This is a genomic window from Niveispirillum sp. CC-CTL257 (assembly GCF_059489915.1).
This window is the reverse complement of sequence record NZ_JCAJXE010000001.1, coordinates 2691058-2804905: the sequence shown is the minus strand read 5'-3', so window position 1 is coordinate 2804905 and position 113848 is coordinate 2691058. Positions and strand designations below refer to the sequence as shown.

Below are 113848 nucleotides of genomic sequence, written 5' to 3'. Positions count from 1 at the left end.
TTCTGGAGCGCGAGAAGGGCCGGATGGGGCCGGCGGCGTTGAAGGCGATGCGGCCCTTTATCCGCCGCGCCACCGATGGGATGGAGCCGCTGGACATTGTCATCGCCGATGGTTTCACGGCCAAGCATGACGTGGCGCACCCCATCCATGGCAGGCCCTTTGCCCCGGAACTGACGGTGGTGCGCTGTGTCGTGACGCGCCGCGTCATCGGCTGGTCAGCCGGGCTGGCGGAAAGCACCTGGACCGTCATGGATGCCTATGCCGATGCCGCGCGCAAGGCCGGGCTGTGGGCCGTGGCCTATACCGATAATGGTGCCGGGTTCCGGTCCAAGCTGAATATCGGGGAGCTGGCGGGGTTGCAGGGGCGGCTGGGTGCCACGCACAGCCTGGGGCGGCCCGGCAACCCGCAGGCGCGCGGGCAGATCGAGCGCGGCTGGGACCGGCTGTTCATCCAGCCGGCCAAGCTTCTGCCCAGCTTCAAGGGGGCGGACATGGATGAGGAGGCGCGCCGCCGCATCAGCCGCCGCATTGAACAGGATATCAAGCGAGACGGGGCATCCCCCCTGTTGCAGGAATGGGCCGACTTCCTGCGCTGGGCCGGGGAATGTGTGGCCGCCTATAACGCCGCCCCGCATCAGGGCCTGCCGCGCATCCGCGATGCGGTGACGGGCAAGCGCCGGCATCTGTCGCCCGATGAGGCCTGGCAGAAGCATCTGGACCAGGGCTGGACGCCCGTGCACCTCCGCCCCGAGGAGGCGGACGACCTGTTCCGCCCGCATGTGGTGCGGCGGGTGCGGCGGGGCGAGGTGATGCTGTTCAACAATGCCTATTTCCATGCCGGTCTGGAGGATCACCATGGCGAGACGGTGCAGGTCGGGTTCGATATCCACGACCCGTCGCGCGTCTGGGTGCGCCGCCTGTCGGGCGTGCTGATCGCCGTGGCCGAGGCGGGGGGCAATGTCCGCCCCTATATCGACCGGCTGCGTCTGGACCGCGCCCGCCGCCGGTTGCGGCCAGTGGAGGCCAAACGGGCGGAGATCCTGGCCGAGCTGGGGCTGGCCGCCGATGGGGCGGGGTTGATCGAGGGGCGGCAAGAGCCGGTGCCGGTGGAGATGCCGCCGGTGGCGGGCGAGGGCGACGCGCGGCCCGATTTCTTTGCCAGCGACCTGGCCATGTATGCCTGGTGTGCGGCCCATCCCGATCAGGCCACGCCCCATGACCGCGCCTATCTGGCCGAGGCGGCGGCGGGCGATGTGCGCCTGTCCCGCGCCATGGCCGACCATGACCGCCGGCATGGGACGGACCTGTCCTCCCTGCTGCTGCCCCTATCCTGTGATGGAGACACGCCATGAAAACGGCTTTTGCCACCACCAGCAATTCCATCGCCTTTGACGAGGCGGTGCGGGCATTGGCCCGGCGCGGCGCGCGGGAGGCGTCGTGGCTGCTGCTCTGCGGTCCCGCCGGCCATGGCAAATCGGCGCTGGCCCGGCATTATGCGGCAGAGGAGGGGGGCGTTTACCTGCGCGCCAAGGCGCATTGGACGCCGGCCTCGTTGCTGGCCGAACTGGTCCAGGGCTTGGGCCAGGTGCCCGAACGCGGCAATGCCGGGAATTTCGCCCTGGCGGCCCGCGTGCTGTCCAGTCAGCCACGGCCCCTGGTGGTGGATGAGATCGACCATGTGCTGGGCAAGCGCGAGGCGCTGGAAAGCCTTCGCGACCTGTCGGATGTGACGGGGGCCGGCATTGTGGTGGTGGGGATGGAGGAGGCGGAACGCCGCCTGAAACGCTTTCCCCAGGTCTATAGCCGCATCAGCCAGGTGGTGCGCACCCGTGCCCAGGACCGGGGCTTTGTGGCCGCCATCCTGTCCGACCTGTGCGAGGTGGCGGTGGAGGAGGGCGTGGCCGATATCGTGCTGGCCCAGACGGGCGGCCATCTGCGCGAGATCCTGGACGCCATCGCCATGATCGAGGCCATCGGCAAGCGCCAGGGCACGGGGGCCTGTGTCACCGCCGCCATGGCCAAAGCCGCCCCCCTGACCGGAGGCCGCGCCGCGCGGCCGGGACGGTGAGCGATGGAAAGGTTGTCGCTTTCCCTGGCAGAGCAGGAGCGGGTGCGGCGGCGCGACAGCCTGCCGGTCCTGCCCGATGCCTATGCGCCACTGGTCCGGCTGGTCGGGCTGGCGCGGACCCTGCGCTTCATCCGGCGCTATGGCGGCACCGACGCCCGCTTTCCCGCCCGGCCCGGTCCCGACCATGAGATGGTGGCGATCCTGGGCCGGCGCGGGGTGGCGCTGCTGCGGGCCGACTATGGCGCGCTGGACCTGCATTGGCCGGCGGCGTCCGACTATCTGGCCCTGATCGATGCCCGCGCCCTGCGGGTCAAGGGCTGGAGCGTGCGGGAGATCGCGCGGCGGCTGTACCGCGATCCCAAGACCATTGAGCGCTATGTGAAGGGTGTGCGGGTGCCTGGGGGACGCCGGCGGGGGCGGGAGAAGGCGGGGGCGGGGGTGCTGCCGCTGTTTGACTGGGCGGGGTGAGGGGGCTACGGCTGAAACCGGCCCCATTGCGCCATGTTCACCTGAAACGCTGTCGCGGCGACCTGTTTCAGGGCCGGGGGCGGGTGATCAAGTGTCAGGCTGCTGCCGTCTGTTGCGATGCGGCCTTGTTCAGTCGCTCCCGGATCATGCTATTGATTTGGGTCGTGCTGTCGACAATGCGCAGGCGGCGTTTGATCTCCTCAAAGCTGAACGTGTCCAGCAGGGTCACGAAGGCCGCGTTTGCAAAGGAGGAGGGGACGGTGTGCGCCCCCCGGAACGAGAGCGTGACAGTATTGCCCGCCGCGAACTCCCGCCGCAGGATGGTGGCCACCACTAAACCATCGTCGGCGGTGTAGCAGTGCGGAACATGGTCAAGAACGGTGATTACCATTCGAAATCCTCCCGCTCATCGTCAACCAGTTCAATCGTGTCGGTCCGCATGCGGATTTCGACCAGAGTGCCAGGGTAGAACCCTAAAGGTTCTTGTATCACGTGGCGGAGTGCTCCGTCATGTTCGTCACATGTTACCCTGCCATACCCTGAATGTATGTGCAAAATCCCCTTGTTCAAGCTTGCGACGTTCTGGATGAGGAAATGCAGCCCCACACCCATGTTTGTCTTGATGCTCTTTGCACTGACGCCGTCCTTACATGCATGTAATATTGAATCTCCATCATTTTGAAATTCGGCAATTTTCGAAATTGTTTTCGGTATTCCTACGCCAAAGTCGGAAATTGCAAAAACAACCTCATTCTTATTGGGGTAATGTTGAACGAATATGCACCCGATATCCTCCACTGAGTGATCTTTTATGTTGTTAAATAGCTCTTTTAGACACGTGTCTATTTGTGATAATGATGCCTTTGTTTTCTTTAAGCTATTCATCAGCCAGGGCATGAGGTGTGTATCCAGCCAAGCGAAGCTTTCGCTGTGGCTGACACGGCACAAAGGGACCGTGGTCTCTCGTACACAAGCATCGGCACGCAGTGTTTTGCCGTTCATAAAGCTGGCGAAGAACTGTGAGTCGTCTAGGAATCGAATGGCTTCTTTATTTTTATCTGCATTCTGATAAAGGCATTGAACTTTGTTTTTTCTGAGCCATTCAATTGTATTGCTCAGTGCGGTGACAGCTGAGGGCTCTATAAACCATAAATTCTTGAAGTCAAAACATATTTTATCGCTCGCAGGTTTGTTATCATTTGCTATTGATTCTGAAATTAATTGGTACATCGTGATGGCATTAAATTTACCCGGAACCAGTATATTTTTCATGATCCTTCGATAGCTCTTCGTGTTTGGGTTGTCATTTTCTGACATGGCATATGAATAATTTTAATATTAAACATCACATCCCTTAATAGATTATATGTATCTCGTGATGTCGTCGTCAGTTCGTTCGGGCAGCCCCACCCCTATCAAAGGAATAAATCCCCAATCCGCCCCCGCGCCCGTCCGGGGGGCGCATACTCTTTGTTCCTGGCACTTTCCTGTCACCGGATGTGATGCCGGCGCGGGTTTGGGTGGGGTGAGATGAAGGACTTACATCCTAAATCCTACCCCTTCCGCCCCGCACCCCAGACACCAAACCCGTGACCGGCGCCGGCCCCGTGGCCGTTTGCGCCCGCCCAGGAGAGCTATCCATGGCCGTTCCTTACAAGTGGGACACGAAGGTCGTGTTCCTGACGCCCGAATTGACCAAGGGCACCGTTGCCACCCTGGCCGATACCGACGCGCTGATCACCATGAACGGCGCCATCACGCCCATGGATGGCGGCGAGGTGGAGCTGGCCCTGGATGGCCGTCAGGCCGCCGCGCGCGAGGCCTATACCACCAATCTGCATCAGTCGGTGTCGTTCGAGGTGCCGCTGTGCCCGCCGTCCGCCGCCGCCACGGCCCCGCACTGGGGCACGGCTGCCCGCCTGATGAGCCTGGCGGAGACCATCGTTTCCACGACCCGCGTCGAATATTCCCCGACCCTGACGGCGCAGGAAAGCTTCACCTGCCGCTTCTACCGCGATGGCGAGCTGCGCGTGCTGGCCGGTTTGATGGGCGGGGGTTCCATCCGTCTGCCCAACGGCCAGGTGCCGATCCTGTCGGTGCAGGGCAAGGGTGCCTATGCCGCCCCGACGGCGGCCAGCGCCCCGCCGCAGACGCCCAACTATGCCTCCTACCGCACGCCGGCGGTGATCAGCGATGAGCATACGCCCATCGTGAAGCTGGGCGGTGTCGATATCGCCTTTGAAAGCCTGGAGATCGACCTGGGCAATGCCGCCAGCTTCTCCAACCGCCCGAACTATTCCGGGGCGGAGGTGAATGCCTTCAACCCGACCGGCACCCTGACCTTCCTGGCCCCGGCGCTCGGCACCCTGAATGTCGAGGCGATGCTGGACAGTAAGGTGGCGTTCCAGCTGGTGCATTACACGGCGGCCGGCACCCAGATCGGCTTCACCGCCGATGCGGTGCAGGTGGGCCGCGTCACGCAGCAGGACCTGAACGGCAATGTCGCCCTGTCGGTCCCCGTCCGCTTCACCCGCCCGGCCAGCGGCCCGGCCTTCAAGCTGTGGTCCGGTACGGCGCCTGTTTGATTGGTGACGGGGTAGGTCAGGTCGAAGCGGACGCTTCGCCCCCACAGTGTAGGATTTAAAGCCTTGACTGTCAGGGCTCGCCGTTGGCTCGACCTGACCTACGGCATCCCCCCGTTCCCACCCCACCCCCATCCATTCCATTCCTGAAAGGTATTTCCCCATGGGCCTGATCCTTGCCCCCCGTCACTATGAATGGCCGGTGCATGTGCCGGTTCCCAATCCCGGTATTCCGGGGCAGTTCGAGACCCGCCGCCTGCTGGCGCGGTTTCAGCCGCTGCCCAATTCGGAAGAAGAAGAGCTGCTGACGGGTCTGGCCCGTGCGGGCCGGCAGCGGGACCAGCGGCGCGAACGCCTGCGCCTGACCCTGAAGGGCCTTGCCGGCCTGACCGACCGCGACGGGGAAGAGATCGCCTTCGACGAGGAGGTGATGGATCAGGTGCTGGACGATGCCCGTCTGGTGGCGGCCCTGGACAAGGCCTACATGGCGTCCGTCGCGGGGGTGGAGCCGGGCAAGCCGGCCTCCGTCAAGGAAGGCTATGTCCTTGATCAGTCCAACAGTTTCAAGTTCCCGATCGAGGTGGAACTGCCCGATCCGGCCCGTCCTGGCCGCACCGTCACCCATCGCCTGATGGGGACCTTCAAGGAACTGGGTCTGTCGGCGGCGGTCAGCAGCCGCGATCTGGCGGGCGACGCCACCCTGGATGTGCAGGGGTTCCAGACGCCCGACGGCAAGCCGGTGCCGTGGGATCAGGCCAAGAAGGTGGCGCTGGATGATCCCGCCATCACCAACGCCCTGCTGGTGGCCTATCAGCGCGGGTTGGACGGGGTCGCGGTACAGGCGCGCCGCGAAAAAAACTGAGAGAGGCTGCCCGGTTCTGGGGAAAGCGACGCCACGGCGTGGCCGCACCCCGGGCGGATGGCGAACTGATCGCCGACCTTGAACGGTCGGGCATGCCGAAAGACGCGGCAGAACAGTTCGCCGCCGACCTCCGGGCGGCCGAAGGCACAGGCGCGGAGACCTGCCCGATCCGGCCTGATTGCTGGGACATCGTCATGGCGTGGCGCGTGGTCGCCACGCAATGGCGTGTCGCCGCCCTGGGTGGAATGGGGGGCGGCGTCGCGTGGCTGGGCCTGGATTATTCAGGCGTGGCCGCCGGGCTGGCGGGGATGGAAATCCCCGCCACGCCTGATCTCTGGTGGGGCCTGCGCGTCATGGAGGCCGCGGCCAAGGAGGAGCTGAACCGATGAGCGGTCCCAACACAATCACCATCCAGGTGGACAATAGCGGCGCCCTGACGGCCATCCGAGAGGTGACCGGGGCTATCCAGGTGCTGGCGGAGCAGGCGCGCACCACACAGCAGGCCATCACGGCCTTGACCCAGGCGGCCAGCGGCATCGCCGCTGCCACGGGGGCTGCGCGCACCGTCACACAGGTCACTGCCGCCCCGGCGGGCGCGCAGAAAGTCCCGGCGCAACCGGTCGCCGCCAATCCCGCGCAACCGGCCAAATCCATTGACGACCAGCGCAAGGAAGCCGGCGCCGCCATCGCGAAACAGGCCGAGACACAGCAGCGGCTGAACGCAATCCAACGGCTGGAAACCGAGGGTAGTGCCCAGGCGCGCGTGGCGCTGGTGGAACTGACCAAGGCCCGTGATCTGGCCAATCTGGCTGCCGAGGAGGAACTGGCCATTGCCGGTGCCACGGCGGGGCAATTGGGCGAACTTGTCGCGCATTACGCCCAGAAGCGTGCGGCCATTCTGACCGATGCCGACATTCAGAAGGAGGCAGCGCAGAAGGGTCTGGCCGAGGCTGAGGCCTCCAAGAAGCAGCTGGAAACCATCACCAAGGGCTGGAGCGACGCCCTGCTGGCCGAGATCATGGGCAAAACCGGGTCCATGAAGAAGGCCATCAAGAATCTGTTCAAGCAGATCGCCTCCGAAGCCATCAAGAGCCGCGTGATCGTGCCGATCACCGGGCTGATCACCTCCGTCGCGGGGGCCGCGGGCATTTCCAGCCTGCTGGGCACCACCACGCCTGCTGCCGCCGGGGGGGCCGCCGGCACCGCACCGGGCAGCACCAGTATCCTCGACAGCCTGACAGGCGGTCTGGACAAGATCGTGGGCGGCCTGGAAAAGGGCTTCGGCAAGCTGGGCGAAACGCTGTTCGGCCTGCCCGGTAAACGCGGCACTGCCACAGAGGGGTTGTTTGGCCGCGCGGGCGAACTGTTTGGCTCCACCGACCTGGCCCAGGGTGTCACAGGGGCGCTGGGCGGCGCCGGCCTGGGCGCCACCGCCGCCGGCCTTCTGGGTGCCTTGGGCATTGGCAAGGGCAATACCAAGGGTGGCGCCATCGGGGGTGCTGTTGGCGGGGCCGTGGGCAGCATTTTCGGCCCCCTGGGCACGACGGTGGGCAGCCTGCTGGGCGGGGCCATCGGGTCGCTGTTCGGGGGCAAGCCGTCCAACAAGGAAGGCAGCGCCACCATCGACCTAAACAGCGGCAATGTCGCCATCGGCGGCTTCACGGGCAAGAAATTCAGCCAGGAAAACCGCGATCAGGCCTCGGGCATCGCCAATCAGGTCCTGTCGATCAAAAGCGCACTGGAAAAAGGTTTCGGCGCGCGGATCACGGGCACCCTGGCCGTGGGGGCGGGCGACCGCGACGGCCTGTTCGCGACCGCTATCAACAGTTCGGCGCGCACCAAATTCAAGGATGACAAGGAGGGCCAGCAGCAGCTCATGGCCTATGTCACGGGGCAGTTCGTGACCGCCATCCGCGATCAGCTGCCGCCCGCCATGTCGGCGGCGCTGGCCCGTGTCGATTTCAAGGACATGGAAAAGGCCATTGCCGACCTGGATTTCATCCGCAATTTCGAAGACAGCCTGTCGGCCCTGGGCGAGGGGATGGGCGTGGTCAACAAGGTCACCCGCGAGGCCAAGGCCGAGGTGGATGACCAGATCCAGGCCCTGAAGGATTTCAAGGAAAAGACCGCCCGCCTGTTCCCCGACGATGTGGATCGCGCGGCCACCGCCATGCGCGCCTATGTCGAGGAACTGGTCGGCATCACCGACGCCGCCGAACCCATGACCCAGGTGGAGACCGCCCTGATGGCGCTCCAGGCCCGGTTCGAAGCCTACAAGCCCTTGCTGGAAGAGGTGGGCTACACGGCAGAACAGGCGCAGACCGCCATCGCCAACGGCCTGCAAAAGGCCAAGGGCACGTTGCGGGATGAGTTCAACAATAATCTGGACCGGCAGTATAACGAGCTGACAGGCAAGGGTTATGTCAACCAGATCAACGATCTGGTGAAAACCCGCGACGCCGGTCGCCGCGATGCCGTTGCCCTGGGCGTGACGTCGGAGAAGGTTGACCGCAATTTCGGTGCCGCCCTGGACAGCCAGTTCGCGGGCCTGGACAGCGCCGCCCTGAACGATATCAAGACGCAATTCCAGGATATGGCCCCTGTGGTGGAGGCCGCCGACCGCGCCCTGGCCAAGCTGAATGGTGCGGTCCAGGACGCCGCCGCACAAAGCCAGATCGCCCGCGACCGCCGCGCGTTAGAAATCCAGCTCATGGAGATGCAGGGCAAGAGCGCCGAGGCGCTGGCCGCCCGTCGCGCCGATGAACTGGCCGCTGCTGACGCCTCTCTGCGCCCGTTGATCGAACAGCGTCACGCGCTGGAGGATGCGGCCAAGGCGACGGAACTGGCAACCAGCCGTCGCGCCCTCGAAATCCAGATCATGGAGATGCAGGGCAAGGGGGCAGAGGCGCTGGCGGCGCGGCGTGCCGATGAACTGGCCGCTGCTGACGCCTCTCTGCGCCCGTTGATCGAACAGCGTCACGCGCTGGAGGACGCGGCCAAGGCGACGGAACTGGCAACCAGCCGCCGCGCCCTGGAAATCCAGATCATGGAGATGCAGGGCAAGGGGGCAGAGGCGCTGGCCGCCCGTCGTGCCGATGAACTGGCCGCTGCTGACGCCACCTTGCGTCCGCTGATCGAACAGCGCCACGCGCTGGAGGATGCGGCCAAGGCGACGGAACTGGCAACCAGCCGCCGCGCGTTGGAAATCCAGATCATGGAGATGCAGGGCAAGGGGGCAGAGGCCCTGGCCGCCCGTCGCGCCGATGAACTGGCCGCTGCTGACGCCACCTTGCGCCCGCTGATCGAACAGCGTCACGTGCTGGAGGATGCCGCCAAGGCGACGGAACTGGCGACCAGCCGCCGCGCCCTGGAAATCCAGATCATGGAGATGCAGGGCAAGAGCGCCGAGGCCCTGGCGGCCCGTCGCGCCGATGAACTGGCCGCTGCTGACGCCTCTCTGCGCCCCTTGATCGAACAGCGTCACGTGCTGGAGGACGCGGCCAAGGCGACGGAGCTGACGAACAGCCGCCGCGCCCTGGAAATCCAGATCATGGAGATGCAGGGCAAGAGCGCCGAGGCCCTGGCGGCCCGGCGTGCCGATGAATTGGCCGCTGCCGATGCCTCTCTGCGCCCGCTGATTGCCCGCCGCCACGCGTTGGAGGATGAGGCCAGGGCGGCGGAACTGGCCCGCGCCGCGCGCGGCCAGGAAATTCAGATCCTGGAACTGCAAGGCCACAGCAGCGCCGCCCTGGCCCTGCGTCGCCGGGAGGAACTGGACGCCGCCGATGCTGCCCTTCGGCCCATGATTGCCTATCGCCACGCGCTGGAGGATGAGGCGGCGGCCCGCGCGGCCTCGCTGGCCCTGTCGGACCGGCTGTTCAACGCCACCAACGACGCCACCAGCCTGACCGGTGCCCTGGCTGCCTTTGACCGCAATGCCGCGCGGGAACGGGAAGAGGCGGCGAGAACCGCTGGCGTCAATCTGGCCCTGCTGGAACAGGCGCTGGGGGCCGAGCGCGCCCGCATCATCAAGGATTTCAACGACAAGACCATCGAAGAGGCCCAGGCCAAGGCCGATCAGGCCCGCGATACCCTGATCGCCGCCTATGAGCGGGAGGCCGATGCCGCCCGCAACTTGGCCGCCTCCTGGAAACAGGCGGGGGATAGCATCCGCGCCGCCCTGACCGGTGATCAGCTGTCCGACCAATATTCCGGCCTGAACCCCGAACAGCGGGCAAAGCTGGCGGAAGAGGAGCTGCGCCGTCTGGCGGCCCGCGCCAAGGATAGCAGCCTGTCGGCGGATGAGCGTCTGGCCGCCGCCCAGGCCTTGCCAGAGGCGCGCCGCGCCTTCCTGGATGCTGTCCGCCCGCTTTATGAGGGGACGGAACGCTGGGGGGCCGCCCTGGACCTGTCGGCGCAATTGCTGGATGGTGTCGCCCTGGCGGCCACGCGGGAAGTGGATATCGCCCAGCAACAGGTCGATCTGGCGCAGCAGCAATTGACGGCGCTGGGCGTGGTCAACCAATCGGTGCTGTCGGTGACCCAGGCGCTTGCCGATTATCAGGCGGCCCAGGCACAGGCGGCGGCGGCGCGTGCCGCCGCACAGGCCCCAGTGCCTGCCCCCGCCAGCCCCGCCGGCGTGCCCGCCAATACCAACCAGCCCACCCTGACGCGTGAGAAGCTGAAGGCCGACCTGGAGGCGGTGGCCCTCGCGGGGGGCACCCCGTTCGGCACGGAGACCATTAAACAGTTCCAGGGTTCCAATGGCCGCACGCTGAGCCTGTTCCAGAGTGATCTGGACAGCCGGCCCGTGGAATACCTGTCGGAAATGGCCCGACAGCTGGGACTGGCCGGGTATCAGCAGGGCGGCGTCGTCGGCAATGGCATCCGGGGCGTGGATAGCGTCCTGGCCCGGTATCAGGATGGCGGCTTCATCGGTCTGGCGGGGGGTGAGTTCGTCACCCGTTCGGCATCGGTGACGCCCGACACGCTGCCGCTGCTGCGCGCCATCAATGACAGCGGGCGTCCGCCGCCCGTCCTGTCCGGTATCCCCGATACGGGCCGCCTGGAACGGCTGCTGCAAGACCTGCTGGTCCAGACCAGCAGCGGTGACCGCACCCTGACCGAGGTGAATGCCCGTGGGTATGAGGCGCTGATCACCCGCCTGGAAGGGCTGTTGTCCCAGGGCCAGGAACAGGCCGCCGACCGCCGGAGGGCCGCACGATGAGCGCGCGCACCAACATCATCCATCTGGTGGACTGGACCGTCTGGAACAACCTGACCGGCACCACAGAGGTCTGGCGCTTTACCGAGGCGCGGGACGGGTATCGCCAGGGGGCCACGCAATGGCTGCCCAACCTGATCGCCGGTCCCGTCCTGGGTCAGCATCTGTGCGGCGACAGCCTGGGCAGCCCCGCCACGCTGGAGATCGGGGACCTCAGCATCATCACCACCAGCCTGCCGCGCGGCCCCGGCAATGCCCGCTTCCCCGATGATTACAGTTTCGAAGGCCACCCGGTGGTCATCCGCCGGGGCACCGTGGGCACCCTGCCAGCATCCATGACCATCATGGTCAATGGCCTGTGCAATGAGGTGCAGCCCCAGAAAACCCGCCTGACCGGCCGCATCAGCGGGCGGGAGGCGCGGTACGATCAGCCGCTTGCCCCCACCTATGCCGGCACCGGCGGGGTGGAGGGTGGGGCCGACCGCACGGGCCGCCCCATGCCGTTTGGTGTGGGGTCCGTGGATGGGGTGGAAGGCGATTATCTGGGGCTGGTTGGCGGCCTGCATTCCTGGCGTCTGGCCCCGTCGCTGGCCGATGTCCGGGCCGGCTGGGTCGGCTGTTCGGCCCTGACCAAGGTGACGGGCACACCCAGCACGGGACAGTTCAGCGTCACCGCCGCCACCGGCCTGGTGCAGGTGGGCGGGGCGGCCCTGGCGGGTTTCCCCTACACCTGGGATGTCGATTATGATGCGGCCGGCAACCGCAGCATCGCGCATGGCTTGCAGAAACTGGCGCTGCGCGTGCCCGGCACGTCGATCCGCGCCGGTGCCGTCGCGGCGTTGGCATCATCCCTGCCCGATGATATCGGCTGGTGCTGGACGGGCGAGGTCACGGTGCGTCAGGCCCTGACCGATCTGGCCTCCCGCTCGCTCTGCTGGTGGCTGGAGGATGCGGCGGGCCTGCTGGATATGGGGGCACTCGCCATTCCCGCCGGGGCCGTGTCGGTGGCGGATTTCGACCGCCAGACCATTGTGCGCGGGTCGGCCCGGCTGTCATCCGGCTGGCCCTCTGCCGGCGGTCTGATCCCGTCGCGCATCGACCTTGCCTATGGATACTGCCCGCGTGTCCACAGCGCGCAGGAGGTGCAGGGGGCCGCCGATGCCAGCCGCCGCACCTATGCCACGCTGGCATGGCGTCAGGCGGGGGCCAGCCTGTCCGGCCCCGCCGGTGCGCGCCCCGCCGCACAGCCGCTGCTGATGGAGACCCCGCTGCGCAGTGCGGCGGCGGCAGCGGCAGAGGCGGCGCGGCGGGCGGCGTTCGGCCCTGTCCGGTTCCTGGATCTGCGTGTCCTGGGCGATGTCGTGCCGCGCGGGTCCATCGTCACCGTTACCCTGGATTATCCCGGCCTGCGCAGCCCGAAAAAGGCCCGCATCCTGTCCGTCGTCCCCAGGCCGCGCGGGGGCGCGGCCGATTACCGCCTCTGGGTGTCGCCATGACCATCACACCGCTGATCCTGATCGGCCATTCCAACCGCGTGCCGTCTGCCACCCTCACCGGCGGTTCCTGGACCGGCAGCCGCGATCTGGTGAAGACGCGGCCCACGGGCACCCGCCTGATCGCCACGTCCAACGCGCCCACATCCACGAAACTGACGCTCACCTGGACCCGGCCACAGCCCATCCAGATGCTGGCCGTCGTGGGCCATAATGGCAGCCGCAACGGCCTGATGCGCTGGTCCGCCTATGAGGGCGCGACGCTTCGCTATCAGGGCGCGTGGCTGGACATGAAGGCCCCGGTCGCCAGCACCTATGCCCTCTCCTGGTACGATTTCGGCCTGTTCACGGGCAAGCCAGAGGATGAGTTCTACGCCCGCTATCCGTCGCAGGTCTTCGACTACCTGCCCGCCACCATCGGGGCCGACCGGATCGAACTGGAATTCGACGATCAGACGAATGCCGAGGCCCTGTCCATCGGCTTCATCGCGGCCATGCAGGTCTGGCAGCCCTCAGTGGCCCCGGAATGGCCGCTTTCCATCAGCCCGCGAACCGTGTCGGAGATGGAGGTGACGGAAGGCGATGTGGAGTTGGGGGTGGAGGGCGCGCCCGTGCGCGAAACCCGCCTGTCCTTTGCCCATCTGCCAGAGGCCGACGGCATCCGCCTGAACCGTATCCAGCGCGAAGCGGGCGAAACCGGCGAGCTCTGGCTCGATATCGACCCACAGGCCCAGGGCGCCATGACCGCCTATGACCGCGCCATGCTGTGCCGGCAGGTCGACCCCGAGGGCGTGACCTTCAACGAGTTCTGGCGCGCCTCGGGCGCCCGCCTGTTCCGGGAGGTTTTTTAAGGGGGCTTTCGCGTTCCCTCAAGCGCCGGGCGCCGCCATCCGGCGGCTTGGGCTTACGCGGCACGTGCCGCGCGGCGGCGGTCGCCGCCGTTTGGGTGCCCCTTCTTCTTCGTTGTTCAATCATCCAACCCTGTCAAGGAGTTGCGCAGATGCCCGCATCCCCCGCCCTGACCCGCCTGTCCAGCGGGCACTATAATACCGGCGACTGGAACGCCACCACCAACCAGGGCGGCATGGGCGGCGACGGCCACCGCCAGGCCCTCGTCCCGCCCAAGCCGCCGCAGACGGGAAACTACCCCGTCCTGACCAGCGATATCGCGGCGGTGGCGGCGGAGCTGGCGGGGGCTGCCGGTGATGCGGCGGATTCCGCGGCACTGGCCGTCGCCTCGGCAGCAGCGGTGGCCGATCTGCAAAACCGTCTTTTCATTCAAGCCACCGATCCCGGCCCTGTCGGCGCCGGCAAGGTCTGGGCCGCCACGGACGGCCTGCTGCGCGTCCGGTCTGCCGATAACAGCACTTGGTCGGTGATCGTGCTGCCGTCCCTGGCCACCGATCTGGCCGCCGGCCTCGTGCGGCTGGCCACGCCGACCCAGGCCTTTGACGGTGCTGCGTCCGATCTGGCCGTCACCCCGGCTGGTCTTTCCCCCTTCATCCGGGCCGCCCTGTCGGCCCCCTATCACCAAGGAGCGATCTGATGGCCACGACCCCTTCCTATGCCGCCACGCCCGTCCTGGACCTGGCACGCCTGTCCGCCGCCAATACCAACCGCGACGGCACCGGCACCCTGCTGACCGTGGCCACCGGCACGACGGCGGGCAAGCGCCTGTCCCGCGTCCTGGTCTCGGCCACGGGCACCACGACTGCGGGCATGATCCGCTTCTTCCTGTCCACCGACAATGGCACCACCAACCGCCTTGTCGCCGAACTGCCCGTCACGGCCATCACGCCCTCGGGCACGGTCGCGTCCTTCACGGGGCAGGTTGACCGCCTGTCCGGCCTGATCCTGCCCGGCACCACAGCCTTGCTGCGGGCCACCACCCATAATGCCGAAACGTTCGACATCACCGTCGAAAGCGCGGGGCTCTGACCATGCAGAACGGTATCTTCGCACCGCCCAATGGCGGCTTCACCGGCGCCACCCCCCACCGGGATGGCCAACCGGGCCCCGTGCCGGCACCAAAGGCGGGGCAGCAGGGGGCGTTCCTGCGCGCCAGCGGCACTTGGGAGCGGCCGCCCTTTGAAGGGGATGCGGCGACGAATGCGCTGTCCTCCGATCTGGCGCTGACCGCCAGCAGTCCGCGCGCCCTGTCCGTCGCCCCCACCACCGTCAACCGGGCGGTGACCCTGCCTGACGCGACGACCATGCCGCTGGCCGGTGGGCCGGTATTCATCATCGCGAATGCCGGCACCGTGCCGATGCAGGTCCGCACATATCTTGGCGTCACGCCGGTGGCGGAACTGGCCCCCGGTCAGATCGCCGCCATCACCTTGATATCCAAAACCACGGCCGATGGCGCGTGGCGGGCCGCCGTGTCGCAGATGGGCATCGCTGCCCAAGGAACCATCTTCGGCGGTCGCCAGGTCCTGCAGACCATTCAACCGAGCAACATCAACCTCTACCCGTCATCATCGCCGACCAAATACCTGCTGTCATATTTCTTCAGCAGCAACGTGTATGGCGCGATTCTGACCGTGACCGGCAAGGATATCGCCATCAGCACGCCCGTGGCGGTTGGCGCATACAGTTCGACGGACGGCGGGCAGATTTGTCTGCTGTCGGACACGACGGCCATCGCCGTGGTGTGGGACAGCAGCGTGCAAATCATCAAAATCTATGGCTACGCGGTCAACCTCACCACGGGTGTGCTGACGCCCGTGGGATCGGCAGTTAATCTCAGCGCGGTTGTGACATCGCCACCTCACCCCGTTCGGTTGAACAAGGTGACGGGGCAAGTCGCGCTCGTGTCCTGGAACGGCGGCAGCAGCGGAACGAACCTGTGCTGCGCCCTGGTAAGGTTCGATGGCACCACCGTCACGGCGGGCGCGATCACCAGCGGTATTGACACACCGGGAAACGGCAGCTGGATAAATAACGTCGTTCTCAGCGCGACGAAGGCGCACTTGTACTGCTATCGCGGCACAAATTCAGATCATCGCGTCAGGGAACTGACCCTGGATACCGGTGCTCTCACGATTGCGGTGGGTGCGGTCGCGACACTGGGCGGGTCTCTTGTAAGTAGCGACGCACACCTGGTAGCCGTAGACGCCACCTATTCACTGCTGCTTGCGAGGCATACGTCGGGAGGGCCCCAGACGCGTGCAGTGTTCTTCAACGGTGCCAGCCTTAGCGGGCCGCACCAAACGGTTTCCACCGAGAGTTTTAGCCGTCTTCTGCCCGCCACGTGGGGAGGCGCCAATCCTCTGATGACCCTGATTTGCACCGATACCGCCACAGGCTTCTACAAGACCTACGCCGTCGATATGTTCATGCTGGCCGCCAATCCGTACCCAATCGTTGATGATCAGGTACCTCGCCGAATTGCGGTGACGGTTTCGCCTGCTCTGAACCCCGGCAGCTTTCTTTCCGCCTTCGCCCGGGTCGGGACCCAGGGCGTCTATGTCTGTCTGGATCAGACGGTCGGCGGCTATCTGTCCGCCTTCACGATGGAGCGACTGTGATGATGACCGCATGTCTGCGTGCCGCCGACCGCGTGGTGCTGTTTGTCGGTGTCGATCTGGTGCTCGATGAGGCAGGTGAGGGGCAGGTGCTGGCCGGCGATGGCTGGACCTATCGCGCTGCCGCTGGCGATCTCGTGCTTGAGCAGGTCGCCAATGTGCCTGCCGCCTGGATTGGTGGTGGCTGGAGCCTCAGCGAGGCGGGGGACTGGGAGGTGCATGATCAGGCTTTGGTCGATGCGGCCGAAATGGCGGCGACCCGCGATTTGGCCGAGGCGCGGTCGGCGAAGCTCGCCGCGCTGGCCGCATACCGCTACGACCGTGAGGTCGCAGGCACGTTGGTCAGCGGGGTAGAGGTCCGCACGGACCGGGAGAGCCAGGCTCTGCTGACCGGGGCTGCTGTCGCGGCCATGCTGAACAGTGAATATGAGGTCGCATGGAAGGCAGCGGGGGGGTGGGTGACACTCGACGCCGCGTCAATCATTGCCCTCGCCTCCGCAGTGCGCGCGCATGTTCAATCTTGCTTCGACCGAGAACGGGTGCTGTCGCAGAAGATCGAGGCTGTACTGACAGCAGAGGAATTGGAGGCGATTGACATCACCAGCGGATGGCCGATAGCAGGCTCTTAGAAGCCAGTTAACCGGCTTGCAGTCGAGGTTGAAGTGTTCCAGAGCCGTGTGCCGCTCACTCCAAAACCATTTGGTGGACTTTTGCCATCACATCCGCCCTGACCTAGCCCCCCACCCCGCCGGTATCAAACCAGCGCGGGCGGGGGATCAAAGCGGGGGAGGGGGAATACTTGCCGTCTCTACGGGCCACCTCATTGGCCCCACTCACCCCGCCCCAACTGGCCCCCCGCGTGACGGCCACGTCCGGTTCCCGCTGGACGGCGGGGGTGGGGGGAGGGGCATAATGCCGGTCCTTCCGTTCGGACCCTGGTGAAGGCAATAAACGCATGATCGGCATTTCTGCTTCTCCCACCCGCCGCCAGCTTCTGGCCGGGACCGCGTCACTGGCGATGATGGGGCTGGCCCCCGGCGTGCGCGCCGCAGCGGGTGACGCCACCGCGAAAGCGCAGAGTTTCCTGGATCAGCTGACCGAGCAGATACTGGCCTGGTATCCGGAAAACGCCACGCAGCTGGGCATCGACAAGGATGCCCGCGCCGGCCTGCGCGCACAGCTGGGTGATCGGTCGCTGGCCGGGATCGAGGCGCAGCGTGGGGCGGTGAAGACGCAGCTGGCCGCCGTGAAGGCCCTGGACCGCAGCGGTCTTACGGCGGAGATGCAGGCCAATCTGGAGGTGGCGCAGGCCACGCTGGAACTGTCGGATAGCGGCCATGGCTTCCGCTTCGGCGATATGGCGCTGCTGAACCAGAGCTATTCCTATCGCAACAGCCCCTATGCCGTGGCCCAGAATCTGGGCGCCTTTGTCGAGGTGCCGGACTTCCTGACCAGCCAGCACAAGATCGAGCGCAGGGAGGATGCCGACAGCTACCTGTCGCGCCTGACCCAATATGCCACAGCACTGGATGCGGAGACGGAGCGGCTGCGAGCGGAAGGCGGGCAGGGTGTCACCCTGCCGGATTTCCTGCTGGACAAGGCCGTCGGCCAATATACCCGCGCCATCGCCGCCCCCGCCGCGGAATGGGAGATCGTGAAACATTTCGAGGCGGGTGCGAAGCAGGTGGGCCATGCCAAGCCGGGCGAGGCACTGTCCATCGTCACAGACAAGGTGTTGCCGGCCCTGAAACGTCAGCAGGCGGTGATGGAGGAACAGCGCCGCACCGCGCGCGGCGATGCCGGCGTCTGGGCCCTGCCCCAGGGCGCGGATTATTACGCCTGGGCGTTGAGTGCGGCCACCACCACCAGCCTGTCCCCGGACGAGGTGCATGCCATGGGGCTGGAGCAGCTGAAAATGCTGCAATCCCGCATGGAACCGCTGCTGCGCGCCCAGGGTCTGACCCAGGGGACGGTGGGTGAACGTATGGCCGCCCTGGGCAAGGACCCCAAATATCTGTGGCCCAATGATGATAAGGGCCGCGCCGACCTGCTTTCCTATATCAATGGCCGGGTGGATGATATCCGCACCCGCATGCCGCAGGCCTTCACGGTACTGGTGCCGGGCAAGCTGGTGGTCAAGCGCGTGCCCGTTTCCATCGAGGCGGGCGCCCCCGGCGGCTATGCCAGTGCCGGGTCGATGGATGGCAGCCAGCCCGGTTCCTACTACATCAACCTGCGTGATACGGCCATCTGGCCCCGTCATGCCCTGCCCACGCTGTCCTATCACGAGGGTATTCCCGGCCATATCTGGCAGGGAGAATATAGCTACAAGCTGCCGCTGATCCGCACCCTGCTGGCCTATAGCGCCTATACCGAGGGCTGGGCGCTTTATGCCGAACAACTGGCGGACGAGCTGGGCGTGTACAACGAGGACCCGGTGGGACAGCTGGGTTACCTGCAATCCATGGCGTTTCGCGCCTGCCGGCTGGTGGTCGATACCGGTATCCATGCCAAGCGCTGGACCCGTGACCAAGCCATTGAGTGGTTTGCCACCAACAATGGCTCCACCCGCACCCAGGTGACGGGGGAGGTGGACCGCTACTGCTCCTGGCCGGGCCAGGCCTGCGCCTACAAGATCGGGCATACGGCCATCAACCGCGTGCGCGACAATCTGAAGGCCAAGCTGGGGCCCAAATATGATTTCCGCCGCTTCAATGACGCGCTGGTCATGACGGGTAATGTGCCGCTGTCCCGGCTGGAGGCGCTGGTGGAGGGGCGGTTGACGGCATGACCGCCCTTATTCAGCGATAAAGTCAGAACATTGTTCCATGATGGCGGGGCATGGCACCTTGCGCCGGCCCCGCCTTGCCCCTACTTTCATTTCCATGCGTTTCCTTGCGACCCTTCTGCTGCTGGCGGCATTCCTGATGAATGTCCCTGGGCTCCACGCCCGGGACCTGTCGCACAGCCATGGCCAGACGGGGCATGACCGAACGGGCCAGACGCAGATGCTGGCCGGGGCGGAGCATGCGCCCATGGGCAAGCTCTCCATGGATTGCCACCATGAATGCAGCCACATCCATGTGGCCGACCGCGCCCGCGCTGCGCGGGTGGTGGAACCCGTGGTCTGGGGCATGACGGCCTATCCGGTGGAGGCCCCCGTGCTGCCCGAAAGTGCCGAGCCGGCCCTTCCCGACGAACCCCCGCGCGCCTGACGAACCGATCCCCGTCGCCGCCGCCCTGACCGGGCGGCCCGGTATCCGTTCGTCATTGCGGAGTATTCATGCGGCTGCATCATGCGGTCGCCCTGGCGATTTCCATCGCCGGGGCCCCGGCGGCATGGGCGCAATCCACGCCCGTCGCCCCCACCACCCTGTCTCCAACGCAAACCCTTCTGACCCCTGACACTGCCATCGCGCTGGCGCTTGAGCATGCGCCGCGCGGTGCGGCGGCGCGTGCCCGGCTGGATGCTGCTGGCGCAGCCGTCGATCAGGCCGATACCAGCCCCAATCCGGAAATCGGGTTCGAACTGGAAAATTTTTCTGGCTCCGGCCCCTATCGTGATTTCCGGTCGTCGGAGCGTACCTACAGCCTGTCGCAGACCATCGAATTGGGCGGCAAGCGCAGCCGGCGCACTGATGCCGCCCGTGCCGCCCGCGATTGGGCGGCGGCCGATCTGGCGCTGGCCCGGCTGGACCTGGCGCGCGATGTGCGGCTGGCCCTGTCGGAGGCGGTGGCAGCATCGCGGCAGGTGGCCCTGACCCAGGACGGTCTGCGGCTGGCTGTGGCGGTACAGGACAGCATCAAGGCGCGGGTGGAGGCGGGGCGGGAGGCCCCCATTCAGGCATCCCGCGCCGACATCACCCGGCGTCAGGCGCAACTGGCCCTGGATCAGGCCAACCGCCGCCTGACCATCGCGCGCCAGACACTGGCTGGCCTGACGGGCCTATCCCCCGCCGCCATCACCCTGGATGAAGGCTGGTTCACCCGCATTGACGCCGACGCTGCCGCAGCCAGCGGTGATGGGGCCGACCTGCGCCGGCGTCAGGCCGACGTGGCGCGGGGGCGGGCGGAATTGTCGGTGGAACAGGCCAAGGCGATCCCCGACGTGACCCTGTCCGCCGGCTTCCGGCAGTTCCGGGAGGATGGGGAGAATGCCTTCCTGGTGGGGGTATCGGTGCCCATCCCGATCTTTGACAGCAACCGGGGGGGCATTGCCAAGGCGCGGGCCGATCTGGTGGCGGCGGAGGCGGACCTTGCTGCCGAACGCATCGACCTGGACCGCCGCACCCATGCCGCCCGCGCCAATCTGGTTGCCGCCCGCGAGACCGCCCGCACGCTTCAGGACAGCATCATCCCGACCGCCGAACAGGCCTTTGGTCTGGCCAATGAAGGCTATGCCCAGGGCAAGTTCGCGTATCTGGAGGTGCTGGAGGCACAGCGGACCCTGGTCGATGCACGCACCGATCTGATCAACGCCCTGCAGGGCTTCCACGACGCGCGGGCCGAACTTGACCGGCTGACCGCCCCGGACATTGAGGTGTCCCCATGAATATCACGAAGAAGCATGTCCTGATCGGCGTCTCCGCCATCGCCCTGCTGCTGGCCGGCGGTTTTGTGGTCAAGAGCTTTACAGGCGCTCCCCAGCCCGTCGCCGCCAAGGCCGGCGACGGCCATGACCATGGAGAGGGCGAGGAGGAACATGGGGAGGAGGGTGGCGCCATCCATATGGACGCCGCTACCATCACCCGGTCCAAGATCACGCTGGTGGAGGCTGCCCCCGCGCCCGTGTCCCGCGACATCCGCGTCACAGGCACGGTTGTGGCCGACGCTGACAAGATGGTGCATGTCACCCTGCGCGTGTCCGGTATCGTGACGGAGGTGCATAAGCGCCTGGGTGAGCCGGTACAGCCGGGCGACGTGCTGCTGGTGCTGGACAGCCGTGATCTGGCCGACGCCAAGGCGGAATATCTGTCCGCCCTGCGCCAGAACACATTGGCCGCCACGACCCTGTCGCGGGAAGAGGGGCTGTGGCGCAAGCAGGTATCGGCGGAACAGGATTACCTGACCGCCCGCGCCGCCGCCGAAACCGCCGCCATTGCCTTGGCTGCCGCGAAGCAGCGCCTGACGGTGCTGGGCCTGTCGCCGGCGGAGATTGCGGGGCTGGACAAGCAGCCCTTCAGCCTGGGTCGGCTGGAAGTGCGCTCGCCCATTGCGGGCCGCATCATCGGTCGGGAGGCGGTGCGGGGCGAGTTGCTGGCCGCTGAAAAAGAGGTCTTCTCCGTCGCTGACCTGTCCAGCGTCTGGGTCGAACTTCCCGTCTATGCCGCCGACCTGCCCGCTGTGAAGGAGGGCCAGCCCGTCAGCCTGACCGGCCAGGGCGGGCGCAGTGCGGAGGGCAAGGTGGTCGCCGCCGGCGCCACGCTGGACCCGCAGACGGGGGCCGCCCGCGTTGTGGCCGCCTTGAACAACAAAGATGGCGAATGGCGTCCGGGCGATTTCGGGTCCGGCAGCATCCAGGCGGGCGGGGAGATGGCGGACATCGCCGTCCCGTCCAGCGCCTTGCAGGTGCTGAACGGTGACACAGTCGTTTTTGTCCGCAATGCGGAAGGGTTTGAGCCGCGCGTGGTGGAGGTGGGGCGGCGCAACAGCCGCTTTGCCGAGATCATTTTCGGCCTGTTCCCCGGCGAACAGGTGGCGACGGGCAATACCTTCCTGCTGAAGGCCGAAGCCTCGCGTGGGGAAGCATCCCACAGCCATGCGCATTGACGGGAGGGGATGATGATCGAACCCATCCTGTCCTTCGCCATCCGCCGCCGCGTGCTGGTGGTGCTGCTGGTGGCGGTATTGGCGGCGTTCGGGGCGCGTTCACTGCTGAACCTGCCCATCGATGCCGTTCCCGACATCACCAACAACCAGATCCAGATCACCACCCTGGCCCCGGCCTTGTCGCCGTTTGAGGTGGAACAGCAGGTGACCTATCCCGTCGAAACCGCGCTGGCCGGGATCGCGGGGCTGGAGGATACCCGCTCCATCTCCGTCAATGGCCTGTCGCAGGTGACTGCCATCTTTGAAGAAAAGGTCGATATCTATTTCGCCCGCCAGCAGGTGGCCGAACGGCTGGGCGAAGCGCGCGACCGCCTGCCCCCCGGCCTGACGCCCACCATGGGCCCGATCTCCACGGGTCTGGGTGAGGTTTATATGTGGACCGTCGAATATGCGCCCTTTGATGCCAAAAAGGCCAAGGCCGGTGCCGCCGGCTGGCAGCCCGACGGGTCGTATCTGACGCCCGAGGGTGAGCGCCTGACGAATGAGGTGGAGCGGGCCACCTATCTGCGCACGGTCCAGGACTGGATCGTGGCCCCGCAGATGAAAGGCGTGCGCGGTGTGGCCGGGATCGACACGATCGGCGGCCATGTAAGGCAATATCACGTGTTGCCAGATCCGGCCCGGCTGGTCAGTTTCGGCCTGACCTTCGCCGATCTGGGCACGGCCCTGGAACGCGCCAACCAGAGCCTGGGTGCGGGCCAGATGGAGCGGAACGGAGAGCTGTTCATCGTCCGCTCCGACGGTCGCATCTCCACCGCCGAACAAATCGCCGGCACCGTCATCGCCACGCGCGGCGGCGTGCCCGTGCGCCTGTCCGATGTGGCGACGGTGCAGACCGGTCAGGAACTGCGGACGGGCAGCGCCAGTGAGAATGGGCGCGAGGTGGTGGTGGGTACGGCCCTGATGCTGATCGGGCAGAATAGCCGCACTGTCGCCGATGCCGTGGATGCCAAGCTTCAGGATATCCGCCGCTCCCTGCCCGCCGACATCATGGCGAAGACGGTGCTGGACCGTACCGATCTGGTGAATGCCACCATCAAGACGGTGGCGAAGAACCTGACCGAAGGGGCCTTGCTGGTCATCGCGGTTCTGTTCCTGCTGCTGGGCAATATCCGCGCGGCCCTGATCACGGCCCTGGTCATTCCCGTGACCATGCTGTTTACGGCCACAGGCATGCTGGAAGCCGGCGTCAGCGCCAATCTGATGAGCCTGGGTGCCTTGGATTTCGGCCTGATCGTCGACGGGGCGGTGATCATCGCGGAAAACTGCCTGCGCCGGCTGGGTGAAAGGCAGCATCATTTGGGCCGTGTTCTGACCCTGAATGAACGGCTGGCCGAAGTGATGGAAGCATCGAAGGAGATGATCCAGCCGTCGGTCTATGGCCAGGCCATCATCATCACCGTCTATCTGCCGCTGCTGACCTTCACCGGGGTTGAAGGCAAGATGTTCGAACCGATGGCGCTCACCGTCATCATCGCCCTGGTTGCGGCCTTCATCCTGTCTTTGACCCTGGTCCCCGCCCTGATCGCCCTGTTCGTGTCGGGCAGGGTGGAGGAGAAGGAGAATGCCATCATCCGCCGGGCCGGCGACTGGTACCGCCCCTGGCTGGACAAGGCCCTGGTGGCCCCGGCAAAGGCGGCGGGCTTTGCTGCGGCCCTGTTCGGCCTGTCGCTGCTGCTGTTCACGCAGTTAGGGCAGGAATTCATCCCGCAACTGGATGAAGGCGATGTGGCCCTGAACGCGTTCCGCATCCCCAGCACCAGCCTGGATCAGGCCACCGGCCAGCAGCTTGACATCGAAAAGGCTGTCACCGCCTTCCCGGAAATGGCCTTCGCCTTTTCCAAGACGGGTACCGCGGAGATCGGGACGGATGTGATGCCGCCCGGCATCTCCCACATGTTCGTGATGCTGAAGCCGCGCGACGCATGGCCCGATCCCGGCTTGTCCAAGGCGGAGTTGGTCGAGCGGCTAGAAAAGGCTGTGGGCAGCCTGCCGGGTCAGGTCTATGAGGTCAGCCAGCCCATCCAGCTTCGCTTCAACGAATTGCTGGCCGGCGTGCGCGGCGATGTCGCCATCAAGGTGTTCGGTGATGATTTCGAAACGCTGCTGACCAAAGCCAACCAGATCGCCGCCGCCATTCAGACAGTGCCGGGGGCGGCGGATGTGCGGGCCGAACAGGTGTCGGGGGCGTCGTTCCTGAATGTTGAGGTGGACCGCGACCGGGCATCCCGTTACGGCCTGTCGGTGGCCGACGTACAAGAGGTTCTGGCCATCGCGGTCGGCGGGCGTGAGGCGGGGCTGGTCTATCAGGGTGATCGCCGTTTCGATATCCTGGTCCGCCTGCCCGACGCCTTGCGCAATGACCCCGACGCCCTGGCCACCCTGCCGATACCCTTGGCAGAGGGGCGGACGGTGCCGCTGGGCGAGGTGGCAAGCATCCGCTTTGCCGAAGGTCCCAACCAGATCAGCCGCGAGAATGGCAAGCGCCGCATCGTGGTGCAGGCCAATGTCCGCGGTCGCGATATCGGGTCCTTCGTGGCCGAGGCGCAGGAAAAGCTGGCGGCTCAGGTGGCGGTGCCGGCCGGTTACTGGGTCACCTGGGGCGGGCAGTTCGAAAACCTGATCGCGGCGCGTGACCGGCTGATGATCGTGGTGCCGGCCTGCTTCGCCCTGATCTTCCTGCTGCTCTACAGCGCTTTGGGATCGGCCCGCGATGCGGTGCTGGTGTTCAGCGGCGTGCCACTGGCGCTGACGGGTGGCATCCTGGCGCTGTATTTGCGGGGCATGCCGTTCTCCATCTCCGCCGCGGTCGGCATGATCGCCCTGTCGGGCATCGCGGTGCTGAACGGTCTGGTCATGCTGTCCTTCATCCGGCAATTGCGGCTGAAGGGCATGGAACTGGATCAGGCGGTGCGGGAAGGGGCGATGACACGCCTGCGGCCCGTGCTGATGACCGCCCTGGTCGCCAGCCTGGGCTTTGTGCCCATGGCGCTGTCCACCTCTGTCGGGGCGGAGGTGCAGCGGCCCATCGCCACTGTCGTCATCGGCGGCCTGATCACCGCCACCTTGCTGACCCTGATCGTGCTGCCGGCGCTCTACCGCCGCTTTGCCGGTCCCGTCCTGGTCAGTTCCAGTAACGGGATCGAACCCCTTCCCGCACCTTCCCTGGATGAAAGGTAACCATCATGTTGAAGCCGTTCCTGACCGCCGCTCTGATCAGTTTGCTGCCCGTGTCCGGGGCGGTGGCTGCCGAAAAGGGCCATGACCATAGCCATGGCGAGGCCGAAAAGGGCAAGCATGGCGGCATCGTGCAGGATGTGGCGGGGGTGGAGGCCGAACTGCTCGTCACGCCCGGCACCATCGCCGTCTACCTGTCCGGCCATGGTGGTACACTGGTATCGGTAGAGGGTGCCATGGGCAGCGTCCTGCTGACCCAGGGCGCCAACCGCGTCGGCACCATCGCCCTGAAACCGGCGGGTGACCGTCTGGAAGGCAAGGGTGAGGTGCCGGCGGGTGCCGATATCGTCCTGAGCCTGCGCACCAGGGACGGCAAGACCGGTCAGGCCAAGTATGAAATGGGCGGCCACTTACATTGAGTTAAGCTTATTCTGCCCCCTCCCACTGACCGGGAGGGGGTTAACGGACAGGGGACCTCATGGGCGACGGACATCATCATGACCATGGTCATGACCACGCTGGCCAAGGCCACAGCCATGGTCATGGCGGTCCGTCAGGGGCAGCCACGGAGCTGGTAACCGCGATTGCCAGCGGTGTTGCCCTGTCTGTCGGCTACGGGCTGGAGATGCTGACCGCCGCGCCCAGTTGGCTTCACCACGCCCTTTATATCACCGCCTTCCTGTTGGGCGGGGTTTTCACGATGCGCGAAGCCGTGGAAAATCTGCGGCGGGGGCGGTTTGAGATCGACACATTGATGCTGGTGGCCGCCGCAGGGGCCGCCAGCCTGGACGCCTGGGCGGAGGGGGCGCTGCTGCTGTTCCTGTTTGCGCTGGGCCACGCCTTGGAACATCACGCCATGGGCAAGGCAAGGCGCGCGATCGAGGCGCTGGCCGTGCTGGCCCCCCGCACGGCCCTGCGCCGCGTCACCGGCGGGACGGCGGAAGTGGCGGTGGAGGAGCTGGCCGTCGGCGACGTGGTCATCGTGAAGCCCGGTGCCCGCCTGCCCGCCGACGGCTTCGTGGTGGCGGGGCAGAGCGGTGTCGATCAGGCCCCCGTGACGGGGGAAAGTATTCCCGTTGATAAATCCCCCGTGCCCGACCCGGCACAGGCCCGCGCGGCACCGGATCGGGTGGACGCCTACCACCGCGTCTTTGCCGGCACCATCAATGGCGATGGGTTGCTGGAGGTGGAGGTGACCCGCCTGTCCGGCGACAGCACGCTGGCCCGCGTGGTCCGCATGGTGGCAGAGGCGGAGAGCGCCAAATCCCCGACCCAGCTTTTCACCGACCGGTTCCAGCGTATTTTCGTGCCCCTGGTCCTGGCTCTGGTTTTCCTGCTGCTGTTTGCCTGGGTTGTGGTGGATGAACCATTCCGCGACAGTTTTTATCGCGCCATGGCGGTGCTGGTGGCGGCCAGCCCCTGTGCGCTGGCCATCGCCACGCCAAGCGCTATCCTGTCGGGCGTCGCACGTGCGGCGCGGGGCGGCGTGCTGGTCAAGGGTGGGGCACCGCTGGAACTGCTGGGGGCTGTCACCGCCATCGCCTTTGACAAGACGGGTACCCTGACCGAAGGTCGCCCGCGCCTGACCGACATCATTCCCGCCCCCGGCGTAACAGAAACGGAACTGCTGTCCATCGCTGTCGCCGTGGAGGGTTTGAGCGACCATCCCCTGGCCCGCGCGGTAACGCGTGACGGGCGGGAGCGCCTGTCCGGCGTCGAGATCCCCGCCGCTAGCGACCTGTCCAGCCTGACCGGTCGGGGCCTGTCGGCGACGGTGGCGGGGGAGAATGTGCTGATCGGCAAGGCCGACCTGTTTGGCCGGGACGGTGTGGCGCCCCTGTCCGAACCGGCGATGATCGCCGCCGCCGGCCTGCGCGAGGCCGGACGCACCACCATGCTGGTGCGAAGGGGTGACCGTGATCTGGGTGTGCTGGGCCTGATGGATCGGCCCAGAGCGGAGGCAGCGTCCAGTCTGGCCCGCCTGCGGGCCCTGGGTGTGCAGCGTCTGGTGATGCTGTCCGGCGATGCCGGCCCCGTCGTCGCCGCCATTGGTCAAGAAGTCGGGGTGGATAAGGCCGTGGGTGACCTGATGCCCGCCGATAAGGTGGAGGCCATCGGGAAGATGGCGGCAGAAGGAATCGTGGCTATGGTCGGTGACGGGGTCAATGATGCCCCGGCCCTGGCCCGCGCCCATATCGGTATCGCCATGGGGGCTGCCGGGTCGGAGGTGGCGCTGGAAACAGCGGATGTGGCGCTGATGGCTGACAAGCTGTCGCACCTGCCCTTTGCGGTGGGCCTGTCGCGTCAGACCCGCGCCATCATCCGCCAGAATGTCGTAATCAGTCTCGGCATGGTGGCGCTGCTGGTGCCCGCCACCATCCTGGGTCTGGGCATCGGCCCCGCCGTGGTGCTGCATGAAGGATCGACGCTTGTCGTCGTCTTCAACGCCCTGCGTCTGCTGACCTGGACGGAGCGTGTTTAGGCGGCGTCAGGCCACCCCGATCGCCGCCAGATCGGCATCCAGCACCGACAGCTGCGTTTCCGGCGGCCAGCGCTCGGGGTCGAAAAAGGCCTGGCTGGCCATGCCATAGATGGTGACCAGCAGCCGCCGCGCCCCGGCCTTGGCGGCATCCTCCGCCAGCCCGCGTTCCATTAGCAGGCTGGTCACCCGGGCCGTGATCTGGCGCGACCGGACCTGCTGTTCGCCCGAGAGGGTCTGATCGGCGATGGCCATGGTCCAGAAGGCGAACCAGACCAGCCAGTCGCGCCGCTGTTCGGCATTCAGCGGCAGCAGGGCCGCCAGATAGGGCCGCACGGCCCCGCCGCCGGCTTCCAGCGCTGCTTCCATCCGCTGATGCGCGCGCAGGACGGTCGCGCGGTAAGTGTAGAACAGCAGTTCCACCTTGGATGCGAAATAGTGGCTGACGATGGCTGTGCTGTATCCGGCGGCCTGCGCGACCTCGCGCACCGTCACGGCCTCGATCCCGGCCCTGGCGACAAGGTCCGCCGTCACTTCCGCCACGGCGCGTCGGCGCGCCTCGTGATCCACCACGGCCGGCATTGCTTTTCCTGTAACATGCGTTATAAATAACATCCGTTATATAACGGGTGTCAGGCCATCATGCCGCGCGGGAGGAAAAGATGGAAGGGCCGGGGATGGAAAGGACGGATGTGATCGTTTTGGGCAGCGGGGCCGCCGGTCTGGTGGCGGCGCTGGCGGCGTCCGATGCCGGCGCGCGGGTCCTGCTGCTGGAGAAGGCGGACGCGGTCGGGGGAACAACCGCCCTGTCGGGCGGCGTCTTCTGGCTGCCGGCCAACAGGTTCGCGGGCGATGGCGACAGTCGGGATAAGGCGCGTTCCTATCTGGAGGCACTGTCGCTGGGTCTGATTGATCCCGTGATGGCCGAAACCTATGTGGACTCGGTGCCCGGCCTGATCGACTGGCTGGCCGGACCGGTGGGAATGGATATCAAGCTGGTGGAGGGGTTTCCCGACTACCATCCCGAACATCCTGGCGGCATGCCTGATGGCGGTCGGTCGCTGGAACCCGGTCCCTTTGCCATGCCGTCGCTGGGACCGTGGGCGGAGAAGGTGTTGCGCGGGCGGGCCAATCCCTGGACCCTGATCGGCGAACGCCCACGCGGGGACGGCAGCGGCGGGGTGGATGCGGCCACCATCCAGGCCCGTCGTGCCGCTGGCATCGAATGCTGCGGCCGCGCCCTGGTCGGCTGGCTGCTGAAGGCCTGCCTTGACCGGGGGATTGAACCGCGTCTGAACCAGTCCGTCACCGACCTTGTGCGCGATGAGACGGGCCGCGTGGCGGGCGTGCGCAGCGGCGATGCCGTCCTCCTGGCAAGGCGCGGGGTGATCATCGCCACCGGCGGCTTTGAATGGGACCGGGACTTGGCGCGGGATTTTCTGCGCGGCCCCGTCGGCCATCTTCCCACGGCCCGCGCCTGCACCGGTGACGGGCTGCGCATGGCCATGCGGGCGGGTGCGGCCCTGACCAACATGGCGGAGGCCTGGTGGGTGCCGACCATTGCCTGGGGTGGAGAGGCGGCGGCGGGGGATGACCCGACCCGCCATTTCCTGCTGCTGCGCGAACGCACCCTGCCGGGGTCGATCATGGTTAATGGCAAGGGCCGGCGCTTTGCCAATGAGGCGACGAATTACAATGCCTTCGGGGCCGTGCTGCATGCCTTTGACCCTGTTGGCTTCACCTATGCCAATCAGCCCTGCTGGCTGATCTTCTGTCAGACCTATCTGGACCGCTATGGCTTTTTCGGGGTGGCACCCGGTGCTGTAGCCCCGGACTGGATCACGCGCGGCGACAGCGTGGCGGACCTAGCCCGCCGCCTGGGCCTGCCTGTCGATGCTCTGACCGGCACGGTCGCCCGCTGGAACCAGATGATGGAGGGTGGGCAGGACACGGATTTCGGGCGGGGGACCAGCGCCTATGACGGTTGGAACGGCGATATCGACCCCCCCGCCGGTCCCGCCCGCACCCTGGGGCCGCTGGATCGCGGGCCCTTCTATGCCGTGCCGGTGCATGCCAGCACGCTGGGCACCAAGGGCGGACCGAAGACGGATCGCGACGGGGCTGTCCTGGACCTGTCGGGTCAGCCGATCCAAGGCCTGTATGCGGCCGGCAATGCCATGGGCGGGGTGACGGGCAAGGTCTATGGCGGGGCGGGCGGCACCTTGGGCCCCGCCATGATCTTCGGCTGGCGCGCGGGCCGTGCGGCGGCCCGGTCGAATGCACGATAAGGGGGGAACAGGCATGACCAACCATTACCCGCATTTGTTCCGACCCCTGACCATCGGATCCATGAAGCTGCGCAACCGCGTGATGCTGCCACCCCATGCCAGTGCTGTGGGCAATTTGTGGGGCACGGAAGCAGAGGCGGCGCGCAACATCGCCTACTGGGCATCGCGCGCCCGCGCCGGGGCCGGCTGGATCGACGGGATCACGGGGTTTGTCGAAAACCGGATGCCGCCGGGGTTTGAGCCCACCGGCGTGGGCGCCATGAAGAATGGCGTCTTCCGCCTGCCGCATTATCTGGAACGGGCCGGTGCTTATGCGGCGGCGGTGAAGGCGGAAGGGGCGGTCGCCACCACCCAACTGGTGATTCAGGGCGGCATGCCGCACGCGCCCAGTGCGCGGCTTTCCGGCCCCCTGATCCATCAGGTGCCCCACGCCCTGGACCGCGATGAAATCCGCTGGTTCGTGCAGGAATACCGGTTCTCAGCGGCACAGGCGCAGAGGGCGGGGCTGGACGGGGTGGAGATCCACGCCAATCACGATGACCTGATGGAATGGTTCCTGTCGCCCCTGACCAACCGGCGCGAGGATGAGTATGGCGGGTCGTTTGCCAACCGTCTGCGTTTCATCACGGAAATCCTGACGGAGATTCGGGACGCCACGGGGCCGGGCTTCACCGTCGGCATCCGCATGAACAAGGCCGAAGGTGAACCGGGCGGTTATGACCTGCTGGGCGGGGCGGCCATTGCCGGGCGGCTGGCGGATGCCAAGCTGGTGGATTATGTGCATCTGGTGATGGGCAGCCCCTGGGGCGATCCTTCCTATATCCAGCCGCACCATTATCCCGCTGGCGGCTGGGCCGAACAGGCGGCCCTCTATCGCCGGTCGCTGTCCATCCCTATCGTCTATACGGGCCGCATCACGGGGCCGGACGTGGCGGAAAAGGCGCTGGCGCAGGGTCATGCCGATGTGGTGGGCATGGCACGGGCGCATTTCGCCGATGGCGACCTGCTGGCCAAGGCGCGCGAAGGCCGCGCCGCCGATATCCGCCCCTGCATCGGCTGCAATGAATGTATCAGCCGGCGTTATGTGGAAAACCTGCCCTTTGCCTGCGCCGTCAATCCCGATGCGGGGCGGGAGGTGGAGGGGCCGTTGCCCCGCGTGACGGCCAGAAAACGTCTGCTGGTGGTGGGTGGTGGGCCGGCGGGCCTGGAACTGGCGGTGCGCGCAGCGGAACGCGGGCACAAGGTCACGCTATGGGAGGCCGCCGACCGGATGGGCGGGCAGGTGCGGCTGGCGGCATTGCTGCCCACGCAGGAGGGGTTCCTGGGCTGGATCGATCATCTGTCCCGCCGTCTGGATCAGTTGGACGTGCATGTCCATCGCGGACGGCGGGCGACGGCGGAAACGGTGCTGGCGGAAGGTATGGACATGGTGGCGGTGGCGACCGGTGCCGTCGCCCGCCGGCCCGACATCACGGGCCTGGACCTGCCCTTTGTGCATGATATGCGCGATGTCCTGACGGATCGGGCTACGCTGGGCCGGCGGGTGCATGTCATCGTGCAGGATGATCATTCCGCCCCCCTGGCCCTGGCCGATCTGCTGGCGCAGCGGGGACATCAGGTGACCATGCTGTACCAGACGCCGGGGCCGGCACCCCTGGTAGGGCGTTACACGCTGGGTGCCTTCCTGGCCCGGCTGTCGCGCGGCGGGGTGATGTTCCGCCATCAGGTGCAGGCCATCGCCATCGAGCCGGGCCGCATTCGCCTGCGCAATGTCTTCTCCTTCAAGGAGGAACTGGCCGACGGGGTGGACAGCGTGGTTCTGGCCTGCGGGTCGGTGGCTGATGCCGGGCTTTATGAGCAGTTGAAGGGGCGGCAGGCGAACCTGCATTTGTTGGGTGATGCCTTTGCCCCCCGCCGCATCGTCTTTGCCACACAGCAGGCTTATGCGTTGGCAGCTACGCTGTAGAGCGGGTTGGCGGGAAACAAGGCCGGGCGTATAAGCGGGCGGCTCAGTTCCGGATTGTACAAACATGACCGCCATCGCCATAGCCGCCCTTTACCGATTCCACCCGCTGCCGGGGTTTCAGGACCTGCGTCAGCCCTTGTTCGACATGATGGCGGCAGAGGGGGTGTGCGGCACGCTGCTGCTGGCGGCAGAAGGCATCAATGGCACCATCGCCGGGCCGGCGGATGCCATGCCGCGTGTTGTGGAAAAGATTGGGCAGATCACGGGGCTGGATGGCATCGCGCCCCGCTGGTCCAGCACCGACACGCCCCCCTTTGGCCGCCTGAAGGTGCGGCTGAAGAAGGAGATCGTGACCATGGGCGTGCCCGGCATCGATCCCCTTAAGGCCGTCGGCACCTATGTGGAGCCGGAAGATTGGAACACCCTGATCAGCGATCCCGAAACCCTGGTCATCGACACGCGCAACAGTTTTGAAGTGGGGTACGGCACCTTCAAGGGGGCCGTCGATCCCGGCACGACCACCTTTGGTCAGTTCCCCGATTATGTCCGCCGCAATCTGGACCCGGCAAAGCACCGCAAGGTCGCCATGTTCTGCACCGGTGGCATCCGCTGTGAAAAGGCGACGGCCTATATGCTGGAACAGGGGTTCGGGGAGGTCTACCACCTGAAAGGTGGTATCCTGAACTATCTGGAACGCATCGTTCCCGATGACAGTCTGTGGGAAGGCGGCTGCTTCGTCTTTGACGAACGGGTGGCGCTCGGCCATGGGCTGGAGTCGGTTCCCGGCATCGTTCGGGACGACAAGGTGGGGTGAAACCCACCGGCGGGGGAACCGCCGGTGGCGTTCCCATCCTCAGAACATCATTTCCAGCACGCGGTCGCGCGGCTGGTGGCCGTCGGCGAAGGTCTTGATGTTGACGATCACCTTCTCGCCCATGTCGATGCGGCCTTCCAGCGTGGCGGACGCCATGTGCGGCAACAGCACGACATTGTCGAGCTTCAGCAGCTTGGGATCGACATTGGGTTCGTCTTCATAGACGTCCAGGCCAGCGGCCCCGATCTCCCGCCGCTGCAGCATGCGGGCCAGCGTCGCCTCGTCCACCACCTGACCACGGCTGATATTGACCAGGATGGCCGTGGGTTTCAGCAGGGCCAGACGCCGCGCATTCAGCAGATGGTACGTGGCGGGCGTGCGCGGGCAGGTGATGGCGACGATATCCATGCGGGCCAGCATCTGATCCAGGCTTTCCCAGAAGGCCGCATCCAGTTCCTGTTCCACCTCCGGGTGGACGGGCTTGCGGTTATGGTAATGGATGGACAGGCCGAAGGCCTTGGCACGTCGCGCCAGCGCCTGGCCGATGCGGCCCATGCCGATGATGCCCAGCCGCTTGCCGGCCAGACGCGATCCCAGCATGACGGTGGGTGCCCAGCCCGTCCATTGCCCGGACCGCACCAGCCGCTCCCCCTCCGACAGGCGGCGGGCCGTGGCCAGGATCAGGGCCATGGTCATGTCGGCGGTATCTTCGGTCAGCACGCCCGGCGTGTTGGTGACCAGGATACCCTTGTTGCGGGCCACGCGCAGATCGATATGGTCCACACCATTGCCGAAATTGGCGATCATCTTCAATTGCGGCCCGGCCTGATTCAGCAGGGCCTCATCAATGGTATCGGTGACGGTGGGGACCAGGATGTCGGCGGTCTTCACCGCCTCTTCCAGCTCGGCCCGCGTCATCGGATGATCGTCCAGGTTCAGGCGCGTGTGGAACAGCTCCATCATCCGCGTCTCAATGACGTCCGGCAGCTTGCGTGTGACGATGACCAGGGGTTTCCGGCGTTCGGCCATGTGCAATGATCCTCCCGTGGCGTGTTTGCCATAGCAGTACAAGCGAGCGAAGCCCTTGTCCATGATGCCGCTGCTGCGGGATGGATGGTCGCTGGTGCTTGACCCGGATAACCGGGGTACGGCACAAAGGGTTGTTAACGAATGATGCCGGGCATTTGCCCGCCGGCCTTGCATGGGGCGTTGTGTTGTTGGAAACGCGGACGGGAAAGATGCGCAAACCTGTGGCGGCGGGCATGACCCGCGCGCTGCTGGCCTGTCTTCTGTCGGTCGCGGCCCTGCTCTGCCCCGCCACCGGGATCAGCCAGGAAACCGATCCACGGTCGGACATGATCGTGCGCTCCGGCCTGCCGGTGCCGCGTTTCGTGTCGCTGCGGTCGGCAGAGGTGAATGTCCGCACCGGCCCTGGCCGTTCCTACCCGATCGACTGGGTCTTCGTGCGCCCCGGCATGCCCGTGGAAATCACGGCGGAATTCGATACGTGGCGGCGTATCCGCGATGTGGAGGGGACCCAGGGCTGGGTGCATCAATCCATGCTGTCGGGCCGCCGTACTCTGGTCATCACGGGCGAACTGCGCACCATCCGCGAACGGCCCAGTGCATCGGCCGCCGCCGTGGCCCAGGCCGAACCCGGCGTGATGGGCCGGCTGGTTTCCTGCAAGGGTCCGTGGTGCGAAGTGGAAATCCAGGGCTATCACGGCTGGCTGGAACGCGCCGACTTCTGGGGCATCTATGCCAATGAAGAGGTTGAGGATTGACGGTGGGGGTTCTCCCCCTCAACCCGTCTTCTCCTCGTCCTTCTCCGCCGCCTGCTGCTGTTTGGCCTGAGCCATCTGGGCCAAGCGGTTGCGATAGGCCGTGACGGCACCACGAACCTCATTCTCCACCACAGACAGGTCGGTCCGGCGCGATGTCAGCGCTGCGATGCCGATGGCGGCGGCCCGCAGCGGCTGTACGCCCGCCAGGGGGGCGTCCGGTGCCGCCTTGAACTGTTCGATGGTGGCGCGGATGGTAGCGGCATAGGATTCAGCCTGTCCACGCATGTCGGAATCGGGCTTCAACCGGCGCATCAGGTCGTCCAGCGCCGCACCCGACCGGATCAGATGATCGGCTGCCATGCGGTCGGCCCCCGTCGCGAGGCCGGGACAGGCGAAATCGATCAGGAAAGCCACCTGGAAACCGCTGCGCACGATCTTCTGCACATTGATGGCGTCATGGGCGGTGGCGATGGCTTCGGCGGCCTTGCCGTGATCGAACAAGCCTAGGGCCTTCAGGCGCAGGGTGTTCGGTACTTCGAACAGGGGGATCTGGATGCCTTCGCGTGGCTGCCGGCGGCGGTCGGGGCCGATATAGTCGGCGGTGACGACGAAGCTCTTGCGCGCCTCGATCAGGTTGATCAGCCGGTCCTGGACCTGCTTGACGCTGAACGGCTTTACCATCATGTCGTCGGCACCGGTGGCGTTGAACCGAAGCAACAGGGGTTGGGTCGGCTGCCAGGTGGTGGCGATGACACCGATGAAGGGATTGTGCGGCGACTGCGCATGCCGCAGCCCCTGCACGAATTTCAACCCCTCAGGGTCCGGCGCGTCGGCATCGATGAATAACAGGTCGGGCTGGACGGCGATCAAGGCCGCCGGTGCATCGGCCGCGCTGGCGAAATCCAGGATCTTGTCCACGCCCATACGAGCCAGGATGCCGCGTAACAGCCGTCGCGTATTACCCTCGCGGTCCACGATGACGACGGAGGTGGAGCGGAAATCATAGTCAGGCATGCGCCGGCCCTCCCAGGCCGGAAAGCGTGGTGCGTTCACCCGCACCCGTTTCGATCAGTTCATATAGCCAGCATGTGCGCCCAGGCAAAGAGACCGGTTTGCCGGTGATGACCAGATTGGCACCGGGGTGACCGCTGGGTCGCCCTTCCTCGTCGCCCGTATCCAGAAGACAGTGCCACTGCGACCCGCCCGGCACATCGGGCAGGATGAAATCGGTCGCCGTTTCCGCGGCATTGACCATCAGAAGCAGGACATTGTCCATCTCTGGCGTGCCATCGGCTGACAGATGCGTCCCGGCCTTGCCATTCAGCAGCAGGCCCAGGCAGCGGGCCTGCCCGTCGCGCCATTGCTCTGGTGCCTTTTCCACCCCTTGCGGATTGATCCAGGTGATATCCTTCAGGCCGTCGGCAGACGTCTCCCGCCCATGCAGGAACCGGCCGCGGCGCAACACGGGATGGGCGCGGCGCAGGGCCGTCAAGCGCGACACGAACCGCGTCATGGCCCGCTCATCGGCCCCCAGGTCAGGCCAGTTGATCCAGCTGACCTCGCTATCCTGACAATAGGCATTGTTGTTGCCCTGCTGGCTGCGCAAAAGCTCATCTCCGGCGGTCAACATGGGCGTGCCCTGCGATAGCAGCAGGGTCGCCAGCATGTTGCGCGACTGCCGCCGCCGCACCGCCTTGATGGAGGGGTCGTCGGTCGGTCCCTCCACCCCATGATTATGGCTGAAATTCGCGTCGTGCCCGTCGCGGTTCCCCTCCTGGTTCGCCTCGTTATGCTTGGTGTTGTAGGAGACGAGATCGGCGAGGGTGAAGCCGTCATGGGAGGTGACGAAATTGACGCTGGACCAGGGGCGGCGGCGGGCATGGTCGAAAATATCAGCTGACCCGGTCAGGCGCGCCGCCAGTTCTGGCAGCATCCCCTCATCACCCCGCCAGAAGCGGCGGACCGTGTCGCGATACCGGTCGTTCCATTCGGCCCAGCCCGACGGGAACTGCCCCACGCGGTAACCACCGGGGCCGATATCCCACGGCTCCGCGATCATCTTCACACCGGCCAGAACCGGGTCCTGGCGCACGGCATCCAGGAAGCCCGCCCCCTGGTCAAAGCCCTGCGCCTCCCGCGCCAGTGTCGTTGCGAGATCGAAACGAAACCCATCGACATGCATGTCCACGACCCAGTGACGCAGGCTGTCCATGACCATCTGTAGCACGCGTGGATGAGCCAAATTAAGGGTATTTCCGGTACCGGTATGATCCTGATAGAAGCGCTTGTCCTGCTGAAGCAGGTAATAGCTGGCATTGTCGATGCCACGGAAGGACAGGGTGGGGCCCAGATGGTTGCCCTCGCCTGTGTGGTTATAGACCACGTCCAGGATCACCTCGATCCCGGCATCATGCAGGCGGGCGACCATATTCTTGAATTCGCGCGTTGACCGGCCCGTCATATAGGCGGGTTCGGGCGCGAAGAAGCAGATGCTGGCATAGCCCCAGTAATTATGCAGCGAGCGTTCCACCAGATGCCGGTCATCGGTAAAGCCATGGACGGGCAGCAATTCAACGGCGGTGACGCCCAGCGCCTTCAGATGGTCGATCATCGGCTGGCTGGACAGGCCGGTGAAGGTGCCGCGAGAGGTCGGCGCGATGTCGGGATGGCGCAGCGTCTGGCCGCGTACATGCGCCTCATAGATGATGCTGTCGGTCCAGGGCACGCGCGGGCGGCGTTCCAGGCCCCAGGTGAAGGCCGGGTCGATCACCCGGCATTTGGGCATGCCGCGCGCATTGTCGCGCCGGTCGATGGACAAATCCTCGCGCGCGGCCCCCATGCGATAGCCGAAATGCGCATCCGACCAGCGCAGCGGCCCCTCTAGCGCCTTGGCATAGGGGTCCAGCAGCAGCTTGTTGGCGTTGAACCGGTGCCCGCGTGAGGGATCATAGGGGCCGTGGACGCGATAGCCATAGAGCAGGCCCGGCCGCGCCTCCGGCAGATAGGCATGCCACACATCGTCGGTGCATTCCGGCAGGGTGATGCGCTCAATCTCTCGGCTGCCATCACTGTCGAACAGGCAGAGTTCCACCTTTTCGGCATGGGCGGAGAACAGGGCGAAATTCACCCCCAGCCCATCCCATGTGGCTCCAAGCGGGTCGGGACGGCCCGGCCGGACAATGGTACGCGCAGCGCCTGTGGATCGCATGTGATCGAAACACCTTACCTTGCCGGATCAACCAAACCACAGCATGCCAATGACAGAAGGCCGCGCCAAGAGATTGCGACATCTTTGAATCGTTTGGTTAACGAATCTCGCCGCCCAATTCCATATCCCCCTCCTGGATCATCAGCATGAGCTTCATGCAGCTGGCAAAATGCAGAAAGTAGGATAGGCCCAGTTCCTTGCGCAGCCAGGGCAGCATCTCCTGGTATTTCTCGGGGGTAAGTTCGTGTGTCCAGGTTTCTGGGAAGTACATCAGTCGCAAATAAAGAACATACCAGTTGAAGCGCGGCGAGAACTCGCAGATCTGCCCGCTACGGCAAATCTCGTAAGAGAGGCCCGGCTGCTCGTAGAGGCGGCTTTGCGTATCGTAATCATAGGAACGCCGTAGGATTGTACGATGATGTTCGGTGTGCATCACCATAACACCAGTATTGTACATCCGAATATTGCTATCTACGTCGATCCCGATTGTTTTTTGGAATAGGTTTTCATCAATGCTCCGGCAAATCGCGGGCCAATTCTCCGGCGGGAAAACCGTATTATGGATACATTCGGTCAGGATATGCAGGGCTCCCGCTTCCCGCCCCCCGCCCCCTCCGGCCACACCGAACAAGCGGTGATCGGGCACGCTGTTCAGGATGTTGGGCGCTGTCGGGTTGATGATAATGTCGCTGTCCAGCCAGACGATGCGTTCGTAGCTTCGGGCCCACGGCTGTTCCAGTATCAGTGCCTTCTGCCACGCAGGTGACCGGTTCTGGGCTCGATCGGACCCGTCCAGTGGCGCATTGATCAGGATGATGTCGAAACCGTGCCGGATCGCGTACCTGATCCAGCCGGGCTGACAGGTTCTAACCCAGCTGCCGACATACACATCACCGATTGCCATGGTCACGATCGCGTTTCGGTGTACTGGTATATGGCCGTTGGCAATCTGCGTTGTTGTGAATAGCATTTCTGCGTCTCACTCCTCGACTTGAACAATCCGATTGCGGCAATGCAACTGATCAATGTATCAGAGTATGAAATCCACCCGTTTCTTGAAAGAACCATGATCCGGACGGGAATATCAACGTATTGTCTCCCCATCGGCCGAACTGGCCATAGCTGCCTGCCGGTGCAGGATGGTTTCGCGATGGATGATGTACAGCCCTGACGCGGCCACGATGGCGCAGCCGGTCCAGATAGCGGTGTCCGGTATCTCTGCGAAGAAGAGATAGCCGAATCCGGCAGCCCAGATCATGGCGATATACTCAAACGGGGCCAGCAGTGACGGGGCCGCCAGCCGGAAGGCCTGGGTGAAGACGATTTGCGCCACCCCGCCGATGATGCCGATCAGGGCCAGCAGCATCAGCCCAATGGCATCGGGGGTGCGCCAGCCGGGGATCATGCAGACCCCGCTGACCACCCCCATGGTGGTGACGAAATAGAAGGTGATGGCACCGTTCGTCTCCGTCCGGCTCAACGCCCGCACGAACAGCATGGACAGCGCATAGAAGAAGGCACCGGCCAGCGGGATCAGGGCGATCAGGCTGAACATCCCCTGTCCCGGTCGCAGCATGACCATGACCCCGCCAAAGCCGACCAGGACGGCCAGCCAACGCCGCCAGCCCACCTTTTCCTTCAGCACGGGCACCGACAGGGCCGTCATGAACAAGGGGGCCGCGAATCCAATGGCATAGACATCGGCCAGCGGCATCACGGAAAAGGCGTAGAAGAAACCGTAGGCAGCGGCCACGCCCATCAGGGACCGGGCCGCATGCGCCGTCACGCTTTTCGTGCGCAACGACATCAGGCCGCCCGTGCGCGCGATCAGGATGCCAATGGGAAGCAGCGAAAAGACAGCGCGGAAGAACATGATCTGCCAGGTGCCATAATCCCGGCCCACCTGCTTGATCAGCGCATCCATGATCCCGAACAGCAGCGTGGCCAGGATGAAGAAGCCGATACCCGCCAGGGTGCGTCCGCCCATCGCCCTTACTCCGCCGGTGCGCGTGACGTGACCTGCCGGCCCAGCACCGTCTCGCGATAGAGAATGTAAAGGCCGCTGGACACCACGATGGCCAGCCCCATGAACAGGGTCCGGTCTGGCACATCGCCAAAGACGAGATAGCCGAACATCACGCCCCAGATGATCTGCGTGTACTGGAACGGTGCCGCCACCGCCGCCGGCACCTTGCGGAACGCCGTCAGCAGGCAGACAAAGGCCACCCCGGACAGGGTGCCGCCCAGGGCGGACAGGCCCAGGTCATGCAGCGTCGGCATTCGGCCCAGCCAGGGCGTCATGGCACCGAAGAAGGTTCCACTGGCCAGCGTGGCGTAAAAGGCGAAGGAGACGCTGGTTTCCGTATTGCGGGCCAGCCGCGTCACCAGCATGCCGACCGAATAGAACAGTGCCCCTGCAAGTACCGCCAATGATCCCAAATTGATCAGCCCGCTACCCGGCCGCAGCATGATCAGCACGCCCACGAACCCGACCCCGATGGCCGACCAGCGGCGCCAGCCCACGGGTTCCTTCAGGATTGGGACGGCCAGGGCGGTGATGAACAGGGGGGCGGTGAAGGCCAAGGCATAGGCATCGGCGATGGGCATGCGCGAATAGGCCCAGAAAGCAAAGAAGCTGCTGAACAGGCCGCAGGTGGCGCGGATGACGTGATAAACGGGCCGGCGTGTGCGCAGATTATTGTAAAGCCCACCGAAGCATGCGGCATAGATAAGGATCGGCCCCAGCGCAAACAGGCTGTTCAGGGCGATGACCTGCGGCACGGCATAGGATTTGGTGAGCAGCTTGATGGTCACATCCATGCCGCTATAAAGCGCGAAGGCGATGAAGGCCAGCGCGATACCCAGGGGAAAATTCTCTTCCACCTGTGGCGACACGGAACGGGGAGTGACGGCGGTCATGGTGCCTGGATCCGGGCGACGGACGGGAAGTCAGGGCCAAAGGGTAAGGGGCGTTTGGCCCGGCGGATAGCCCCCGGCCACGCATGCCGCCCCTGTCATCATTCCATGATCATCGCCGCATCAGCGGTTGATCATTGGAAACCACCGTATTTTGCGCCAAACAGGAACCCTGTATCCATCTTCCGCAAAGGCGCCATGCGATGCCCGCTGTTACCATCACTCTGCCGCAACCCGGTGACTACGCGGACTGGCACCGCCTGTGGACGGCCTATCTCGCGTTTTACGGCACCAGCCGGGAGGAGGCATTGTTTCAGCGTAACTGGGCTGAACTGCTGAAGCCTGATGGGCTGATCCGGGGTTTCGTGGCGCGGGATGGGTCCGGCCGGGTCATCGGCCTGACCCATTACATGTTCCACGCCACGGCCTGGGCCGATGCGCCGGTCTGTTACCTTCAGGACCTGTATGTGGATGAAGGCGTGCGCGGCGGCGGTGCGGGCCGCCTGCTGATTGAGGCGGTGGCACGGGTGTCGGAACAGGCGGGGGCGGCACGCCTTTACTGGCTGACCCACCAGGACAACGCCACCGCCCGCACCCTTTACGACAAGGTCGCCGCCTGCAAGGGCTTCCTGCGCTATGACTATGAACTGAAAGGCTGAGGTTTCAGCGCCCCTTCGGCTGCCACATGGCATTGACGATGACCCAGCGGTCGCCGAACCGGCCCATATGGAAATAGTCCACGAACCAGGGCGTCTCCACCCGCGCCACCGCGACATTCCCGGTGACGTCCAGCACCCGCACGCTGCGGTCCCATTTCTCCTTCGGTGTCTTCAGCACGCCCTGGCGCGTCAGTTCCACCAACTCATCCTTTGACATGCGGCGCAGGGCCAACACCTCATCCTTGTCGGGGGTGGGGCGCACGGCGCGCTTGGCCAGATCGGGGTGCAGGGCGCGGGCCACACGAGCCGGGTCCCCCTCCAACTGCCCATCAACATAATCATAGGCCACGGCCTCGATGGCCTGGATGGTGGCGGCATCGGCCTGCGCACGGGCGGGCAGGGCGGCGGCGGAAAGGGTCAACAGGGTCAGCAGAACGGCCAGACGCATGAGTTTAACTCCAAAGGGATCGGTCATCCGGTCCCCTTCCTGTTATTGACGCGAACCTGTGCCAAGCTGGAAACTGGGCGGTGAGCGGGGCGGGCAGGAGATTGATCGGGATGGGCATGCCGACGGGGGCGGACGCGCTGGACGGGCTGGCACCGCTGCTGATGGGCTTGCGGATCGACAATATGGACCTGTCGGGCGTGCGCGTGACGCCGTTGACCCCGCATCTGCGCGAAAGGACGGGGGAGGGGCCACTATTCCTGTTCGCCCGTGAGGGGGCGGCCCGCATCACCCTGATCCAGCCGGGGGCGCAGCCCGTGCTGATCCGGCGCGGCAGCTTCGCGGCCCTGCCCCATGGGCATGGCTTCCGCCTTGCGCCCGACAAGGATCACCCCGCCGCCGCCCTGCTGATCGGGACGGCCACGCTGGACCGGCGGGCAGTGGCCCCCCTGCTGGACCGGCTGCCGCCGCTTCTGTTCATGTGCCCGTCGCGCACGCTGGGCATGGATTGGCAGGACGGCACCTTTGCCATGGTGGAGGCGGCATTGGCCCAGGGCGATCTGGCAGGCCGGCTGGTGGCGCAACGGCTGCTGGAAAGCCTGTTCATCATCGCTGTCCGCCGGTTCCTGGAAACCAGCGAGACCTACGCCCTGGGGGCCAGCCGCACCGCGACATCAGTGGGCCGTGCCCTTGTCCTGATGCAGGACCGGCTGGCCGATGACTGGACCCTGGCCAGTCTTGCCGATGCAAGTGGCCTCTCCCAGGCCACCCTGATCCGCCGTTTCCAGGCGCTGGTGGGGGAGGCACCGATGGCGCATCTGATGCGACTGCGCATGGAACGGGCGGCGGAATGGCTGAAATCCGGGGATGACAAGCTGTCGGTCCTGGCCAGCCGTCTGGGCTATCAGTCAGAGGCCGCTTTTGCGCGGCGGTTCAAGGAGTTTCATGGCGTCTGGCCGGGGGAGTTCCGGCGGGCCGGGTGAGGGAGGGCAGTTACGGGCGCCAACGCCATTCCCCCTCTGCCCGCCGCCAGCTTATCCAGATCAACCATGCCGTTGCCGGAATCACGACGGTAATAACGATACCAACATGCAGCAAGGTACCCCGGACCGGGGCAATAAAGGGCAGCCCCCAGATCAGGAACAGGATCAGGGCGCTGTAACCCCCGGCAATTGCCCAGCCTTCCCAGGTGGCAGGCACCACGCCATAGCCATGCGTCTTCTGGCGAAACCAGTAACGGTTGGCCATTGGCCTAGTTCCCGCCCCACCGCCAGCGTACCTCGCCCTCTGTGCGGGACCGCGCAAACATGAAGAAGATGCCGCCCGCGATTGCCACCCAGCTTACCCCGACGACGGGACGCCATGGGCCGGGTGGGACGGGGACAAAGGCGTGGATCGCCTTGATTCCGCCGACAAGGATCAGGATGAAGACTGCCGTGGCGATCCACCCTTCCCAACTGACGGGGCTATAGCCGATTCCGTACTGCTTAGGTCCGAACCACGCCCGCTTTGTCATGCCGACCTCCAAGTGTCGAAAGCCAAGCTTATTATAAAGGCGTGTAATGGCGGTGGCAATCACAACCGGCTGCTGCCGGACCCCACGAGTAAACGCACATCAATGCCCAGCAGGGTGACAGTCTCTGTTCGCGCCCCCAGCGCGCGGTAGAACAGGCCGGCGCAGACATTGGCGGGTCGCGCATGCCAGCAGATCCAGGACAGGCCCTGATCCTGTGCCATGCGCCCCGCCGCCGCCATCAGGGCGCGACCCACGCCCAGGCGGCGCGAACCGGGTTCGACATAGATATTTTCCAGCATCAGGCCACCGGTGGCCGTCTGGCTGTCATAACCGGGGGTCAGCAGGACCATGCCGGCCATCCGGTCCCCGCATTCCGCCACCAGACAGCGGAACATCGCATCCTCCCCGAACCCCTGACGCCGAAACAGGGCGGGGGTCAGGGCGGGCGGGTCCATGGCTTCTTCCGCCGACAGGGCGGCGACGAAGGCACAAACAAGATCGGCGTCCGCCGGGGTGGCCCGACGGACGCCGATCTGTTTGTTGGGCTGACTGATCACAGGACCGCGATCAGGAAGCGGCGACCTTGTCCATTTCGCGCAGAATGCTGTCCGCCATGACGGAGGTCGAGACCTTGGCCATACCCGGCTGCATGATGTCGCCGGTACGCAAGCCCGTGTTCAGCACGTTCTCCACGGCATTTTCCAGGATGTCGGCTTCGGCCTGCAGGTCGAAGGACCAGCGCAGGGCCATGGCGAAAGACAGGAACATGGCAATCGGGTTGGCCAGATCACGACCGGCAATGTCCGGGGCCGAACCATGCACCGGTTCATACAGGGCCTTGCGCTTGCCATTGGCATCGGTGGCACCCAGAGAGGCGCTGGGCAGCATGCCGATGGAACCGGTCAGCATCGAGGCCTCGTCCGACAGGATGTCGCCGAACAGATTGTCGGTGACGATCACGTCGAACTGCTTGGGATTGCGCACCAGTTGCATCGCAGCGGCGTCGGCCAGCATGTGGGACAGCTCCACATCCTGGTATTCCGCCTTGTGCAGGGCGATCACTTCCTGCTTCCACAGCAGGCCCGCTTCCATCACGTTGCTCTTTTCCGAGGAGCAGACGCGGTTTCCACGCTTGCGGGCCAGTTCGAAGGCCACGCGGGCGACGCGGTGAATTTCGTGGGTATCATAGACCTGGGTGTTGATGCCGCGACGCTCGCCATTCGGCAGGTCGTGGATGCCGCGCGGCTCCCCGAAATAGACACCACCCGTCAATTCACGGACGATCATGATGTCCAGGCCGCGCACATATTCGGGCTTCAGCGAGCTGGCATCGACCAGCGCGTCGAACACTTTGGCCGGGCGCAGGTTGGCGAACAGCTGCATCTCCTTGCGCAGGCGCAGCAGGCCCGCCTCCGGGCGCTTGTCAAAGCCCAGACCATCCCATTTCGGACCACCCACGGCGGCCAGCAGGACCGCGTCCACGGCCAGGGCGCGGGCCATGGTCTCGTCCGTCAGGGGCGTGCCATGCGCGTCATAGGAACAGCCGCCGACCAGACCTTCCTCGACCGCGAATTCAATACCGCGCTTGCGGGAATACCAGTCGATGACGCGGCGGACCTGACGCATGACCTCGGGACCGATCCCGTCGCCCGGCAGCAGAAGGAGCGAACGCTTCGTCGACATAGGATTACCTCTGTATGTTTGCTTGGCATTGGCGGCGGGTCTTCGCCGCGGCTGAATTCATAGACCTTCCCGGTCACGCCGCCAAGGGGCGGCGCGACTTCGGGCCGACGTAAAAGAACAGGCGGATCAGGAGGCCCAGAGCCAGGGCTGACCTTCCTTGGCCTTGGCTTCGAACGCGTCGATGGACCCGGCCTCACGCAGGGTCAGGCCGATATCGTCCCAGCCATTCAGCAGGCACTGACGGCGGAACGGCTCCACATCGAAGCCGATCTTCTCCCCATCGGGCAGGGTGATGGTCTGGGCTTCCAGATCGACGGTGAAGGTGGCATTGGCACCATTGTCGGCGGCGGCCATCAGACGGTCCACCACCTCGGTCGGCATGCGGATCGGCAGGATGCCGTTCTTGAAGCAGTTATTGAAGAAGATGTCGGCGAAGCTGGGCGCGATGATGCAGCGGATGCCGAAATCAGCCAGCGCCCAGGGCGCGTGCTCACGGCTAGAGCCGCAGCCGAAATTGTCGCCGGCGACCAGGATTTTTGCCTGACGGTAGGCTGGCTTGTTCAGCACGAAATCCGCGACTTCCTGGCCGTCCTTGAGGCGCATGGAGGCGAACAGGCCGGTGCCCAGACCGGTGCGCTTGATCGTCTTTAGATAGTCGGCGGGAATGATCATGTCGGTATCGACATTCATCAGACGCAGCGGGGCGGCGACACCGGTGAGCTGAACAAACTTTTCCATGGGGCTTACCCGACGACTTTATGGGGACGAAACGGCCCCTTTTCTGCCATGTGCCCGCTGCATCGCGCAATACATGATCGTTGGAAGGCAGCCCTGCGACAGATGCTTGCGTAGTAGTTAAACCACCACCCTTTTTCTCCAACTCCTCACCCATGGTCGGGATGGCAGAAGGGCACGGGACACCCTATCTTGACGGGAAGACCAAAAATCGGGTTTAGCGGAGGGTCGCGCCATGCGTGTGTTCCGTATCATCCTTCCCGTGACGGCCATCGATGATGCGGCCGGGTTCTATGGCGCGCTGCTGGCCCAGGCTGGGCAGCGCGTGTCGGCGGGCCGGCACTATTTCGATCTGGGACAGATGGTCCTGGCCTGCTACGACCCGGATGCCGAGGGCGATGAGGGGCCCGTGTCTCCCCTGTCGCAGCCCCTCTATTTAGCCGTCCATGATCTGGAGGATTTCCACGCTCGCGCCATCACGGCGGGTGCGGTGATGGAGGGCGGGATCGATACCCGCCCCTGGGGCGAACGCAGCTTCTATTGCCGTGACCCGTTCGGCAACCCGCTCTGCTTTGTGGAGGCGGGGACGGAGTTTACGGGCTGACCGCCGTTACGCCGCCTTGCCCACATGATCTTTGACGCCGCCGGCCAGCAAGAAGGCCAAGCACTCATTGCGCCGTGTGCGATAGGCACCGGGCGTCATGCCGACAGTGCGGCCGAAAATGCCCGTCAGATGCGCCTGAGAGGAAAAGCCGGTCTCGGCCGCGATTTCCGCCAGCGGCAAGTCACTTTCCAACAACAGCCGCTTGGCCCCGTTCACCCGGCGGGCCAGGACATAGCGGTGCGGCGCCTCACCCAGGGCAGCCTTGAACCTCCGCGCGAAATGGCTGGCGCTCAACCCCGCGACGGCGGCCAGAGTGGTCAGTGACAGGTCGTCATCCAGATTCTGTTCCACGAACAGCAGCACCCGACGAAGCTGCATCGCGGACAGGGCGTTGCCGGCTTCCGCCCCCGGGCCGGCGCGGCGGGCAAGGACCGCCTCAACGGCTTCCGTCTCTGCGGCGATGCAGGCGGTGAATTGCGGGGGCAGACAATCGGGCGGCGGAATGGGCATGGCATCTCCCCCTGTCTGGGCCGGCACGCGGCAAGGCCACCGAGCCGACCCATTAACATGGATTGCCACGGACCGATGCCAAGCCGGCGGCACCGTCGCACGCGACCGGAACAGCAGGATGGGTTGGGCGTGGCAGAAATGGATTGATGGAACCGGCAGATAGAAGGGTAACCCCCGAACCGGCTCCTGACCATATGATTAACTGCCCGACCCATGTCCGGTCTGTGCGCGTCATCACTGCTGCTGAAAAACAGACGGACTGCGGGTGATATCGATATCTTTGCCAGTGCGGGGACCGGACAGCCACTTTGATCAGGTATTGGTACCGCACAAGCCATGTTTCCATGGATTTTCTCGGTAACAGCCCTGGACATGCGACTGTACACACCGCACATAGACGCGGGGCAATGTATCGGTACAAAGTTGGAGCCACACCATGGGTTTTGCGCGTCGCATCGCGCCAGCCGCCATTGCGGCTATCGCTACTTTTTCGCTGTTCGCGGTCGGTGCTATGCCGGCGGTCGCCGAAATGGTCCTCAACCGCGGCAACCAGGCGGAACCGACGTCGCTGGACCCGCACAAGGGCACCGATGTGCAGTCGGCCCGCATCGGTTACGACCTTTTCGAAGGGCTGATGACCTTCGGGCCTGATGGCAAGACCGTCCCTGGCGTTGCTGAAAAGTGGGATATCAGCCCCGATGGCCTGACCTATACCTTCACGCTGCGCGCCGATGCCAAATGGTCGGACGGCACGGCGGTGACGGCCGACGACTTTGTCTTCTCCTGGCGCCGGCTGGTCGATCCCAAGACGGCGTCCGACTATGCTTATTTCCTGTGGCCCGTGAAGAACGGGGAGGCGATCAGCAATGGCAAGATGGCACCCGACAGCCTGGGTGCTGTCGCTGTCAATCCGCGCACCCTGAAGGTGACGCTGGAACGCCCCACCGGCTATTTCCTGGCCTCGCTGGTCCACCGCATGACCTACCCGGTCTCCAAGGCCAATGTGGAGAAGTTCGGGGCCGACTTCGTGAAACCCGGCAATCTGGTCTCCAACGGTGCTTACAAGCTGACCGACTATATGCCGCAATCCTTCGTCAAGGCGGTGAAGAACCCGTTCTTCCGTGAAGCCAAGAGCGTGAAGGTCGATACGGTCGTTTTCCACCATACGGACAGCCCGGAAACCGAACTGCGCCGCTTCCGCGCTGGTGAACTGGATATCGTGCAGATGGCGCCGGTTACCCAGATCGACTGGCTGAAGCAGAACATGCCGGAGGTAATGAAGTTCTACCCGGTGCTGGGCACCCAGTATCTGGCCATCAACATGACGAAGGAGCCGCTGGCCTCTAATCCCAAGCTGCGTCAGGCCCTGTCGTTGGCCGTGGACCGGCAGATCATTGTGGACAAGATCACCAAATCCGGCGAGGTCCCGGCCTACACGCTGACGGCCCCCGGCGTGCCCGGCTACAATCTGCCCGACGCCAACATGGCCAAGGCGTCCCAGGCCGAACGCGACGCCATGGCCAAGAAGCTGGTGGCCGAAGCCGGCTATGGTCCCGGTGGCAAGCCGTTCACGGTGGAGATCCTGCACAACACCAACGAAAGCACCCGCAAGATCGCGGTGGGCATCGCCTCCATGTGGCAGTCCAAGCTGGGTGCCAAGGTCAGCCTGAATAATCAGGAATGGAAGGTGGTTTTGCAGAATGCCGGCGAGAAATCCTACGCTAACTCTGTCGTGCTGGGCTGGATCGCCGACTTCCCCGACCCCTATACTTTCCTGAAGCTGTTCCTGGGCGATGTCGGCAAGATGAACCGGTCCGGCTATAACAACGCCGCCTATGACGCCAAGCTGAAAGAGGCCAACCTGGCCACCGATCTGGCCAAGCGCCTGGCCCTCGTGGCGGAGGCGGAAGGGATGATGCTGGCCGATGCGCCGATGATCCCGATCTATCACACCTCCTACCGCAATCTGGTGCATCCGCGCGTCAAGGGCTGGTTCGAAAGCCCCATGGGCGTGCAGCCCACCCGCTATATCGAGGTCAACCGTTAACAAGCGGTTTTACTAAGGGTCGCCCGCCAGCAATGGCGGGCGCCACCAACCGGACCATCAACAACAAGGCCCGGAGCAATCAGGCGGTTCGCAATCCTATATGTAAGGAACAGGAGATCATCGGGCATGTCATCATTGTGGACGAAGATGCGTGGTCTGGTGGCCGCCACGGCCCTGATTGTGTCGGGCATGGGGCTGCCGGCGCTGCCGGCGCAGGCGGAAAAAGTGCTGCACCGGGGCAATGGCGCGGAGCCGGAAACCCTGGACCCCGCCAAATCCAGTGGCGTGCCTGAAAGCTGGCTGCAATATGATCTGTTCGACGGGCTGCTGATCCCCGATGGCAAGGGTAACTTCATTCCGGGTGCTGCCGAGAAATGGGATGTCAGCGCCGATGGCCGCGTCTACACCTTTCATCTGCGCCGCAATGCCAAATGGTCTGATGGAACGCTGGTGACGGCGCAGGACTGGGTCTATTCCTGGCGCCGTCTGGTTGATCCAAAGACCATGGCCGATTACGCCTATTTCCTGTGGCAGGTAAAGAATGCGCAGGACATCACCCTGGGCCGCAAGGCGCCGGAAACGATGGGTGTGCGCGCCGTCGATGATTACACGTTCGAGGTGACGCTGGCCGCACCCACCCCATACTTTCTGTCGATGCTCCACCATCACTCCACCTACGCCGTGTCCAAGGCCAATGTGGAAAAGTTTGGGGCGGACTTCGTAAAGCCCGGCAATCTGGTCACCAACGGTGCCTATATGCTGGTGGAGTCCATGCCGCAGAGCCACATCAAGTTGGTGAAGAACCCCCACCATTATGATGTGGCCAACACCAGGATCGACACCGTCTTCTTCTACCCAACCGAAAATCAGGAAGCCGAACTGAAGCGCTACCGCGCCGGCGAACTGCATATCGCGTATGAAGTGCCGGTGGCGCAGATGCAGTGGCTGCGGGAGAACCTGAAAAGCGAGCTGCACCTCGCGCCTTATTTCGGTACCTATTTCTACGCGCCGAACATGACCAAGGAGCCGTGGAAGTCCAATAAGGACCTGCGCATGGCCCTGAATCTGGCTATCGACCGCGATATCATCGTGGAAAAGGTGAACCAGCGCGGCGAAATCCCGGCCTACAGCTTCGTACCGCCCAACACTACCAACTATACCCAACAAATCCCCGAATACGCCAAGTGGACGCAGGAGCAGCGTGACGCCAAGGCCAAGGAACTGATCACCAAGGCGGGTTATGGGCCGGGGGGTAAGCCGCTGGAGATCGAGGTCCTGTACAATACCCAGGAGAACCACCGCAAGGTGGCCATCGCCATCGCCGCCATGTGGCAGCAGAAGTTGGGCGCCAAGGTGACCTTGAACAATCAGGAATGGAAGGTGTTCCTGAGTACCCGTGACGAGAAGAAGTTCAAGGATATCACCCGTCACGGCTGGATCGGCGATTACAACGACGCAAACAATTTCCTTGAACTGGTGCGCGGCGATATCGGCAAACAAAACCCATCCGCCTTCGCCGATCCGCAGTTCGACCTGCTGATGGCGGAGGCCAACACCACTGCCGATACGGCCAAGCGGGCCGCTCTGTTGCAGCAGGCCGAACGCCTGATGATTGAAGAAGTGGCGGTCTTCCCGATCCATTTCTACAGTTCCAAGCATATGGTCAGCCCCAAGCTGATCGGCTGGACTGACAATTTGCAGGATTTGCACCCCTCGCGCTTCCTGGACCTGAAGCCATAAAGTGCTCCGCTCCCGAAACCCCGGTCGCCTCCACGACCGGGGTTTTTTCTTGCCCCCGCTCCGGCACCGTCTATCCTGGGTTTTGATCCCTGGTTGAATGGAGAATGTCCGGTGCGGTTCCTGGCGATGTGCGTGTCCTGCCTGCTGCTGCTGACCACCCTTCTGGTGGGGCCCGCGGGGGCGGAGATGGTGCTGCACCGGGGCAACGGGTCGGAGCCGGAGACCCTGGACCCCCATAAATCGACCGGCGAGGGCGAAAGCTGGATCGAGATGGACCTGTTTGAAGGGCTGGTCACCGCAGATGCGCAGGGTCGCGTCACTCCCGGTGCCGCCCAGTCCTGGACCATCAGCGATGATCGCCTGACCTATACATTCAAACTGCGGCCTGATGGCAAATGGTCGGACGGGACGAAGGTGACGGCGTCCGACTTCGTCTTCTCCTGGCGGCGTCTGGTATCGCCCGCCACCCGGTCCCGCTACGCCTTCTTCCTGTGGCCCGTGAAGAACGCGGAGGCCGTGTCGAAAGGGGAGATGCCAGCCAGCGCCATGGGGGTGGAGGCGGTGGATGACCTGACCCTGCGCGTCACCTTGGAGGCACCCACCTCCTATTTCGTGGCCTCGCTTCAGCACCACGCCACCTATGCGGTGTCGCAGGCCAATGTGAAGCGGTTCGGGGATGATTTCATCAAGCCCGGCAACCTTGTCTCCAACGGCGCCTTCATGCTGGCCGAGGCGGTGCCGCAGGGCCATATCAAGCTGGTGCGAAACCCGCATTTCCATGCGGCCTCCACGGTGGCGCTGGATGCTGTCTATTTCTACCCCACCGAGAACCGGGAATCCGAGCTGAAGCGGTTTCGCGCCGGGGAACTGGACGTGACCTACGACGTGCCCGATGGGCAGATTGCCTGGGTACGGCAGAACATGCCCGCCGACCTGCGGCTGGCGCCCTTCTTCTCCAGCTACTGGTTCTGCTTCAACCTGCGGAACGAGCCGTGGAAGTCTAACCCGGACCTGCGCGCCGCACTATCGCTGGCCATCGACCGGCAGTTGATCGTGGACAAGATCACCCAGGCCGGCGAAATCCCCGCCTATACGATCACCCCACCGGGGACGGAGAATTACGTGGCTCCCCTGCCGGAATGGGCCCGGTGGACACAGGCAGAAAGGGACGCCAAGGCCCGGGAACTGCTGGCCAAGGCCGGCTATGGCCCGGGGGGAAAGTCACTGGAGGTGGAAATCCTGTTCAATACCTCCGAAAACCACCGCAAGATCGCCATCGCGCTGGATAGCATGTGGCGGCAGAAGCTGGGTATCCGGGTCAAGATGACCAACCAGGAATGGAAGGTCGTTCTGCAATCCCGGGCCGAGGGCAAATTCCAGGATCTGGTGCGCGCCGGCTGGATCGGCGATTACAACGACGCCTATTCGTTCCTGTCCCTGTTCCTGTCGGATGTGAAGGGGCAGAACCACAGCGGCTATTCCAATCCCGACTATGACCGGCTGGTCCGCGCGGCGTCATCGGAGGTGGAGCCGACGGCGCGACGGCAGCTGCTTCAGCGGGCCGAAGCCCTGATGCTGGCTGACCATCCCGTGATCCCCATCTACACCTACGTCACCACCCACATGGTGTCGGCCCGGGTCAGCGGCTGGCAGGACAATATCCGCAATCTGCACCTGTCGCGGTATCTGGCGGTGGTCAGGTAGGAGGGGCGCCGGCACCTCCCACCCATCCCGCCAGCATCCGCACCCATAGTCGCCGCAGCGCCTCATGCCCGGGGGCGGGACCGGCGGCCAGTTCCTGCATGGCCATGCCGCGCAGCATATAGATGGTCAGCACCATCAGGTCGGCCATCTCCGTCACATCATCGGCGTCGGGGCGCAGTGACAGGCCCCAATTGCTGCCGATGGCGGCCAGGAAACCGGAAAAGATCGGGGCCAGACGGGCGCGCAGTTCGGCATCGGTACGGGCCGCCATCGCCACTTCGAACAGCAGGTCACGGTGGCGGCCCGTGTAGAACCGCGCCCAGGCAGCCTCGATCATCGATGACAGCCTTTCTTCCAGCGGCAGGGACGGGTCGGGGGCTTCCGCCGGACCCAGGGCGCGGGCCGACGCCACGGCACCCAGCAACAGACCTTCTGCCGCCAGGGCCAGCATCTCTGCCTTCGTCTCGAAATGATGGGCCCAGGCGCCACGGGACACCGCGGCCCTTTCCAGGATCACCGACAGCGAGGCCCCGGCATTGCCATGATCGGCCAGCGCGTCCAGCGTGGCCGCTGCCAGCCGCTGCCGCATTTCTTCGCGCCGCGTCGCCTGGCTGCGCCGTTCGGGCTTTGCCTGCTCCGTCACGTTCGTTCACCCGCTTCAACTTTCTCCGTTTTCATGATTGCCACAAAAGCGACGGCGATGTAAAAACAAACCAATCGGTCTGTTTTATGAGAATCGGATGGGAGGGCAGGATGGCAAATACCGATAATGTCGGGCGGCTGGCGCGCAGCATGGCGTTCTATTCGGCCTATCACCGGCACCCGCATAACCGGCTGACGCATTATTTCGGCGTGCCGACCATCGTGTTCGCGGTGATGCTGGGCCTCTCCTACATCCAGGTGCCGCTGGGCGGGACGCAGGTCAGTGTGGCCCTGATCCTGATGGCGGTTCTGGCGGCCTATTATGTCTATCTGGACCCGATGATCGGCGGCACCCTGGCGGCGCTGTCGGTGCCGTTCCTGATGCTGGCCGACCATGTCACCACCCTGCCGGGTCAGACAGCGGCCATTATCGGGGCCGTTACCTTCATCGGCGGCTGGGCGGTACAGTTGCTGGGTCACAAGTTCGAAGGCAATAAGCCGGCCCTGACGGCCAACCTGCTGCAAATCTTCGTGGCCCCGCTGTTCCTGGTGGCTGAGGCCTATTTCGCCCTGGGTCTGCGCAAGGAGGTGGAGGCACAGGTGGAACGGCTGGTCGCCGATGGCATCGGCGGGCCCGGTGCCCTGGGCCTGCCGGCGCATCAGGGCTGATCCGCCATGGGGCAGGGGCGGCGCATTCTGATCGCGGGGGCCGGCAGCGTCGGTGCCTATGCTGGCGGCTGTCTGGCGCTCGCCGGGCGACCGGTCACCATGCTGGGTCGCCCGACCCTGATGGAAAGGCTGCGCGGGCGCGGCCTGCGGGTCAGTGATCTGGACGGGCTGGACCGCACCGCAACGCCGGGGCCCGGCCTGCGGCTGGATACCGATCCGGCGGCCGCCATGGCGGATGCCGGCCTGATCCTGGTCACCGTCAAATGCGCCGATACGGAGGCCATGGCCAAGCTGATCGCCGCCTGCGCCCCGCCGGATGCGCGTGTGGTCAGCCTGCAGAACGGGGTCGGCAATGCCAGCATTCTGGCCCGACACCTGGGCCCTGCGCGCGTGGTGGCCGGTATGGTGCCCTTCAATATCGTCCAGCTTCCCGATGGCCGCATCCATCGCGGTACGGGCGGCACCATCCTGGTGGCCGCCGGCCATGCGGGTTTGCGGGGCGAACTGGACGTGCCCGGCCTGCCGGTGGGTGAAAGCGCCGATATGGACGGGGTGCTGTGGGGCAAGCTGCTGATCAATCTCAATAACGCCCTGAACGCCCTGTCGGGCCTGCCTTTGGCGGAACAGCTGGCGGCGCGGCCCTGGCGTCGGCTGCTGGCGGCACAGCAGTTGGAAGGGCTGGCCGCGTTGAAGCGCGAAGGCATCCGCCCGGCCAAACTGGGGGCCGTGTCGCCGCGCCTGCTGCCCCATATATTGCGCCTGCCCGACCCGCTTTTCCGGGTATTGGCGCGGCGCATGCTGTCGATTGACCCCCTTGCCCGGTCCTCCATGTGGGAGGATCTGGAGCGCCGCCGCCCGACGGAAATCGACCGGCTGCAAGGGGCGGTGATCGAGCTGGCGGCCCGTCACGGCCTGTCTGCCCCCGTCAATGCCCGCGTCCGTGACCTGATCCAGGCGGCGGAGGCGGTCGGCGGCGGGTCGCCGGGAGTGAAGCCCGAGGCGGTGGGTTAACCCGTCCGCGACAACCATCCCCGTTGCCATTCCCGGTGATCGGCCTAGGATGCGCGACAGGTTTCCCCATGGATGTCGTACATCATGAACAATGCACGCCGTATCGCCGCCGCCCTGCTGGCGATTTCCAGCCTTGCCGGCTGCATGGCCGCCCCGGCCCAGCGCGAGTCGCGTGAAGGGTTGGACCCGCGCCGGGCCTGTCTTGCGCAGTGCAATCGCGACAACAATATCTGCATGGACCAGCAGTCGGCCCGGCCCGGCAATACCTCGCAGGTCGGCCGCACCGATTACGGCATGGGGGCGACCTGCAAGGCCGAATTGCAGAGCTGTCAGGCCCGCTGCTGACCCCGCTTCCGTCGTCTGGAGTCGGTATCCATGAAGAAGCTTGTCATCACCTGCCTGGCGGGTCTGCTGCTGGCGGCCCCGCTGCCGGTATTGGGGCAGGACCGCGCCGTGCCGGCCAGCCGGACCGACATCACTCTGTCCTTCGCGCCGCTGGTGAAGCAGGCGGGGCCGGCGGTTGTGAATATCTATACCAAGCGGCGGGTCCAGCAGCGCATCTCCCCCCTTCTTCAGGACCCGCTTTTCCAGCGCTTTTTCGGCGACGCCCTGTCGGGCATCCCGCGCGAACGGGTGGAAAGCAGCCTGGGGTCGGGTGTCATCCTGGGGGCGGACGGTCTGATCGTGACCAACGCCCATGTCATCAAGGACAGTGACGAGATCACGGTGGTCCTGTCCGACCGGCGGGAATTCGCGGCCAAGCTGGTGACGACGGACGAACAGGTTGATCTGGCGGTCCTGCGCATTGATCCCGGCAGGGAAAAGCTGCCCGTGCTGGACATGCATGACAGCGATAATCTGGAAGTGGGCGATCTGGTCCTGGCCATCGGCAACCCGTTCGGGGTGGGCCAGACGGTGACCAGCGGCATCGTGTCGGCGGTGGCCCGCACGGCGGTTGGCATCTCCGACTATAATTTCTTCATCCAGACCGATGCCGCCATCAATCCCGGCAATTCCGGCGGGGCCTTGATCGGCATGGATGGGCGGCTGGTGGGGATCAATACCGCCATCTACAGCCGGTCCGGCGGGTCCATCGGCATCGGCTTCGCCATTCCGGCCAATATGGTCCGCACTGTGGTGGACGCGGTCCGCAATGGCGGCAAGCTGGTCCGGCCCTGGATCGGGGCGGGCGGGCAGCCGGTAACCAGCGATATCGCCTCCTCCCTGGGGCTGACGCGGCCCGCCGGTGTCCTGATCAATCAGGTCCGCAAGGGCGGACCGGCGGATCAGGCGGGGCTGAAGGTCGGGGACGTGGTCACCGCCGTCAATGGCAAGGCCGTGAATGACCCGGACAGTATGCGCTACCGCGTGGCGACGCTGGGCGTGGGCGGGACCACCAATATCACCGTCCTGCGCAATGGACGGGAACAGACCCTCTCTCTGCGGCTGATCGGGCCGCCGGAGGACCCGCCCCGGCAGGAGACGATCCTGGCAGGCCGTACCCCCTTGTCGGGGGCCAAGGTGGCCAACCTCAACCCCGCCCTGGTGGAGGAACTGCGCTTTGACGGGGCCGACAGCGGGGTCGTCGTCCTGGAGGTGGGGCGCGGGTCGCCGGCGGCATCGCTGGGCCTGCGGCCGGGCGATGTGGTCCTGTCGGTCAATAATGCCGAGGTGCGGCGGGTGGGCGATCTGGATGCGGCCCTGGCCGGACAGGTTCGCCGCTGGACCATCGCCGTCCGGCGCGGGGATCAGACCCTGACAACGACGGTCGGCGGATAAGCCGTCAGGCGTCATTGGCGGCGGGCAGATCCCCGAACGACATCGGCTCGTGATCGGGGAACCGGTCCATAAGGGCATCGGCATCGGGGGGCACCGGCCCCCGGTCGGTGACGAAGCCGGTGATCAGCGACAGGGGCAGAATATCGGCCCCCGCTGCTGTAATCGTGCCGGGTCCCAGCGCCTGCCAGTTGATGGCGGCGGCGGGCAGGCAGACATGCAGGGGGGCACCCGCCACCTTGGCCGCCCGCGCCAGCTCCCCCGTCCCGGCGGGAACCAGGACATCGCCACGGGCGCTGGCCCGGATGGCGGCCACGAACAGCCGCTCCACCACCCCGCGCCGGACAAGGTCCAGGGCACCGTCGGGATCACACGGGCTGTGGGGGATACCGGCCTCCACCATCTCCCACGCGGCCAGCGGACCCAGGGTCACGACCTGGGGCGGGGCGATATCTTCGCCCAGAACCCCACCCGTGGCCCGGCGGAGGTCCACCTGCTCCTGCGCCAGGAACAGGCCGGCGGACGCGGAACCCCAGCCGACGGAGGACAGCCAGCCCGGCTCTGCCGCCAGCAGCAGGGTCTGCGGTTTGCCATCGCCGCCGCCAGCCCCGACTCGGCGCAGCAGGCCCATGGCATGGCGACCGATGGCAAGATTGGTGGCCAGCTCCTCTCCCGCGATAAGGTCAGCCTCCCGATAGGCGCGATGGGCACGTTCGGCGGGTGGGGTGACGTCCAGCACCTCCCGCATCCGGTCCAGCGCGCCGCGCAAGCGGGGACAGCGGGGATCGGTGGCGGCCAGGGCATGCCAGGCCGTCATGACGGGAACGATATCGGGATCGCGCCTTGCGGCCAGCGCCAGACCATAGGAGGCCAGGACCGAGATCAGGCCCGGACCCCGCACCACGCCGCCGACAATGGCCCCCAGCACGTCCCCCACGGAGGCGAGGCGGCGGATATGGCATTGGGCGGGAAGGCTGGTCTGGTCGATGACCTCCACGCCCCAGCCATCATCCGCCAGCCATATCGACTGGTGTCGCACGTAGCGGCGTGGAGAGGCGGCAGCGGGCATGGGGTTCCTGTTTCCGTTTGCGCACCCACCATGGACTGCCGTCGCCGCGCGGGTCAAGCCGACTTACCCTGTGCGAATGCGCAAGGTCGCATTTTTGCACCCTTACGCAGCGGACAATTGTTCGACAAAGCCGCTGACATTGCGGCGCAGATCGCCGGCCTGTCCGGCCACGTCATTGGCCGTGCGGGTGACAAGGCGCGAGGTTTCCCCGGTTTCGCCCGCGACACCGCAGAGCCCGTCCAGGTCCTGACGGATATCCTCCGTCCCCACGGCGGCTGCCTGGACATTGCGGGTAATCTCGGCGGTCGCGGCGGATTGTTCCTCCACCGCCGCCGCGATGGCACCGGTCATGGAGCGGATCTGATCGATGGCGGTGACGATGCCGCCGATGGCCCCGACAGAGCCGCGCGTGGCGGCCTGCACCCCTTCCACCCGCCGCCTGATATCCTCCGTGGCAGACGCGGTCTGGTTGGCCAGCGCCTTAACCTCTGACGCCACAATGGCAAAGCCGCGCCCGGCATCGCCGGCCCGCGCCGCCTCAATCGTCGCGTTCAGGGCCAGCAGGTTGGTCTGGGCCGCGATGCCGTCGATCAAATCCACGATCTGCCCGATCTGCGCCACGGTGTCGGCCAGATCGGCAATGTCGCGGGCCGTGCGCTGTGCCCCATCGGCCCCATCGCCGGCCAGGGAGGCCACCTGTGTCGCCTGCCGGCTGATCTCCCGGATGGAGGCGGCCAATTCCTCCGTCGCGGCGGCCACGGTCTGGACATTGGCGCTGGTGCGGTTGGAGGCCTCAGCGGCGGCACTGGTGCGGTCGGCGGCACTGGTGGCGGCACGCTGCAACCCGCCGGCCTGGGTCTGCAAGCCGTCGGCATTGCCGGCCAGGTCGGCGACAATCGCCTCCATCCTTCCCACGAATTCGCCCACCAGCCGTTCGCGCGCCGCGCGGCGGGTGGCCGTTGCGGCCTCCGCCTCTTTCTGTTCGCGGGCCAGCCGTTCCGCCCGCTCCATCCCGTCGCGGAACACCGCCACGGCCCGGGCCATTTCCCCGATCTCATCCCCCCGTCCGGTATCGGCCAGCGTGACCTTCAGATCATTGGCCGCCAGCCGGCCCATGGCCCCGATCAGGCGGTTGAGCGGCGAGGTCACGCCCTTCAAAGCCACCACCAGCGACAGGCCGATGCCACCCAATGTGCCCAGCAGCGCCGTCAGCGACAAGGTCCAGCTGGTCAACCGTTCCAGCGCATGCAGATCAGCGGTCAGGGCGGTAACCGCCTTTTCCAGCTGGGTGATATAGGGGTCGGTCTGTTCAGACGCGGCGCGTTCGGTGGCCCGCACCTTGTCCCGGAACAGGGCGTGGGCATCAGCACTTTTGCCTTCCAGCGCCAGGGCCCGCACATCGCGCAGGGCGGCGATCACCGGGGTCTGACTGGCCGCGATGGCGGCAGGGTCGCTGCCCGGTATCGGCGGGGGCAGGGCGCGCATGGCCGCCACCTCTGCCTCCAGGGTCGCCAGCCGCTTGTCGAAGCGGGTGGCAATGCCGGCGCGGCCGTCGGCGGGTTCAAAGATCAGGTTCAGGGCATCGCGCTGCAAGGCGCGGCTGGTGGACCGCAATTCGCCTGCCGCCAGCGCCGCCTCATTCGCCTGGTTTAAGGCCTCTGTGGCGCCATTGACGCGCGCCTTGGACCACAGCGCCGTGGCCGTGACCACCAGGGCGACCAAGGAGAGAATGGCCACGGGGGCCAGGATTTTCATGGACAGACGCATGAAGGCCGCTCCCTTGTTGACAGATGCCATGACACAGAGGGGACAGACGCAGGCCGATGACAGATTCGGCCACTATATCGTTGGTGTAAATAAGGATACGCCTGTCCACGCGTCGGGGAAGGGTGTTTCCCGATGCCAGACGGTCAGGTTCCGATTATTTCCCGCTCTTGCCGGTTTGGAACCGGGCGGCGGGGCGAGGGGAGGCGGTTACCGGGTCAATAGCCGCCCTCCTTCTTCGACCAGGGCTTCTGTGAAACATTGTGCACCGGTCTTTCGTCGCGGTTGCACAGGTCCATGGGCAGCCGGTCGCCCCAGGCCAGCCAGCGGGCGCGCACTGCCCAGCGCGCGGCCGACAGGCCGGCGGCCCCGTCCACCCCGTCGGCCAGCGGCAAACTGTTATGGTAAATCCAGAACAGCAGGCGCACGGCCGGGCGGGCGAGCAGCCGATAACAGCCGCGTTTCAGGCGCAGGGAAGGGCCGTCATGATGCGGGGCCGGCGGTGCCGATGCCTTGACCTTTTTCCGGGGCCGGTTACGCCAGCGCAGTTCCTTAGGGAAGTCAGGCAGCGGGTCACCCGATTGCCCCATCGGATCGGCATCAAGGGGCGGCAGGGCGGGCACCGGGTCCAGGGCGAGGTCCGCCAGGGGTGCATCTTCCGGCGTCAGGTCCGGGGCCGGATCGGGCATGGTGGCGGACAGATCGGTGCTGTACGGATCGGGGGCGGGATCGGGGATCAGCGGTGGGGCATCATTGTCATCGGCGGCGGCGGGGAAGGAGCCGCCGGGCCGGATGGGGCCACGGTGTCGCGCGGCACGGGGCATGGACGGTGGCGAGGGTTCGGGAACGGCCAGGGGCACCTTTGTGCCGGGCGGGGCATCCAGATCGGCCATGATCCTTTCCGTCCCGCCCAGGGCCGTCATCCAGCCGTCAGGAATGCGGGCATAGCCCGGCTTGGGCGGCCTTTCCGCCTGTTGCAGCAGTTCGGTCCCCAGGCCCAGCCGTTCGGCGGCCCAGAGCGTGGCGCGCATATTGCCATCGGCAATGGCGCGGTAGAGCGTATCGACGACCAGTTCACGCATGGCCACGAAACGGCTGTCCGCCTCCCGCCGCATCAGGGCGCGTTCTTCGGCCACGCGACGGCGCAGATTGTGCGACCGGCCGATGGCCCGCCAGATGGTGGTGCGCGACAGCTTGTAATGTTCGGCGATCTTGATGATGGGTACGCCGGCGGCTAGGTGAAAGGCGATCTTGGCCCAGGTGACCTCATCCGCCTTTCGGGATTTATATCCTTCCAGCAGATGGCCGCAGGACGCGAAACTTACATCCTCCGAAAAAGGGCGGACATGGTTGTCGGACGAGCCGCGCCACCAGGCCTCTGCCTGTTCCTTTGGTGTCAGGGTCGGGTGGTCGGTATCATAGGGATTATGGCTGAGCGAGGGCATGGCACGGCTCCGGCGGAGTTCGGGACCATGATCCTAACATAAAATAGGAATATATGCCATGATGAGGGGCGGTTGCTCTCCCCGCCCCCCCCTTTTTACGCGGCGGACAATTGTTCGACAAAGCCGCTGACATTGCGGCGCAGATCGCCGGCCTGTCCGGCCACGTCATTGGCCGTGCGGGTGACAAGGCGCGAGGTTTCCCCGGTTTCGCCGGCGACACCGCAGAGCCCATCCAGGTCCTGACGGATATCATGCGTTCCTTCGGCTGCGGCCTGAACATTGCGGGTAATCTCGGCAGTGGCGGCGGATTGTTCCTCCACCGCCGCCGCGATGGCACCCGTCATGGAGCGGATCTGATCGATGGCGGTAACGATGCCGCCGATGGCCCCGACCGATCCGCGCGTGGCGGCCTGTACCTCGTCCACCCGCCGCCTGATATCCTCTGTCGCGGAGGCTGTCTGGTTGGCCAGCGCCTTCACCTCTGATGCCACGATGGCAAAGCCGCGCCCGGCATCGCCGGCCCGCGCCGCCTCGATGGTGGCGTTCAGGGCCAGCAGGTTGGTCTGGGCCGCGATGCCGTCGATCAAATCCACGATCTGCCCGATCTGGCCCACCGTATCGGCCAGATCGGCAATATCGCGGGCTGTGCGCTGTGCCCCGTCGGCCCCGTCACCGGCCAGGGCGGCCACCTGGGCCGCCTGCCGGCTGATTTCGCGAATGGAGGCGGCCAGTTCCTCCGTCGCGGCGGCGACGGTCTGGACATTGGCGCTGGTGCGGTTTGACGCGTCGGCGGCGGCACTGGTGCGGTCGGCGGCACTGGTGGCGGCGCGCTGCAACCCGCCGGCCTGGGTCTGCAAGCCGTCGGCATTACCGGCCAGGTCGGCGACAATCGCCTCCATCTGGCCCACAAAATCCTTCACCAGCTTTTCCCGCGCGGCCCGGTGGGCGGCGTCGGCGGCCGCCATTTCCTGCTGTTCGCGCGTCAACCGCTCCGCCCGCGCCATCCCATCGCGGAAGACGGCGACGGCGCGTGCCATCTCCCCAATCTCATCGCTGCGGCCCGTTTCAGCCAGATTGATTTGCAGATCATTGGCCGCCAGCCGGCCCATGGCCCCGATCAGGCGGTTGAGCGGCGAGGTCACGCCCTTCAAAGCCACCACCAGCGACAGGGCGATGCCACCCACAATGCCCAGCAGCGCCGTCAGGGACACAATCCAGCCGGTCAGGCTTTCCATCGCATGCAGTTCACCGGTCAATGCCGTAATGGATTTTTCCAACTGCGCGATATAGGGGTCGGTCTGTTCAGAGGCGGCGCGTTCAGTCGTCCGCACCTTGTCCCGGAACAGGGCGTGGGCATCGGCGGATTTGCCCTGCATGGCCAGCGCCCGCACGTCACGCAGGGCGGCGATCACGGGCGTCTGACTGGCCGCGATGGCGGCGGGATCGGTGCCCGGTATCGGCGGGGGCAGGGCGCACATGCGCCCCGAAATGGGGTGGGTTGTCATTTTTTTGTAACAAATATGAGGGCTGTTATTTGCAGTCAAGGTTACAGTTATTTCTGATTTTCTTGCTGCTGTTCGACTTGTTAGCGGTCGCATCTGTCCCGATGGCGGATGGTATGTAAAAAGTGGTGCCATGGGGTGGGATTGACTGGGGCCGAGGCTGTCGCTGGCGGGTGATGGCCCGCATTCACGGTCGCGTAATAATCGTGCCTGCGAAATCGCGGCCACGCCATGACGTGAGGGGGTTTGTCGCGGGCTTGGAAAAGCCGGCGGGGCGGTCTAGTTTCCCCCGACATCATCGTGTCCCTCCAGGCGTCATCCAGGCAGCGTCATGAACAAGCCCCTGAACAGCTATCGTAACGGTCCCGACGAACATGGCCATTTCGGCATTTTCGGGGGACGTTTCGTCGCCGAAACGCTGATGCCGCTGATCCTGGAGGTGGAAAAGGCCTATGAGGCGGCGAAGGCCGACCCGGAATTCCATGCCGAGCTGGCCCATCATCTGAAGCATTATGTGGGCCGCCCCAGCCCGCTTTATTTTGCCAAGCGCCTGACGGAGGAGCTGGGTGGGGCCAAGATTTACTTCAAGCGCGACGAGCTGAACCATACCGGCGCGCACAAGATCAACAATTGCATGGGCCAGATCCTGCTGGCCAAGCGCATGGGCAAGAAGCGCATCATCGCCGAAACCGGCGCGGGCCAGCATGGCGTGGCAACGGCCACCGTCTGTGCCCTGATGGGTCTGCCCTGTGTCGTCTATATGGGCGCCACCGATATTGCGCGCCAGGCACCCAACGTGTTCCGCATGAAGCTGCTTGGGGCCGAGGTGCGGCCCGTGACCAGCGGGGCCGGCACGTTGAAGGACGCGATGAATGACGCGCTGCGCGATTGGGTGACGAATGTGGAAGACACGTTCTACATCATCGGCACCGCCGCCGGCCCGCACCCGTACCCGGCCATGGTCCGCGATTTCCAATCCATCATCGGGCGTGAAACCCGCGAACAGATGCTGGAGGCCGAAGGCCGCCTGCCCGACATGCTGGTCGCTTGTATCGGTGGCGGATCGAACGCCATCGGCCTGTTCCATGATTTCCTGGACGAACCGACGGTGCGCATGGTGGCGGTGGAAGCCGGCGGCCATGGTCTGGACGTGCCCAACGGCCATGCCGCCAGCCTGAAGGGCGGTCGCCCCGGCGTTCTGCACGGTAACCGCACCTATCTGCTTCAGGATGATGACGGCCAGATTTTGGAAGGCCATTCCATCTCCGCCGGCCTGGATTATCCCGGCATCGGCCCGGAACATTCCTGGCTGCATGAGGTGGGGCGTGTGGATTATGTCAGCGCCACTGACAAGGAAGCGCTGGACGCGTTCCAGTTGCTGGCCCGGACGGAGGGCATTCTGCCGGCGCTGGAACCCAGCCACGCGCTGGCCGCCGTCAAGCGCATCGCGCCGACCCTGTCCAAGGACACGCTGCTGGTCATGAATCTCTGCGGCCGTGGCGACAAGGACATCTTCACGGTGGGCAAGGAACTGGGTGTGGCGCTGTAAGGGGGTATTTGTTCCCTCAAGCGCCGGGCGGCGGCATCCGCCGCCTTGGCTTACGGCGCACGAGCGCCGGGCTGGCAGTCACCAGCCTCCAATCTGCCAAGGGTTTGACCCTCGGCAGATTGGTGTAAGGGGTGTTTGTTCTCTACTTGTTCTCTTTCCGCGCGTGCGCTATGCTCCGTCACTGACCCTGTGACGGAGGCTGCTGCCTGTGCCGCTTGACCTGATATCGCTGCTGGCCGGTGCCCTGGCGGGTGCCTTGATCGCGTTTCTCTGGCTGCGTCAGGGAACGGCGGGCCTGCGTGCGGAACGCGCGGGCCTGCTGGCGGATCGGGAGCGGGACCGGCATCATATCGGGGAATTGCGCGGCGAGATGGCGCAGCGGGACGCGCTGCTGGCCGATCTGCGCCGGCAGTTGCAGGCGGAATCGGCCCGGCGGGCGGCGGCGGAAACCGAGGCGGCGCGCCTGCCCCGGCTGGAAGAAGCGCTGGCGGTCGTGCGCGATGAACAGGCGGAGTTGCAGACGGCCCTGGCCGAGGCGCGCACCGCCCTTGATCATGAACGTCGCGCGCATGCGGACAAGCTGGCTCTGCTGGACCAAGCGCAGGTGCGGCTGGCCGATGCGTTCAAGGCCCTGTCGGCCGATGCGCTGTCGGCCAATAACCGCGAATTCCTGACCCTGGCCCAGGCGCAGTTTGACCGGTTCGGGGAGGTGGCGAAGGGCGATCTGGAAAAACGCAGCGCCGCCATTGACGCCCTGGTCACCCCCATCCGCGAGCATCTGTCCAAGTTTGGGGAAGCGGTTCAGGGCATCGAGCAGGCGCGCATCGGCGCCTATACGGAACTGAAAACCCAGGTCGCCCATCTGATGGAAAGCCAGGGGCAGTTGCGCGCCGAAACCGGCAACTTGGTCAAGGCCCTGCGCAGCCCGGCCACGCGCGGACGCTGGGGCGAGATCCAGTTGAAGCGGGTCGTGGAAATGGCCGGGATGCTGGACCATTGCGATTTCCATGAACAGGCCAGCGTCAATAATGCCTACGGCAACCGCCTGCGCCCCGACCTGATCGTGCGCCTGCCCGGGGGCAAAAGCATCGTGGTCGATGCCAAGGCCCCACTGGAGGCGTTTCTGGACGCGACCCATGCGGCGGATGATGAGGCGCGGCTGGCGCATCTGTCCCGGCATGCCCGGCATATCCGCGACCATATGAAGGCGCTGGGGGAGAAACGATACTGGGCGCAGTTCGATCCGGCCCCGGAATTCGTGGTGCTGTTCCTGCCGGGGGAGAATTTCTTCTCCGCCGCGCTGGAGCAGGACCCCGGCCTGATTGAGGCGGGGATCGACCAGTCGGTGATCCCCGCCACGCCCACCACCCTGATCGCGCTGTTGCGCGCCGTTTCCTATGGCTGGCGGCAGGAAGCGCTGGCCCGCAATGCGCAAGCCATCAGCCAGCTGGGCCGCGAACTGCATGAGCGGCTATCGACCATGGCCGACCATATGGCCAAGGTGGGCAAAGGGCTGGGCGGGGCCGTCAACAGCTACAACGCTGCCGTGGCATCGCTGGAAACCCGCGTCATGGTGACGGCGCGGCGGTTCAAGGAACTGAAAGCCACGGCGGGCGGCAACCTGCCCGAGCTGATGCAGCTGGATCAGGTGCCGCGCCTGCCGTTGCCGGAGGGGGAAGGGTAGGGGGACGGACTGACCCTCCCCCCTTTGACGCTTACTTCGCAAACGCGGTCTTCAGCGCTTCGGCACCCTGGGCAATCGCAGCCTTGGCCGCCGGCGTGCCGGCCAGACCGTTCAGCATGACGAAATCATGGATGGTGCCGTTATAGCGCGTGGAGGTGACTGTCACGCCGGCCTGGGTCAGCTTCTTGGCATAGGCCTCGCCCTCATCCCGCAGCAGGTCGTTTTCCGCCACGATGATGGTGGCCGTGGGCAGGCCCGCCAGCTGTTCCAGGCTGGCCTTCAGGGGGAAGGCCGTCACCTCGCCACGCTTATCGGCGGGGAAGGTGGCGTCCAGGAAGTAATGCATGGCCTTTTCCGTCAGCCACGGGCCATTGCCGAACGCCTGATAGGAGCTGTTGGCCGACACGTCATCAGTGACGGGGTAGAACAGCAGCTGATGGCGGATGGATGCCCCCTGCCGGGCCTTGGTCATCAAGGTGATGGCGGCGGCCATGTTGCCGCCCGCACTGTCACCGGCGACCGCGATACGGCTGCCATCCAGCCCATACTGTGCGCCATTCTTGGCTACATATTGCAGGGCGGCATAGCCCTGTTCATTCTGGGCCGGATAGACGGCTTCGGGGGCGCGGTCATAATCCACAAAGACCACGGCGGCACCGGATGCGGCAGACAGCTCGCGGATCAGATGATCGTGGGTGTTGCGGTCGCCCATCACCCAGCCGCCGCCATGATAATACATGATCACGGGCAGCAGGCCCTTGGCGCCTTCCGGCTTCACGATGCGCACCGACACCTTGCCGGTGGGGCCGACGGGGAAGCTGGTATCCTGCACGAGGGTCGGGGACGATTTCAGGGTCTGGGCCTGGGCGCCGGCCAGCACGGCGCGGGCATCGCTGTAGGACAAGGTGTAGATCGGCTTGCCCCCCGACGCCGCCACGGCGTCAACAAAGGCCTTGGTCCCAGCCTCCAGCACGGGGGCGTCGGCCAGGGCCGGGCCCGCCAGGGCGGCAACGGAAAGGGCGAGGGCGGCGACGGTGTTACGCAGGCTGTTCATGGTGATCTCCTGTCTGTCCGGTTTAGGGGGCGCCGGTTCGGTGCCCGTCATTCGATGGACAGATAAATAGCGTGCGATTTGATCGTGTACGATATATTTAAACGGATAGCGGCCATGCAGCAAAAGCGCCTGCGATCATATCGTGTACGATGCAATATGGAAGGTCATCAGTGCTTAACCCCCAGCCGCATGCCCCACAGGTGCCGCCATGTCCGACGCTCCCGCCCTGAAACTGGGCGATTTCATCTGCTTCTCGCTTTATTCCGCCAGCCACGCCTTCACGCGCGTTTATAAGCCGCTGCTGGACCGGCTGGGCCTGACCTATCCGCAATATCTGGTCATGGTGCTGCTGTGGGAGAAGAATGGGCAGACGGTGGGCCAGATCGGCGAACAGCTGTTCCTGGAAAGCAGCACCCTGACCCCGCTGTTGAAGCGGTTGGAGGCGGCGGGCCATGTGCGGCGTGAACGCAACCCCGCTGACGAACGCCAGGTTCTGATCCGCCTGACCGACAGCGGCCGCGACCTGAAGGATCAGACGGTGGATTTCTTCGAGCACCTGACCCAGGCCGTGGGCATGGGGTTGGAGGAGATCACCGAGCTGCGCGACAATATCCAGCGGTTGCGGGCGAACCTGAACCGGTTTGCGGGGTAGGGGTTATCACCCCGCCCGCTGTGCCTCCCCCGATCGGCGCACAAGGTCGGCGATGTCGAGGAGCTGTTTGGAGAGCGGGCTGGATTTGCGCCAGACCATGCCGATGGTGCGCGACGGTTCCGGTTCCTTGAACCGCGCGATGGAGACGGCGGCGGATTTGGTTTCCACCGCCACCGCCATTTCCGGGATCAGGGTGACGCCGATGCCGGCCCCCACCATCTGCACCAGGGTGGACAGCGACGACCCATCCAGCAATTCGCGCGGCAGGGCGCTGTTCATGTTGCAGAAGGACAGGGCCTGATCGCGGAAACAATGCCCTTCTTCCAGCAGCAGCAGGCGCATTTCGCGCAGCGCCTCCGGCCCCGGCACGGGCATATCGGCATCCGCCGCCGGGCGGACCAGCACGAAACTTTCCTCGAACAAGGCCACCTCCGTCAGTGAGGGTTCGGAAACGGGCAAGGCCACGACGGCTGTGTCCAAGCGCCCCTCCAACAGCTCATGCAGCAGTTTCGGCGTCACCGTTTCGCGGACGTGGATGTCGAGATCGGCATTCATGCGTGTCAGGTCGCCAATGATGGCGGGCAGCAGATAGGGGGCGACTGTGGGGATGACGCCGATGCGCAGACGCCCGGCCAATTGATCGCGCGCGGCGCGGGCCAGGTCCCCCAACTCATCCACCGAGCGTAGGATGTCGCGCACACGGGCGGCAAATTCCTCCCCGAACCCGGTCAGCCAGATCTGGCGGGGCCCGCGTTCAAACAGCGGGGCGCCCAGCCCTTCCTCCAGCTCCTTGATCTGCATCGACAGGGCCGGTTGCGAGATGGCGCAATCATCCGCCGCCCGCCCGAAATGACCCAGCCGGGCCAGCGCATCGAAATAGCGCAATTGCTTCAATGTCAGGTTGGTCATAAGCGCACCTTATTAGCGCAATCAGAAAATCCGACTTAATCTTATCACATAAGTTTGCTAAGTCTTACTCCGCGAGGATGAGGAGCCCCCATGTCCCAATCGCGTCGCGTCACATCAAGCCGATGGATCGCGGGTTCCGGGTCACCGGAACGGCAGGGGGCCGTTTGTGCCGGGCCGGTGCCAGATGCCGGGGCCGGTTGTTTTGATCAAAGATATCGAACTCTGACGTCCTGATGGGCGCGATGCCGCATGGCTGCGGCGACCCTTTCGTGCCCGTACCGCCGCAATCGATCCATGACAGGAGATAAGAATGGACGGGAATAATTCGGGGAGTGCCGCCAAGTGCCCTGTGCTGCATGGCATTCGTCCCAATGCCACCTTTGGCGGCCGATCCAACCGTGACTGGTGGCCCAACCAGCTGAACCTGAAGATCCTGCACCAGAACACGGCCCTGTCCGACCCGTTTGGCGGCCGGTTCAATTATGCCGAGGCGTTCAAGGGCCTGGATTATGCGGCCCTGAAGGCCGATCTGACGGCGCTGATGACCGACAGCCAGGATTGGTGGCCCGCCGATTACGGCCATTATGGCGGCCTGTTCATCCGCATGGCCTGGCACAGCGCCGGCACCTATCGCACGTCGGACGGGCGCGGCGGGGCGGGATCGGGCACGCAGCGTTTCGCGCCGCTGAATTCCTGGCCCGACAATGGCAACCTGGACAAGGCGCGCCGCCTGCTCTGGCCCATCAAGCAGAAATATGGCAAGGCCATTTCCTGGGCCGATCTGATGATCCTGGCCGGCAATGTCGCCCTGGAATCCATGGGCTTCAAGACGTTCGGCTTTGGCGGTGGCCGCCCCGACGTGTGGGAGCCGGAAGAAGATATCTATTGGGGCAAGGAAGATACCTGGCTGGGCGACAAGCGCTATAGCGGGGATCGCGACCTGGAAAACCCGCTGGCTGCGGTCCAGATGGGTCTGATCTATGTGAACCCGGAAGGGCCGAACGGCAACCCGGACCCGATGGCATCGGGCCGCGATATCCGCGAGACCTTTGCCCGCATGGCCATGAATGATGAGGAAACCGTGGCCCTGGTGGCCGGCGGCCATACGTTCGGCAAGGCGCATGGGGCCGGCGATCCCGCCCATGTCGGGCCGGAGCCGGAAGGCGCGCCGCTGGAGGCCATGGGGCTGGGCTGGCTGAACAGCCTGGGCAGCGGCAAGGGCGTGCACACCATCACCAGCGGTATTGAGGGGGCCTGGACCCCGACGCCGACGCAGTGGGACAATTCCTATTTCGACACGCTGCTGGGCTATGACGAATGGGAACTGACCAAGAGCCCGGCGGGGGCCCACCAGTGGAAGCCCAAGGACCCGGCGGCGGCCACCACGGTGCCCGACGCGCATGACCCGACAAAGCGCCACGCGCCCATGATGACCACGGCGGACATGGCGCTGCGCACCGATCCGGCGTACCTGGAAATCTCCAAGCGGTTCCGGGCGAACCCGGAAGAGTTCGCGGATGCCTTTGCACGGGCCTGGTTCAAGCTGACCCACCGTGATTCCGGGCCGAAGAGCCTGTATCTGGGGCCGGAAGTGCCGGCGGAAGATTTGATCTGGCAGGACCCGATCCCCGCCGTGGATCACCCGCTGATCGATGATGCCGACATCGCGGCGCTGAAGGCGGAAATCCTGGCCACCAGCCTGTCGGTATCGGAACTGGTGGGGGCGGCCTGGGCCTCGGCCTCCACCTTCCGGGGGTCGGACAAGCGCGGCGGGGCCAATGGCGCCCGTGTGCGTCTGGCGCCGCAGAAGGACTGGATCGTGAACCAGCCGGCACAGCTGGCCAAGGTTCTGGACGCCCTGTCCGGCATCCAGATCGTCTTCAACCAGCGCGCCGCAGGGGCCAAGAAAGTGTCGCTGGCCGACCTGATCGTGCTGGGCGGTGTGGCGGCGGTGGAAAAGGCGGCGGCGGATGCCGGCCACGCCGTGACGGTGCCCTTCACACCGGGCCGTGCGGATGCCAGCCAGGATCAGACGGATGTGGAAAGCTTCGCGGTGCTGGAACCGGTGGCCGATGGTTTCCGCAACTATCTGAAAACCGAATATTCAGTGCCGGCGGAAGAAATGCTGGTCGACAAGGCCCAGCTTCTGACCCTGACGGCCCCGGAAATGACGGTGCTGGTGGGCGGCATGCGCGCGCTGAACGCCAATACCGGCGGGGCACAGCACGGGGTGTTCACCAACCGTCCGGGCGTGTTGTCCAACGATTTCTTCGTCAACCTGCTGGATGCCAGCACGGTCTGGAACGCCACCGACGGCACCCAGGGTGTGTATGAAGGCCGCGACCGCACCAACGGTGCCATCAAATGGACCGCCACCCGCGTCGATCTGGTCTTCGGCTCCAATTCTCAGCTACGCGCGCTCGCCGAGGTTTATGGCAGCAGCGATGGCGAGGCAAAGTTCGTGAACGACTTTGTCGCCGCCTGGACCAAGGTGATGAATGCCGACCGGTTTGATGTTAGGTAAGCGGGGGGTGAGGGATGATGGCGGCCCCGGGTGACCGGGGCCGCTGTTTTTTTGGGGGGGGCGTTAGCGGCTCTTCAGTCGGATCACTGTTCCCGTGTCCGGCTTACGGTTGCCTGCCCCCCAAGTTCGTTCCAGCTTGTTGGCTTTCCCCAACTCGACACAGAGGTCCTTTAAATCCGTTTCGCGGATTATGAATTCCTCTAGGAGTACACCGACTAGCTCCTCGAAGAGTAGAAAGTCGGAACCGTTGGCGAGCTCAAGCAAGCGGGCCTTTGCCGAAATCTTCTGCTGCTCCACGAACTCATCCATGCTTGCCTCGCCAACGTCGGCCGCATGATCACTAAAAAGATCTGCGGTCCTAGTCTTCTGCTCGCGCTTGCGATCCTTAGCTGCCGCACGGCTTCGGGCATGCTCGCGTAGAGCTGTCCATTCGATATCGCGGAATGCTTTCAGGCCAGCTTGGCTCTTGGTCCCGTAAGCAAGGAAGAAATGCGGCCTATCCTCCGTGCTTTTGTCGATGCGGGTCGATACGACATGGGCAAAAGAACCAACCCGGCGAAGTGTCTCCCGAAACAACTTTTCGACCGCCAATCCTTTCGGTAGAGACGGGTCAAGCCGATCTTTCCAGCCAGGGCCACCCAGGATTGGGTCCAGCGACTCAATGATCTTCTCGTCAGGGTGTTCAATGAAACGGCTGACGAAACTATACATAAAATTGATGACCACCTCGCATTTTCGGCGGTCGAACAAGGGAGCGATTTTGTCGAACGGGTAGCCCTTCCAACCTGTGGGATCAATGAAGATGAGTGGCATCGCTTGCTCAATGAAGCCGCAAATATCGCCGATGGCATCCTCGAAAGGTCCGTGAAAAGCCTTCACCTCAAAACGTGCAGCGGGAGCGTGATGCTGCATAACTACCGACTGAAGTTGGGTAAAAGCGGCTCGATTTGTCTCCGAGAAATAACAGCGGATCGTCCGGCGGATACCAGTACTCTCCTCAATATGCTGCTGAGCATCCTTAAGGACGTTGATGGCGATCATGAACGAGGTGTCGGAAAAATCCGGCATCTCTGACTGCCATGGGCCAGAGAACCCGTCGATATAAGCGATATCCGAAAACCGCAGGACCTTGAACGCGAGCGCCTGCAAATAGCCTTTCAGGATAAAGTGCTTGGCCCGTGTCTGCTCCCGATCAAGATAGGGATTTTCGGGCTCAACCATGGATCACGCCTCGATCTGCATGTGCGCAGGAACCACCGGATACTGGCTCCACTCCCGCCCCTTAAGTAATCTTCCCCCCGCCTTTGAGTGAACGCCGCCCCATTGCTTAAAGAAAAATGCGACGCCATCCCGGAGGCATTGGTCCCGAATCTCGAGCGCCCATTGCTCGTCCATCGGACGTGCTTTCGGACCGCTCTCTCCACCCACGATAGCCCAATCGATACCCGTTAAGTCGACAGGCCCGACCGAAGCAAGCAAGGGTTCGAATGAAACAAATTTGATGCTCGCTTGGGCCGCCTTTAAATGTCCCAAGCGAACTGTGTTCTGCGCATCTTCTATCGAAACACCAAGCCAGATATGGGCCGGTGCTTTCCCCGTACCGTAGCGTTGGCGGAGATAACGCACGAGGAGCGAACTACGCTTGGTTAGCACCTGATAGGTGTGCCAGTTCGCCTTCTCCATGGTATCGAATACCTGATCGATGAACGCCGTAGGGATCTCTTTATGAAAGAGATCGCTCATGGAATTGACAAAGATTCGCCTCGGCCGGCGCCATTGGTACGGCTGCAAGAGGCGATTTGGCTTCAGGGCCAGATCAAACCCCTGCTCAAAGGGGTGCCCTGGCACGCCGCGAAAGCGCTCGGCGAAGCGCTCGGCGTAACAGAAGTCGCAGCCGGTTGTTACCTTCGTGCAACCCGATACCGGGTTCCACGTTGCGTCTGTCCACTCAATGGTCGAAGCATCTGCCATTGAAAAAATTTAGAACAGAATATGAACAAATGCAAATGACATTAGAAAGCCCTTTCTGAGGTCAGCGCCCAACAATTAGGCTATTTACACGCTGACCTGCAACGCCCTTTGAACACAAGGTCGATCTACAACGAGAGGAAGCTACTGCGAAATGGCAACGGCAAGAACCTTCGTTTACGTTCGGCGAGTGTCCGCTCCGGGGTGCAAACCGGACAATGCCGCTTTCGCTACTACCTGCCCATCAAACAGAGGTCCGGTAGCAACGAGAATCCTCGCCACCGCGTTCCAGTAACCCAGCGTCGGGCGTTTGGCCCCTGGGTCCCGGCTTTCGCCGGGATGACGAGGGAAGGGATGCGGGAAGGGGAGGATGGTCGGGCCGGCACCCCCCCCTCACGCCGCCAGCAGCCGTTCCACCGTGTCGCTGGTCTGATCGTTCAGGCGGAATTGCAGGCGCAGGCGGTCGCCTTCCTGTTGGATCACGCGGCCGGGCAGGGACTGGCCGGACAGGCGCAGTTCGACCTCTGAGCCTGCCGGCACGGAGGCACCGGTCAGGGCGCAGCCGCCGAGGCCGATATCGGTCAGGGTGACATCGAACCGCTCGGTCTTGCCGCGCAGGCCATGGGCCGTCAGCTCACCGCGCAGGGTGCAGGGGCGGCGTTCGAACTGACGGCGTTCGCCGGCCTTCTGCATGGCGCAGAGGAATTCCTCCACATCGGCGCGCAGCCGTTCGGATTGCAGCGACAGGTCGCCGGCGGCGGCCAGAAGCTGGGTGGAGGCGACCTTGGTGAATTCGGCACTTTCGCGGACGCCACCCAGGCTTTCCGTCACCTCACGGGTGCGGTCGGCGGCCTCTGTCACGTTGCGGGCAATCTCGTCCGTGGCGGCACCCTGTTCGGTGACGGCGGATGCGATGGCACCGGAATTGCCATCCACCTCCCCGATGATGCGGGCGATGGTGGAGATGATGCCCACGGCATGACCGGCGGCCCCCTTCACGGCATTGACCTTTTCCTGGATCTCGTCCGTGGCCTTGGCCGTCTGGCTGGCCAGGTTCTTCACCTCTGACGCGACCACGGCGAAGCCCTTGCCGGCCTCTCCGGCGCGGGCCGCCTCGATGGTGGCGTTGAGCGCCAGCAGGTTGGTCTGGGCCGCGATGGCGTGGATGAAATCAACCACGGCACCGACGCCGTCCACGACGCTGGCCAGCTCATCCACCACGCCGCGCGCCTTGTCCGCCTCTGCCACCGCGTCCTTGGTGGTCAGCGAGGTGCGTTCGATCTGTGCCCCGATCTCTGCGCTGGACGCGGCCAGTTCCTCGGTCGCGGCGGCGACGGTCTGGGCGTTCTGGGTGGCGCGGTCGGCGCTTTGGCCCGCGATGCCGGTGCGGTTGGTGGTCTCGTCCGCCTGATGGGACAGGTTGCGGGCCGTCGCCTCCAACTCGGTCGAGGCGCTGGCGAAGGTGCGCAGCTGCCCGCTGACCGCCATCTGGAAGTCGCGCACCAGTTCCTCCAGCGAGGCCTGACGCCGGGCGCGGGCTTCCTGCTCGCGCTGCTGCGCCTCTTCCAGCTCGCGGTTGCGCAGCGCATTGGCCTTGAACACGGCCATGGCTCGGGCCAGGGCCCCCACCTCATCCCGCTGTTCGGCGAAGGCCACCTCCACCGACAGGTCGCCATCGGCCAGCTGCCCCATGGAGCGGGTCAGGTGTCCCAAGGGCGCGATGATGTAGCGCAGGACCACGAACAGCACGGCACCCGCCGCGATGGCGAACAGCAGGGCCGTGACGGCCAGCGTGATGATCTGTTCCTGATGGAACCGGCCGATACGCGCATCCAGCAGGCGCGACAGGTCGGCGGAGCCGGCGGCATAAAGCGCGTCGATGCGGGCCAGTGCTGTGTTGGTGGCCGTGATGTCCAGGGCCTGGGCCTCCGCCTGGGTCAGCAGGGTCTTGAAGGCGGCCTGGACATCGGCGTCGGCCTTGGTCAGGGCCTTGGCGACGCTGCCATCGGTGCTGGCATCGATGGCGGCCTTCACCGAATTGCCCGACCCGTCGGCCACAGCCTTCAACCCGCCCAGCGAGACATAGAGATCGACCTTTTCCTCCGCGCTGACGCTGCCATCGGCGTAGAGCTTGTGGGTCAGGCTGTACATGGCGCTGGTCTGATCCAGCAGGTCCGGCAGCTTGATCAGCGCCAGATCCATGACGTAGTAGCTGTCCAGATCAGGGTCCAGGATCAGGTTGGACTTGTCACCCACCCGCGTGATCAGGGCGCGCAGGGCGGTGCGGGCCGTGCCCGTCGCCGTGCCCGCACCCAGGGCGGCCACGGTGTCCTTGACCTGGGACGCTGCCTCCATCCCGTCGCCATAAAGGCTGTCCAGCTTCTTGACCTGATCGGCCAGCGCCTTGCCATCGACGCTGCTGCCGGCGATTTCCGCCTTGGAAAGCGTCATCTGCACCTGGGCCAGACCGCGCAGATAGAGTGTTCCCTGCTGTTCCTTCTCGGCAAAGCTGATGGCCTCACCCTGCTTGGCAACCAGCGCCCAGAGCAGGAAGGCCACGGGCACAATGAACAGCAGCGACGCAAGACCCAGCTTCGGGGTAATGGGCAAATCACGCAGCATCGTCAGGACTCTCCGATCGGCACGGGCAAGGACAGCGAACGTCATGGCGGCCTGCCCGTTGGAGCCGGGCGGTCTTTGGTGCGTTTCCAAAGAGTCTAGCTGGGATTTGTGTCAGCCGGAATACGGGAAATGGCGGCTGTCCTTTGGATGCCTTGTCCGGCGGTCCAGTAATGCAGATTAGCGTCTTGGTTGTCAGGCGCAGATGGCCGGTACAATCACCGCGCTCCCAGAGGCGAGAGGCTTAACGGTTCCGTCGGGACCGGTGATGCGCATTTTCTTTTGGAAAATGGCGGAGGGGATGAGATTCGAACTCACGATACGCTTTTGACGTATACCCGCTTTCCAGGCGAGCGCCTTCAACCACTCGGCCACCCCTCCGCACTGGATGGGCGCGGAACATAATGAGGTCGATCCGATCCCGCAAGCTTTTTAATCACCCCTGTTTCGGCATGGCGGACCGGCGTTGGGACAGCAGGTCATGCAGGGCGGCGTCGCTTTGCCCCTCCAGCGCCAGCACCGCCAGATAGGGGTCCCCTTGCAACCCCAGGAGTTGCGCGAAGGCGGGTTCGGTCTTGGTGCCGGCGGCTTTCAGGGCGCGGATGGGCGCGCGCAGGGAAGGTGCCAGCGACAGCAGCCGCGCCTCCACCAGCATATGCCGCCAGCCCATCTGCCGCTCCACGGGCATATCCTGCACGAAGATTTCGACGGGCAGGCCATCCAGCGTGAAGCTGGCGACCAGGGCGGGGCCGTCGGTGACGCGGATCATCCGGCGCGCATAACCCGCCTGCCCACCGAATCCGGCGTCAAGCGTGGGGGCGAAGCCGGTGGGGTCGGCGGCGACCAGGATGTCGAGGTCGGAACCGTCGATGGCAATGTCGATGGGGAAGGTGCCGGCCAGCGCATAATCGGTACCGGCCAGCCGGTCAAACGGGCGGTGATGCGACAGGACCGCGAAGGCCCGGCGCTGATCCACGCTGCCATGCGCCAGAAAGGACCAGTCGCGGAAATCGGGCAGGGGGCCGAGGGGCACCTCAGGCATGGGGGGCCGGTTTGATCCGTTCGCCGAAAATGGCGGTGCCGACGCGCACGAAACTGGCACCCAGGCGCACCGCCAACTCGTAATCCCCGCTCATGCCCATCGATACCTCGCGAAGGCCGTGACGTTGGGCCAGATCGGACAGCAGGGCGAAGAAGGGGGCCGGCTCTTTATCGGCGGGCGGTATGCACATCAGGCCGTCAATGGTGAGGCCATGAACATCGCGGCATTCAGCCAGGAAGGCGGCCAGGTCGGCGGGCGCAATGCCGGCCTTCTGCGGCTCGGCCCCCACATTGACCTCCACGAACAGGCGGGGTAGGCGGCCCTGTTTGCGCCCTTCGTCGGCCAGGGCGGCGGCCAGTTTCGGGCGGTCCAGGGTCTGGATCACGTCGAACAGTGCGACGGCTTCCTTGACCTTGTTGGTCTGCAAGGGGCCGATCAGGTGCAGTTCGAGATCGGGATAGCGTTCACGCGCCTCCGGGAACTTGGCTTTCGCCTCCTGCACCCGGTTCTCCCCGAACAGGCGGTGGCCGGCGGCCAGCGCTGCTTCAAGCTTTTCCACGGGCTGCACCTTGGACACTGCGATCAGGCGGGCAGCACCAGCGGGGCGGCCGGCATCCAATGCGGCTTTGTCGATGCGGGCCTTGATCTCGGCCAGGTTGGCGGCCACATCGTTGGCGGGATCGGTCATGGTTGGCTTCTCGTGCAATTACCGGGGCAGGGGGGCCATCGGCCTTGTTTTCGCCCCATCACGCACGTAAAGCCCTTCCTGTCCGCCCCGTCAATCCCGTGGCCGTGCGCCATCGCCGATATGGATGTGATCTTGCCCCGCCTGTCCCGCGCCATCCGCACCGCCGCCGTCAGCTTGTTGGCCGCGTTCCCCGCCGCCGGTGAAACGGTGGAGTTCACGGGGCGCGGGGTGGGCCAGGGGGCCGTCGTGCGCTCCGGCGAGGGGCATGACCTTTTCGGCGCCTATGCCGCGACGGGGGAGGGGACGGTTACCACCGATAGCGGGCTTGGCTTGTCGCTGACCGCCACTGTGGGATCGGGCGATTACCAGAAAAGCCTGGACCGGCCGGGGCGCAACGACCAGTTGACGGTGAATGAGGTCTTCCTAACCGTCAATTCAGCCTGGGGCCGGCTGCGCATCGGTGATGAGGACGGGGCCGCCAAGCGGGCGGTGGATATGCTGCCGCTGCTGGCGGGCGGGCAGATGGACGGGCTGTGGACCGGCATCGCGGGCACGGCCCCGCCCATCGACCATCTGGGCCGCGACAGCGATGATGCCAGCAAGATCCTGTATGAAACGCCGCGCGTCATGGGGCTGCGCCTGGGTCTGTCCTATGCGCCCAAGCGCGACAGTCTGGTGGAAGATATCGCCGACGAGACGCCGGGCCGGCTGGATCGCGATCTCTGGGAAATCGGTCTGAATTATCAGGGTGACGTCGAGGCCGTGTCCTATGAGTTGGCGGCGGGATATGTGACGGCGCAGAGCCGCAACCCGTTGCTGGGCGATACGCAAAGCCTGAAACTGGCGGCGCTGGCGCTGTATGGCGGGTTCTCTGGCGGTGTTGTGTTCGTCGATGATGGGGACAGCGGCCGGTTGAAGGGCGATGACGCCACCAGCACCACCCTGATGGCGTCTTATGAGAACGGCCCCTATGGTGCGGCCCTGTGGTGGCAGGGGGTCAGCCAGGATATCAGCCGGGATTATGATGCCTATGGCGCGGGCCTGTCCTGGCGTATCCTGGATGAAACCAGCCTGAGCCTGGATGCCGTCCGCTATGAGGGCGGGCGCAGGGGCTGGGTGGGGACGTTGGGGGTTGAGGCGCGGTTTTAAACCCCCACCTACCGAAACCCCTTCCCTTCCATGTGAAATTCGCCCATCTCCCGCGCTTGACCGGCAGGTGTCTGCCGGTCAAAAGTCGCGGTCCATCTGTTTTCCAACTCCTATCAGGGGAATAGCCATGTCTTCGGCTGAAGTGCCCGTTTCCAGCGCCCAGGTTGCCATTACGCTGCCCGATGGCAGCGTGCGGACCTATGCGCAGGGCACTACCGGGGCCGACGTGGCCGCCTCCATCGCCAAGTCGCTCGCCAAGGCCGCCCTGGCCGTGAAGATTGACGGCGTTGTCCGTGATTTGGCCCTGCCGCTGCAGGCCGATTGCAATCTGGCCATCATCACGGACAAGAACGAGGCCGACGCGCTGGAGCTGATCCGGCACGATGCCGCGCATATCATGGCCGAAGCGGTGCAGGAGCTGTATCCCGGCACGCAGGTGACGATCGGCCCGGCCATTGCCACGGGCTTTTACTATGACTTCGCGCGCGACACGCCGTTCACGCCCGACGATCTGGTGAAGATCGAAAAGCGCATGCACGAGATCGTGGACGAAAACCGCCCCTTCACGCGCGAGGAATGGGACCGGACCGAGGCGATTGAGCATTTCAAGTCCATCGGCGAGAAGTACAAGGCCCAGATCATTGAGGATCTGCCGGCGTCCGAAACCATCACCATCTATCGCCAGGGCAAGTGGTACGACCTGTGCCGCGGGCCCCACCTGCCCAGCACGGGCCGGGTCGGTCATGCCTTCAAGCTGATGAAGGTGGCCGGTGCCTATTGGCGCGGCGACGCCAAGAACGCCATGTTGCAGCGTATCTATGGCACGGCCTGGCGCACTGAAAAGGAACTGGCGGACCATCTGCACCAGATCGAAGAGGCCGAAAAGCGCGACCATCGCAAGCTGGGCCGCGAAATGGACCTGTTCCATGTGCAGGAAGAGGCCACGGGGTCGGTGTTCTGGCACCCCAAGGGCTGGGCTTTGTACCGGAGCCTTGAAAATTACATCCGCGCCAAGCTGGTCACCGCCGGCTATGTCGAGGTGCGCACGCCGCAGCTTTATGATTCGAGCCTGTTCAAGGCGTCGGGCCATTGGGACCTGTATGGCGACAACATGTTCAAGGTCCGCGAGTCCGTGACCGAGGATGGGGTGGAGAAGTATCTGGGCGTGAAGCCCATGAACTGCCCCGCCCATGTGCAGATTTTCCGCCAGGGCCTGAAGAGCTACCGCGACCTGCCGCTGCGCATGGCCGAGTTTGGCAATTGCCACCGCAACGAACCGTCGGGCGCCCTGCACGGTATCCTGCGCGTGCGCAATTTCACCCAGGATGACGCGCATATCTTCTGCACCGAGGATCAGGTCGGCAGCGAGGCGAAGGAATATTTCGCGTTGCAGCTGGGTGTCTATAAGGACCTGGGCTTTGACAAGATCGCCGTGAAGTTGGCCCTGCGCCCCGATAACCGTCTGGGTGACGATGCCACCTGGGACAAGGCGGAAGAAAGCCTGCGCGTGGCGCTGCGCGCCAATAGTCTGGAGTTCGAGGAGCTGCCCGGCGAGGGTGCCTTCTATGGCCCCAAGGTGGAATTCCACCTGACCGACGCCATTGGCCGGTCGTGGCAGTGCGGCACCTTGCAGCTGGACTTCCAGCTGCCGGAACGTCTGGACGCCAGCTATATCGGCCAGGATGGTGCCAAGCATCGCCCTGTCATGCTGCACCGGGCCATCCTGGGCAGTCTGGAGCGCTTCATCGGCATGATGATCGAACATTATGCCGGCAAGTTCCCGCTCTGGCTGGCGCCCACCCAGGTCACCGTGGCCACCATCGTATCGGACGCCGATGCCTATGCCGAACAGGTGGCGGCCAAGCTGCGCCGGGCCGGTCTGCGGGTCGAACTGGACGTCCGGAACGAGAAGATCAACCTGAAGGTCCGCGAACATTCGCTCCAAAAGGTGCCGGTCATGCTGGTCGTGGGTGCCCGTGAGGCGGAGCAGGGGACGGTCGCTATGCGCCGTCTTGGCTCCAATGCGCAGGAAATCCTTGCCCTTGACGCCGCCATTGCTAATCTGTCGGAAGAGGCGCGTCCGCCCGCGGACGCTCCCTCAACCGATTCTGCGTTCTAAAAGTCCCTAACCAACAATGTAACGGACGCGCCGCCCGCCCTTCGGCACCCAAAGCTGCCTGCCGGGCGGCCGTCCCAGGAAAACAGGAGAAGTTTCCATAGCCAGGCCTACAACCCAGGACCGTGAACCGCAACGCGACGGTCCCCGCATCAACCGCGAAATCAATGTGCGCTCCGTCCGTCTGGTCGATGCCAATGGCGAGATGGTCGGTGTCGTCAGCCTGCGCGACGCCCTGTACGCCGCGGAAGAGGCTGGGCTTGACCTTGTCGAGGTCAGCCCCAACGCTGATCCGCCCGTCTGCAAAATCCTCGACTATGGCAAGTACAAGTACGAGGCGCAGAAGAAGGCCAACGAGGCCCGCAAGAAGCAGAAGATCATCGAGGTCAAGGAAATCAAGCTGCGTCCGAACATCGACGAGCATGATTACGAGATCAAGATGAAGGCCATGCGCCGCTTCCTGGAAGAAGGCGACAAGGTCAAGGTCACCATGCGCTTCCGTGGCCGCGAAATGGCCCACCAGGACATTGGCATGAACGTGCTGGTCAAGGTGCGCGAGGCGCTGGACGATCTGGGCAAGGTCGAACAGATGCCGAAGCTGGAAGGCAAGCAGATGATCATGGTCCTGGCGCCGCGTTAACGCAGCCGCCGGCAGGTGATCACGGAAAAGGCCGCATCCCCTTGGGGTGCGGCCTTTTTATTTGCGGGTTCGTTGGGGCGACGCATGGTTGGCCGATCTCGTCATCCCGGCTTTCGCCGGGATGACGAAGAAAAGTAGACTTTACGCCGTCAGCAGCGGACCCGATGTCACCAGCATATCGCGGCCCGCAATGCAGAGCAGGATATCGTTAGGGCCGGCATAGCGGCATTGGGTGCGCGACCAGACCAGACCGTCGGAGGTGGCGTGACAGACATGGCGTTCACCGCTGGCCGGGTCCAGGATGGTGGCGACGGGATCGCCGGCCCGAACCTGATCACCCAGGGCGACATGATAGAGGGCGACGCCGCCCACAGGGGCCCGCACCCGGTCCACCCCGGCCAGCGGAGTCGCCAGATCCGACAGGTCGGGCATGGCGGGGGCCGGGGCATTGATGATGCCGCGCCAGGCCAGATGGTCGATCAGGGCGGCAGCATCGGCGGCGGCCATGCCGTCATCGACATCGGTTTCCCCGCGCAATTCCACCGTGACGGCGGAACAGCCCACGGGGATGGGCGTGTCCGGCCCCCCATGGCGGGCGCGCAGCCGGTCCCAGGGGGTGGAACAGACCTCGTCAAACGGTTCACCCCCGGACTGTTCAGCCAGGAACACGGCCCTGGCATCCAGGCGTGCGGCCAGATCGGCCACGCCCAGGGGCCAGCAGGCGGGCGTGGTATAAAGATGCATCACCGCCTCGCTGTCGCAATGCAGGTCCAGCACGTAATCGGCATCGACGGCGTGCGACAGCAGCAGCTTGCGCAGGGCGTCGGCCTCCGTGCGCGGTTGCAACGCCGCCGCCGCCCGGGCCAGCGCCTGTTGCAGCAGGCGGCGGTTGGCATCCGCGTCGGGACCCAGGTCGCCGGGGCGCAGGCCATCGGCCACCCGGTCGCCCAGATCGGCGAAGGCGCGGTTGAAATTGACGCCCGTGGCCAGTTCAAAGCGCCCGACATGCCCACCCAGCAGCACCTGATCCAGCCCGATGGGATTGGCCATGGGGACCAGAACGATCTGTCCCGTCACCAGCCCCTGTGCATCCAGCCGGATCAGATGATCCAGCAGATGGCGGGCCACGACCAGCCCCGGCAATTCACCGGCATGCAGCCCGGCCTGGATATAGGCCTTTGGCCCGCTGCCCGTGCCGAAACGGTGGATGGTCAGGCGCCGCGTGGTGCCGGGGCGGCCATGGGGAAGGGTGATGATGTCGGTCTGGTGCGTCATGGCCGCGATTTTTGATCCCGCCCACCCCCTCTTGTCCAGCGCCATTCCCGTGGCATGATGGGATTGTTGTGTAACCGGGGGTGGGATCGCGCGATGCGGGTGGGTGGGGGGACGGAATGGCGGCTCTGGGCCTTCGCCCTGTCCATCCTGGCCTATGGCGCGGCATCGGCCCCGGCCCCGCCGGGCATCCGCCCGCAGGAGATGCTGGTCTTTGCCGGCATCGCCCTGATGGTGGGGGTGGCGACACCCTGGCGGTTCTTTTCCGGCCATATGCTGGCGCGCGGGCCGGTGGCGATGGCGGCGGGGTCGGCCATCCTGGTCTGGCTGTTATGGCAGGGGATGATCCGGGGCCTGTGGAATGGCTGGGGTCTGACGGACATGATGCGCGATATCGTGCCCATGCTGTTCCTGGCCCTGCCGCTGCTGCTGGCCCCCCGGCTGAGCCGGCTGCCGGTGGAACGGGCCGACCGGCTGGCCGATGCCGCCGCCCTGGCCGGGGTGATCTTCACCCTGCGCTGGTGGTGGGATGCCGGCATGGCCTTGTCGGCCCTGGGCACCTCCCCCCTGGGCGAAGGGCGCTATTACCTGCTGAACAGCGCGCTGGTGCCGTTCGCCGCCGTCTGGCTGGGCCTGCGGGCCACCGGCTGGTTCCTCGCCCGGCCCCGGCGCTGGGCCGAACAGGGGCAGGCGGCCCTGGCGGCGCTGGGCAGCCTGTGCTGTCTGCTGGCCCTGGCCGCCACCCTGCACCGGGCGGGGCTGGGCCTGTCCCTGCTGGCGCTGGGGGCAGGCATGGGGGTGCGTCTGTGGCGCCATCCCTTCTGGTTTGTCGCGACATCGCTGCTGGTTCTGCTGTTGCTGGCCTTTGTCGGCACGCGGGTTGCCGGTGTGGCGGAACTGCTGGCCGACAAGACGGAAAGCGTGGGCCTGAACAACCGGGTGGATGAGTTCGTGGCGGTGCTGGATCAGGTTGGGCGTGACCCGCTGGCTTTCCTGATTGGTGATGGCTGGGGCGCGCTGGTGCCCAATCCAGCTGTCGGCTGGTGGCGCGTATCCTATACGCACAGTGCCACCAGCTATTTCCTGTTGAAACTGGGGGCTATCGGGCTGGCGCTGGTGCTGCTGCTGGCCGGGCTTCTGACGGGCATGGCGGTGCGGGCGGCACGCGATATGCCGATGCTGTTGCTGGCGGTGGCCCCCTCGCTGCTGCTGGGGGCGTTTCTGCACACCAGTTTCAAGTATCTGTGCTTCTCGCTTCTCCTCTCTCTGGTTGCCGGGCGCGCCCATGCCAGCCTTTACGGGAAAGATGTCATCTGACATTCTCGCATCTGGTGAAGTCAAGTGTAGGCGTTGACCCATGCCCGACAATGTCGCCGGCCGGCTGGACATGCCGCCCCCCGCCATGGGGGAGATGCTGCGCGTCCTGGCGGGACAATGGCGGCGTCTGGGCCTGTGCGCGCTGGCCGGGCTGGCCTTGACCATTCTGGCGCTGCATCTGGTCACGCCGAACTATACGGCCAGTCTGGTGGTAGGGCCGACGGGGCGCAGCGGGCCTGCCGCCATGGGGCCGCGCGCCCCGGCCCTGTCGCCCGCCGCCGGACGCGGCATCGCCGAACAGGGATCGGCGGAAGAGTTGGTATCCGATTTCTCCCGCTATCTGGCCTTGCTGACCTCGGTCCCCGTGGCCGAACAGCTGATCCAGGATCAGGAGCTGATGCGCCGCCTGTTTGAGGATGCCTGGGACAAGGAGGCGGGGCGCTGGCGACCACCGACGGGGCTGGGGCCAATGCTGGTGCGGGGGTTGCGCTGGCTGGCGGGGCACGCGGTCTGGTCGCCGCCCGATGCGGTCGATCTGTCACGGCATCTCAAGAAATATCTGGCCATCGAATCGGTCAGCGGTGGGCCGCTGCGCCGGTTGGTCTATCGCCATGAGGAGCGGGATTTCGCGCTGCTGCTGCTGACCCGCCTGCATGGCGCTACGGAACTGCATCTGCGGGCGGAGGCGGAACGGCGGTTGCGGGCGGAAATGGCGCATGTGAATGGGCGGCTGACCGGCATCGCCAATCTGGACCGTTCCCGCCTGCTGTCCGGCATGGTGACGGAGCAGGAGGAGATGCTGATGATGCTGGAGGTGGGCCTGCCCTACGCCGCCGACCTTCTGGAACCGCCGGCTGCCGCTGCCCTGGCCGACTGGCCCAACCCCGTGCCGCTGATCCCGGCGGGGGCGCTGGCCGGGTTGGGGCTGGGTCTGTTCGTCATCGCCGCGCGGCACGGTTACCGGCGGGGGCTATGACGGAAACGCCCCCGATCCCCGTGACCGTGATCGTGATGACCCGGAACGAGGCGGCGAATATCGCGGCCTGTCTGGCCCCCCTGTCGCGATTCTCGCAGATCCTGGTGGTGGACAGCCATAGCAGCGACGCCACCGCCGGCATCGCCGCCGCCAAGGGGGCCGACCTGATCGCCTTCCGATGGAACGGCATGTATCCCAAAAAGAAACAATGGTCGCTGTCCCATGCCGCCGTGCGCCATGACTGGGTGCTGTTCGTCGATGCCGATGAACGGGTGACGCCGCCCCTGGTTGCAGAGATTGCGGACCTGATGCGCCGGGGGCCGCAGGCGGCGGCCTATTTCATCGACAGCCGGCCCCTTTGGCTGGGCCGGGTGCTGCGCCATGGTACGCCTTACCGCAAGATCGCCCTGCTGGACCGCCGCCGGGCGCGGTTCCCCGTCTGCCCCGACCTGCATGTCACCCGCATGTGGGAGGTGGAGGGCCATTACCAGCCCATGGTGGACGGGCCTTTGGGCCGCCTGTCGGCCATGATGATCCATGCCGACGAGAAGCCGCCCTATGACTGGTTTGACCGGCATAATCGTTATTCGGACTGGGAAGCCGAACTGGCCCATGGCGGCGGGGCGTTTCCGGCCCTTCTGGCCGGGGAGCGGGGATGGCGGCGCGGGGCCAAGCGCCTGATGGCGCGGTTGCCGGGACGGCCCTGGCTGGCCTTCCTGCACGCCTATGTCTGGCATCTGGGTTTTCTGGATGGTAAGGCCGGCTGGCACCATGCCTTGTCGCGCCTGTTCTATTACTGGTCCATCGACCTGAAACGCGACTGGCTGGCCGCGCGGGAGGCGGCCAGCCAGTCGGAACCATCCGGGGCGATGTTGTCAGAACCGGCCGATCAATCGGCCTTGGCGCTGTCCTCGCCGTCACCGGCCAGCGTCTTCACCAGTTCGAACGTGCGGCGGCGCACGGCATCCTCCGGGATGCGATAATAGGCGCGGACCAGTTCCAGCGTCTCGCGCCGGGCCATGCTCTCGAATTCCTGGGTCTCGCTGGGCTCATCCGGCACCAGGGAGGATTCCGAAGAGGGCAGGTCATCAAAGAAGAAGGTGACCGGCACGCCCAGAACCTGCGACAGGTTGAACAGGCGGCTGGCGCTGATGCGGTTGGCCCCGCGCTCATACTTCTGAAGCTGCTGGAAGGTGATGCCCACCGCCTCGCCCAGGGTTTCCTGGCTGAGACCCAGCAGAGTGCGGCGCAGGCGCAGGCGCTGACCCACATGAATATCGATGGGATTGGGGCCTTCACCGCGCTTTGACAGGGAATAGGCCTGGGCCAGCCCAACCTTTGACGGGTTTCTCTTCTCAAGCATCTCTGGAACTCCTTCGCACCGGACAGCGATCTTTCACCACATATAGAGGCCGCGCGTCCCCACTCCAATACGGACGGTTGTAGTGGGTTGTGACCATTGGTTGGGCCAATGGTTAATAGTGGTATTCAAACAGGAAACGCTTAACTATTGATTTTGCTGTGTAAATGCGACGTTAACGGACTTTGCAACATTAACGTTCAGTCTTTTTGGGGTCGAAATCGCCAGAAGGCATACCCACTTGGGGATAGTATACGAAGCTGTGTTGCGACAATTTGTAGCAGCAGAATGGCCGTGCAGGCGACCGGGGAAAGCTGAAGCAGGGTGCGGCGGATATGAAACTGTTCCGCCCGGCCCCGTTTTGCCTGCCTGCGCGACAGGCCCCCGGGGGCGAAGCGGGCGATCACGCGTGGCAGGCGGGTGACAGAAACGCTGTGGCGCAGGGCGGCCAGGGTGAAGGCATAATCGCCCGCGATGCGATATCCCCGGTCCAGGCGCAGGCGCGCGACCAGGGTGCGCCGATAAAGGATGGCGCAGTGATGCGCGGGCATACCGTAGAAGGCCCAGCGCCAATGCCGCGACGGTTTCACCTGCACCCGCCCGTCGCCCGGATCCTCCAGACTGTCGCCATAGAGCAGGTCGGGACGGGTGTCGAAACAGGGCAGCAGGTCGGACAGGACGGTCGCATCGGCCAGACTGTCGCCCGCATTCAAGAACAGCAGATAGTCACCGCGCGCCACCCCCATGGCCCTGTCCATCCCGGCAAAGGGGCCGCCATCGGGCCGGCTGTCGAGCCAGTCGGGCATCGGGCCGGGTGTGTCCAGCACCGCCAATGTGGCGGGGCCGGACCCGCCATCGGCTACCAGCCATTCAAACCCGCGCCAATCCTGCGCCGCCAGACTGTCGCGGGTGGCGGCCAGACCCGCCGGATCATCCCGCACGACAGTGATGATGGACAGAAGCGGGGCGGAATGGGGCATCAGTCGCTGATGGCCGCGATGGCGGCGGCGCTGAAGGCGATCTGGCTCAGGATCGTCGTGATGCTCTGGGTCAGCGGCAGCCATTCGAACGGTTCGGCATCGCGCGGGACCACGATCATGGAACCGGGCGTCAATGTCGGCACCTGATGGATCAGCCAGCCGCTTTCCAGCGGTTCGGCGGCCCCGTTGGGATGGATGATGAAGATGCGGTCATCATCGGCGAACCGGGTCAGGCCCCCTGCCTCCCGCAGGTAATCTTCCGGCTTCTTGTCGGGATCAAACAGCAGGGAGGCCGGGGCCAGCACCTCCCCCGACACCGTCACGGTCAGGGGGCGGCGCGGGATATGGATGCGGTCGCCCGGCTGTAACGGCATGTCCAGTTCGGGACGTTCGCCCAGCACGGCGGGGTTCGCCTCCACCGTGATACGGCCCAGCGCGGTCGCATTGCGCAGCTCCGCCGCCAGTTGCCGGGCCAGTTCCACGCGCGCCGGGTCGGGCGGGTTCTTGCCGCCCAGCATCTGGCCCAATTGCCGGTCCAGTTCGCGGGCATTGCGGCGCAACCCCTCCTCCTCGGCCAGCCGGGCACTTTCGCGGGTGAAGATGATGCCGGCGGGATACGCCTCCTCCGTCAGGCCGCCGGCGCGGGCCAGCAGCATGGACAGGGTCTCCCCAGGCGCCAGATCATAGGTGCCGGGTTCCGCCACCTCCCCCGCCAGAAGGATGCCGCGCCGTTCCTGTGGCCGCTGTTTCAGGCCCACGCGGATGGCGGCACCCGGCGGGATCAGGGTGGTGGCGGTAACCCCGCCCGTCAGGGCGCGCGGCATAGCCCCCAGCACATCGCCATCCTCGCCACCGCGCGGTGGGGTGGGCGGGGGCAGCAGTTCCAGCCGGCCCGGATCGCCCTCCGGCTTCAACCCGCCACTGGCGCGCAACAGCAGAGCCAGGGGCAGCGGTCCCGCCACGGGATATTCACCCGGCAGCATGACGCCCCCGCGCAGGGCCACCGCCCGTTCCGACAGCAGGGCGCGGATGGCGGGCGGCAGGGGATCGGGCGGGGGCGGCTGTCCCTCTGTCAGGGTCGGGGGCGGGGCGGGGGGCATCACCTCGTCCCGCAGGAACAGGGTGACGCGGTCGCCATCGCGCAGGCGCAGGTCGAACCGCCCCTCCACCACATCAGCGGGGGCGAACAGGCTGGGCCGCCGCCCGGCCCCGGCGGCATCGGCGCGTTCCAGCAGGGCCGCCAAACCATAGGCATCGGGCAGGGGCGCACCGGGGCCGGACAACAGATCGCGCAGGCTCAGCCCCCCATCCCCCAGCGGGCGCAGGCCGGGTTGACGCACCGGCCCGGACAGCAGGACGCCATCGCCATCGGGATCGGCCACCTGTCCGGGCGCGGCCTGGGCCTTGCCGGCATGGGCACCGCCCGCCAGGGGGGCAAGGCTGGACAGTGCCGTGGGGCCGGCGATGGGATAGGGGCCGGGGCGCAGGCTGCCGCGCCGCATGAAGACCGACTGGTGCAGCAGGAAGGGCAGCAGATCGCCATCGGCCTGGAACAGGGCCGGGCAGGGCGTTGGCGGGCCTTCCACGCCCGTCGCGGCATGGGCCAGGGGACCGGCGGCCAGCGGCCCATCAGGATCGGCGGACAAGGCCGCAGCCAGGGCGGCCAGACCGGCGCAGGCGCTTAACTCTGTATCCTCCGCCGGCTGCCCGGACAGCAGCGACAGGACAGCACGACTGCGCAGGAAGGCGATGTCAGTGGCCGACAGCACCACCAGCCGGTCGCCATCGCGCGCCAGTTCCCCTTCCCGCCCGGCCAGAAGGTCGGACAGGTCCAGTGCGTGCATCTGCGGCGGGCCGCCGGCACTGGTCCGGCGCAGCAGCACCGCCAGCGGCAGATAGGCATCGCGGGGCAGCATGGTCCGGTCGACCAGATCGGCCAGCCGCATGCCATCGGCCAGGGGCCGTTCGCCCGGTTCGGCCACGGCCCCCGACAGGGTGACGCTGCCGGCCCGGCCACCGCCATCGGGCGTGTGCAGCAGCAGGTCGCCATCGCGCAGGCGAAGCGGATCGGCATGGCTGACCGGTTGCGGGCGTTCCACCCCGTCCGGCCCCTGACGCAGCAGGGTGGAACGGTCGCGCCCTGGCCGCAGCGCCCCACCGGCCAGGGTCAGCAGGTCCGCCGTATCGTCGGGGCCGGTGACCGATCCGCTGTCGGGCGGCAATTCATAGATGCCGGGACGTTTCACGGCACCGGCAATGGCCACCGTCGGACCCAGGGGCGGCACCACCAGCCGCGCCCCATCCACCAGCAGGTCCGTCGCCGCCCCCTGCCCGCTGACCAGCAGATCATACAGATCGACGGTCACGGGATCGCCACCGGGCCGCAGCAGGCGGATGGCGCGCAGCGACCCGTCGGGCAGCACACCGCCCGCCGCCAGCAGCGCATCCAGCGCCGTGGCATAGGCCGGAAGCGATTGCCGTCCCGGCCGCGCCACCTGACCCAGCACCAGCACACCGACACGGCGCAGCGACAGGACCGAAACGAAGGCCTGGGTCTGCACATGGGTGGCGGCGACAGCGGCATCCAGTTCCGCCTTCACGGCCCCCAACGTCTGCCCCGCCGCCGCGATGGGGCGTAGGTCCTGCACCAGCAGCAGACCATCGGCACCGATGCGGTGCCGGCTGCTGCGCGACACCTGCCCGCGCAGCAGGACCGACAGCTCATCACCAGGACCCAGCCGATACTCATCGCCCACCGATCCCAGGGCGGGGCCGTCATCGGGCGCGGGGCCGGCAAACAGGTCCCGCCCGAACAGGCGCATCGCCTCACCCGCGCGCTGGCTGTACAGCGCCTCCACGCGGCCAGGGGCCGTATCCACCGCAGCGGCAGATACCCCGCAGACGGTGAAAAACAGCAGCAAAAGCAGCGCGGTGATATGGCGAAGGGTAATCATGAGTCCTAAAGGCTGTAGGACTTATGATTTACACATATATTCAGATGAAGGGAATAGCTCAGCCGTGGCGCAGGCTGCCATCCAGGGACAGGATGGGGCCATACAGCGCCGGGCGACGGTCGCGGAACACGCCCCAGCCGGCGCGGATCCGGGCAATGGCGTCCAGGTCAAACTCCTGCACCAGCACCGTTTCCGAACTCCGGTCCGCCTCCACCAGCTTCGCCCCCTTGCAATCGGTGATGAAGGAGGAACCGTAGAAGGTGATGCTGCCCGTCTGGAACGTCTCTTTCCCGATGCGGTTGCTGGCGATGACGGGCATCAGGTTGGCACCGGCATGGCCCTGCATCACGCGCTGCCAGTGATCGCGGCTGTCCAGACTGTCATCCTGCGGTTCCGACCCGATGGCGGTGGGGTAGAACAGCAGTTCCGCCCCCTGCAGCGCCATGACGCGCGCGGCCTCCGGGAACCATTGATCCCAGCAGATGGCGGTGCCGATGCGGGCGTAGCGCGTCTGATAGGTCTGAAAACCCGTATCGCCGGGATTGAAATAGAACTTTTCCTGATAGCCCGGCCCATCGGGAATATGGCTTTTCCGGTACAGGCCCAGGATCGACCCGTCGGCATCGATGGTGACCAGGGAATTATAGTGCGCGGTATTGGCCTTTTCGAAGAAGGACAGCGGCAGCACCACCGACAGTTCCTTCGCCAGGGCCTGGAAATGCTGGATCAGGCGGTTATTCTCCACCGGGGCCGCCAGTTCGAAATATTCCGGCTTCTGGTCCTGACAGAAATAGGGGGCCTCGAACAGTTCCTGGATCAGGATGATCTGGGCACCCTGTCCATGGGCCTGGCGGACCAACTCCTCTGCCTTGGCGATATTGGCATCGCGGTCCCAGCTGCACGCGAACTGCGTGGCGGCGACACTGACCTTGCGCATCTTGTCCATCCTTCCGGTGCGGTTGGTTCCAGCATAGCCAAGTTTGGGCTGCGGGTCACATGACCCTTGTGCGCGTCTTCAGCACCAGCGCCAGGAAGAAGGGCGCGCCCAGCAGGGCCGTGACGACGCCCAGTTTCAGTTCTGGCCCCGGCCCGCCCAGGCGCAGGGCCGTATCCGCCGCCAGCAGCAGGGCCGCCCCGCCCAGCGCCGACAGCGGAAGCAGGCGTGACGGCTGCGCGCCGGCCAGCGGGCGCAACAGGTGCGGCACGATCAGGCCGATGAAGCCGATGGCCCCCGCCACCGCCACCGCCGCCCCCACGGAAAGGGCCGTGCCCAGGATCACCAGCACACCGGTACGGCGCGGGTTGAAACCCATCGACTGCGCCGTGCCCTCGCCCAGCGACAGGGCATCCAGCCCCCGGCCCGACAGCAGCAGCAGGACAGCGCCCACGCCCATGAAGGGGGCGGCGACGGCGACATGGTTCATGGACCGGTCGGCCAGCGACCCCAGCATCCAGAACACAATCTCCGTCAGGGCAAAGGGATTGGGCGACAGGGACAGGGCCAGCGACGTCAAGGCACCGGCCAGACTGCTGATCGCCACGCCGGCCAGGATCAGGGTCAGGACCGACGCCTGCCGTCCGGCCAGCAGATAAAGCAGGGTGACGGCGATCAGGGCACCGGCCATCCCGCCCAGGGGCAGGGCCAGGGGGAAGACCAGACTGGCGCCGGAATAAAAGGCGATGACGGCCCCCAAACCGGCGCTGGCCGACACGCCGATGACACCGGGCTCGGCCAGTGGGTTGCGCAGCAGCCCCTGCAACGCCGCCCCCGACAGGCCCAGGACAGCGCCGATCCCCGCCCCCAGCAGGGCGCGGGGCAGGCGGATATCGGCGAAGATCACCACCGCCGTGCCGTCCCCGCCGGTCCACCATTCCGCAATGGCCAACGGCAGCGACACCGCCGCCGGCCCCACGGCCAGCGAGGTTGCGAAGAACAGAATCAGGGCGGCGAACAGCAGCAGGGGCACAGTACGGGTCATGGCGAAACCTGGGTTGAAAGCACGCTTGCGCGGGCGGCGGCCAGCAGGGCGACAGCATCGGCGGTAAACGGCCCGCCGCAGGTCCAGAGTTTGCCGGGCACGGTGGGCCGGGCATGGGCGGGAACGGCACGGGACAGGGCCGGATGGGTCAGCATCTGCCCGTTGAGCGAGGGATGGCCCTTCTCATCGGTATTGGCGATCAGCAGGTTGGGCGGATCGGCGGCCACGGTCTCCACCGGCAGATAGCCATAGCCGTTGAGCCCCTTATCGGCGGCGTAGTTCGTCAGGCCCGCCGCGCGCATCACGGCATCGGACAGGGTACCCGACCCGGCGGTGAAGGCGCCGGGGGCCAGCGACAGCACGCGCGGGCGGCGCGTATCATCCGCCGCCGGGCCTGCCGCCGCCAGGGTGGCATCCATGCGGGCGATCAGGTCCTCACCCCGGTCCGCCACATCCAGGGCGGCGGCCACCTGGCGGATCTGCGCGCGGATGCCGTCGAAATCATTGACCAGCCCCACCTCCATCACCGCCACACCACGGGCGCGCAGCAGGGCGACGGTGGGGCGGGTGGTATAGGTGCCGACCAGCACCAGATCGGGCTTCAGCGGCAGAACCTCTTCCGCCATGCCCTGCACCAGGGGGATGGACCCGACCTGACCCGACAGGGCCGACAGGCCGGGATCGGCGGCCAGAAAGGACAGGGCGGCGATTCGGTCACGCGGCAGAAGCGCCAGGGCCAACTGATCGGTACAGAGGTTCAGCGACACCACCCGCGCCGGCCCCGCTTTCGCCGCAATCGGCGACAGGCCCGCCATCATGGCGACACAGAGCAGACCGAAGACGATAAGGCCGGTGGACCCCCGCCTTTCGCGGGGATTGGCGGCGGGCTTGGCTGGCACGATGCTATCCTTGGACCCGGACCGCCGATGAACCGGCGGGCGCGACTTTATAATGCATAGTGCGGTCGCGACGGAACGGGCAAGGCGGGGGGAGGCGTCGATGAAGGAACGGCGGCCACGCATCGGGATCACCGGCAGTGCGGGCACAGGCAAGACCAGCCTGGCCGCGACGGTATCGGGCCTGCTGCATCTGCCCCTGCGGCGGGAGGCGATGCGCGACCGGCTTCTGGCCGGGTTCGACCCGCACGCACTGTCGCGCGACGGGCACAGGCGCATGATTGCGGGCGATGCCGACGATCTGGCGCTGGACCTGGCGCGGGCACGCGACGGGCTGATCACCGACCGCACGCCGCTGGACATGGCCGCCTTCTGGCTGGTCAACGGCTTTGCCGTGGATGACCCGGCGGGGACGGAGGCGCTGCTGGCCCGCGCCGTCTGTGCCATGGCCGATTATGATCTGGTGGTGCTGCTGCCCTGGGGCGAACGGCCCATCGCGGCGGATGGGGTCCGCTCCACCAACCCTTGGATGCAGCTGCATTTCCAGACAGTGGTGGAGGGGCTGTGTCGGCTCTATGTCGCCCCCGAACGGCTGCTGTTCACGCGCGGCGGCGTGCCCGCGGAGATGACGGCGACGCTGATCATGGAAAAGGTGAGTGCTTAAACTCAGCTAAAATCATCGTCGTCATCATCGGGGGCCGGCATGGTGGCACCGGTGGTGATGGCGTCGGCCAGATTGGCACCCCGGATATTGGCTTCCAGCAGGTTGGCACCCGACAGGTCCGACCCGCGCAGATCGGCACCCGACAGATTGACGCCGCGCATGGAGGCACGGGTCAGGCTGGCCTGCACGATGATGGTGTTGGACAGGTTGGCGGGCCATTTCCGGCCCGTGCCGCGCCCGTTCGGCCCCTTGATTTCCACCGATCCAATCTTGGCATTGTCCAGCTTGGCACCCGACAGGTTGCTGCCCCGCAGATTGGCACCGTCCAGCGTCGCCCCCGTCAGATCGGCGAAATTCAGCGCCGCCCCTGCCAGATCGGCCATCACGAACAGACAGTCGCGCAGTTTGGCACCCGAAAAATTCACACCCTTCAGATTGGCCCCGCCCAAATTGGCCCCGTTCAGGTCGATATGTGACAAGTCCTGGCCTTCCAGGTCGGCGCGTTCGCCCTTGTCACCATTGCTGGTGATCCAGGCCTGATGCTGGGTCAGGATGCGCTGAATGGTGCCGGAGAAGGTTTCAGCAGACCGGCTGAAATTGGCCCCCAGCATATCGACATTGGACAGGTCGACCCCTTCCAGGTTGGCCCCCTGCAAATCGGCATTGCGCAGATTGGCCCCCGACAGGACTGCGCCCGACAGGTTGACGTCGCGCAGCTTGGCACCCATCAGGTTGGCGCTGTTCAGGTTGACGCCGCGCATGTCGCAGCCGGCGAAATTGGCGCTTTTCATCACCGACCGCGCCATGTTGCAGCCGGCCATCTGCGCGCCCGAACAATCGGCCCCGACCAGCGAACATTCCGACAGGTCGGCCCCGGCCAGATTGGCGTTGGACAGCGTGGCGTCATCCATGTCGGCCCCCCGCAGGTCCGACGGCTCCATCTTCACGCTACCCGGCGCGCGCCGGTCCAGCAGCGCCCCGCCGCGCAGATCGGCCCCGCGCAGGATGGCGCATTTCAACCGCGCCCCGCGCAGATGTGCGCCGCGCAGGTCGGCATTGGTCAGGTTGGTGTTCACCAGGATGGCGCGCGACAGCCGGGCCGCGAACAGATCCGCCGCCGTCAGATTGGCCGCCGTGAAATCGCAATCGGACAGGTTGGCACCCGACAGCTTGGAATTCTGCAAATTAGCGCCGGAGAAGCTGTGCCCCTGCAGGTCGGCCAGCGCCAGCATGGCCCGGGCACCGCCCGTCAGCCGTTTCAGCCAACGTTCATGCTTGTCGATGACGGCGAGCAGTTCATGAGGCGTCATGATGGGGGGTAACCATTTGGGAGAAAGATGAACTTTTCTTGAACCTGCCACAGGAACGGCCATTTGTGTTAGATGGTTTCTTGACAATTCATACAATCGCCCAAGCCGGAGCCATTCCCGTGGACGGAAAAGCCAGCACCATCCCCACCCGGCACATCGTGTCCGCCTTCGACGAACAGCTTAACATCCTGCACGATCTGGTGCGGCAGATGGGCGTGCTGGCGGAACGGCAGATCACGGATGCCGTGACGGCCATGACCGACCGCAACACCGATCTGGCCAGCCAGGTCATGGCCAAGGACGGGGAACTGGACGAGTTGGAACGCAAGGTGGAGGCGCAGACCGTCCGTCTGCTGGCCCTGCGTCATCCCAAGGCCAATGACCTGCGCGATGTCATCGGCGCCCTGCGTGTCGCCAATAATCTGGAGCGAATCGGCGATTTCGCGGCCAATGTCGCCAAACGCTCCTTCGTGCTGCAATCGCAGCCGGAAGTGTCGCTGGCCCGGTCCATGCTGCCCATCGGTCGGGCCGTGGCCGACATGCTGTCCACCGTCATGAAGGCCTACGAGGAAGATGACGCCCAGACCGCGCTGGCCGTGCGCGAACGGGACGAGGAAGTGGACCGCGCCTATACCGCGCTGTTCCGCGAATTGCTGACCTATATGATGGAAAGCCCGGCCCGCATCACGGCCTGCACCCATCTGCTGTTCGCGGCCAAGAACCTGGAACGGATCGGCGATCACGCCACCAATATCGCGGAGACCCTGTGCTTCCGCGTCCAGGGCCAGAAGCTGGAGGCCGACAGGCCCAAGGGCGACGACACCAGCGGCATGACGGTGATGCCGGCCTGACACCCTGCCTCCGACTTCACGCCTAGACAAGTTTGGTGACTTGGCAAAAGGGCGGGGACGCCCCAAGTCTTCATCGGGCGCTGGGGCCGCGATGGGGAAGTCGGTGGCCGAATGAGTGACGCATTCATCCTGGAACCGCTGGTGGATCGCGCGGCATTGCGCCATCCCTGCCTGCGCCTGCTGTTCGATGCCTGGCAGGCGGCCATCATGCCGGGCCAGACCATGCCCACCATCGCGGACCTGCTGCCCCCGGCGCAGGCCGTGGCCGCCGATCACCTCTGGTGGCTGGAGCAAGGGCCGGGCGGCGGGTCGAAGGATTTCATCGGGCGCGGGTTTGGCCGGCAGACGGTGGTCAATTACGGCATCGACCCGACAGGTCGCCCCATTATCGAGTTTGCACGCCAGCCCATTTTCGGTCGCATCCTGCGCGTGCTCGGCACCGTTGCCGAGGCGCAGACCCCGCATCGGTTCGCCGCCGACCAGTCGGTGATGTCACACGGTGCCCTGCATGATGTGGAGGCGCTGGCCCTGCCTGTCGCCAGGCCCGACGGTTCCTTCTGGGGTGTGCTGGGCGCGACGCGGGCGCGGGAGTTCTAGGCACATGGCCTCAATCGCCGGCGCTGTTTCCGGGTAACCGAAGACAACTCTGGTCCTGGCACGGCGATTGCTTCTCTTTCCGGCAAGCCACCGCACCAGCCGGATGAACCGCCATGAACCGCACCGTCCCCTACCGCCGCCGCCTTGCCGCCAACAGCCTTGCATCCGTCATGGCCATGGCGCTTTGCCTGGGTCTGGCCGGCTGTTCCGGGCGGCCGGTGGCGGTGTCGATCCCCATGAAGCCGCAGCCGGTGCTGCAATCGGCGGGGCAGTGGCAGGTGGTGGCTGATGACGTCGCCTCGGCAATTTCCGCCCATCTGGAATTTCAGATGGGCAGGAAGGTGCCGGTGCAGGTCTATATGATGCGGCGCGACGATACCTTGTTTGCCGATGCCTTCCTGTCAGCGGTGACAACCCGGCTGGTGCAGCAGGGGCATCTGGTCTCCGTCGATGCGCGGCCCGACGTGGTGGCGGTGGGTATCGATGTGCTGACCGTCAAGAGCAGCGGCCCGCGCATCGCGGCCGATCCGTTCCCCGGCCCCCTGACCCTGCTGGCGGCGGGCGTGGGGCTGGCCTCGCACCTGTCGGGCGGCGATCTGGCCAAGTTCCCCTGGGGCATTTCGGCGGGTGTCGCTGCGGTCGGGCTGGAAGCGCTGAAATCCAAGCCGATGGAGACGGATACGGAAATGGTCCTCACCGTCTCCGTGGCGCGCGAAGGCTATTACACCTTCCGCACCAGTGCCGTTTACTATGTGAACAGCGATGATCTCTGGCACTATAACGGTGAGCCGGGCCTGGGCGGGCGGCGCAGCGTGAACCTGAATTCCGTGCCGCAGGGGGCCGTGATGTATGACATCGCCGGCAAGCCCTATGTGGTGAAGTAGCAAACGTTTTCCTCAAGCGCCGGCGCTGCATCCGCAGCTTGGCTTACGCGGCATGGGCCGCGCGGCGGCAGTCGCCGCCGGAACCGCTTCCGGTTGCCGGAAGCGGTTCTATCGCCGTTCCTTTACCGTCAGCAGCAGGCCAAGGCCCAGCAGGAACAGCAGGATGACGGTCGCCATGCCGGCCCGTTGCGTGCCAAGGGCGGTGACCGCCAAACCATAGGCCAGCGGACCCAGCACGCCGACGGCGCGGCCCGTCAGGGCATAGATGCCGAAAAATTCCGTCTCCAGCCCCGGCGGGGAGATGCGGGCCATCATGGAGCGGGCGGCGGCCTGTGCCGGGCCGAAGAAGATGCCCAGCCCCATGCCCAGCAACAGCAGCCATTGCTGATCCGGCGTGAATTCCAGCGGTAGCGACAAGGCTGGCGCCCAGGCCCAGGCGCCGGTGCCGATCAGCACCATGGAGGTGCCGGTGATGATCAGGCCGATCAGGCTGATGATCAGGGTCGGTTTGGCCCCGATCCGGTCATCGGCCCAGGCGAAGCCGATGGCCCCCAGGCCGGCGGCCACGTTCAGGGCGATGGCGAACAGGATCAACTGCGCCTCCACCATGCCGAAGACGATGCCGGCATAGATGCCGCCAAAGGCCGTGATGGTGTTGATCCCGTCGCGCCAGAGCGCGCTGGCGATCAGAAAACGCAAAGTGTTGGCATGGGCCGGCATGGCGCGGATGGTGGTCTTCAGGCTGGCCCAGCCTTCGCGCACGGCCCGTGCCGCCGTGATCCCGGCTTCCGGCATCCGGTCCGGCACCAGCAGGAACAAGGGCAGGGCAAACAGCCCGTACCAGATGGCGACCAGGACGGAGGTGGCGCGCACCGGTTCCGCCCCTTCCGTGCCGATCAGGCCGAACAGGGGCGGGTCGGCGCGCAGCAGCAGCACCAGACACAGAACCAGACAGACCAGCCCGCCCAGATAACCCACCCCCCAGCCCCAGCCCGACACACGGCCCAGATGGCCGCGCGGGGTGATGACGGGCAGCAGGGCATTATAGAAGACGTTGGACAGTTCGAACGCCGTGCTGGCGATGCCCACCAGGATCAGGGCCGGCAGGGCATAGGCGGGATCGGGGCGGATCAGCCAGAGCAGGGCCGACCCGCCCACGGCGATGGTGGTGCAGACCGCCAGCCAGGGCTTGATCCGCCCACCCCGGTCGGCAATGGCCCCCAGGACGGGGGAGAGCAGGGCGATGATCAGCCCCGACAGGCCCAGCATGAAGGCCCAGTCCGCCGAGCCGGCATCGGGGTTGGCCGACACGCCCTTGGTGAAATAGACCGAAAAGACGAAGGTGCCGATGACGGTATTGAAGGCCGACATGGCCCAGTCATACAGGCACCAGCCCGCGACGGCGGAGGGGCGCAGGCTTTTTGCGTCCATGGTGTCAGGCGACCGTGTAACGGGCACGCGCCCCGCGTTCCAGGGCGGCGGCGGTCAGCCGGTCCACCTCCAGCCCGTGGCGCAGCATCTCCAGCAGGCGCAGTTCCTCCTGGCTGGCGGTGCGGTCGGCGGCCACCACCTCACAGGCCAGCATATAGGCGGTTTCCCGCAGCGATTTGGGCAGCGAGCGCTTGATCATGGCGATGGCCGCGTCCAGCCCGTCAGGATCGCCCAGGATGTCGGTGCATTCCTGCGCCACCTGCGGCAGCTTGTGCGGGTCGAAATCCGCGAAGACGGGCAGGAAGCGGATATTCTCGCCCATCGCGTGCAGTTCCGCGTCGGTCATGTCGCCATCCGATGCCGAGGTCAGCACCATGGCAAAGATCAGGGCGCGGTGATGATCGATCATCCTGTTCTCCTGTTGTGTGGGCACAATTGATTGACCTTCAGCCAACCCTTTATGCCCCTTAACCGCCTGTTCCTGGCTTCCAAAGGCGATGCCCTATCCCCGCCAGTAGGGTGGAAGCGGCGCGGCCCGTCAAGCGGCACGGGATGGTTACCGCATCGGCAGGGGGAGGGGCAGGCCGGCACTTTCGGTCCAGACGATGCGTGAGGCCGGCAGGGTCAGGGTGACCACCGTCCCCTGCCCGAACACGCTTTCAATCGACAGCCGCCCCCCATGCAGTTCCGCCAGTCCCTTGGACAGGGTCAGGCCCAGGCCGGTGCCGGGGTTGGAGCGGGCATAGACATTATCGACCTGATGGAAGGGCACGAAGACCTTGGACAGGTCCTCCGGTTTGATACCGATGCCGGTATCGCTGACCGCCACGGCCACCCCGCGCGAGGGATCGACGCTGGCTGTCAGCTTCACGGTGCCGCCGGGGGAGGTGAATTTCACGGCGTTCGACATCAGGTTCAGGATGATCTGCTTGAACTTCACATCATCCACAAGGATCGGCGGCACGCCGTCCGCCACCTCCACCACCAGATTGAGGCGGCGTTCCATGGCGCGGGCCCGCACAATGCGCTCACACCCGCGCACCAGCTCCTCCATCCCGCAGATCCGTTCCCGCAGCTCCACCCGCCCCGCCTCCATCTTGGACACGTCCAGGATGTCGTTGATCAGGTTCAACAGATGGCGACCCGACGCGATGATGTCACCGGCATAGGCGACGGAACTGTCATTCTGGCCGCGCTTGTCATTGGCCTTCATCTCGCTTTCCAGCACCTCGGCAAAGCCGATGATGGCGTTCAGGGGCGTGCGCAGTTCATGGCTCATATTGGCCAGGAACTCTGACTTGGTGCGGCTGCCAAGCTCGGCCTGCGCCTTGGCCTGTTCCAGCTGTTCGGCGGCGCGGCGGCTGGTGATGGCCAGGGCCGCCAGCTGTACCGCGCGCCTTGCACGCTCCATCTCCCAATCATGGGGTTCGCGCGCCGCCTCCCCATAGATGGCGAAGGCACCCAGCGGCTCCCCATCGCCCGACAGGATGGGCAGGGACCAGCAGGATTGCAGCCCCTCCGCCAGCACCAGATCCTTGTACAGGTGCCAGCGCGGGTCATGCGCGACATCGGTGACGATGACGGGCGTGCGGCGATAAAGGGCGGAACCGCAGGACCCGACCTCCGGCCCGATAGCCACACCCTCATAGGCATCCCGCAAGCGGGGCGGGAAGCTGGGGGCGGCGGCCACGGTGATATGCACCCCATCCTCGCGCAGCAGCAGGATGGTGCAGCGCGCCCCGTCCAGCTGTTCCTCGGTTCCCCGGCAGAGCGCGTCCAGCACCTCGGCCAGCGGCGCGCCGGCGGCGGCCATTTCCAGGATGGAGCGTTCGACGGTCAGCAGCCGCTCCATGCGCCCGCGCTCCCGATTCTCCTTGCGCAACTGTCTTGCATTTTCCTTGAAGACGCGGACGGCGGCCATCATGGCCGCCACCTCCACGCCCACGCCCTTGATTTCCGGCAGGGCGACGGCATGGTCGCCGCCGGCCAGGGCGCGCATGGCATCGGTCATCTGCTGAATGGGCCGCAACACGCGGACGCGCATCATCCATGCGGCGAAGATAAGCGCCACCAGGGAGATCATCAGTTCGAACGCATCGACCCATAATTTCTGTCGGGCCAGCAGCCGGTTCTGTTCGGTCGCGGCCGCCGCGACCGATACGGCGGCCCCCACCAGATCGCTGGCGGCGTTCAGCAGGCTGGTGCCGTTGCGCAGCAGTTCCGGCATGCGGCCCCGCGCTTCCCCCCGGCTGGCGGCATCCAGGATGGCGGCGCGTAGCGGCAGGTAGCGCTGGAAGAACGCCGCCTCCATCTGACGCAAGGCGGCCTGCGTGGTTTCCGGGAACAGGGTTGGGTCGCCGACGTCACGGACCAGTTGCCAGACCTGTTCCACCTGCGCCAGGGAAACGTTCGCCATTTGCAGATCGGGTGGACCGCTGGCACCCGCGATCCGGTACATCAGGCCCATATCGTTGCCGACCTGGGCGCGCAGCCGAATCGTCTCCCGCGTCAGCATTTCCGCCGCCGCCGCCTCACCCCCCACCGACAGGGCGGGCTTGTTGATTTCCCGCAGCAGGGTCAGCAGTGCCGTCAGGTAGGAGCGCGAGGCATCGCGCCACTCGGCGATCATCATTGTATTGTCGGTGGGGCTGGGGCCCGCCGCCTCCAGCGACCGGCCATCCTGCAGGCGCGTCAGCAGCGCCTCCATCCCTTCCCGCAACTCGCGCACGCGCGACAGGGCCACGCGCAGGGAGCCCACATCCTCCGACAGGGAACTTTCCGTTCCCGTCTGGTCCAGCCGGTCCAATGCTGCCAGGGCGGCACGGTCGGTTTCGTTGCGATGGCGGTCGATCTGCGGGCGCAGGGCCGCTTCCGGCGCGTTCTGTGTCCGGGCCGCCTCCAGCACCAGATTGATCATGCCGGCTTCGATGCCATGGTCGCGGGCGGCAACCAGCAGGTCGCGGCTGACCTGCTTCAGATTGGCGATGTCAGCCGCCTGCCGGTATGCCCGCCAGCCCGCCTGCATGTCGATGGCCGTTCCGGCAAGCTGGACACCGGCCACGAGAGCCAGACCGCCCATCAATACTCTGCGCATGGAGCCCCCCGCCAACCCGGCACAGGGGTGCCGGCTGGGCTTCGAGATAACGTGCCCAGTCTACGTTCGCGCGGGCAGCCCCGCAATATTTGCGATGACTTGACTAGAAGATTGAAAATGACAGTGAATTCAATCCGCGTCGCGCAGGCGGATGATCACGTCGACGCGGGCCACCTGCGTGCCTTCGGGCAGGCAGGGCAGGTCGGGCAGCACCAACTTGGTGCAGCAGATATCCTGCAAATGGCGGCTGTTCTCATGGAAGAAATGGTGATGGTCGCCGATATTGGTGTCGAACCAGGTGCTTCCCGCCTCCACCACCACCTCCCGCAGCAGGCCCGCATCGCGGAACTGGTTCAGGGTATTGTAGACCGTGGCCAGCGACACCTTCACCCCCGTCGCCACCGCTTCGGCATGCAGCTGTTCCGCCGTCACATGGCGGTGGCCGCCCCGAAACAGCAGGCTGCCCAGATCGACACGCTGCCGCGTGGGGCGCAGGCCGGCGCCGCACAGGCGGGCCATGATCAGGCAGGGTTCGGCTGTATCGGATTTCTTGGGGGACAGGCTGTCAGGCATCGCAGGGATCGGCGCGGTCGGGGAGTGAACGACAGCCGACATGTGGGGTAGGCTCACCCCCTTTGACAAGGGGCTATGACGAAGATCACAGCTGCGCAGAAATATCAGGCACGGCCCATGGGGCCGCCATCCTCGTCTTCGTCGTCCGCCTCGTCGCCGATCTCATCATCAAGGCTGTCGAGCAGATCGTCATCGTCCAGCAGGTCGGCCAGACTGAACCCGTCCGACAGCTCATCCTCATCCTCGTGGATTTCGGTGCTATCGGTGATGCCGACCACGGCGCGGCGGATTTCCTGTTCCAGCATGGCCAGCGTGGTGCGTTCCAGATCGCCCCCGCGCGAGGATTGGGGGAAGGCAAAGCTGAACAGGGCGACGGTGGTCTTTCCCTCCAGGGCAGCGCCACGCATCCACAGGAAGAAGCGCAGCTGCTCGCCATCCTCCTCCCCGTCGGTGACGAAGCGGGCCATCACCTCCCCGTCGGGCAACCATTCCACCGATCCTTCGCCCACGCGCCCGTCAGGGCCTTCGGCGAATTGCTCGGCGGTCTGGCGCAGGACGGCGCGGGCCAGGATTTCCCCCTCATCGCCGGCATGGTCGAACTGGTGCATGGCGACACGCAGGGTGCCGCCGCCATCAATCTCCCGATGAAACAGGGTCAGGTCGCCTTCCTGCGAACTCTCCCAGTCCCAGGGAAGGCGGAACCTTATACTGTCCCCATGCCAGACATTGCGCATGGTGACGCGCTGCACCGGACCCTGAACGGGGCCGGGATGGAACTTGATGCGCGCCGCCTCCTCCCCCAACCGGTCGATCAGGTCGGACAGTTCGGGGTCATCGGCGCTGTCGCTGGGCACCAGCAATTGCAGGGTGACAACGCGGACATGGTCGGGCGGCTGGAAATCCGCCACCTTCCAGACGAAAATCTGCCGGTCGGGCGGCTGTGCCACGGCATAGGCGATCCAATGCCGTTCATCGGCATCCTGCGGCCCCTCGCCCGCCTCCATCGACGGCAGGATGCCGCGCGGCAGCACATTCTCCCGGTCCAGATACTGGATCGCCTCTTCCGCCCGCACACCATAGGGGTTGCGGTAGGTGACGATGGAGATCAGCAGGTCGACCGGATGCACCCCCGGCGACTGAAAGGCCAGGCCGCCATCGTCCCGCGACAGCCGCTGCCAGCTTGACGGAACCCGCAAACTGACCAGCCCACCGCGCAGGGCGACGGGGTTCCAGTCGGCTGTTTGCTCGCTATCGAAGGTTTCGTCTCTCATAAGGGGGAATCTAGGCGCGTTGGCGTCTCGAGTCCATGATTGGCGCGTGACACTGTCATGTCCTTGCGCTTTTTTGAGGCCGCGCGACCCGCGCGACACGCAGGGCAGGGGATGAGACGGGCATGGTGATGCAGGCGGAAGGTTTTCGGATGCTGCCCGGATATCTGGATCGCGAGGCTCAGAAGTCCATCCTGGCCCTGGTGGATGCCATCGCGGCGGAAGCGCCCTTCACCCGCTATGTCATGCCGCGCACGGGCCGCCCCTTCTCCATCGACATGACCAATGCCGGCAGCCAGGGCTGGATCGCCGACCGGCAGAGCTATCGCTATTCCCCCGTCCATCCGATCACGGGCCGGCCCTGGCCCGCCATCCCGGACGCGCTGCTGGCCCTGTGGCGCGACCTGACGCGCTATGGCCATGACCCGGAATGCTGCCTGATCAACCATTACCAGGGGGAGGGGGCCAAGCTGTCCCTGCATCGGGACGAGGATGAGGCGGCCAAGGACGCCCCCATCTTGAACATCTCCCTGGGCGATACCGGCATGTTCCGCCTGGGTGGGCCGGCGCGCAATGACCCCACCCGGTCATTTCCTGTGGAAAGCGGGACCGTGATGATCTTCGCGGGGCCGTCGCGGATGTATTATCACGGCGTAGACCGGCTGCGCGTCGGCTCCTCCCGCCTGCTGCCACAGGGGGGACGGCTGAACCTGACCCTGCGGAGGGTGACGGTTCCTTGAGGGTTGTGCCTCAGGCGCCGGCGCTGCATCCGCAGCTTGGCTTCACGCGGCACGAGCCGCGCGGCGGCCGTCGCCGCCGGAGCGGTCTGCGGAAACCGCAAACCGCTCAATGGTGGCATGACTGCTTGCGATGCGATCGGCCCCCGTCGTTACCGCGCCAGTTCCACCTTGCCGGGGCCGACATGATAGATCTTGGGTGTGCCGTCATGGCCGGCCAGACTGACGCGGCCGGGGCCGGTCATCAGGACGCGGGGGTCCTTGGCCTTGCCGTTGAAATCAACCGTGCCGGGGCCGGTAACGCCCACGGCCATGCTGTCCACCTGGCCGCCGCCGATGGTCAGGGTGCCGGGGCCGGGAATGGCGGCGGCCAGACGGCCAGCCAGCATATCAACCCGGACATCGCCGGGACCGGGCATGGACAGGGACAGGCCGTCACTGATAGTGGCCAGCTTGACCGCACCATTGCCGTTCAGTTCGATGGCGGCGCTGCCGACATGGCCCATCCGCACCTCGCCATCGCCGGCCAGCTGTACCCCGACCAGACCCTTCACATCGCCGACCGAGACAGTGCCCGACTGGGTGATGCGCACGCGCACCGACTCCAGCGAACCCAGCTTCATCTCGCCATTGGCCAGTTCCAGCCGGGCCGGGGCGCCCAGATCGCCATCCACCGTCAGGTCGCCCGTGAAATTGTTGACCAGCAGCGGCGTGCCGCGCGGGACCGACAGTTCCAGGGTGACGGCAGGCTGGCTCTGCGGTCCCGGCCCCGTGATCCACAGCACCCCATCCTCGATGGACAGGTTGTAGCGCTTGCGGCTGTTTTCCAGTGAGAACAGGATGCCGTCGGCGGCGTCATCCACCACCTTGATCCGCACGCTGCCCATGACCCCGGCCAGACGCAGGCCCGATGGCGCATCCGCCATGGCCGACAGGCGGTTGCTGCCATCGGCGGCCGTGTTGCGATCCAGATAGCGGATATCGCCGTCGCGCCGATTCCGGCTGCGGTCGGCCTTGGCAGTTGCGGCCTTGGCGGCGGCTTCGATCTGTTCGGAGACAGAGCGGTTGATGGCCCCCATATCGACGGCGCGGCCATCACCCATTTCCATCCGCCGGGCCTTTTCGGCCATGCGTTCGGCCACCCGGTCCTGCACCCGATCCGCGATGCGGTCATCGATATGCAGGTTGATGCCGCCATCGCCCAGCGACATCTCAATCTTATGGCCCAGCTTGGCCAGTCGGTCATCCGACCCGGACGGCCCGCCCGCCACCAGCGCCCAGCCAAGGGTGCCGACCAGCACCGCAATGGCCGCGACACCGCCCAGGGGCACACCGGGCTTCAGGCGGGGGCGGGGGGTAAGGGGCGTATAGGCGGGCATGGGCAAACCTCGAAAGGGCGGGCCGTCGGTTGATTGCCCCTATCATAGCGTTTGCATCGGCGGTGTCTGCCGCCGTTTCCCGCCTGCAACAATTTTGGGGCCAGCTGTTACAAACGGCACCGCCGCCGAAAATCAGCCGGTTGCAGGACTGCGTTGTCATAAGACCTTCTACAACCCATTGTCACCTACAAGTAGGTTCAATATGTTCCATGCAACTGATGACCATATTGAACAATAGGACAGACGGTTCCCATGGCCGCCAAGCGTCGTCCCCCCATGAATCCCGAGGATACCGCGCCCGACAGCATGCGGGCCGTGTGCCGCAATGTCGTGGTGGCGGGCAACCGGACCAGTGTCCGAATGGAACCGCTGCTTTGGGACAGTCTGGCCGATATCAGCCGACGCGAGGGGCAGTCGCTGAACGACATCGTGACGATGATCGATGGCCGCCGGGGTGACAGTGCCCTGACGGCGGCGCTGCGCATCTTTATCCTGTCCTATTTCCGCACCGCATCGGACGCGCCCGCCAACCCGCCCGGTCTGGCCGAAGAACAGGTGCCGTTCGGTACCACGGCGGATTATTCGCGCGTGTTCCGCAAGGCGTTGGAGATTTTTGACCAGGATTAGTTTTCAGTTCCTCAAACGCCGGCGCGGCATCCGCCGCTTGGCTTCACGCGGCACGTGCCGCGCGGCGGCGGTCGCCGCCGGTAGGGCGTCCGCAGATTACGTCTCGCAAATCCGCGCGACAGTCACCAGCGCAGGCCGGCGGCGGCCCAGGTGGGGCGGTGAGGGCTGGCGTCGAGCAGCTTTGACAGCAGGGCCGGGCCGGGCAGGGTACCCAGAGGGGCGCCCAGTTCCTCGCGGTGGATGCCGCCCGTGATGAACAGGCTGTCGATGCCGGCGGCATTGGCCCCGGCCACATCGGTGCGCAGACTGTCGCCCACGGCCAGAATGCGGTCCTGGGCGATGCCGCCCAGAAGATCGAAGCAGCGGCGATAGACCGGCGCATACGGCTTGCCGTGATAACGGACATCGCCGCCGATGTCTGCGTAGTGGCGGGCCAGTTCGCCCGCGCAGATCACCAGTTCCTGATCGATCACCACCACCAGATCGGGGTTGGCGCAGAGCATGGGCAGGCCCCGGTCTAGGCAGCGGCGCAGGACAGGATCGTAATCGGCCAGCGTTTCCTCATAGGCGTCAATGCCGGTATTGATGACGAAATCCGCCTGTTCGGGGCTGTCCACCCGCACCCGGTCGGTCAGGCTGTCATAGACGTCATTGTCGCGCGGCGGGCCGATATGGAACAGTTTCGGTCCCAGGGCGGCGTGCCAATCATCGCTGCGGTCGCGCAATGCCTCAAAACTGGCCTCGCCAGAGGTGTAGAGCGCGTCGTAAAGGTCGGGGGGTACCCCCATGGCCGTCAGCTTGGCCTCGGCGGCGGCAATACGGCGGGGTGCGTTGGACAGAAGGCAGACGCGCTTGCCCAGCGTTTTCAGGGTGGATAGACAGTCCACGACGCCCGCATAGGGCTTTACCCCGTCATGTACCACGCCCCACAGGTCCAGGATGAAACCGTCATAACGGTCGGCGACGGCCATCAGGCCGTTGATCATCGGGACGGACATGGAACGTTGCCTTGCAGTGTCGATATTTCCGGGGCCAAGGTGGCGGCGGGAATGCGGCAGGGCAAGGGCGGGCACGGCATGGCAGCCGTGCCCGTGACCGATCACCCGCCGATCAGCACCCGCAGGGCGAAGGTTTCCATCGCGTCGGGCAGATAATCAGCCAGACCGGGGGCCAGCGTCTCATACCGGGTTCGAAAATCGGGATGTGCGCGGTAAATGTCGGCAAGGCTGGCATAGGCGGTGGCATCGGGCCGGCGGCCCCAACTGGCCGTCACCCAGTCCAGATGCCGGTTCAGCAGCGGGTCCAGGCGCGGATCATCGGACGGGACGCCATCGCGCAGTGCCTGGGCGATGGCCGCTTCCACGGCGGCCAGTTCGGCCATATGCGCGGGTTGGTCCAGACCGGCCATGGCCTGTCTGGAGCGGCCGATATCGTCGCGGACGGTGGGGCCGTAACGGTCGACCAGCCAATCCTCATATCCCGCCTGCTTTTCGGGGCTGAAGCCCTGGTACAAAGTCTGTGCATCCATCACGGTTTTTCCTTCCAGCAAGGTGATGGTGAGGTCGATGGTGGAGACCAGATCCCGATACCGTTCCGCCTCGGCCAGCAGATGCCGGCGCTGGGCGCGCAGGGTGTCCAGCCGGTCGAATCCGGGGGCATCCAGCACAAGTGCGATCCGGGACAACGGCAGCCCCAGTTCCCGGTGCAGGAGAATCTGCTGCAAGCGCAGCAGTTCGTCCGGCCCGTAATAGCGGTAGCCGTTTTCCCCCGTCACGGCGGGGCGCAGCAGGCCGATATGGTCGTAATGGTGCAGGGTGCGCACCGACACACCGGCCAGTCGTGACAATTGGCTGACGGTATAACGGCTCATGACCCGATCCCTTCCATGTTCCACACGCCCACCCTTGCTGGGCTATGACGTGGCGTCAGGGTCAAGGGGGAATTTAGAACAGATCGTCGATCTCGCTCTGGTCCATGGTGACGGCGGGGTTGCTGTCCTGGACGGAGCCGTGGACGATGGCGCTGCCCCGGTCGACCAGGGCCTGCAGGCGCTGCCAGTAATCGGCGGCGGTGAAGCCCAGCATGTCGGCATCGTCGCGCATGGCCGACAGAGTGGCCACCGCCTCCACGATCAGGCTGTTCATGTCATTGATCGTATCGTCGAACGGCGCCCGGAATTCGATGGGCACATGCTCATAGGCTTCGATGGCCAGCGGCGCGAAGGCCAGACCCGAATCCTCAAAATGCTGACGATAGGTTTTGGGCGTCCAGGCCACGATTTCGTCCAGCATGTCAGGCATATCGCCCAACATGGACAGCAACATGATCACTTCATTGAAATGATTGAAGTAATCTGTGGACAGCAACGTTCTGTCGTCGATCGTCGTGTCACGGACAAGTTGGCGGTAATGGTCGAGCATGGACGTATCTTGCATGGCATGGTCTCCATACCACAATGTTCGCAAACAATATCCCTAAAATTGCATCTACCCTGTCATCGCGTAACCTCTGCCTTATTTCCTTGTTGAACAATCTTTGTGCAGTAACGGGGCAAAGGGAAGGGGTAACCCCCTATCCTTCCGCAGTTTCCGGTTTCCCCGATTGCCACCCCTGGACCTGTGCCAGGATGTCCGCCGCCGTCATTCCCTGCGCGCGCAGGGTGCGGATGCCGGTGGCACCATCGCGTTTGGACAGGCGTTCCCCCCGGTCGTTCAACAGCAGATCGTGATGGTGATAATCCGGCACGGGCAGGGACAGCAGCGCCTGCAAAAGCCGGTGGACATGGGTGGCGTGGAACAGGTCCACGCCGCGCGTCACCAGGGTCACGCCCTGGATGGCATCATCCACGGTCACCGACAGGTGGTAGGAGGTGCGGACATCACGCCGCGCCAGCACGATATCGCCCAGCAGGCCGGTATCCGCCGTCACCGTCCCCTGCGCCCGGTCATGCCAGGTGAGCGGGCCGGTCAGGGCGGCGGCCCTTGCCACGTTCAGGCGGATGGCATGCGGCTCTCCCGCCGCCACGCGGGCCGCCGCGACATCAGCAGGCAGATGGCGGCAGATGCCGGGATAAAGCGGCCCTTCCGGCCCCATTGAAACCAGATGCGGGGCATTGCCGGCCCGCGCAATCTCGTCCGCGATATCCTTGCGCGAACAGAAACAGGGGTAGGTGACGCCAAGGGCCGCCAGCCGGTCCAAGGCCTTGGCGTAATCATCCATATGGTCGGATTGCCGGCGCACCGGTTCCTCCCAGCAGAAGCCCAGCCAGGCCAGATCTTCCTTCAGCATCACCTCATAATCGGGGCGGCAGCGGTTGGGGTCGATATCCTCAATCCGCAAGATGAAGCGCCCGCCCGCCCGTTTCGCCTCGTTCACGGCGAACAGGCAGGAACGGACATGGCCCAGATGCAGGAAGCCGGTCGGGCTGGGGGCGAATCGGGTGATGACGGGGGGGGCGGGTTCAGTCATGCGCGGGCACCGGGGATGGGGGCGGCGCCCCTGCTCTGATGACATATACCCCCAATGGGTGGCGGGTCACAAGCCAAGCGACCACAAGGGCTTGCGTGTCGTTTCTGTTGCGCTTGCGTGATAATTGAGGATTACGCATGCCGGGCGGGTTGCCAGAAGGGGTCGGGCCGTTATATCAAAGTGCCCGACGTTCTGGCCTGCCGCCAACCTGTCCGCCATCCCGATGCCAGTGGTTCCGAAAGGGTCCCGACGGGTGGAAGAAGGCGGGGCTCCGGGGGTCGGGAACACCGACGGAACGGCGCTTGGGGGTGCAACTTGTCACCACCTTTTGATGGGTGTCCTGCCTTGGTGCTGAACGCGGATTTCCGTCCGCTCAGCTATTTCCCGCTCTCGCTCTGGTCATGGCAGGATGCGGTCAAGGCCGTGTTCCTGGACCGCGTCAACATCGTCTCCCACTATGACCGGGTGGTGCGGTCGCCGCAGCTGGCGATACAGCTGCCCAGCGTCATCTCGTTGAAGGAATATGTGCCCGCCACGCGCCGGCCCGCCTTCACCCGTTTCAATGTCTTCCTGCGCGACCGGTTCACCTGCCAATATTGCGGGCGCTGGTTCCCCACGCATGAACTGACCTTCGACCACGTTATTCCACGTTGCCGGGGTGGCCGCACCAGCTGGGACAATGTCGTCACCTCCTGTTCGGCCTGCAATCTGGCCAAGGGCAGCCGGTTGCCCAGCCAGTGCGGCATGCACCCGATGCAGGAACCGTTCGCCCCCACCGCCTATGAACTGCAAGAGAATGGGCGCAATTTCCCGCCCACCTTCCTGCATGACAGCTGGCGCGACTTCCTGTTCTACGACGATATCGGGGATGAGGTGGCGGCCGATCCGGGTGAGGATCTGCCGGGTGCGGCCTTCCCCGCCGCCATGACCAGCGCCGAATATTGGGGTGCTGAGCTGGAGCAGGGGTAATGCTTTCCCGGCGGGTGCGGACCCGCCGGGATATTCACCATTATCGCGGCAGCAGCGGCCCCAGCGGGCGGCCACCCACGATATGGATGTGGAAATGCGGCACTTCCTGATGGCTGTCCGGGCCATGGTTGGCCAGCAGGCGGTAACCGCTATCCTCCACCCCCGCCTGACGGGCCACCAGACCGGCGGCGCGCACAAAGCCCGCGATTTCCTCAATCGTCGCCTGGGACGAGAAATCGGCGAAGCTGGTGAAGGGGCCCTTGGGGATCACCAGGATATGGGTCGGTGCCTGGGGATTGATGTCGTGGAAGGCCAGGGCGTACTGATCCTCGTACACTTTCTTGCAGGGGATTTCCCCGCGCAGGATACGGGCGAAGATATTGCTGCGATCATAGATCAAGGCACCGATCCTTCCACTGTTATGGGAACGCCGTTTCAGGCTTGTGTGCGGTTCTTCTTTTCCTCGATCCCGCTGACGCCCTTCCGTCCCTCCAGGATGGCATAGACATCGGCAGGTTGCACCCCGGCATCGGCCCAAAGCACCAGAAGATGGTAAAGAAGATCGGCGGATTCCGAAGCCAGTTTTTCTGGATTGCCGGCCATCGCCTCGATCACCGTCTCCACCGCCTCTTCCCCCACCTTCTGGGCGATCTTCGCGCGACCGCGATGGAACAGGCGGGCGGTATGTGAGCTGTCGGGGTCGCCGCCCTTGCGCGACAGGATGGTGGCGTAGAGATCGTCCAGGATGGCGGGATTGGACATGAGAACTCCTGCTTCCAACATCACTTTGTTCGTCAAACTGCCTTATTTCGTCATCCCCGCGAAAGCGGGGACCCAGCGTCAAGCGGCGTCCGCCGCGACATGACTCATATCGGCGCTGACCGCGCCTCACGCTGGGTCCCCGCTTTCGCGGGGATGACAAAAAATAGCCCAACACCAATCATACAGATCAGAACCGCACCGGTATCCCCGCCTGGGCCATGTGCTGCTTGGCCTGGGCGATGGTGTAGGTGCCGAAATGGAAGATGCTGGCGGCCAGCACGGCAGAGGCATGGCCCAGTTTCACCCCGTCGACCAGATGGTCGAGGTTGCCGACACCGCCGGAGGCGATGACGGGGATGGTGACGGCATCGGCCACGGCGCGGGTCAGTTCCAGGTTGAAGCCCTGCTTGGTGCCGTCACGGTCCATGGAGGTCAGCAGAATCTCACCGGCGCCGTATTCGGCCATGCGCTTTGCCCAGGCAACCGCATCGATGCCGGTGCGGTTGCGCCCGCCATGGGTGAACACTTCCCAGCGCTGTTCGCCATCGGGGCCGCGTTCGACCTCCTTGGCGTCGATGGCGACGACGATGCATTGCGCGCCGAATTTCTGCGCGCCTTCCTGCACGAATTCCGGGCGGTGAACGGCAGCGGTGTTGATCGACACCTTGTCGGCACCGGCCAGCAGCAGCTTGCGGATATCCTCCACCGTGCGCACACCACCGCCCACCGTCAGCGGCATGAAGACCTGTTCGGCGGTGCGGCGGACCACGTCGAAGATGGTCTCGCGGTTATCGCTGCTGGCCGTGATGTCCAGGAAGGTCAGTTCATCGGCGCCGGCGGCGTCATAAAGACGGGCCTGTTCCACCGGGTCGCCGGCATCGATCAGATCGACAAAGTTCACGCCCTTGACGACGCGGCCATCCTTCACGTCCAGGCAGGGAATGATACGGGCCTTCAACATCGGCTCAGTCTCCCCTTAAGACCGCCAGCGCCGCCGCCGGGTCGATACGCCCGTCATAGAGCGCGCGACCGGAGATGACACCGTTGATGCCCGTATGCTCCACCTTCTTCAAGGCGTGCAGATCGGCCAGGGAGGAGACACCGCCGGATGCGATGACGGGCGTGGTCAGGTGGCTGGCCAGATCGGCCGTCGCCTCCACATTCACCCCACCCAGGGCACCATCGCGGTCGATGTCGGTGTAGATGATGGCGGCGACGCCGCAATCCTCAAACTTCAGGGCCAGATCCAGGGCTTTCAGGGTGCTGGTCTCGGCCCAGCCTTCGACCGCGACATAGCCATCGCGGGCATCAATACCGACAGCAACATGGCCGGGGAAGGCCTTGCAGGCTTCTTTCACCAGGGTCGGGTTCTTCACCGCGACCGTGCCCAGGATGACGCGGGTCAGGCCGCGTTCCAGCCAGAAGGCGATGGTATCCAGATCGCGGATGCCGCCGCCCAGTTGCGTGGGCAGCTTCACACGCTTGAGGATAGACTCAACCGCGGCCCCGTTCACGGGCGAGCCGGCAAAGGCACCGTTCAGGTCCACCAGATGCAGCCATTCAAAGCCCTGGGCCTGAAACGTCTCGGCCTGGGCGGCGGGGTCGGTGTTGAAGATGGTGGCCTGATCCATCTCTCCGCGCAGCAGGCGGACGGCGTTGCCGTCCTTCAGATCGATGGCGGGGTAGAGGATCATGCTTGCGGCTCCGTCTCGTCTTCCGGCCGTTCCAGGACCTTGTAATAGAAATGGCCGGCGATGGTCCGGCCCTTGGCGCGGGCATAATGGGGATGCGTGCCCCAGCGTGTGAAACCCATATGGTCGTAAAGCGTGATGGCCGCCCGCTGCGTTTCCCGCACATCCAGGTTCAGGATGCCGAAGCCCAGGGCCGTCGCCTCATCAATGATCGCCTGGGTCAGCTTGCGCGCCATGCCATGGCCGCGCGCCCAGGGGGCCACAAAGCTGGTGGTCAGGTTGCAGGCGAAGGCCTGCGCCTCATTATTGCGGGTCGGGCGGACCAGTTGCGCCGAGCCGGCGATGACGCCATCCAGACGGCCCACCACCAGGGTGCGCTCCGGCACGGCCATCACGCCCTTCCAATAACGCTCCATCACCTCGCGGTCGGGCGGGGTGACCCAACCGAAGCCGCCGCCATCAATGATGGCCGCTTCTGCCGCGTCGCAGAGGTCGTACAGGTCGGACCGTTTCAGTTCCGTCACCTTTTCCACGGTGACGACGCTGTCGGACCCGGCCAGCGGGTTTTGATGCTGTGTGGTCATGGACGCCACCGCAGGAAATTGCCGATGATGGACAAGCCGGCGGCCTGGCTTTTTTCCGGGTGGAACTGCATGCCCACCAGATTGTCGCGCCCGACAATGGCCGGGAATTCACCGGCATAATCGCAGGCGGCCAGGACCAGGGCGGGATCGCCCACCTTCATCGCATAGGAATGGACGTAATAGGTATGGGTGCCGGGTGCGATGCCGGCCAGCACCGGATGAGAAGGGGCCTTCACGATCAGTTCGTTCCAGCCCATATGCGGGATTTTCAGGGCGGGGTCGGCAGGCGTCAGCGCCTCCACCGTGGCATCCAGCCAGCCCAGGCCCGGATGCACCCCATGTTCCACCCCGGCCCTGGCCATCAACTGCATGCCGACACAGATGCCGAGGAAGGGGGCACCCTGGCGGATCACCCGCTCAGTCAG

Annotated in this window: 101 protein-coding genes, 1 tRNA gene and 1 pseudogene (2 of these 103 running past the window's edge); 51 read left to right on the top strand and 52 right to left on the bottom strand. The window is 65.3% G+C overall.

Annotated elements, in window-relative coordinates; genetic code table 11:
- The 3 genes in view from ABC729_RS13140 to ABC729_RS13130 are tightly spaced (at most 3 nt apart) and all read left to right on the top strand, a layout consistent with a single transcriptional unit that may run on beyond the window.
- Positions 1 to 1352, top strand: the 3' portion of a protein-coding gene (locus ABC729_RS13140; protein ID WP_495608011.1) for a Mu transposase C-terminal domain-containing protein. It extends 931 nt beyond the left edge of the window; only the last 1352 of its 2283 coding nucleotides appear in the window; the start codon falls outside the window, past its left edge; its stop codon occupies positions 1350 to 1352.
- A complete protein-coding gene (locus tag ABC729_RS13135) occupies positions 1349 to 2068 on the top strand; it encodes an AAA family ATPase (RefSeq protein WP_495608010.1) in 720 nt (239 codons plus the stop codon). Before ABC729_RS13140 ends, ABC729_RS13135 begins: the two co-directional genes overlap by 4 nt.
- Before the next feature lie 3 nt (positions 2069 to 2071).
- Complete coding sequence (locus ABC729_RS13130) at positions 2072 to 2536, top strand: helix-turn-helix domain-containing protein (RefSeq protein ID WP_495608009.1); 465 nt, start codon at positions 2072 to 2074, stop codon at positions 2534 to 2536.
- 94 nt (positions 2537 to 2630) lie between these two features.
- Here the strand turns inward: ABC729_RS13130 and ABC729_RS13125 are convergent, their stop codons facing one another.
- Both ABC729_RS13125 and ABC729_RS13120 read right to left on the bottom strand, forming a co-directional pair.
- On the bottom strand, positions 2631 to 2927 hold the full coding sequence (locus tag ABC729_RS13125; RefSeq protein WP_495608008.1) for an STAS-like domain-containing protein: 297 nt from the start codon (positions 2925 to 2927) through the stop codon (positions 2631 to 2633).
- Entirely contained in the window at positions 2921 to 3808 is an 888-nt protein-coding gene (locus ABC729_RS13120) for an ATP-binding protein (RefSeq protein WP_495608007.1), read from the bottom strand. The genes ABC729_RS13125 and ABC729_RS13120 overlap by 7 nt, the downstream gene beginning before the upstream one ends.
- Positions 3809 to 4176: 368 nt before the next feature.
- Here ABC729_RS13120 and ABC729_RS13115 point away from each other — a divergent pair, with 368 nt between their 5' ends.
- The 17 genes from ABC729_RS13115 to ABC729_RS13035 all read left to right on the top strand — a co-directional run bounded on the left by ABC729_RS13115 (position 4177) and on the right by ABC729_RS13035 (position 27712).
- Entirely contained in the window at positions 4177 to 5121 is a 945-nt protein-coding gene (locus ABC729_RS13115) for a phage tail tube protein (protein WP_495608006.1), read from the top strand.
- A gap of 160 nt (positions 5122 to 5281) precedes the next feature.
- A complete protein-coding gene (locus ABC729_RS13110) occupies positions 5282 to 5980 on the top strand; it encodes a hypothetical protein (RefSeq protein ID WP_495608005.1) in 699 nt (232 codons plus the stop codon).
- A gap of 38 nt (positions 5981 to 6018) precedes the next feature.
- Positions 6019 to 6369 carry a DUF1799 domain-containing protein gene (locus tag ABC729_RS13105; RefSeq protein WP_495608004.1) on the top strand — a complete coding sequence of 117 codons (351 nt, stop codon included), beginning with the start codon at positions 6019 to 6021 and terminating at the stop codon, positions 6367 to 6369.
- Complete coding sequence (locus ABC729_RS13100; RefSeq protein WP_495608003.1) at positions 6366 to 11207, top strand: AAA family ATPase; 4842 nt, start codon at positions 6366 to 6368, stop codon at positions 11205 to 11207. The genes ABC729_RS13105 and ABC729_RS13100 overlap by 4 nt, the downstream gene beginning before the upstream one ends.
- Positions 11204 to 12700: a hypothetical protein gene (locus ABC729_RS13095; protein WP_495608002.1), complete on the top strand. Its 1497-nt coding sequence runs from the start codon at positions 11204 to 11206 to the stop codon at positions 12698 to 12700. The genes ABC729_RS13100 and ABC729_RS13095 overlap by 4 nt, the downstream gene beginning before the upstream one ends.
- Complete coding sequence (locus tag ABC729_RS13090; RefSeq protein ID WP_495608001.1) at positions 12697 to 13548, top strand: hypothetical protein; 852 nt, start codon at positions 12697 to 12699, stop codon at positions 13546 to 13548. The genes ABC729_RS13095 and ABC729_RS13090 overlap by 4 nt, the downstream gene beginning before the upstream one ends.
- A 149-nt stretch (positions 13549 to 13697) precedes the next feature.
- Positions 13698 to 14243, top strand: coding sequence for a hypothetical protein (locus tag ABC729_RS13085; protein ID WP_495608000.1), 546 nt, complete (start codon positions 13698 to 13700; stop codon positions 14241 to 14243).
- Complete coding sequence (locus tag ABC729_RS13080) at positions 14243 to 14635, top strand: hypothetical protein (RefSeq protein WP_495607999.1); 393 nt, start codon at positions 14243 to 14245, stop codon at positions 14633 to 14635. Before ABC729_RS13085 ends, ABC729_RS13080 begins: the two co-directional genes overlap by 1 nt.
- Positions 14636 to 14637: 2 nt before the next feature.
- Positions 14638 to 16227, top strand: coding sequence for a hypothetical protein (locus ABC729_RS13075; RefSeq protein ID WP_495607998.1), 1590 nt, complete (start codon positions 14638 to 14640; stop codon positions 16225 to 16227).
- A complete protein-coding gene (locus ABC729_RS13070) occupies positions 16227 to 16853 on the top strand; it encodes a DUF4376 domain-containing protein (RefSeq protein ID WP_495607997.1) in 627 nt (208 codons plus the stop codon). The genes ABC729_RS13075 and ABC729_RS13070 overlap by 1 nt, the downstream gene beginning before the upstream one ends.
- A gap of 326 nt (positions 16854 to 17179) precedes the next feature.
- Entirely contained in the window at positions 17180 to 19015 is a 1836-nt protein-coding gene (locus ABC729_RS13065) for a DUF885 domain-containing protein (protein ID WP_495607996.1), read from the top strand.
- A 37-nt stretch (positions 19016 to 19052) separates the two neighbouring features.
- Entirely contained in the window at positions 19053 to 19439 is a 387-nt protein-coding gene (locus ABC729_RS13060; protein ID WP_495607995.1) for a hypothetical protein, read from the top strand.
- Positions 19440 to 19507: 68 nt separating this feature from the next.
- Positions 19508 to 20776, top strand: a complete 1269-nt coding sequence (locus tag ABC729_RS13055; RefSeq protein WP_495607994.1) for a TolC family protein — start codon at positions 19508 to 19510, stop codon at positions 20774 to 20776.
- A complete protein-coding gene (locus ABC729_RS13050) occupies positions 20773 to 21993 on the top strand; it encodes an efflux RND transporter periplasmic adaptor subunit (RefSeq protein WP_495607993.1) in 1221 nt (406 codons plus the stop codon). The genes ABC729_RS13055 and ABC729_RS13050 overlap by 4 nt, the downstream gene beginning before the upstream one ends.
- A gap of 9 nt (positions 21994 to 22002) precedes the next feature.
- Entirely contained in the window at positions 22003 to 25233 is a 3231-nt protein-coding gene (locus ABC729_RS13045; protein WP_495607992.1) for an efflux RND transporter permease subunit, read from the top strand.
- A 5-nt stretch (positions 25234 to 25238) separates the two neighbouring features.
- Positions 25239 to 25649: a hypothetical protein gene (locus ABC729_RS13040; RefSeq protein WP_495607991.1), complete on the top strand. Its 411-nt coding sequence runs from the start codon at positions 25239 to 25241 to the stop codon at positions 25647 to 25649.
- Between the two features lie 59 nt (positions 25650 to 25708).
- Positions 25709 to 27712 carry a heavy metal translocating P-type ATPase gene (locus tag ABC729_RS13035; RefSeq protein WP_495607990.1) on the top strand — a complete coding sequence of 668 codons (2004 nt, stop codon included), beginning with the start codon at positions 25709 to 25711 and terminating at the stop codon, positions 27710 to 27712.
- 6 nt (positions 27713 to 27718) lie between these two features.
- On the opposite strand, the gene ABC729_RS13030 is transcribed toward ABC729_RS13035, so the two are convergent.
- Positions 27719 to 28291 carry a TetR/AcrR family transcriptional regulator gene (locus ABC729_RS13030; protein ID WP_495607989.1) on the bottom strand — a complete coding sequence of 191 codons (573 nt, stop codon included), beginning with the start codon at positions 28289 to 28291 and terminating at the stop codon, positions 27719 to 27721.
- A 95-nt stretch (positions 28292 to 28386) separates the two neighbouring features.
- On the opposite strand from ABC729_RS13030, the gene ABC729_RS13025 reads away from it, so the two are divergent.
- From ABC729_RS13025 to trhO, 3 genes are all read left to right on the top strand, one after another.
- Positions 28387 to 29997 (top strand): FAD-dependent oxidoreductase, encoded by a 1611-nt coding sequence (locus ABC729_RS13025; RefSeq protein WP_495607988.1) that lies wholly within the window; start codon positions 28387 to 28389, stop codon positions 29995 to 29997.
- 13 nt (positions 29998 to 30010) lie between these two features.
- Positions 30011 to 31963, top strand: a complete 1953-nt coding sequence (locus tag ABC729_RS13020) for an oxidoreductase (protein ID WP_495607987.1) — start codon at positions 30011 to 30013, stop codon at positions 31961 to 31963.
- A gap of 64 nt (positions 31964 to 32027) precedes the next feature.
- Positions 32028 to 32777 (top strand): oxygen-dependent tRNA uridine(34) hydroxylase TrhO, encoded by a 750-nt coding sequence (trhO, locus tag ABC729_RS13015; RefSeq protein WP_495607986.1) that lies wholly within the window; start codon positions 32028 to 32030, stop codon positions 32775 to 32777.
- A 39-nt stretch (positions 32778 to 32816) separates the two neighbouring features.
- On the opposite strand, the gene ABC729_RS13010 is transcribed toward trhO, so the two are convergent.
- The gene (locus tag ABC729_RS13010) at positions 32817 to 33806 is read right to left on the bottom strand and encodes a 2-hydroxyacid dehydrogenase (RefSeq protein ID WP_495607985.1); all 990 of its coding nucleotides are present in this window, start codon (positions 33804 to 33806) and stop codon (positions 32817 to 32819) included.
- Positions 33807 to 34015: 209 nt separating this feature from the next.
- Here ABC729_RS13010 and ABC729_RS13005 point away from each other — a divergent pair, with 209 nt between their 5' ends.
- A complete protein-coding gene (locus ABC729_RS13005; RefSeq protein ID WP_495607984.1) occupies positions 34016 to 34561 on the top strand; it encodes an SH3 domain-containing protein in 546 nt (181 codons plus the stop codon).
- A gap of 18 nt (positions 34562 to 34579) precedes the next feature.
- Here ABC729_RS13005 and ABC729_RS13000 read toward each other — a convergent pair whose 3' ends face one another.
- From ABC729_RS13000 to ABC729_RS12980, 5 genes are all read right to left on the bottom strand, one after another.
- Positions 34580 to 35575 carry a response regulator gene (locus ABC729_RS13000; protein ID WP_495607983.1) on the bottom strand — a complete coding sequence of 332 codons (996 nt, stop codon included), beginning with the start codon at positions 35573 to 35575 and terminating at the stop codon, positions 34580 to 34582.
- The gene (gene glgX / locus ABC729_RS12995) at positions 35568 to 37769 is read right to left on the bottom strand and encodes a glycogen debranching protein GlgX (protein ID WP_495607982.1); all 2202 of its coding nucleotides are present in this window, start codon (positions 37767 to 37769) and stop codon (positions 35568 to 35570) included. Before glgX ends, ABC729_RS13000 begins: the two co-directional genes overlap by 8 nt.
- A 97-nt stretch (positions 37770 to 37866) precedes the next feature.
- Positions 37867 to 38679, bottom strand: coding sequence for a hypothetical protein (locus ABC729_RS12990; RefSeq protein WP_495607981.1), 813 nt, complete (start codon positions 38677 to 38679; stop codon positions 37867 to 37869).
- A gap of 174 nt (positions 38680 to 38853) precedes the next feature.
- On the bottom strand, positions 38854 to 39756 hold the full coding sequence (locus ABC729_RS12985; RefSeq protein WP_495607980.1) for a DMT family transporter: 903 nt from the start codon (positions 39754 to 39756) through the stop codon (positions 38854 to 38856).
- 5 nt (positions 39757 to 39761) lie between these two features.
- Complete coding sequence (locus tag ABC729_RS12980; protein WP_495607979.1) at positions 39762 to 40688, bottom strand: DMT family transporter; 927 nt, start codon at positions 40686 to 40688, stop codon at positions 39762 to 39764.
- Positions 40689 to 40888: 200 nt separating this feature from the next.
- Between ABC729_RS12980 and ABC729_RS12975 the strand changes: the two genes are divergently transcribed.
- Positions 40889 to 41344 carry a GNAT family N-acetyltransferase gene (locus ABC729_RS12975; protein ID WP_495607978.1) on the top strand — a complete coding sequence of 152 codons (456 nt, stop codon included), beginning with the start codon at positions 40889 to 40891 and terminating at the stop codon, positions 41342 to 41344.
- A 4-nt stretch (positions 41345 to 41348) separates the two neighbouring features.
- Here the strand turns inward: ABC729_RS12975 and ABC729_RS12970 are convergent, their stop codons facing one another.
- Positions 41349 to 41792, bottom strand: coding sequence for a nuclear transport factor 2 family protein (locus ABC729_RS12970; RefSeq protein ID WP_495607977.1), 444 nt, complete (start codon positions 41790 to 41792; stop codon positions 41349 to 41351).
- Between the two features lie 110 nt (positions 41793 to 41902).
- Between ABC729_RS12970 and ABC729_RS12965 the strand changes: the two genes are divergently transcribed.
- On the top strand, positions 41903 to 42772 hold the full coding sequence (locus ABC729_RS12965; protein WP_495607976.1) for a helix-turn-helix transcriptional regulator: 870 nt from the start codon (positions 41903 to 41905) through the stop codon (positions 42770 to 42772).
- A gap of 10 nt (positions 42773 to 42782) precedes the next feature.
- On the opposite strand, the gene ABC729_RS12960 is transcribed toward ABC729_RS12965, so the two are convergent.
- From ABC729_RS12960 to leuD, 4 genes are all read right to left on the bottom strand, one after another.
- Entirely contained in the window at positions 42783 to 43037 is a 255-nt protein-coding gene (locus tag ABC729_RS12960) for a hypothetical protein (protein WP_495607975.1), read from the bottom strand.
- Positions 43038 to 43364: 327 nt separating this feature from the next.
- A complete protein-coding gene (locus tag ABC729_RS12955) occupies positions 43365 to 43862 on the bottom strand; it encodes a GNAT family N-acetyltransferase (protein ID WP_495607974.1) in 498 nt (165 codons plus the stop codon).
- A gap of 10 nt (positions 43863 to 43872) precedes the next feature.
- A complete protein-coding gene (gene leuB, locus ABC729_RS12950; protein WP_495607973.1) occupies positions 43873 to 44988 on the bottom strand; it encodes a 3-isopropylmalate dehydrogenase in 1116 nt (371 codons plus the stop codon).
- Between the two features lie 126 nt (positions 44989 to 45114).
- The gene (gene leuD, locus ABC729_RS12945) at positions 45115 to 45726 is read right to left on the bottom strand and encodes a 3-isopropylmalate dehydratase small subunit (RefSeq protein ID WP_495607972.1); all 612 of its coding nucleotides are present in this window, start codon (positions 45724 to 45726) and stop codon (positions 45115 to 45117) included.
- A gap of 232 nt (positions 45727 to 45958) precedes the next feature.
- Between leuD and ABC729_RS12940 the strand changes: the two genes are divergently transcribed.
- The gene (locus tag ABC729_RS12940) at positions 45959 to 46327 is read left to right on the top strand and encodes a VOC family protein (protein ID WP_495607971.1); all 369 of its coding nucleotides are present in this window, start codon (positions 45959 to 45961) and stop codon (positions 46325 to 46327) included.
- Between the two features lie 6 nt (positions 46328 to 46333).
- Here the strand turns inward: ABC729_RS12940 and ABC729_RS12935 are convergent, their stop codons facing one another.
- A complete protein-coding gene (locus ABC729_RS12935; protein WP_495607970.1) occupies positions 46334 to 46837 on the bottom strand; it encodes a helix-turn-helix domain-containing protein in 504 nt (167 codons plus the stop codon).
- Between the two features lie 436 nt (positions 46838 to 47273).
- Here ABC729_RS12935 and ABC729_RS12930 point away from each other — a divergent pair, with 436 nt between their 5' ends.
- The 3 genes from ABC729_RS12930 to ABC729_RS12920 all read left to right on the top strand — a co-directional run bounded on the left by ABC729_RS12930 (position 47274) and on the right by ABC729_RS12920 (position 52328).
- Complete coding sequence (locus tag ABC729_RS12930; RefSeq protein WP_495607969.1) at positions 47274 to 48884, top strand: peptide ABC transporter substrate-binding protein; 1611 nt, start codon at positions 47274 to 47276, stop codon at positions 48882 to 48884.
- 126 nt (positions 48885 to 49010) lie between these two features.
- Positions 49011 to 50624 carry a peptide ABC transporter substrate-binding protein gene (locus ABC729_RS12925; RefSeq protein WP_495607968.1) on the top strand — a complete coding sequence of 538 codons (1614 nt, stop codon included), beginning with the start codon at positions 49011 to 49013 and terminating at the stop codon, positions 50622 to 50624.
- A 111-nt stretch (positions 50625 to 50735) separates the two neighbouring features.
- Complete coding sequence (locus ABC729_RS12920) at positions 50736 to 52328, top strand: peptide ABC transporter substrate-binding protein (RefSeq protein ID WP_495607967.1); 1593 nt, start codon at positions 50736 to 50738, stop codon at positions 52326 to 52328.
- On the opposite strand, the gene ABC729_RS12915 is transcribed toward ABC729_RS12920, so the two are convergent.
- Positions 52321 to 52971 carry a TetR/AcrR family transcriptional regulator gene (locus ABC729_RS12915; protein WP_495607966.1) on the bottom strand — a complete coding sequence of 217 codons (651 nt, stop codon included), beginning with the start codon at positions 52969 to 52971 and terminating at the stop codon, positions 52321 to 52323. The two genes, ABC729_RS12920 and ABC729_RS12915, sit on opposite strands and share 8 nt — an antisense overlap.
- Before the next feature lie 110 nt (positions 52972 to 53081).
- Here ABC729_RS12915 and ABC729_RS12910 point away from each other — a divergent pair, with 110 nt between their 5' ends.
- The 4 genes from ABC729_RS12910 to ABC729_RS12895 all read left to right on the top strand — a co-directional run bounded on the left by ABC729_RS12910 (position 53082) and on the right by ABC729_RS12895 (position 56429).
- Positions 53082 to 53639, top strand: a complete 558-nt coding sequence (locus ABC729_RS12910) for an Mpo1 family 2-hydroxy fatty acid dioxygenase (protein WP_495607965.1) — start codon at positions 53082 to 53084, stop codon at positions 53637 to 53639.
- A 6-nt stretch (positions 53640 to 53645) separates the two neighbouring features.
- A complete protein-coding gene (locus ABC729_RS12905) occupies positions 53646 to 54650 on the top strand; it encodes a 2-dehydropantoate 2-reductase (protein ID WP_495607964.1) in 1005 nt (334 codons plus the stop codon).
- A gap of 84 nt (positions 54651 to 54734) precedes the next feature.
- Positions 54735 to 54995: a hypothetical protein gene (locus ABC729_RS12900; RefSeq protein WP_495607963.1), complete on the top strand. Its 261-nt coding sequence runs from the start codon at positions 54735 to 54737 to the stop codon at positions 54993 to 54995.
- A gap of 30 nt (positions 54996 to 55025) precedes the next feature.
- Entirely contained in the window at positions 55026 to 56429 is a 1404-nt protein-coding gene (locus ABC729_RS12895) for a DegQ family serine endoprotease (RefSeq protein WP_495607962.1), read from the top strand.
- 4 nt (positions 56430 to 56433) lie between these two features.
- Here the strand turns inward: ABC729_RS12895 and ABC729_RS12890 are convergent, their stop codons facing one another.
- The 4 genes from ABC729_RS12890 to ABC729_RS12875 form a co-directional block, all read right to left on the bottom strand.
- Positions 56434 to 57495, bottom strand: a complete 1062-nt coding sequence (locus ABC729_RS12890) for a translation initiation factor eIF-2B alpha/beta/delta subunit family protein (protein ID WP_495607961.1) — start codon at positions 57493 to 57495, stop codon at positions 56434 to 56436.
- A 102-nt stretch (positions 57496 to 57597) separates the two neighbouring features.
- Positions 57598 to 59262: a methyl-accepting chemotaxis protein gene (locus ABC729_RS12885; protein ID WP_495607960.1), complete on the bottom strand. Its 1665-nt coding sequence runs from the start codon at positions 59260 to 59262 to the stop codon at positions 57598 to 57600.
- A gap of 215 nt (positions 59263 to 59477) precedes the next feature.
- Positions 59478 to 60704, bottom strand: a complete 1227-nt coding sequence (locus ABC729_RS12880; protein ID WP_495607959.1) for a hypothetical protein — start codon at positions 60702 to 60704, stop codon at positions 59478 to 59480.
- 95 nt (positions 60705 to 60799) lie between these two features.
- The gene (locus ABC729_RS12875; RefSeq protein ID WP_495607958.1) at positions 60800 to 62182 is read right to left on the bottom strand and encodes a methyl-accepting chemotaxis protein; all 1383 of its coding nucleotides are present in this window, start codon (positions 62180 to 62182) and stop codon (positions 60800 to 60802) included.
- A 355-nt stretch (positions 62183 to 62537) separates the two neighbouring features.
- Here ABC729_RS12875 and trpB point away from each other — a divergent pair, with 355 nt between their 5' ends.
- Both trpB and ABC729_RS12865 read left to right on the top strand, forming a co-directional pair.
- A complete protein-coding gene (gene trpB / locus ABC729_RS12870) occupies positions 62538 to 63755 on the top strand; it encodes a tryptophan synthase subunit beta (protein WP_495607957.1) in 1218 nt (405 codons plus the stop codon).
- 208 nt (positions 63756 to 63963) lie between these two features.
- Positions 63964 to 65439: a DNA recombination protein RmuC gene (locus ABC729_RS12865; RefSeq protein ID WP_495607956.1), complete on the top strand. Its 1476-nt coding sequence runs from the start codon at positions 63964 to 63966 to the stop codon at positions 65437 to 65439.
- Between the two features lie 31 nt (positions 65440 to 65470).
- Here ABC729_RS12865 and ABC729_RS12860 read toward each other — a convergent pair whose 3' ends face one another.
- Entirely contained in the window at positions 65471 to 66493 is a 1023-nt protein-coding gene (locus ABC729_RS12860; RefSeq protein WP_495607955.1) for an alpha/beta hydrolase, read from the bottom strand.
- 208 nt (positions 66494 to 66701) lie between these two features.
- On the opposite strand from ABC729_RS12860, the gene ABC729_RS12855 reads away from it, so the two are divergent.
- Complete coding sequence (locus tag ABC729_RS12855) at positions 66702 to 67145, top strand: MarR family winged helix-turn-helix transcriptional regulator (protein WP_495607954.1); 444 nt, start codon at positions 66702 to 66704, stop codon at positions 67143 to 67145.
- 6 nt (positions 67146 to 67151) lie between these two features.
- Here the strand turns inward: ABC729_RS12855 and ABC729_RS12850 are convergent, their stop codons facing one another.
- The gene (locus ABC729_RS12850; RefSeq protein ID WP_495607953.1) at positions 67152 to 68054 is read right to left on the bottom strand and encodes a hydrogen peroxide-inducible genes activator; all 903 of its coding nucleotides are present in this window, start codon (positions 68052 to 68054) and stop codon (positions 67152 to 67154) included.
- A 310-nt stretch (positions 68055 to 68364) separates the two neighbouring features.
- Here ABC729_RS12850 and katG point away from each other — a divergent pair, with 310 nt between their 5' ends.
- Positions 68365 to 70578 carry a catalase/peroxidase HPI gene (katG, locus tag ABC729_RS12845; RefSeq protein ID WP_495607952.1) on the top strand — a complete coding sequence of 738 codons (2214 nt, stop codon included), beginning with the start codon at positions 68365 to 68367 and terminating at the stop codon, positions 70576 to 70578.
- 63 nt (positions 70579 to 70641) lie between these two features.
- Here katG and tcmP read toward each other — a convergent pair whose 3' ends face one another.
- The 6 genes from tcmP to ABC729_RS12815 form a co-directional block, all read right to left on the bottom strand.
- Positions 70642 to 71799 carry a three-Cys-motif partner protein TcmP gene (gene tcmP / locus ABC729_RS12840; protein ID WP_495607951.1) on the bottom strand — a complete coding sequence of 386 codons (1158 nt, stop codon included), beginning with the start codon at positions 71797 to 71799 and terminating at the stop codon, positions 70642 to 70644.
- 3 nt (positions 71800 to 71802) lie between these two features.
- Positions 71803 to 72549, bottom strand: a complete 747-nt coding sequence (locus ABC729_RS12835) for a DUF5131 family protein (protein ID WP_495607950.1) — start codon at positions 72547 to 72549, stop codon at positions 71803 to 71805.
- Between the two features lie 390 nt (positions 72550 to 72939).
- Entirely contained in the window at positions 72940 to 75213 is a 2274-nt protein-coding gene (locus tag ABC729_RS12830) for a methyl-accepting chemotaxis protein (protein ID WP_495607949.1), read from the bottom strand.
- Positions 75214 to 75455: 242 nt separating this feature from the next.
- Positions 75456 to 75546 (bottom strand) — tRNA-Ser (locus ABC729_RS12825).
- Between the two features lie 55 nt (positions 75547 to 75601).
- Positions 75602 to 76207, bottom strand: a complete 606-nt coding sequence (locus ABC729_RS12820; protein ID WP_495607948.1) for a DUF4269 domain-containing protein — start codon at positions 76205 to 76207, stop codon at positions 75602 to 75604.
- Complete coding sequence (locus ABC729_RS12815) at positions 76200 to 76895, bottom strand: YggS family pyridoxal phosphate-dependent enzyme (RefSeq protein ID WP_495607947.1); 696 nt, start codon at positions 76893 to 76895, stop codon at positions 76200 to 76202. Before ABC729_RS12815 ends, ABC729_RS12820 begins: the two co-directional genes overlap by 8 nt.
- Positions 76896 to 77027: 132 nt before the next feature.
- On the opposite strand from ABC729_RS12815, the gene ABC729_RS12810 reads away from it, so the two are divergent.
- The 3 genes from ABC729_RS12810 (at position 77028) to infC (ending at position 80800) form a co-directional block, all read left to right on the top strand.
- Entirely contained in the window at positions 77028 to 78044 is a 1017-nt protein-coding gene (locus tag ABC729_RS12810; protein ID WP_495607946.1) for a porin, read from the top strand.
- Between the two features lie 127 nt (positions 78045 to 78171).
- Positions 78172 to 80163, top strand: a complete 1992-nt coding sequence (thrS, locus tag ABC729_RS12805; protein ID WP_495607945.1) for a threonine--tRNA ligase — start codon at positions 78172 to 78174, stop codon at positions 80161 to 80163.
- Between the two features lie 97 nt (positions 80164 to 80260).
- Entirely contained in the window at positions 80261 to 80800 is a 540-nt protein-coding gene (gene infC / locus ABC729_RS12800; RefSeq protein ID WP_495608677.1) for a translation initiation factor IF-3, read from the top strand.
- 141 nt (positions 80801 to 80941) lie between these two features.
- Here the strand turns inward: infC and ABC729_RS12795 are convergent, their stop codons facing one another.
- Complete coding sequence (locus tag ABC729_RS12795) at positions 80942 to 82075, bottom strand: succinylglutamate desuccinylase/aspartoacylase family protein (protein ID WP_495607944.1); 1134 nt, start codon at positions 82073 to 82075, stop codon at positions 80942 to 80944.
- Between the two features lie 93 nt (positions 82076 to 82168).
- Between ABC729_RS12795 and ABC729_RS12790 the strand changes: the two genes are divergently transcribed.
- From ABC729_RS12790 to ABC729_RS12780, 3 genes are read left to right on the top strand one after another with little or no spacing between them, the layout of a single operon-like run.
- Positions 82169 to 83389, top strand: coding sequence for a hypothetical protein (locus ABC729_RS12790; protein WP_495607943.1), 1221 nt, complete (start codon positions 82169 to 82171; stop codon positions 83387 to 83389).
- 40 nt (positions 83390 to 83429) lie between these two features.
- Complete coding sequence (locus ABC729_RS12785; protein WP_495607942.1) at positions 83430 to 84365, top strand: hypothetical protein; 936 nt, start codon at positions 83430 to 83432, stop codon at positions 84363 to 84365.
- Positions 84362 to 85348 carry a glycosyltransferase family 2 protein gene (locus ABC729_RS12780; protein WP_495607941.1) on the top strand — a complete coding sequence of 329 codons (987 nt, stop codon included), beginning with the start codon at positions 84362 to 84364 and terminating at the stop codon, positions 85346 to 85348. The genes ABC729_RS12785 and ABC729_RS12780 overlap by 4 nt, the downstream gene beginning before the upstream one ends.
- On the opposite strand, the gene ABC729_RS12775 is transcribed toward ABC729_RS12780, so the two are convergent.
- From ABC729_RS12775 to ABC729_RS12750, 6 genes are all read right to left on the bottom strand, one after another.
- Positions 85255 to 85728: a helix-turn-helix domain-containing protein gene (locus tag ABC729_RS12775; RefSeq protein ID WP_495607940.1), complete on the bottom strand. Its 474-nt coding sequence runs from the start codon at positions 85726 to 85728 to the stop codon at positions 85255 to 85257. The two genes, ABC729_RS12780 and ABC729_RS12775, sit on opposite strands and share 94 nt — an antisense overlap.
- Positions 85729 to 85925: 197 nt before the next feature.
- Positions 85926 to 86705, bottom strand: a complete 780-nt coding sequence (locus ABC729_RS12770) for a glycosyltransferase (RefSeq protein WP_495607939.1) — start codon at positions 86703 to 86705, stop codon at positions 85926 to 85928.
- On the bottom strand, positions 86705 to 89659 hold the full coding sequence (locus tag ABC729_RS12765; protein ID WP_495607938.1) for an SLBB domain-containing protein: 2955 nt from the start codon (positions 89657 to 89659) through the stop codon (positions 86705 to 86707). Before ABC729_RS12765 ends, ABC729_RS12770 begins: the two co-directional genes overlap by 1 nt.
- 58 nt (positions 89660 to 89717) lie before the next feature.
- Entirely contained in the window at positions 89718 to 90596 is an 879-nt protein-coding gene (gene aguB, locus ABC729_RS12760) for an N-carbamoylputrescine amidase (RefSeq protein WP_495607937.1), read from the bottom strand.
- Positions 90597 to 90651: 55 nt separating this feature from the next.
- Positions 90652 to 91638, bottom strand: coding sequence for a FecCD family ABC transporter permease (locus ABC729_RS12755; protein ID WP_495607936.1), 987 nt, complete (start codon positions 91636 to 91638; stop codon positions 90652 to 90654).
- Positions 91635 to 92537, bottom strand: a complete 903-nt coding sequence (locus tag ABC729_RS12750) for an ABC transporter substrate-binding protein (RefSeq protein WP_495607935.1) — start codon at positions 92535 to 92537, stop codon at positions 91635 to 91637. Before ABC729_RS12750 ends, ABC729_RS12755 begins: the two co-directional genes overlap by 4 nt.
- Before the next feature lie 52 nt (positions 92538 to 92589).
- On the opposite strand from ABC729_RS12750, the gene ABC729_RS12745 reads away from it, so the two are divergent.
- Positions 92590 to 93198, top strand: a complete 609-nt coding sequence (locus tag ABC729_RS12745) for an AAA family ATPase (RefSeq protein WP_495607934.1) — start codon at positions 92590 to 92592, stop codon at positions 93196 to 93198.
- A gap of 2 nt (positions 93199 to 93200) precedes the next feature.
- On the opposite strand, the gene ABC729_RS12740 is transcribed toward ABC729_RS12745, so the two are convergent.
- Positions 93201 to 94508, bottom strand: coding sequence for a pentapeptide repeat-containing protein (locus ABC729_RS12740; protein ID WP_495607933.1), 1308 nt, complete (start codon positions 94506 to 94508; stop codon positions 93201 to 93203).
- Between the two features lie 119 nt (positions 94509 to 94627).
- Here ABC729_RS12740 and phoU point away from each other — a divergent pair, with 119 nt between their 5' ends.
- The 3 genes from phoU (at position 94628) to ABC729_RS12725 (ending at position 96840) form a co-directional block, all read left to right on the top strand.
- Complete coding sequence (gene phoU / locus ABC729_RS12735; RefSeq protein ID WP_495607932.1) at positions 94628 to 95359, top strand: phosphate signaling complex protein PhoU; 732 nt, start codon at positions 94628 to 94630, stop codon at positions 95357 to 95359.
- Positions 95360 to 95470: 111 nt separating this feature from the next.
- A complete protein-coding gene (locus ABC729_RS12730) occupies positions 95471 to 95956 on the top strand; it encodes a PAS domain-containing protein (protein ID WP_495607931.1) in 486 nt (161 codons plus the stop codon).
- Positions 95957 to 96069: 113 nt separating this feature from the next.
- Positions 96070 to 96840, top strand: a complete 771-nt coding sequence (locus tag ABC729_RS12725; protein ID WP_495607930.1) for a hypothetical protein — start codon at positions 96070 to 96072, stop codon at positions 96838 to 96840.
- 108 nt (positions 96841 to 96948) lie between these two features.
- Here the strand turns inward: ABC729_RS12725 and ABC729_RS12720 are convergent, their stop codons facing one another.
- From ABC729_RS12720 to ABC729_RS12700, 5 genes are all read right to left on the bottom strand, one after another.
- Positions 96949 to 98271, bottom strand: a complete 1323-nt coding sequence (locus tag ABC729_RS12720; protein WP_495607929.1) for an MFS transporter — start codon at positions 98269 to 98271, stop codon at positions 96949 to 96951.
- A gap of 4 nt (positions 98272 to 98275) precedes the next feature.
- Positions 98276 to 98680 (bottom strand): tellurite resistance TerB family protein, encoded by a 405-nt coding sequence (locus ABC729_RS12715; protein ID WP_495607928.1) that lies wholly within the window; start codon positions 98678 to 98680, stop codon positions 98276 to 98278.
- 147 nt (positions 98681 to 98827) lie between these two features.
- Positions 98828 to 101365, bottom strand: coding sequence for a GAF domain-containing sensor histidine kinase (locus tag ABC729_RS12710; RefSeq protein ID WP_495607927.1), 2538 nt, complete (start codon positions 101363 to 101365; stop codon positions 98828 to 98830).
- A 129-nt stretch (positions 101366 to 101494) separates the two neighbouring features.
- Positions 101495 to 101980: an iron response transcriptional regulator IrrA gene (gene irrA / locus ABC729_RS12705; RefSeq protein WP_495607926.1), complete on the bottom strand. Its 486-nt coding sequence runs from the start codon at positions 101978 to 101980 to the stop codon at positions 101495 to 101497.
- 62 nt (positions 101981 to 102042) lie between these two features.
- A complete protein-coding gene (locus ABC729_RS12700; RefSeq protein WP_495607925.1) occupies positions 102043 to 103209 on the bottom strand; it encodes a hypothetical protein in 1167 nt (388 codons plus the stop codon).
- 122 nt (positions 103210 to 103331) lie between these two features.
- Between ABC729_RS12700 and ABC729_RS12695 the strand changes: the two genes are divergently transcribed.
- Positions 103332 to 103946 (top strand): alpha-ketoglutarate-dependent dioxygenase AlkB family protein, encoded by a 615-nt coding sequence (locus tag ABC729_RS12695; RefSeq protein WP_495607924.1) that lies wholly within the window; start codon positions 103332 to 103334, stop codon positions 103944 to 103946.
- Positions 103947 to 104095: 149 nt separating this feature from the next.
- On the opposite strand, the gene ABC729_RS12690 is transcribed toward ABC729_RS12695, so the two are convergent.
- A complete protein-coding gene (locus ABC729_RS12690) occupies positions 104096 to 105322 on the bottom strand; it encodes a head GIN domain-containing protein (protein WP_495607923.1) in 1227 nt (408 codons plus the stop codon).
- A 252-nt stretch (positions 105323 to 105574) separates the two neighbouring features.
- Here ABC729_RS12690 and ABC729_RS12685 point away from each other — a divergent pair, with 252 nt between their 5' ends.
- Positions 105575 to 105949 carry a ribbon-helix-helix domain-containing protein gene (locus ABC729_RS12685; RefSeq protein ID WP_495607922.1) on the top strand — a complete coding sequence of 125 codons (375 nt, stop codon included), beginning with the start codon at positions 105575 to 105577 and terminating at the stop codon, positions 105947 to 105949.
- A 122-nt stretch (positions 105950 to 106071) separates the two neighbouring features.
- On the opposite strand, the gene ABC729_RS12680 is transcribed toward ABC729_RS12685, so the two are convergent.
- The 4 genes from ABC729_RS12680 to gluQRS all read right to left on the bottom strand — a co-directional run bounded on the left by ABC729_RS12680 (position 106072) and on the right by gluQRS (position 109417).
- Positions 106072 to 106947, bottom strand: a complete 876-nt coding sequence (locus ABC729_RS12680; protein WP_495607921.1) for a TIGR01459 family HAD-type hydrolase — start codon at positions 106945 to 106947, stop codon at positions 106072 to 106074.
- Positions 106948 to 107048: 101 nt separating this feature from the next.
- Positions 107049 to 107819, bottom strand: coding sequence for a MerR family transcriptional regulator (locus ABC729_RS12675; RefSeq protein ID WP_495607920.1), 771 nt, complete (start codon positions 107817 to 107819; stop codon positions 107049 to 107051).
- 73 nt (positions 107820 to 107892) lie between these two features.
- A complete protein-coding gene (locus tag ABC729_RS12670) occupies positions 107893 to 108384 on the bottom strand; it encodes a hypothetical protein (RefSeq protein WP_495607919.1) in 492 nt (163 codons plus the stop codon).
- A gap of 136 nt (positions 108385 to 108520) precedes the next feature.
- The gene (gene gluQRS, locus ABC729_RS12665) at positions 108521 to 109417 is read right to left on the bottom strand and encodes a tRNA glutamyl-Q(34) synthetase GluQRS (protein ID WP_495607918.1); all 897 of its coding nucleotides are present in this window, start codon (positions 109415 to 109417) and stop codon (positions 108521 to 108523) included.
- 315 nt (positions 109418 to 109732) lie between these two features.
- Here gluQRS and ABC729_RS12660 point away from each other — a divergent pair.
- Positions 109733 to 110275: pseudogene (locus ABC729_RS12660) on the top strand (HNH endonuclease); the annotation flags it as partial.
- Positions 110276 to 110426: 151 nt separating this feature from the next.
- Here the strand turns inward: ABC729_RS12660 and ABC729_RS12655 are convergent.
- The 6 genes from ABC729_RS12655 to hisH form a co-directional block, all read right to left on the bottom strand.
- Positions 110427 to 110786, bottom strand: coding sequence for a histidine triad nucleotide-binding protein (locus ABC729_RS12655; protein ID WP_495607917.1), 360 nt, complete (start codon positions 110784 to 110786; stop codon positions 110427 to 110429).
- A gap of 35 nt (positions 110787 to 110821) precedes the next feature.
- On the bottom strand, positions 110822 to 111148 hold the full coding sequence (locus ABC729_RS12650; protein ID WP_495607916.1) for a phosphoribosyl-ATP diphosphatase: 327 nt from the start codon (positions 111146 to 111148) through the stop codon (positions 110822 to 110824).
- A gap of 187 nt (positions 111149 to 111335) precedes the next feature.
- A complete protein-coding gene (gene hisF / locus ABC729_RS12645) occupies positions 111336 to 112109 on the bottom strand; it encodes an imidazole glycerol phosphate synthase subunit HisF (RefSeq protein WP_495607915.1) in 774 nt (257 codons plus the stop codon).
- Between the two features lie 4 nt (positions 112110 to 112113).
- Positions 112114 to 112842, bottom strand: a complete 729-nt coding sequence (hisA, locus tag ABC729_RS12640) for a 1-(5-phosphoribosyl)-5-[(5-phosphoribosylamino)methylideneamino]imidazole-4-carboxamide isomerase (protein ID WP_495607914.1) — start codon at positions 112840 to 112842, stop codon at positions 112114 to 112116.
- Positions 112839 to 113423: a GNAT family N-acetyltransferase gene (locus ABC729_RS12635; RefSeq protein ID WP_495607913.1), complete on the bottom strand. Its 585-nt coding sequence runs from the start codon at positions 113421 to 113423 to the stop codon at positions 112839 to 112841. Before ABC729_RS12635 ends, hisA begins: the two co-directional genes overlap by 4 nt.
- A protein-coding gene (hisH, locus tag ABC729_RS12630) for an imidazole glycerol phosphate synthase subunit HisH (protein WP_495607912.1) crosses the window boundary here: on the bottom strand, positions 113420 to 113848 show its 3' portion. The gene runs 222 nt beyond the window's last position; only the last 429 of its 651 coding nucleotides appear in the window; the start codon falls outside the window, past its right edge; it ends in the stop codon at positions 113420 to 113422. Before hisH ends, ABC729_RS12635 begins: the two co-directional genes overlap by 4 nt.

What these genes read in the sequence shown, in the direction of transcription:
- ABC729_RS13135 (WP_495608010.1), top strand. Translation starts at nt 1,349, where the DNA reads ATGAAAACGGCTTTTGCCACCACCAGCAATTCCATCGCCTTTGACGAG.
- ABC729_RS13130 (WP_495608009.1), top strand. Translation starts at nt 2,072, where the DNA reads ATGGAAAGGTTGTCGCTTTCCCTGGCAGAGCAGGAGCGGGTGCGGCGG.
- ABC729_RS13125 (WP_495608008.1), bottom strand. Translation starts at nt 2,927, where the DNA reads ATGGTAATCACCGTTCTTGACCATGTTCCGCACTGCTACACCGCCGAC.
- ABC729_RS13120 (WP_495608007.1), bottom strand. Translation starts at nt 3,808, where the DNA reads ATGAAAAATATACTGGTTCCGGGTAAATTTAATGCCATCACGATGTAC.
- ABC729_RS13115 (WP_495608006.1), top strand. Translation starts at nt 4,177, where the DNA reads ATGGCCGTTCCTTACAAGTGGGACACGAAGGTCGTGTTCCTGACGCCC.
- ABC729_RS13110 (WP_495608005.1), top strand. Translation starts at nt 5,282, where the DNA reads ATGGGCCTGATCCTTGCCCCCCGTCACTATGAATGGCCGGTGCATGTG.
- ABC729_RS13100 (WP_495608003.1), top strand. Translation starts at nt 6,366, where the DNA reads ATGAGCGGTCCCAACACAATCACCATCCAGGTGGACAATAGCGGCGCC.
- ABC729_RS13095 (WP_495608002.1), top strand. Translation starts at nt 11,204, where the DNA reads ATGAGCGCGCGCACCAACATCATCCATCTGGTGGACTGGACCGTCTGG.
- ABC729_RS13090 (WP_495608001.1), top strand. Translation starts at nt 12,697, where the DNA reads ATGACCATCACACCGCTGATCCTGATCGGCCATTCCAACCGCGTGCCG.
- ABC729_RS13085 (WP_495608000.1), top strand. Translation starts at nt 13,698, where the DNA reads ATGCCCGCATCCCCCGCCCTGACCCGCCTGTCCAGCGGGCACTATAAT.
- ABC729_RS13080 (WP_495607999.1), top strand. Translation starts at nt 14,243, where the DNA reads ATGGCCACGACCCCTTCCTATGCCGCCACGCCCGTCCTGGACCTGGCA.
- ABC729_RS13075 (WP_495607998.1), top strand. Translation starts at nt 14,638, where the DNA reads ATGCAGAACGGTATCTTCGCACCGCCCAATGGCGGCTTCACCGGCGCC.
- ABC729_RS13070 (WP_495607997.1), top strand. Translation starts at nt 16,227, where the DNA reads ATGATGACCGCATGTCTGCGTGCCGCCGACCGCGTGGTGCTGTTTGTC.
- ABC729_RS13065 (WP_495607996.1), top strand. Translation starts at nt 17,180, where the DNA reads ATGATCGGCATTTCTGCTTCTCCCACCCGCCGCCAGCTTCTGGCCGGG.
- ABC729_RS13060 (WP_495607995.1), top strand. Translation starts at nt 19,053, where the DNA reads ATGATGGCGGGGCATGGCACCTTGCGCCGGCCCCGCCTTGCCCCTACT.
- ABC729_RS13055 (WP_495607994.1), top strand. Translation starts at nt 19,508, where the DNA reads ATGCGGCTGCATCATGCGGTCGCCCTGGCGATTTCCATCGCCGGGGCC.
- ABC729_RS13050 (WP_495607993.1), top strand. Translation starts at nt 20,773, where the DNA reads ATGAATATCACGAAGAAGCATGTCCTGATCGGCGTCTCCGCCATCGCC.
- ABC729_RS13045 (WP_495607992.1), top strand. Translation starts at nt 22,003, where the DNA reads ATGATGATCGAACCCATCCTGTCCTTCGCCATCCGCCGCCGCGTGCTG.
- ABC729_RS13040 (WP_495607991.1), top strand. Translation starts at nt 25,239, where the DNA reads ATGTTGAAGCCGTTCCTGACCGCCGCTCTGATCAGTTTGCTGCCCGTG.
- ABC729_RS13035 (WP_495607990.1), top strand. Translation starts at nt 25,709, where the DNA reads ATGGGCGACGGACATCATCATGACCATGGTCATGACCACGCTGGCCAA.
- ABC729_RS13030 (WP_495607989.1), bottom strand. Translation starts at nt 28,291, where the DNA reads ATGCCGGCCGTGGTGGATCACGAGGCGCGCCGACGCGCCGTGGCGGAA.
- ABC729_RS13025 (WP_495607988.1), top strand. Translation starts at nt 28,387, where the DNA reads ATGGAAAGGACGGATGTGATCGTTTTGGGCAGCGGGGCCGCCGGTCTG.
- ABC729_RS13020 (WP_495607987.1), top strand. Translation starts at nt 30,011, where the DNA reads ATGACCAACCATTACCCGCATTTGTTCCGACCCCTGACCATCGGATCC.
- trhO (WP_495607986.1), top strand. Translation starts at nt 32,028, where the DNA reads ATGACCGCCATCGCCATAGCCGCCCTTTACCGATTCCACCCGCTGCCG.
- ABC729_RS13010 (WP_495607985.1), bottom strand. Translation starts at nt 33,806, where the DNA reads ATGGCCGAACGCCGGAAACCCCTGGTCATCGTCACACGCAAGCTGCCG.
- ABC729_RS13005 (WP_495607984.1), top strand. Translation starts at nt 34,016, where the DNA reads ATGCGCAAACCTGTGGCGGCGGGCATGACCCGCGCGCTGCTGGCCTGT.
- ABC729_RS13000 (WP_495607983.1), bottom strand. Translation starts at nt 35,575, where the DNA reads ATGCCTGACTATGATTTCCGCTCCACCTCCGTCGTCATCGTGGACCGC.
- glgX (WP_495607982.1), bottom strand. Translation starts at nt 37,769, where the DNA reads ATGCGATCCACAGGCGCTGCGCGTACCATTGTCCGGCCGGGCCGTCCC.
- ABC729_RS12985 (WP_495607980.1), bottom strand. Translation starts at nt 39,756, where the DNA reads ATGGGCGGACGCACCCTGGCGGGTATCGGCTTCTTCATCCTGGCCACG.
- ABC729_RS12980 (WP_495607979.1), bottom strand. Translation starts at nt 40,688, where the DNA reads ATGACCGCCGTCACTCCCCGTTCCGTGTCGCCACAGGTGGAAGAGAAT.
- ABC729_RS12975 (WP_495607978.1), top strand. Translation starts at nt 40,889, where the DNA reads ATGCCCGCTGTTACCATCACTCTGCCGCAACCCGGTGACTACGCGGAC.
- ABC729_RS12970 (WP_495607977.1), bottom strand. Translation starts at nt 41,792, where the DNA reads ATGCGTCTGGCCGTTCTGCTGACCCTGTTGACCCTTTCCGCCGCCGCC.
- ABC729_RS12965 (WP_495607976.1), top strand. Translation starts at nt 41,903, where the DNA reads ATGGGCATGCCGACGGGGGCGGACGCGCTGGACGGGCTGGCACCGCTG.
- ABC729_RS12960 (WP_495607975.1), bottom strand. Translation starts at nt 43,037, where the DNA reads ATGGCCAACCGTTACTGGTTTCGCCAGAAGACGCATGGCTATGGCGTG.
- leuB (WP_495607973.1), bottom strand. Translation starts at nt 44,988, where the DNA reads ATGTCGACGAAGCGTTCGCTCCTTCTGCTGCCGGGCGACGGGATCGGT.
- leuD (WP_495607972.1), bottom strand. Translation starts at nt 45,726, where the DNA reads ATGGAAAAGTTTGTTCAGCTCACCGGTGTCGCCGCCCCGCTGCGTCTG.
- ABC729_RS12940 (WP_495607971.1), top strand. Translation starts at nt 45,959, where the DNA reads ATGCGTGTGTTCCGTATCATCCTTCCCGTGACGGCCATCGATGATGCG.
- ABC729_RS12935 (WP_495607970.1), bottom strand. Translation starts at nt 46,837, where the DNA reads ATGCCCATTCCGCCGCCCGATTGTCTGCCCCCGCAATTCACCGCCTGC.
- ABC729_RS12930 (WP_495607969.1), top strand. Translation starts at nt 47,274, where the DNA reads ATGGGTTTTGCGCGTCGCATCGCGCCAGCCGCCATTGCGGCTATCGCT.
- ABC729_RS12925 (WP_495607968.1), top strand. Translation starts at nt 49,011, where the DNA reads ATGTCATCATTGTGGACGAAGATGCGTGGTCTGGTGGCCGCCACGGCC.
- ABC729_RS12910 (WP_495607965.1), top strand. Translation starts at nt 53,082, where the DNA reads ATGGCAAATACCGATAATGTCGGGCGGCTGGCGCGCAGCATGGCGTTC.
- ABC729_RS12905 (WP_495607964.1), top strand. Translation starts at nt 53,646, where the DNA reads ATGGGGCAGGGGCGGCGCATTCTGATCGCGGGGGCCGGCAGCGTCGGT.
- ABC729_RS12900 (WP_495607963.1), top strand. Translation starts at nt 54,735, where the DNA reads ATGAACAATGCACGCCGTATCGCCGCCGCCCTGCTGGCGATTTCCAGC.
- ABC729_RS12895 (WP_495607962.1), top strand. Translation starts at nt 55,026, where the DNA reads ATGAAGAAGCTTGTCATCACCTGCCTGGCGGGTCTGCTGCTGGCGGCC.
- ABC729_RS12890 (WP_495607961.1), bottom strand. Translation starts at nt 57,495, where the DNA reads ATGCCCGCTGCCGCCTCTCCACGCCGCTACGTGCGACACCAGTCGATA.
- ABC729_RS12885 (WP_495607960.1), bottom strand. Translation starts at nt 59,262, where the DNA reads ATGCGTCTGTCCATGAAAATCCTGGCCCCCGTGGCCATTCTCTCCTTG.
- ABC729_RS12880 (WP_495607959.1), bottom strand. Translation starts at nt 60,704, where the DNA reads ATGCCCTCGCTCAGCCATAATCCCTATGATACCGACCACCCGACCCTG.
- ABC729_RS12875 (WP_495607958.1), bottom strand. Translation starts at nt 62,182, where the DNA reads ATGTGCGCCCTGCCCCCGCCGATACCGGGCACCGATCCCGCCGCCATC.
- trpB (WP_495607957.1), top strand. Translation starts at nt 62,538, where the DNA reads ATGAACAAGCCCCTGAACAGCTATCGTAACGGTCCCGACGAACATGGC.
- ABC729_RS12860 (WP_495607955.1), bottom strand. Translation starts at nt 66,493, where the DNA reads ATGAACAGCCTGCGTAACACCGTCGCCGCCCTCGCCCTTTCCGTTGCC.
- ABC729_RS12855 (WP_495607954.1), top strand. Translation starts at nt 66,702, where the DNA reads ATGTCCGACGCTCCCGCCCTGAAACTGGGCGATTTCATCTGCTTCTCG.
- ABC729_RS12850 (WP_495607953.1), bottom strand. Translation starts at nt 68,054, where the DNA reads ATGACCAACCTGACATTGAAGCAATTGCGCTATTTCGATGCGCTGGCC.
- katG (WP_495607952.1), top strand. Translation starts at nt 68,365, where the DNA reads ATGGACGGGAATAATTCGGGGAGTGCCGCCAAGTGCCCTGTGCTGCAT.
- tcmP (WP_495607951.1), bottom strand. Translation starts at nt 71,799, where the DNA reads ATGGTTGAGCCCGAAAATCCCTATCTTGATCGGGAGCAGACACGGGCC.
- ABC729_RS12835 (WP_495607950.1), bottom strand. Translation starts at nt 72,549, where the DNA reads ATGGCAGATGCTTCGACCATTGAGTGGACAGACGCAACGTGGAACCCG.
- ABC729_RS12830 (WP_495607949.1), bottom strand. Translation starts at nt 75,213, where the DNA reads ATGACGTTCGCTGTCCTTGCCCGTGCCGATCGGAGAGTCCTGACGATG.
- ABC729_RS12820 (WP_495607948.1), bottom strand. Translation starts at nt 76,207, where the DNA reads ATGCCTGAGGTGCCCCTCGGCCCCCTGCCCGATTTCCGCGACTGGTCC.
- ABC729_RS12815 (WP_495607947.1), bottom strand. Translation starts at nt 76,895, where the DNA reads ATGACCGATCCCGCCAACGATGTGGCCGCCAACCTGGCCGAGATCAAG.
- thrS (WP_495607945.1), top strand. Translation starts at nt 78,172, where the DNA reads ATGTCTTCGGCTGAAGTGCCCGTTTCCAGCGCCCAGGTTGCCATTACG.
- ABC729_RS12795 (WP_495607944.1), bottom strand. Translation starts at nt 82,075, where the DNA reads ATGACGCACCAGACCGACATCATCACCCTTCCCCATGGCCGCCCCGGC.
- ABC729_RS12790 (WP_495607943.1), top strand. Translation starts at nt 82,169, where the DNA reads ATGCGGGTGGGTGGGGGGACGGAATGGCGGCTCTGGGCCTTCGCCCTG.
- ABC729_RS12785 (WP_495607942.1), top strand. Translation starts at nt 83,430, where the DNA reads ATGCCCGACAATGTCGCCGGCCGGCTGGACATGCCGCCCCCCGCCATG.
- ABC729_RS12780 (WP_495607941.1), top strand. Translation starts at nt 84,362, where the DNA reads ATGACGGAAACGCCCCCGATCCCCGTGACCGTGATCGTGATGACCCGG.
- ABC729_RS12775 (WP_495607940.1), bottom strand. Translation starts at nt 85,728, where the DNA reads ATGCTTGAGAAGAGAAACCCGTCAAAGGTTGGGCTGGCCCAGGCCTAT.
- ABC729_RS12770 (WP_495607939.1), bottom strand. Translation starts at nt 86,705, where the DNA reads ATGCCCCATTCCGCCCCGCTTCTGTCCATCATCACTGTCGTGCGGGAT.
- ABC729_RS12765 (WP_495607938.1), bottom strand. Translation starts at nt 89,659, where the DNA reads ATGATTACCCTTCGCCATATCACCGCGCTGCTTTTGCTGCTGTTTTTC.
- aguB (WP_495607937.1), bottom strand. Translation starts at nt 90,596, where the DNA reads ATGCGCAAGGTCAGTGTCGCCGCCACGCAGTTCGCGTGCAGCTGGGAC.
- ABC729_RS12755 (WP_495607936.1), bottom strand. Translation starts at nt 91,638, where the DNA reads ATGACCCGTACTGTGCCCCTGCTGCTGTTCGCCGCCCTGATTCTGTTC.
- ABC729_RS12745 (WP_495607934.1), top strand. Translation starts at nt 92,590, where the DNA reads ATGCATAGTGCGGTCGCGACGGAACGGGCAAGGCGGGGGGAGGCGTCG.
- ABC729_RS12740 (WP_495607933.1), bottom strand. Translation starts at nt 94,508, where the DNA reads ATGACGCCTCATGAACTGCTCGCCGTCATCGACAAGCATGAACGTTGG.
- ABC729_RS12730 (WP_495607931.1), top strand. Translation starts at nt 95,471, where the DNA reads ATGAGTGACGCATTCATCCTGGAACCGCTGGTGGATCGCGCGGCATTG.
- ABC729_RS12725 (WP_495607930.1), top strand. Translation starts at nt 96,070, where the DNA reads ATGAACCGCACCGTCCCCTACCGCCGCCGCCTTGCCGCCAACAGCCTT.
- ABC729_RS12720 (WP_495607929.1), bottom strand. Translation starts at nt 98,271, where the DNA reads ATGGACGCAAAAAGCCTGCGCCCCTCCGCCGTCGCGGGCTGGTGCCTG.
- ABC729_RS12715 (WP_495607928.1), bottom strand. Translation starts at nt 98,680, where the DNA reads ATGATCGATCATCACCGCGCCCTGATCTTTGCCATGGTGCTGACCTCG.
- ABC729_RS12710 (WP_495607927.1), bottom strand. Translation starts at nt 101,365, where the DNA reads ATGCGCAGAGTATTGATGGGCGGTCTGGCTCTCGTGGCCGGTGTCCAG.
- irrA (WP_495607926.1), bottom strand. Translation starts at nt 101,980, where the DNA reads ATGTCGGCTGTCGTTCACTCCCCGACCGCGCCGATCCCTGCGATGCCT.
- ABC729_RS12700 (WP_495607925.1), bottom strand. Translation starts at nt 103,209, where the DNA reads ATGAGAGACGAAACCTTCGATAGCGAGCAAACAGCCGACTGGAACCCC.
- ABC729_RS12695 (WP_495607924.1), top strand. Translation starts at nt 103,332, where the DNA reads ATGGTGATGCAGGCGGAAGGTTTTCGGATGCTGCCCGGATATCTGGAT.
- ABC729_RS12690 (WP_495607923.1), bottom strand. Translation starts at nt 105,322, where the DNA reads ATGCCCGCCTATACGCCCCTTACCCCCCGCCCCCGCCTGAAGCCCGGT.
- ABC729_RS12685 (WP_495607922.1), top strand. Translation starts at nt 105,575, where the DNA reads ATGGCCGCCAAGCGTCGTCCCCCCATGAATCCCGAGGATACCGCGCCC.
- ABC729_RS12680 (WP_495607921.1), bottom strand. Translation starts at nt 106,947, where the DNA reads ATGTCCGTCCCGATGATCAACGGCCTGATGGCCGTCGCCGACCGTTAT.
- ABC729_RS12675 (WP_495607920.1), bottom strand. Translation starts at nt 107,819, where the DNA reads ATGAGCCGTTATACCGTCAGCCAATTGTCACGACTGGCCGGTGTGTCG.
- ABC729_RS12670 (WP_495607919.1), bottom strand. Translation starts at nt 108,384, where the DNA reads ATGCAAGATACGTCCATGCTCGACCATTACCGCCAACTTGTCCGTGAC.
- gluQRS (WP_495607918.1), bottom strand. Translation starts at nt 109,417, where the DNA reads ATGACTGAACCCGCCCCCCCCGTCATCACCCGATTCGCCCCCAGCCCG.
- ABC729_RS12650 (WP_495607916.1), bottom strand. Translation starts at nt 111,148, where the DNA reads ATGTCCAATCCCGCCATCCTGGACGATCTCTACGCCACCATCCTGTCG.
- hisF (WP_495607915.1), bottom strand. Translation starts at nt 112,109, where the DNA reads ATGTTGAAGGCCCGTATCATTCCCTGCCTGGACGTGAAGGATGGCCGC.
- hisA (WP_495607914.1), bottom strand. Translation starts at nt 112,842, where the DNA reads ATGATCCTCTACCCCGCCATCGATCTGAAGGACGGCAACGCCGTCCGC.
- ABC729_RS12635 (WP_495607913.1), bottom strand. Translation starts at nt 113,423, where the DNA reads ATGACCACACAGCATCAAAACCCGCTGGCCGGGTCCGACAGCGTCGTC.